This window comes from Pseudoalteromonas sp. SG41-2 (genome assembly GCF_014164535.1).
In the GTDB taxonomy this organism is placed as follows: Bacteria; Pseudomonadota; Gammaproteobacteria; order Enterobacterales; family Alteromonadaceae; genus Pseudoalteromonas; species Pseudoalteromonas rhizosphaerae.
In genome coordinates, this window is the sequence record NZ_JACJFK010000002.1 from 155240 (window position 1) to 270582 (window position 115343).

Below are 115343 nucleotides of genomic sequence, written 5' to 3' on the forward strand. Positions count from 1 at the left end.
AATACCCGTTAAGCCACTTAGACTGCGAGGGTAAATACCTAATCCATTTAAGTTAACGCCTGGTAAGCTATTAATAATTTGCAGTAAAACACACAATAAAATAATACCAATAAGCGTAAAGCGTTTACTGACTAGAGGGGGAATGCTCAAAGAGCTTTTTGGGTTTGCCATACATCACTTAATTTTTAAATATGTTTGACTGAGTATACCTATCCTGATGCTTAATTGAAAAGCCTTGCTGGGTTAAGCAAGGCTTTAGTTACAATATTAAAGAATTAGCCTAATTGGGTCAGCAGTTTTTGCGCTGCAAGCTCAGAGCTGGCAGGATTTTGACCGGTGATCAATAAGCCATCGACTAATGCGAGCACACCCCAATCATCCGTTTTTTGGTAATCACCGCCTTTTTTGATTAGCTCATCTTCTACCAACAATGGAACAATGTCAGTAAGTTGCACTGCGGCTTCTTCACTGTTGCTAAAGCCAGTTACTTTCTTACCTGCAACCAATGCACTGCCATCTGAATTTTTAGCATTTAAAAACACGGCACTTGCGTGGCAAACAGCTGCAACAGGTTTTTCTGTTTTGATAAAGTCTTCAATCAATGAAATTGAGTCTGTATTGTCAACTAAGTCCCATAATGGGCCATGACCGCCTGGGTAAAATACGGCGTCAAAGTCGCTGGCATTTACATCACCAAGCGCTTTTGTATTGGCCATCAATGTTTGTGCTGCACTGTCGTTATCAAAACGTTTTGTAGCATCTGTTGCGGCATCAGGTGCGGCGCTATTTGGATCAATCGGTGGTTGCCCGCCTTTTACTGATGCGAGTGTAACCTCAGCACCGGCATCAATAAATGCATAATAAGGAGCCGCAAATTCTTCAACCCAAAAGCCCGTTTTATGACCGGTATTGCCAAGCTCTGCATGAGAGGTAAGAACCATAAGTATTTTTTTAGCCATAACCATATTCCTTCTGATGATTTAAATTTTTAATTTATCTTACTAACTACTATAAGCACTAAGGTCACTTTAAACAACGATGATAAATTCAACTTTATTGGTTTAATAGTTGATACAATAAAGTAAGTCAGTATAGGAGATCTTATGAAGGTATCGTTTGAGCAACTCAAAAGTATGGTGGTATTTGCACAAATTGTAGAGCAGGGCAGTTTAACGGCGGCCGCCAAACAATTGGGGTTTACTCGTGCAGTGGCAAGTTATCACTTAAAAAAATTAGAAACCCAACTGGAAGTGACGCTGCTTAATCGTTCAACGCGAACTATGGCACTGACCGAAGCGGGGATTGCTTATTATGAGCGCTGCAGAATTATTACTGAGCAAGCTAATGCGGCTAAACAGCAAATAGAAAATATAAAAAGCGAACCACAAGGCTTACTTAAAATTAGCTGCCCGGTGAATGTCGGTATGCAGTTGGTTGTGCCTGCAATCAATGATTTTAAACGTCAGTATCCCAAAATCGATATTGATTTACAGTTAAGTGATGAAGTGATTGATATTATTAAAAATGGCTTTGATTTTGCGATTCGCGGTGTGGCGCTTAGTGACTCCAATTTACAAGCGACTAAACTCACTACGATGAGTACCTGTATTTGTGGCTCGCCAGATTATTTTGCCCATTACGGTAAACCTAAAACTCCAGCGCAATTAAGCGAACATAAATGGGTGGTGTATCAGCTCGGCAGTAAAACATTAACGCTACAAAAAGATGGTAAAAAGCATAACTTAACTATGCAAGGTGGTTTAAGGACTAATAACGCTGCGGCGCGAACTGCTTTTGTTGAAGCAGGCCATGGTATCGGGCGTATTCCACTTTACGATGCATGGCCAAAAGTTCAAGCTGGGCTATTGGAAATTGTACTCGATGACTATAAAAGTAAAGATATAGAACTTTACGGCGTATTTCCACCCGGCGGCGCCGATTCTAAGAAGTTGCGCTTATTTATCGATTATTTAAAAGATTATTTTATAAAAAGGCATACCGCATTGGGTATGCTTAAAAATGTCTAATTTATGGCTTACAAAGTACGGTTAAATAATGCAACGGCTTGCTGGTACATGGTGATTGCTAGTGCGCCGTCGTATCGCTCCCCCTCATCACGCATAAAGGCATGTTGGGCGTTAACTTCTTGCCATTGGTAATTAATACCCGTACTAACAGCTTGTTGATAAATTTTGTCGCGACCTTGTTGTGGCACATGGGGGTCTTGCTTTCCCCAAATAAAGTGAATCTCACCTTGTATATCAGCCATGCGTTCAAACGAGTTATTACCGGCTTGTGCGGGGAGTGTATCGCTATGAATGTCGGTGGCATATAAGCAAAATGCGGCTTTTATGTGTGGGTTTAATGCGGCTCTATAAGCTAAGTGACCGCCAATACAGACACCCATAGTACCTACAGAGCCGGTGCAATAGTCTTGTGTTTGTACAAAGTCGATTAACGCTTGGGTATCGCTGTCGTGGGATTCAAGCGGTTTTGCCCATTTATCGTTATTGCCTTTATCTTTACCCGCATCATCATAGGCAAGCACTGTCCCGATAGGGTTTAGCTCATGAAACACTTCTGGCACAAGTACTACAAAACCATGGCTTGCTAAAAGTGCAGCGCTGCGAGCAATAGGCGCGGTTTGCTGAAATATTTCAGAATAAAAAATAATCGCGGGAAATTGCCCTGACATTTCGGGGCGGTAAACCGTGGTGCGCATTAAACCTGTTGGGGTAGGCAAGTCTGCATGGTGGTGTTGGATGATCATAAAAGCGCTCAGTTAAATAATATAAAATATATGGTAACTGAGCGCGATAAAATAAACACGCCTTAAAGTTTAAATACTTGCAGGCATTTTATTGCAGCTAGCATAGTAACTTACGGTTGCTGGCCAATCGGAAAATATCCCCATGACCCCCACTTCTTGTGCTAAAACATCAACCACAGTGAACATGTCGCCATCGTTATCTATAACATCACTAATAGATTGATAATAATAACCACCGCCTTCATTTAGAGGGCCAGAGCGTTCAAGGCTCCATGCAATAATATTAAGCCCTGCGGCCTTAGCATCTATAGCGTACTGTGAGGGTACAATATTACTGTCGTTATCTATGGTTAGCAGCATCCAAATAGGGGGCGCTATAATTTTAACGCCATCAGTAGCTAGCTCTGCCATGCTTGGCTGCCATGTTGCTGCGTTATTAGGATCAAACCCTGCATTGCTGTCGCGACCATCCAAATACACACTTTGCGCTGCAAATTCAGGATTAGTGCTAATCCAATATTCTACGTCGGCTAGGTTAAATGATTGCGGATAAACATGGTTTGCGGGTACGTCCATTTGCGTGTATTCATCCAGCATTTTTTGTGCATATTGCGCTTGAGTCATACCATTAAAAGGCATGCTCACTTGAGGCGATTTCAGCTCTGGGGTCATTTTTACACCCAGCTCTTTAAATAGCGCAATACTTTGTTTATGAGTCATGAGTGTACCTGAGGTGGCGTATAAATCAGTGCGCCAACTCGGTGTTCCATTCATATAATCGTTAACATTGGTGGCATTGGTGTTCGCGCCATCCATTTTACCCTCAAGGGTTAAAAATTCCGCCAGGCTAATATCGCTGGTGCAACATTTAGCTGCAGCGGGTGTGCCACTGTTAGGATCCGCTGGCGTAAATGGCACACTGCATTTAGCGGCAAGTTCTGGGATCGCTAAAATATTAGTGGTGGTATGTAAATCGCATTGTGAATGGCGGCATACCAGCTCTTTATCATTTGTAAACGTCACATCGCACTCGACAATGCCAGCGCCCATACGAGCTGCTGCAATGTAAGATTCTTTAGTGTGCTCTGGGTATTGCATAGGTGCACCGCGGTGACCAATTGAAAAATCAGTACGATAAAAAGGGCCGTCTTTGCACGATTCTAATTTTGTTTTTAGTGCGCTGGTGGCCATATCGTCAATTAAGTAGTCGGGGCGAGCACCGAGTTGAATATTCGTACCTTGCGCGACTTCAACAATAACCGGGGTAGGAACTTTAACAATTTCAACCTCAGTGTTGGTAACAACCACTTCTTTTTCGACTATTTCTACATCGTCATCGCAGCCAGCGAGTGTAATTAATAATAAACAACTAGTCAGTAAAGGTGTGTGCTTCATTATTTTTCCTTAAAAATCAAAGTGGACGCTACCTTACTAATTATTAGTGACAGTTTAACTACAGGGTAACTAATTTACTCTTTTAGCCATTATTTGGTTTATCACTAAGGCAAATAGCATAACCCCCGCGCCAATACTTAATCTGAGTATGTCCGCGTCTCTATTCCAAATAAGTACATTAACAACAATGCCTGCAGGAATAAGCAAGTTGTTCATCACCGCCAGTGCGCCCACATTGACAAGTGTGGCGCCTTTATTCCACATAAAATAGCCAACACCAGATGCCACAACTCCTAAATAAATCAATATGCCCCATTGTGTTGAGGTGCTTGGTAATTTGTTTGAGTTACCAAATAAGACATAACAGCTACTTGCAACAATCAGTGCACCAATAAAAAACCAGCCAAATACAGTTTTATCATCAAGCTGCTTACCCAGCATTAAGCGTTTGTAGGTTACTTGTCCTACAGCAAAACTAATATTAGCGCCTTGTACCAGTAATAATCCGACTAAGAAGTTACTGTCTAAGTTTTCATAGCGAATAGTAATTGCACCCAGCACGGCAATAAAAGCGACTATAAAAAACTGTGGGTTAAAATACTTGTTGCACGCATCGTTTAATAACGTGATGTAAAGCGGGGTCATTACGGTAAATAGCAGTACTTCAGGCACACTTAAGAATAAAAATGAGTGGTAATAAAAGCTATACATAATACCGAGTTGTACTGCGCCTATCAGCATGAGTTTGCAAGCAAGTTGGGGAGGTGTTCGTTTTAAAAACGGTAAAAATAGCAGTGTGGCTAGGGCTACGCGAATTAATACACTAAACCAAGCATCAACTTGACCTGCTAAATATACGCCAATTAAACTAAATGAAAACGCCCATAATAGAGTGACGGCAAATAAGTAGCCCATAGTGCTTACTCCAAACTAAAAGCGCGAGTGTATACTACAAAGAGTATTAAAGGGAGTGGCTCAGTGAAGTAACCTGAGCCCGGTGATTAATTTACTGTTGTGAACTAACGAATTGCTTGGCATCTACTTTTAGCTGTTCAAGTGCTGCTTGATTGTAATAACGACTATGAGAAATAACCCCAGTGAGCTTTTGCGTGTTACGTACATCAATTAATGGGTTATCAGTTAAGAAAATGATATCGGCGGTTTTGCCTTCTGTAAGTTTTCCAAACTGCGCCGTTTTACCTAAAAACTGTGGTCCAGCAAGTGTTGCTGATTGCAATGTTTGTAATGGCGTTAAGCCATAATCACTAAAAATAGCCAGCTCTTGATGAAGAGATAAACCTGGGTAAATATACGAATTTAAAAATCCAGCGTCGGTCCCAGCAATAATTGATACGCCAGCCTGTTGTGCTAAAGGTAGTAATTGAGCTGTTTTAACAAAGCGTTCTTTACGTTGTTTGATTTGATCTTGGGTATCTTTATTGGCTCTGTCTACACGCCATTGGTAAGTGGCTTTAAGACCTTTACCTAAATAATTTAAAAACTCATCATCTTGATGGTTATCTTCATCAATATAAGCGGTGATTTGACCACCAATTAAAGTAGGTACTACGGCCGTGTTATTTTGAGCTAACACGGCGTATTTATTTAAAGCTGTTTGGTTATCAATATTTGCTGTAATAATTGGCAAAGCACTGCGGTAACTCAGTTCACCTGAAGCCACTTTTGCTGATATTTCAGGTTCATTAATTGCTGCGGCTTTTAACAAGTAGGTCATATGCTCAATGGCATCTAACCCTGCATTTGATACATCTGTAACTGATAGCGAAAACGGAATATGACCAGATATTTGGTAGCCACGTTTTTTCACTTCTTTAACTGCTTTTAAATAAAGTTCAGGTGTTAATGCACTATCGGTGATTTTCACAAAATCCACATTCATAGCATCAAGCGTATCAATAGCAGCATTCATTTCCTCGACAGTTTCAACTTCTAAGTCGCCAGGCCAAATAGAGTCTTTACCTTCGAGTTTGGGCCCTGATGTATAAATGGTCGGGCCAACTAATTGGTTATTATTAATTTGCTCTCGCCAGCTTAAAACTGACTCACTTAAATCAGCAGCAGCATCACGTACTGTAGTAATGCCATACGCAAGGTAAAGTGGTAACAGGGCTTTGTTTTCGGCTATAAGCGCTTCACCGCCGCCAAAATGGACATGCATATCCCAAAGGCCTGGCATTAAAAATTGATCATTAGCATCAATGTAATTCTCAGTAATGTAGTTATTTTTTAGTGAGTTGTTAGCGCGCTTTATGATCACACCATCGCGAATAGCAAGGGATTGTTCAACGCTGAGTTGTCCGGTTGTTACGTCGATGATCGTCGCATTAGCGATCACTATATCGGCGTGCTCAGTTGGCTCTGTAGCACATGCACTTAGTAGTAAGCAAGTTGAAAATAAAAGTATATTTTGCATTGTGTAACCTAAATTTTTTATTTAGATTAGCATATATATCTTCTGTAAGGTGTTGATTTGAGTTAGGAGGTAACAAGGTTAGGATGAATAATGGCGATAAAAAATGAGAGCCCATTACGGACTCCCATTATAATTAGTTTGGCTTACTTAACTAAACCACGGCGCTTAAGTAGGGCGTCGGTAGTTGGCTTTTGACCACGGAACTCAATATAGCTTTGCATTAAGTCGCGGCTGTTACCTTTTGATAAAATCTCTTTGCGGAAGCTATCACCGTTGTCACGAGTTAAGCCGCCTTGCTTTGTCATATGCGCAAAGGCATCAGCTGCAAATACTTCAGTCCAAAGGTATGCATAGTAACCTGCTGAATAGCCACCAGCAAAGGTGTGGCTAAAGTAGCAAGACTTATAACGCGGTGGTACTGGGTAGTAAGCAATGCCGTGTTTCTCTAACGCGTCATGCTCAAATTTTTGTACATCAGTTATTTTCTTATCAACACCAAATGAATGCCATTCCATATCAAGTAATGCTGCAGCTAAATACTCAGTGGTACCAAAACCTTGGTTGAAGTTTTGTGACTCAAGTACTTTGTCGAGTAATTCTTTAGGAATTGGTTCACCCGTCTTGTAATGCTTCGCGTAGTTAGCAAGTACAGTTGGTTCGATGTTCCAATCTTCGTTCGCTTGTGACGGGAATTCAACAAAGTCACGAGCTGTTGCAGTGCCTGCAAGGCTTGGGTATTTTACGTCTGAGAACAAACCGTGTGCCGCATGACCAAATTCATGGAACATAGTCGTAACTTCGTCAAAAGTCATCAGTGTTGGCTGACCATCTGCAGGTTTAGGAATGTTTTGCGCGTTATAAATTACAGGTTTTGTGCCTTTTAAGCCACTTTGGCTAACATATGCACTCATCCAAGCACCGCCACGTTTACCCTCACGAGCATAAGGGTCCATGTAGAATAAACCAATAGAACTACCATCGGCGTTGAACACTTCAAACGCCATTACATCTTCGTGATAAAGTGGTAAATCTTTACGCTCTTTGAAAGTAATGCCGTATAGTTTTTCCATCGCAAAGAATAAACCGTTGTGGATCACTGATTGCATTTCAAAGTATGGCTTAACTAAAGCAGGATCTAGGTCGTACTTAGCTTGGCGCACTTTTTCAGAATAGAATGCCCAGTCCCATGGTTGTACAGTAAACTTTTCGCCTGATGCATCAATTACTTTTTGAATTTCAGCAGCTTCAGCTTTTGCTTTATTTACGGCTTTAGGTGCTAAGTCATCTAATATGCCATAAACGTTTTCAGTGGTTTTAGCCATACGTGTGGTCATTACATATGAAGCCCAATTTTTGTAGCCAAGTAGTGCTGCTTTTTGAGCGCGCAAATTGGTTTCTTTGATAATGATAGGGCCATTGGTATTTTGCGCACGAGTCGTTGATGCTTTAAAAATACGTTCACGTAACTTACGGTTTTCTAGGCTGCTGAGAATCGGCTGTTGCGTGGTGTTCACTAACGTGATCATGTAGCCTTCTTTACCTGCTTTTTTAGCGGCAGCGGAAAGGCTTGCTATTTCAGCGTCAGAAAGGCCAGCAAGTTCGCTTTTATCGGTTACTAATACCACGTCCTCTTTAAACGATTTTAATACGTTTTGCGAGAAGGCTGTTGATAACTTGGCAAGCTCTGCGTTGATTTCACGCATTTTGGCTTTTTGTGCTTCATCTAATTTTGCACCAGCGTTAACAAACTTAGTGTAGTAAAACTCAACTAAACGCTGATCTTCGGCATTTAACTTCGCTTTATTGCCATTAATGGTTTCAACACGTGAAAATAATGCTTTGTTAAGATAAATATCATCAGAATGCGCAGATAACACTGGGGCCATTTTTGCTGCAATACGTTGATACTCATCATTAGAGATCAAACCAGATAAGTTATAGAAAGCGGTTGAAACGCGATCAAGCAATTCGCCAGATAGTTCTAATTCAACTAAGGTGTTTTTAAATGTAGCTGGAGCTGGGTTGTTAGCGATAGCCGTGATTTGCGCTTTTTGCTGCGCAATACCTGCATCAAATGCCGGTTCATAATCACTGGTACCAAATTTATCAAATTCTGGTGCCATATATTGTAATGGACTTGGTTTCATTAATACGTTGTCTACATTGGCTGTTTGTACTTGAGTCGTTTGCTCTTTTGTATCTGCATCGTTTTGCGAACTACAAGCAGATAATAATAATGCACTAGCAATTGTAGTTGCTATAAGGGTCTTACGCATGAGAACTCCATAAAATAGGTGAGCCTTGAAAAACAGGCGAGACATAAAACACCCATAACTTAGCAAATTTTCATGTATATACAACTAAGTTTATCGGTTTAAGGTGGGGATTGAGCGCAAAAAACGTGTTTTTAGGTAAAAATAGTGCAAATCGAGAAATAGTAGCCTTAAACAGTAGGACGTATTAAAGCTACTACAGGTTGGTACTTAATTGAGAATTTTGGTTTATATTGCATGCGCGAAGTAGCAAAATTAGTTGTAACCTAAAACAAACTTTTTTTCGCTACCAAAACTTGCCGGTTGCTGGTGACCAAACTCTTTGTTAATGCAATTAAGAGTATGTTCTTGCTCTGCAAGCACAGACAAAATTTTATTGCGGTATTCAATACTTGATTCAAACAGTTGCAAATCAACTAAAGGTTGTAGCGTGGCTAATTTTTGATTTAAGGTCAGTTGTGACATCATTCGTTCCTCGTGCTTTATTTAAGCTTACAGTACTTATATAGCATTACCTGTAAGAAAATGTTAATGATTTGTTCATAAAAAACATATTGAACTTTAACTTCTCCGTAAATGCCATTATGGCGTGCTAAACTTACTTAACCCTGAATAGCTATTTGTTTTATTAATTTTGGAAAAAGTATGACGTTAGAGTCAATCTCTCATTATTTATCGTATGTAATTTTTAGCTATAACAATATCGAAATTACTGTAGCTAAAGTTATTCAAGTGCCTTTGATACTCTTTGCCATGTGGTTTGTGGTTACATGGATTGGTCGATTAATACGAAAAACTCTTCTCGCACGTAAAATGAACCCTGATGCGGTGCATTTATTTACCCGTATTTATTTAGTGTTAAGTATCGCAATTTTAATATTTACCTCCCTTGAAGTGTTAAATATTCCGTTAACAGCATTTGCCTTTGTTTCTGGCGCTATAGCTATTGGTGTAGGATTCGGGGCACAAAATATCATTAATAACTTTATTAGTGGCTGGATTTTAATGTGGGAGCGGCCAATTCGTATTGGAGATTTCTTAGAAGTGGGCAACGCCAAAGGGGTGGTTGAAACGATTAATACTCGCTCCACGCGCATTCGTCGCAACGATGGTGTGCACATGCTTATACCAAACAGTCAACTACTCGAAAACACAGTGACGAATTGGACCTTGATTGACCGCAATGCTCGTTCGTCTGTCAGTGTTGGTGTGGCATATGGATCAGATGTATTGTTAGTTGAAAAACTGATCAAACAAGTGTTGAGCGAACATCCTGCAATACTCCCGACGCCGGCATCTTCAGTGTTATTTGATGATTTTGCTGAAAGCTCTTTAGTGTTCAATGCTATTTTTTGGGTTTGTGCTGAATCAGAAACCATGTTGCGCCAAGTCCGCAGTGATATTCGTTTTAGTGTATATAAAATATTCGCTGAGCATAATGTCGTTATTTCTTTCCCACAACGCGATATACATATTGATGGTGAAATTGCATTAAGGCGGGGACGAGCAACGAAATAAATCCAGCGGTACCGGTATCGTCTTGCAGAAGTAATTTGCAGCAACGAGTAGCAAATTACTTCGTTTTTATTGATGAGTTATTGCTGTTGTGCCATCTTTCTTAGCTTTAATGAAAATAATACAATTAAAGCACCAAATAGTACGGCGTAAGTGGCGACTAACCAAAGTAAAGTATGGATCCCTGCGCTAGGATTAAAGATTAAATATAAACCAAATAATACTGATATTGCCCCAGTAATAATTAATATCCACTCATTAGATATCTCCGCTCTTAATTTAAGCGCAATTAAAATTTCAACAGCGCCAATCGCTATGGCCCACGCAGCGACATAATAAAGTAATAGTATCGCGGTAACGTTTGGTGCAAATAGGGTAACTAGTCCTGCGATGATTGATAACACCCCACCGGCCAATAACCAGCGCCAATAGGGATTGTGTTGCTTAGAGTTCCAAGCAACCCATGTTCTTAGCATGCCATCAAATAAAAAATAGCCCGCAAAAAATAACAACATAATACTCAGAGATGCATTGGGTGCAAACCAAGTAATAACGCCAAAAATAATTGCAATGAGGCCGCGTACTAACAGTACTGACCAGTTTTTTGAAAGTGTGGTGGTTAGATCCATCTTAATCCTTAATGATTAGCTCTGTCGTGTTTATACACATTAGCATAAGGTATGATTTATCAATAAAATATATCGATTAACTTTGCAGAAGCATTGTATAGCAGAATTAAATTTGGCTATGCTATGTTTACTCAATGATCATTATAGTCACTTAGCGGCTCCCACTTGTGATACCTGCTACATTTACAACCACTTTATTGACAGGACAAATGTCCGTATAAAATAAATATAATTGCATAAAATCTCTCAAGTTCGCTTATTGTGCCGTTATTTGTTGTAAAAAGTTTATATTATTGTACATATTAATGCAGCAAAAGTGTCACACAATGCTATAATCTTCAGCGTTCGTTCAGCCTCTTTACTTCGTTTTGCACTCTCGACAAAGAGGTCCGCGCAGCTTAACTTAAGGCGCGAAAAATTGGCCGAGCCCGCCGAGTGAATTTGGCGCAACACATCAACCGTTGAATAAGAGTGCACTAAAAAGGTTAAACCCCGACATGAAAGCAATGAAAAGATCTACGTTAGCAACCCTAATCAATGCAACGTTGTTCTCTGCCGTAGCAGGTACTTCATTTACAACTCTTGCTGCTGATGAACAAGCTCCAACTGCGCAAAGCAAGCAATTAGAAGTTATTCAAATCACTGCGCGCAAGCGTGTAGAAAACGCACAGGAAGTACCTGTCGCTGCTTCTGCTTTACAAGGTGATAGCCTTGATGCTGCCAGTTCTGCCGGCATGGATATTCGTTTTTTAAATGCAAAAATTCCAAGCTTAACTGTAGAATCTTCATTTGGTCGCTCATTCCCACGTTTTTATGTTCGTGGTCTTGGTAATTCAGATTTCGATTTGAATTCATCACAACCAGTATCCCTAGTGGTTGATGAAATTGTTCAAGAAAGCCCTATTTTAAAAGGTTTTCCTATATTTGACACGGGCCGCGTAGAAGTTCTCCGTGGACCACAAGGCACCTTATTCGGTCGTAATACCCCAGCTGGTTTAGTTAAAATTGATTCAGCTCGCCCAAGTCAAGATTTTGAAGGTTATGCAGCCTTATCATATGGTTCGTTCAATTCAATTGACTTCGAAGGGGCTGTAAGTGGTGGCTTAACTGATAACTTATCAGCACGTGTTTCTCTATTACGTCAAGAGCGCGATGATTATATTGATAATCGCTTAGCAGGCAATGAGATTGATGACGTAACAGGAGGTTATCAAGAAACTGCCGCGCGTATCCAATTCTTATATGAGAAAGATGATTTCAGTGCATTATTGAATTACCACACTCGTGACTTAAATGGTAAGCCAATTGTATTTCATGCAAATGCAATTGAAACAGGCACAAATAACCCGCGCCCGGGCTTTGATCCTGAAGTGATATATCAAGATACTGTGCAATTTGCTACACAGAATGTAAATAGCCAAGGTGCTAGCTTAAAGCTAGAGTACAGTTTTGCTGATTACACGTTGACATCGATCAGTGGCTGGGAAAGTGCAGAAATTTTCTCTCGTGCTGATGTAGATGGTGGTTTTGGTTGTGGGAATACTTTTGTTCCTGGTTGCCCAACACCAGAAATGGGACCTGGTTTTATTTTCTTAGCGTCTGAAACCGCTGATGCCCTTCCAGATCACAATCAATATACACAAGAGCTACGTTTAGCAAGTGATTTTGCTGGTGACTTTAATTACCAAGTTGGTGCTTTTTATTATAATGAAGAGCAAGTGATTGAGACTTACGGTTACGATGGGTTAGGTGCAAACTTCTTAACTGGCTATGTTCGCCAAGATCAAGACACAACAGCATGGGCTGTATTTGCATCGAGTGAATATCAATTAACTGAGAAGTTAGAAATCACTGCTGGTTTACGTTACTCAGATGATAAACGTGACTTTACAGCGTCACGTTACGCATCTCCAGAGTCGGCAGTTGCTAATTTAACTAAGTCAGTTGCACCAGAAGATAGCCATGTATCATGGGATTTAGCTGCTGCGTATAAATATTCTGATGATATAAACTTATTCGTTCGTGCTGCAAATGGTTTTCGTGCACCGAGCGTTCAAGGTCGTATCTTATTTAGTGATGATGTAACGGTTGCTGATTCTGAAACAATTAACTCAATTGAAACGGGTATTAAATCAGACGTGCTTGACGGTCGTGGACGTGTCAATGCTACTGTTTTCTATTATCAAATGGATGATCAACAGTTAACAGCTGTTGGTGGTGACTCGGGAAATTCAGCTCGTTTGTTGAATGCTGATAAAACTGTTGGCTACGGTTTTGAAGTTGATACTCAATGGGTATTGACTGATGAATTTGATGCAACTTTTAACTTCAGTTATAACAATACTGAGCTGCAAGATGATGATTTATATTCGCAAGGCTGTTTTGCTTGTACGATTACTGATCCGCTAACAAACCAAGGTTATAGTTTAGACGGTAATAGCCTGCCACATGCGCCGGAGTGGATTGCTAACTTTACTCTACGCTATACTAAAGAGCTTGGCGATGGTGAGTTTTATGCGTTTACAGATTGGTCATACCGTAGTGAAATTGATTTCTTTTTATATGAATCAGTGGAGTTTACTGGTGAAGCATTATTAGAAGGTGGCTTACGCGCGGGTTATAAGTGGTTTGATAATAACTACGAATACGAAGTTGCGGCATTTGCACGTAATATAACCAATGAGCAAGTATTCATCGGTGGTGTAGATTTTAGCAATAACTCTGCAATTGTTAATGAGCCTCGCTTTATTGGCGCTGAATTTAAAGTTAACTTTTTCTAAGTAGACTTTATAATTGCTAATATTAAAAGCCCGCACATGTTGCGGGCTTTTGTATTGTAAAACCTGATTTATAACTGCTAAAGTAGCGACAATTAAATTTAACAAGAGAAGAACAATGGCTGGATTTTGGAACTACCGAGTGATTTTTTGTGAAGCAACTAAAGATGAAGCGGCGCAATATCAAATACATGAGGTTGAATATAACCTAAATGGTAAAGTAACGAATTGGTCAGAAACGGGCGCAGCGCCTTTTGGCAACACCTTAGATGCGTTACGAGATGACGCAGAGCGTTTAAAAACAGCATTTGAAAAACCTGTACTAAAAGTTGTTAGAAAAGAACGTGGCTACGAGTTGGTAGATGTTGAAACGGGTGAAGAAGCATTTGCAGAGCCGCCAGCAGGTTTAACAGCATAAGTATTAAACCAAAAAGGTGCTATGAGCGCCTTTTTTGTTGCTGAAAATAAAGGAATGAGGATGACATTAAAAGCAGTATTATTTGATATGGATGGCACTTTAGTTGATTCAGAAAGTGTCCACTTTAACTGTTGGAATGATGTTTTAGCACCGTTTGGCGTGCGCTATGAAGAAGATGATTTTTGCCAACGTTTTTCAGGTCAACCGACCTTAGATGCGGCAATTGAAGTGGTTGAGCAATATAACTTATCGGTTTCACCGCAGTGGTTAGCGCAGGCTAAATATGATGCATTCGAGCAATTTGTTACCACTAATTTACCTCCTTTAATGCCTTTTGCCGAAGAGGTATTAGAGGCAGTGAAGCAAAGCGATCTTAAAATGGCATTAGTGACGGGTAGTTCACGCCATGAGGCGTTACCTATCTTAAAAGGCTATGGCTTTTATGAATGGTTTGACTGCGTAGTGACTAAAGACGACGTGCAAAATCCAAAACCGGCGGGAGACCCTTATTTACTTGCACTGACAACATTAGGGATTTCAGCAGAGCAAGCAATTGCTGTTGAAGATACACACACCGGCGTTACAGCAGCAACTAATGCAAACGTACCTGTGGTTGCAATACCGAATAAACATACTCTAGGCCACGATTTAAGTTTAGCTGTTTCTCGCATGGATAATTTACAGCAGCTATGGCAATGGGTACAAACTAAGCTATAGTTTAGTCTGCTTGGTGATAAACAAGGAGACCGATATGCTTAAAGGACTAACAGTATTATGGTTGCTGATCAGTACTTTTACTTGCTCAGCAACTGATACACAGATCACCGCAGATGCCCAACTGGCCAAGGTTTACCAACAAGACCAAGCGCTTGCCATTGAAAACTATCTCGTTAGTGAGAAGTTTGATGGGGTCCGTGCGATTTGGACAGGAACACAGTTGATAACCCGTAATGGCAATGTCATTCATGCGCCAGGCTGGTTTATTGCTGATTTACCTAATTTGAGGTTAGACGGTGAGTTGTGGACCAAGCGCGGTGATTTTGCAGACCTCAGTGGTATTGTGCGCACTTTACAGCCGTTGGATAGTGACTGGCAAAAAGTCACCTATCAGATATTTGACATGCCAGATCAACATAATCCCTTTGCAGTACGCTATGAAAATTATCTACGTTTAGTAAAAACATTAAATAAGCCTCACATCCAAGCAGTACAGCAGTATCAATTTACTACAGAGCAGGCATTATCTGCGTACTTTGATAAAGTAACTCAGCAAGGTGGTGAAGGTGTAATGCTGCATTTAGCCTCGGCAATGCATAAAAGTGGCCGTTCTGATGCGCTGTTAAAGTTAAAACCTTATTTTGATAGTGAAGCGGTCGTCATTGCTCATCTTCCAGGAAAAGGCAAATTTACTGGCATGCTAGGGGCGTTAAAAGTAGTTACACCACAAGGAAAAGAGTTTTCAATTGGTACTGGCTTTAGTAACGCACAGCGCCAAAATCCACCCGCAATAGGAGCGACGGTGACATACCGATACCATGGTTTTACTAAAAACGGTTTACCACGGTTTGCCAGTTTTTTACGTCAACGCGATCCTGATTAACATTTAAAAAAAGCCGTAAGTATGCTAAATTGCGCGGCCTTTTGATGTTAGTTGTGGTGAAGTAATGGTAGTTGGTTTTGATTATGGTAGTTCTAATTGCGCAATGGGTGTAATGAATGCTCAAAATACTGTTGAGCTGGTGCCCCTAGAGCAAGGTAAGTTTTACCTCCCTTCAACCTTATACACACATCATAGTGCTTTAGTTGTCGATTTTGTTGCTCAGCATCTAACAGGTACAAATTATGAAACTGATTTTAAAACCCAGCGCCAAGCCCTGCTCAATAGTATGGTGCGGATCAAGTCTGACTTAGATCTAGCCCCCGGTGATGAAAGTCTTTTTATTGGCCGTGAAGCAATTAACGAATATGTGCAATTTCCTGAAGAAGGCTATTTTGTTAAATCCCCTAAATCGTTTTTTGGGGCAATAGGCTTAAAGCAAGGACAAATCAACTTCTTTGAAGATATTGCCACCGCGATGATTTTAAAAATCAAACAACGTGCTGAAACATCACTACAAAAAGAGTTAACACAAACGGTTATTGGCCGCCCGGTAAATTTCCAAGCCGTGGGTGGAGAGCAATCAAACCAACAAGCAATTGGTATTTTAGAGCGTGCAGCAAAACGAGCTGGCTTTAAAGATGTGGCTTTTTTATATGAACCACTCGCAGCGGGAATTGATTATGAAAGTGACTTAAATAACGATCAAAAAGTATTGGTTATTGATATTGGTGGTGGTACCAGTGACTGCTCATTTGTGCAAATGGGACCTAGCTTTCGTGATAGTAGTGACCGTGATCATGACTTTTTAGCACATACAGGTAAACGTGTTGGCGGTAATGATTTAGACATTGCTTTAAGCTATCACGCATTAATGCCATTGCTTGGTTTAGGCAGTCAGTTTAAATCAGGTTTACCATTGCCTAATCAAGCATTTTGGCAAGCATGTAAAATTAACGATGTGAACTTACAAAGCCAGTTTTATAGTCAAAGCCATCACCGAGAATTACTTACGCAGTTACGTGAAGTACAAGCACCTGAGTTATTTCAACGACTGATCGATTTACAGCAAAATAAGCAAGGTCATCAGCTGGTACAGCAAGGGGAGGCGGCAAAAATTGCGCTTTCTTCAGTGACTGAGTATGACTGTGAATTAGGGTTTTTAGCACCGCAATTACATAAAGTGCTATCACGAGCTGATTTAGCTGTGGCGGTTGATGATTCAATTATGCAAATAGTAAGTTTAGCAAAACAAGCGATTAAAGATGCAGGGACCGTTCCTGATGTGATTTACCTTACCGGTGGCAGCGCGCAATCGCCACTAATAAAAGCTGCATTAGTTGAGCACTTAGGTGATATTAAAATGGTAAACGGCGATCACTTTGGTAGTGTAACCGCCGGACTCACTAAATGGGCAAGTATGCTTTATCGTTAAAGGGTGCTTATAGTATGACTTGTCGGGTTGCGAGGTATTTCTCGTAATCTGGCAATGACCGTTCAAGCTCGTTATGCATCAAAGGCGAGCTTAAAATCATATCTGCGCTGACTTCATTACACGCCACTGGAATATTCCATACCGCAGCTAAGCGTAATAACGCTTTAACATCCGGATCATGAGGTTGAGATGCAAGGGGGTCCCAAAAGAAAATCAACACATGAATTTCATGCTCCGCAATTTTAGCGCCTAACTGCTGATCGCCCCCCATAGGGCCACTAAGTAGTTTGATAACTTCAAGTCCAGTATTTCGCTCAATTAAATGACCTGTGGTGCCTGTGCCATATAAAGTGTGCTTACTGAGGTTATCGCGATGTTTATTACACCAGGCTAGCAAGGCTGCTTTTTTACCATCGTGTGCAACTAAAGCAATATTTTTTTGCGCTGGAAGGGTTTGCTGTTTTTGTTCCATGTTGACTCTTTTTTTTAGATGAGTAGATTAACCGCAAGAACTACAAATACTACACCTGTTATACGATCAATCCAAATTTGGCTTTGCGGGTGCTCTCGAAAGTAGCCTGCAATTTTATCGCCAAAGTAAATATACGTGCAGTCAATCGGAAACGCAAAAAGTGGATACAGTAAGCCAAAGAAAGCTAATTGAAATGTAGTTGATGATGACAGGGTTGGATCAACAAACTGCGGAATAAACGCAATAAAAAATAACGCTACTTTAGGGTTGAGCACTTCAGTCATCATAGCCTGAAACATAACATTAGTTTTTTTCTTGGTGCTTACATGGGGTTTATCTTCGCTACTGCACTCTGACTGGATAAATGTGCTTTTAAACATCATTACACCTAAATAACATAAGTAGGCAGCACCAGCGTATTGTACGCTGGTATAAGCCACTTCTGAGGCTTTAAGGATAGCCGTAAGACCGACAACGGCAAATAAAGTATGCGCCACTCCGCCTAAAGCAAAACCAAATGCGCTTTGTAAGCCTGCTACGCGGCCATTGGCAAAAGTTTGCGCCATTAAAAAAGCATTGGAAGGACCTGGTGCAACAGCGATTAAAAAACTCGCGGCTAAAAATGACAGTAAAAATTCAAAATTGATCATTGTTTTTATGTGTTTTTAGGGTGATAAGCATGTGCTTTATTACTGAGCAGTATAACCCACAGTGGCAGCAATAATAATAAGTGAAAAGCAATAAACTCGGGCGCATTGAAAGGGAGCACTTGGGTGAGCATAACCAATACTCCAGCGCCGCTCATTTGCATTAAACCGATTAACGCAGATGCAGTACCTGCTTGTTTAGCAAAATGTGACAATGCCATTCCAGCCGCTGAGCCTAAGCTAAGTGCAAAGCCTAGCGCAGCAATCAACACTGGTAGCATAAAAGCAAAGGCACTTTTAAACTGGCCGAGAATTAAAATCAGTACACCAGAGAAAATTAATAAACTCATACCTATGCGTAACGCTTTTTGACTATGGCGTTTGATATACAATGGTGCAATAAAGCTGGCTACAATGCTAACAATGGCATTGAGAGTAAACCAAAAAGTAAAATCGCTGACCGATCCACCTAACTCGGTCATGATCCATCCCGGTGCTAATGTTACAAAAGCTAAAATAGCCGACATTGCCACCATACAAATTAGGCTATTAAAAAGAAAAATAGGCGTGCTAATGATTGGTATAAAACGACGTAAATCGAGTATGTGGCCCTCATAGTGGCTATCCGCAGGGCGTGTTTCTTTAAAATATATGGCAGTGATCATTAGTCCAACACAAGCAAACCCCGCCAAAAATAAAAAGTTTATCCGCCAGCCAAATTGCACAGTCAGCCAAGCGCCTAAGATAGGTGCTAACGCGGGAATAAAACACACAATACCATTAAGGTAAGTGATCATTTGGCCGCTTTTAGCGCTGCCGTAGGTATCACGAACAATCGCAAATGCAACCACAAAAGTGGCACAAGCCCCAAAACCTTGTAGTGCACGCGCAAGCATCAGAATGCTAAAGCTAGGTGCTAAAAAAGCCAACATCCCAGCAAATCCATACAGTGTGATGCCAAATAGTGCGACTGGACGGCGGCCAAACTTGTCGGCTAAAGGACCTGCTATAAGCTGACCTAAGCCAACCGTCAGCATAAAAATAGCGACGGTAAGTTGCACTTGCTGCTCATCAATAGCCAATGCTTGCGCTATATCAGGAAATGCGGGTAAGTAAATATCAATCGCTAATGGGCAGAATATAACCAGAAGAGCGAGAATTAAAATAACACTAAGATGATTGCGGCGATCGGTTGTTGGCATGAGTGCTCCTTTTGCCGCGTATTTTAGGTCTGCAAAGATAAAAAAGAAAGGGCATATGACCCATCTATAAGAATATAGCTAGTAAGATTATAAGTATAAATGCACTTTTGCTAACTGGTCTGATGTGCTAATTTTGCAATAGCGACATTCAATGGAAAATAATAATGAGTAATAAATCTGCAGTTTTAACAGCATGGCATAGTTTTAAGCGTCTACCATTTGGCAATTGGTTATTTACTAAAGTAGTGTGTTTTAAAGCCCCTTATTTTGGCTCCATGAAACCCACTGTTTTAGATTTACGTGACGGACATTGCAGCGCAATGGTTAAAAACCGACGGAGTGTGCACAATCATATTGGGACTATCCATGCTATTGCGCAGTGTAATTTAGCTGAGTTATGTGCCGGTGTGATGGTTGATGCTACCGTGCCATATAAAACTCATCGCTGGATCCCTAAGGGAATGACGGTGCAGTACTTAGCGAAGGTTGATACTGATGTCACAGCTGTGGCAGAAATTGCAATGCCAAGACAATGGCTAGATAAAGAGGATTTAGTGGTACCAGTGAAGCTTTACAATACTCGCAGTGAATTGGTCTTCACTGCTGATATTACGATGTACGTTACTAAGAAAAAGTAAAATAAAGCGATTATTTTTTCTCTGCGGCTTGTTTGTTGAAAAACGACAAGTCATTATCACCTTCACTGAGCGCAGATGTAAGCTCCGGCTTTGATTCTGCGTTATTGGTAATTAATTCAACCGTTTCAGCTTCATGGCGTTGTTTTAAGTTACCTTCAATAATTGCACCAGCATCAATACTTAAAGTATCTTGATAAACATCCCCGTGCACTTGCGCTGAACGTTCAATAACTACTTTGCTGGCGTTGAGCGAGCCGATTACTTTACCTTTTACAATCACGCTTTCAGCGACCACTGAGCCTTCAACACAACCGGTATTACCAATAACTAAATGGTTAACACGAACATCACCATCTATGCGACCATCAAGCTGTACTTCACCTTGACTCACTAAGCTGCCCGTTAAGCGAACATCTTCAGAAATGATCGAAGGAGTGTGGCTAGTTCTTTTTAGTTGAGAATTTGCAGAACTACTTACTGTTGATTTTTTTTTACCGAACACGAGAAAGCGCCTTTGTTATTTTGACTGGATTGACATGTTTGTCGTTAAGTAATACTTCATAGTGTAGGTGAGTGCCAGTACTTCTGCCAGTGCTGCCCATTAATCCGATAACATCATTTTTGGTTACCGTTTGGCCTTTTTTAACGTTGATTTTATTTAAGTGACCAAACCGAGTTACAAAGCCGTTTTTATGTTGCAATTCGATAAAATTACCATAACCACCGTTGCGTCCTGCGCGTAATACAGTGCCATCAGCGGGGGCGAATATTTCGGTTTTATGCCAACCTGCTAAATCAACACCTTTATGATAAGCATGACGGTTATTCACTGGATCTTTACGCAGGCCAAAACTACTCGAAATATAGTAATTTGCTGCAGGCAGAGTTTGCGGTAACTCACTGAGTAAATTTTCAAGCTTATTCAACGCCAATAGTTTATCTGCGATGACTAAAAATTCAGCTGGGATCTTTGATTCATCAAATAAATCCAGCGGACCACCTTGCGCAGTTTCTGTCATATCACCATCTAGACGACGCGCCAAGGCGGTATCAAGTCCTGCACCTTTGAGCATCGCTAAAATATCGTGCTGGCGGCGTTCTATTTGTTGCTCTATTTGTAAAAAGCTGTGTTGGTATTGGCTATCGAGTAGTGCAAAACGTTGCTCGATATTAACAGAGTCAGAGAGTGAAAGAGTGTGTGCGCTGTTAGGGTTTTCATCAACTAATGGTTCGTGGAACTCTTCTTGTTGTTCGCCGAGTTCACCTTCTGGCGGCGCTGCTGGCAGTGTGGGATTACTCATCGACTCAGGTAAAGAATCGATCATGCTCTGCAATAAAGCATGCTTTTGCTCTAGCACCGCAAGCTGGGCTAACTGTTTATCGTATTGTGCTTGTTGTTCTTTACTTTGTTGCTGCCACTGTTGTTGTTTTGATAATTGGCTTTGTTCGATATCGGAAATCTTGTTGGTTTGAGAGTATATTCGCAGGGTCGAAACAGCCAACCAAATTAAAGCAATTAAAATAATAGCTACGGCTGATATTTGTAACCAAGGTGCTAATATCACATGTTTAACCTCACCATTTTGGCGGATCAACAGCTGTCTAGCTGGGAATAATTTGTGATAAAAAGACTTAATAAATGCTGACATGGCTTATAAACACTGGCTATTAACCGAATTAAGATAGCAATCTGAGCTGAAAAAGCCAGTAAAAAATTGTAATTAATCTTAAAAAAGGAGGCGTTGGTCGCCTCCTTATAATAAATACATTTAATAAATGTTTACAACTTAGTTACTTAGCAGGAAGAACCGTTCCTTCTACGCAGCCAAAACCGATACGAGCAAAACCGGCTTTTTCACACCAACCACGCATAATAACGTTGTCGCCATCTTCTAAAAAGCTGCGTTGTTCACCGTTATTAAGGGTGATTTTTTCTTTACCACCACGAGACAGTTCAAGTAATGAACCGGCTTCTTCATGAGTCGGACCTGATTGCGTACCTGAGCCCAGCATATCACCTGGCATAAAGTTACAACCATTTACTGTGTGATGAGTCACCATTTGTGCCACTGTCCAGTATGAATGTTTGAAACTTGATTTAGATACTAATGAAGGTGCAGCACCTTGTTCACGCATTTTAGCGGTCTCAATTTGTACGTCCATTTTTATATCAAAGGCGCCAAGCTCACGGTTTTGGCTTGATTCTAAATAATCTAATGGTTGTGGGTCATTTTCATCACGAGTCCATGATGTTCTATAAGGTGCTAATGCTTCGGTGGTTACAATCCACGGTGATACAGTTGAAGCAAAGTTTTTCGCAAGGAATGGACCTAATGGTTGGTATTCCCATGCCTGTAAGTCACGTGCTGACCAGTCATTGAATACACAAAAACCAAATACATGGTTTTCAGCGTTTTCGATAGCAATGGCATCACCTAATTCATTACCTTTACCTAAATAAATGCCTAGCTCTAACTCATAATCTAAACGTTTACACGGACCAAGCGATGGTACTTCAGCGTCTGGCGCCTTAGTTTGACCATTTGGGCGATGAAAGGTTTGACCTGACACATCAATTGATGAAGAACGGCCATGGTAACCAATGGGGACCCATTTATAGTTAGGCAGTAACGGGTTGTCAGGACGGAATAAGCTACCGACTGCTGTTGCATGATAGATAGATGTGTAAAAGTCAGTGTAATCGCCAATACGACATGGCAATGCAAACTCAATGTCTGCTTGGGCAATTAATGCGTCGCTTAACTTAGCTTGTTCAGCGGCGCCTTCGCGTAATGCTTTAGATAATGCTAAACGTAGCGCTGACCAATATTGCTGACCAAGACCCATAAATTCATTTAATGTTGCTTGGCTTGCTGCTGCTATGGCTGTTTGTGCATCGCCTGAGAAAATAGCTAACTCGTTTACTTTGGCAAGGTCGATAACTTGGTCGCCAATGGCAACGGCACCACGAAAAGCTTCGTCAGAGTTCTTACGACGTACTTCTGCAAATGGTAGGTTTTGAATTGGGAAGTCACAATTTGCAACGTTCGCTGAGGCAACCCAGCTAGTTAAATTTATATCATGGGTTTCGTTAATTAAACTCATTACATTTCCTTTGGTTTAGTCAGTCGCGCTTTACAGTGGATATGGTGATGAATAGCGCGATTTAAACAGTGAAATTCAGATTGTCATTTATAATATTGATGAAACAACAAAAAGCAGCGAAGTACGCTGCTTTTTAAATTTACAATACGGTGCTTATAAAACGCCGCGGCGCTCTTGGTCGCGCTCGATTGATTCAAACAGTGCTTGGAAGTTACCTTCACCAAAACCGCCGTCATCAACACGTTGGATCATCTCGATAAAGATTGGGCCAAATAAGTTTTTCGAGAAAATTTGCAACAAGTAGCAATTTTCACTTTGGCTATCGACTAAGATCTGATGTTCACGGATCTTTTCTTTATCTTCTGCAACCCAAGGTACACGATCGAAAATTGTATCGTAGTACTCAGGAATAATATCAAGCGTGGCAATGGTTGATTTATCAAGCTTATCTAGTGAGCTTACTAGGTCATCTGTTAAGAATGCTAAATGCTGCACGCCTGGGCCATTGTATTCACCAAGGTATTCATCGATTTGGTTGTTATCGTTGCCTTTACCTTCATTGATTGGAATCGAGAAGGTGCCGCACGGTGATTTAAGTGCATAAGAGATCAAGGCTGTTTTTTGGCCTTTGATATCAAAGTAACGAACTTCAGTAAAACCAAATACGTTTTTATAAAAGTTAGCCCATGTTTCCATAGTGCCTTTATAAACGTTATTAGTTAAATGGTCGATGCGGATAAAGCCTTTATCATCAACAATGTTTTGTTCGCTTAAGTCTTCAAAGTCTTGCTCATAGATTGAACCTTTATCACCAAATTGCTCAATAAAATAAATTAAGCTGTCACCAATACCGTAAATTGCCGGGTATGGTAGGTCTTTATGAGTTGAATCAGTCGCTGGTTTTGCACCACGTGCTACTGCGGTGTCAAATGCCTGTTGAGCATTCTCTACACGCCAACCCATAGAACAAATTGCAGGACCATGACTTTTTGCAAATTCTGCAGAGAAACCATCACGTTCATTATTTAGTAAAAAGTGAATATCGTTTTGGTTGTAATAAACAATGTCTTTACCTTTAAATGTTTTGAGCTTTGAAAAACCAAAATCGGTAAATACTTTATCCATATAATCTGCATCAGGTGTAGCGTATTCAGTAAACTCGATACCTACCAAACCTAAAGGGTTAGTTACTTCACTCATTATAATTCTCCCGCAATAAACACTGCGTCTTGTTGTGTCTGATGCGCAGATAATTAACCATAATTGGCAGCAGGGGAAGAGCCGATAGCTATTTAGGCAAACGGCTCTTTGTAAATTAAATGGGACGATCATTTTAAAATGCATAAGCATTAATGCTTGGTTTTGAGATTTGTATTGAAAGGTCTTGTATTAAGTAACTTAAACTTTCGTTAACTTATTGATAAATAGAATTAATTTATTCTTATTTAAGGGGGTAAATAATCAAATAAAGGAACTATTCACCCCTTATTAAATATACGTGGTGTAATAAATTGTTTACGCTAGAGCCGTATTTGTTAAAAAACTAACTCTTCTGCGCTAAGCTAAGGTCACTAGTAATGGCTGGGGCATTTTGCTAGCAGTGCTACAGCGTTTCGTTGAACGTGCGTGGTGGCCTATCAGATGTGTTTAATGAAGCTGTTGAAAAGTAATTTATAATCTTTTGTTACGCGCTTTGAAGTCAGCCTTATTAATATCGTAACTTAAATCGACGTTTGGTTGGCAGGAATTAATCATGGTGATATAAATAGAGCAACAAAAATCCCCACAAGCGTCATAGCTTGTGGGGAGATAATAAACACAGAGTTACGGTTTTTCAGCAACTACTTCAAGCTCTTCAGCTAAAATGTGTTCTTGTGTTTGTGGCTCGTGTTGACCTTCAGCACCGTGCATCCACTTAACAAGCTTATCGCTTAGTAAGTACATGATCACAGCAGAGAGAACAGCAGTGGCACCTAAACCAATAAAAATGCCTAATGCGTTATCAAGCGCTTCTTCGCCTTCACCTAAGAATGAACCAACGAAACCTGCAATCTTATTTGCAACCGCAGTACATAGGAACCAAATACCCATTAGCATTGATGCTAAACGCAGTGGTGCTAGTTTACTCACCATTGATAAGCCGATAGGTGATAAACATAATTCACCCAGAGTATGGAATAAGTAAAATAACACTAACCACATCATGCTGATCTGTAATGGCTCACCGTGACCTTGAGTCATAAGTGCTAAAATCATAGTGATGAAACCAAGCGCTAAAAATATCAACGCAATGGCAAACTTAACGGGTGAATTAGGTTCACGTTTATCAAGTTTTAGCCAAACGATGGCAACGATAGGAGCACAAATGATAATGAAAATAGAGTTTAATGATTGAAACCAAGAGGCTGGAATTTCAAAGTTGAACAACATACGGTCTGTGTAATCATTTGCGAATAAATTCATCAAGCCACCGGCTTGCTCAAAACCCATCCAAAATATGATACTAAATACACTCATAGTGAAAATAACTTTGATACGGTCAGTTTCTACTTTAGTTAGCGGCTCTTTGGTATCTGAAGTTGATTGTGATTGCGCTAATTTAGCTGCAGGAACAACACCAATATCACCTAAGTATTTATTACTTAAAACCACTTGCATCGCCACAGATACAAGCATACCAACACCTGCTACAATGAAGCCATATTGCCAACCCATAGATGCAGCTGCGAAACCCGCAACAAGTGGACCAAGCGCACCACCTAAGTTGATACCCATATAGAAGATTGTGAAGGCGCCATCACGACGTTGATCACCCTCTTTATACAAGTCGCCAACCATAGTTGAGATGTTAGGTTTAAATAAACCGTTACCCATACATAATAAAGCAAGACCGATATAAAATACGTTTTCTTGTTGGCCGGCTAACATATCGTGGGGGATACCCATAGTAAAATGGCCAGCAGCCATTAGTAGACCGCCTATGATAATAGCTTTTCGTTGACCAAGTACGTTATCAGCTAACCAACCACCAAATAATGGAGTGATATAAACCGCCATTGTGAACGTACCATAAAGGCTTAGTGCGTCTGCATTACTCCAACCAAAACCACCGTCTTTGACAATAGCAACAAGATAAAGTACTAAAATGGCACGCATGCCGTAATAACCAAATCGCTCCCACATTTCTGTGCCGAACAACAGAAATAATCCTTTAGGATGCCCTAAAAAATCACCTGCTTTAGGTAATGAACTCATATTTACTTCCTAACTCAACGTTAATTATTGCGGCCTTATATTTTTTGCTTTGGTCGTTCATGTGCTTTCAACACAAATAGAACGGGTGGCCATGAATATTATTTTTAATGCAGCTAAGGTAATGGTTTGCTCACTAAGATTGCTTAGTGGGTAAGAGTCACACCCTTATCCTAGCTACAATTGCGCCTAAGTATACATACACGGGCAGTGCAGGGGAAGTGCTTGCGATAGTTAGATTACTGATGGCTTTAAAGCGTCAGCGTAAGGCACTAAGGGGCTTTGCGGTAATAAGCGTAATGAAATGACACTTGCTCATTTTTTGTATAGCGGGTAAATAAGGTGGCATTGTGTAACAAATACTAAAGGCCGAGTAATAAATTACTCGGCCTTTAAATAAAGACTTATTAACAGTGTAAATTAGTTACAGTAGTTACTATCAACAAACGTTAAATCATTAACATGTGAAGGGCCATCCATAATGAATGTTGCCGCCGCAGTATTTTGATCTAATCGGTAAATTTTAGCGTTCTCACCTTTTACACGTCCTGAAACATAAATTGTGCCATCTGCAGCAATTGCGATACCAGATGCTTGATCAACACCATGCTCACCAATTAAAGACAACTCCATTGAACCTTGGTCAATAGTATAAAGTGCTTTACCGGTAAGAACGTAAAGAACATTATTATCAGCTGAATAAGCAATATCACCATCAGCGAACGAATCACCAGGGAAAGTTAATTTACCAAGTACTGTTTTATCACCTGTAGCTAGGTCAAAATCGTACATGTATGTTTTGCTTGTGGTACGTAATGTTGTGCCATCAGCGTTCATTGCAGAGCGGTAAATCGGGTACGAAGTTGCAGATGTAACCAATGCCTGCTCATTCGTAGCAAGGTCAAGTGATAAAATTTGCGAGATTTTAGTCGAGCTATCTAATTGCTCCATGAAATATAAAACACCATTATGTGATGCAATATTTGATGCCGTGTTACTTAAACCCGTTACTTTAGAGTATGTGTTTGTGTCAGTATTGAAAAAGTAAACAAATCCTTCTTCATTCGTACCGAAGTTATTAATACCGTATAAGCCAGATGCACATTGGCTAGTTACTTTAACATCATCAATAAACGCACCTAATGAATCAGATTTACCTGCGCCGATAAATTTAAGTTCGGTTGCTGCTGAACTTGCTTTTACAGTGTACGTAAACTTTTGCCAGTCTTTGGTGGTTGAATTTAACGTATCGAGTAACTCACCATCCCAATATACTTCTGCTTTATTAGTATTTGCATCACCACTTACACGTGCTGAATAATAAAAGCTTACTTCATAGTTATGATCAACATCAGTATTCAATGTTTGCGAAACGCTATAATTAGCTGTCGAATCTAACTCTAAATACTGGCTGCCATCTTGAGGTTTGATAAGGCCAAGCTTATTGGTTTGGATTTCAAACTTAGCATTGTTTGAACGTTGCCAACCTGAGACTTGATTTAATAATCCCCATGTTCCAGAAATTGTTGCAGTGTTTTCAAAAGAACCATTTGCTACTAGGTTCGTTGATGCTGCTGCAAAGCCTGAAGCGATCAATAAAGGTAATGTTGCAAGCTTAAACAATGAGTTTTTCATAGTACTTTTCCTACCAAGTAATTCATTTTGTTTTTGTTAACATTTTTATTAACAATTCATGGTACTATTTTGCTATAAATATTGGGTTCGGTCAAATGTTGAACATGAGCGTTTTCGCAATAATTCACTGCTTTATTTGTCTTTTTTAAATAATTCATTTGCAAACAGTGACTTGCTGAATGTAATTACTTTGAAAATATTTTACTTATTTTATAACTAAAATTTTAGCTGAAAATTAAGTTAATACATTTGTTTAGGTCGGTATGCCTTAATTAGTAATTAAGGCTTTGTAGGTTTTTACGGTATGATTAACTTAGCTATTATCTTTATTTGAAAATGTTAACCAGCCGGGCTTTTGATTGCGATTTAGCTTTCCTAAGACCGTAATAGCTTTTTCAAGAGTAATACGCTGGGTTGCGATATCTTTATAAACTTGGTTGGCAATTTTTTTGCGTTTAACAGCAGCCCCAGCATCTAAAAATGATTCAGCCACTTGTATGGCAAATCTTTTTAATGGGCCTTGTTGCTGGCTGTCGGTTTTATTGTCTAGCTGTTGCTGATGTTTATTCAAACGTTCATTAATATGCACAAGCTCTGCTTGGCTGTATTCATTTTGCGCATGATGCATTTTTTTTATCTCTAATAACGCACTGCTTAAATAAGCATGCTCAAGCTGACTAAATGTACTGATCAGTGATAAGCGCGTTAAGGTTTTTTTAAACTGTTCAGCTGAGCAATTGTTATCTAACAGCATACTTATGCTATCGTAAATCTTTTGCCATTGTTGCCAGCCATAAACATAGCCTAAGCCAGCTCCTTTAATGTTTTGCATACCAATGATGACTTGGTGACAGTGAGGCCTCGCAAGTGCAGTTAGCATGATCGTTAATTGATCGGGGGTGACCTTGGAGTTAGTAATTAATATGCATTTACTTTTGACTAATTCCAATAATATTGTTTGTAAATTATGTTGATTCTTTTTTAAATCACTCAACAAAGGCCGCATCTGTTGATAGCTTAAATAGTGATTAAAAACATCTTGCAAACTTATCCGCTGCTGTTCACTTAATGTTTGTGCCTGTCCATTGAGCCAATCAGTAAATTGCTCTGCATTATTCAAGGCGGTAAATTCTTTTGCCTGGTAGCTACCTTCAAGTGCTTTATTCATTATTTCGGCAACTGTATCTGCTTCTTTAATGCAGTGTAGCTGAGAGCACAACAATTCTAATTCCTGTAAATCATTATTACTAATTATTCGTTCAAAGCGCTCAGCAAAAGCGTGCAAGTAATAGCTATAAAAGCCATCAACATTGGTACCAATGACAACCATTTTATCAAACGGTAAATCTTCGACGAGCATCTGGGCAAACACTTTTGAACGTGCTACACGGTCATTTCGGTTGTTAATCAAGGCGATGGTTTGTTTACTTGGATCCTTGCTTAGGCCAAATAAATCTAAGCGTCGCCAGTTCTCTATGGTCGCTAAGCGTTCATTGGCTGACATACTATTAACGAATGACATGCTAAAATGTGTAAAAGGTACAGGGCTAAAGTGTTGTAAAACACCAATGTCAGGTACTATACGCTGTGCTGTTTCTTTAAATACAAAGTCTTTTTCCAGGCCAATGTAGGCTGCCATCTTACATACTAAAGCAATATTATCCGGGTGCTCTTCATATGGGTAAAGTGCTCTAATGTCGGGTGTGATTTGATAACCATCGCCCCAATGTGCCTGAATTAAGGTACTGCTTTTTTGTGTAGCGTCTTTATCTAAAATAGGGAACATGGTTTGTTCGCTAGTAAAAACCTGACTTTTGGGGGCGATAAAGTTTGCCATTTCTTTAGCCACATCAATACCTGTTGGTCCTAATATATCTTCATGATCAGGATAGGCATTGGTAATAGTTGAAAAGTTATCTTGCATCCACTGCCTGAGTATTTTGACGTAGCGAGGTGTTAAGCCCATGCACTCCCATAAAAAGACATCTGCTTTGACATTTTTAGCAAAATGTAAAACATCACTTTGTTCCCAAATACTGGCTTTATCAAATGGGCGGAATAAAGGCACTTCAAATTGTTCACCATTGGAGCGAGCATAAATAAGGGTTGCTTCGCAGCCCGTTGTTTTCGTTATTACTTTTAACGCAAGACTGCTGAACAGCGCGGCTTTTAAGCGTTCAGTGCCAGATTTACCTCGGGTGCCCCAACCACCAATACTGACTGGAATTGCTTGACGGTCGGTTTTTATACGTCGGCTTATGCGAATATGACGTCCCCAAAAATAAACCATAAAACCAACTACAAAAAAGATAAGCTGACCAATACTGTTTTGATAGATTGAGTAAAGATACTCTTTAAAATTCAGCCAAATATTTACCAGTAGTGGAGAAAAACTTAGCTTATTATAAAGCTTACTAATATTTGGCTCTACATCAAACGTACAACCGAGTTGTTCACCATAGGCTTTAAATTCAAAACTAAAACCATGCTTATTGAGTGCTGTCAGGTAATTGTTTTGCTCTATTTCGTTACCTTTACGTTGCGTATCTAAACTATCAATATTAATACTTAGCCAAATATAACTGCTAATTCGCTGAAATAATGACTTTGGCGGGGTAACTAATAAAATACCATCTGGCGTATAGGTCTTTGCTGGCTGTTTTAAATTGTCTTGGCTCAGTACCGAGAGTAAGAAATCAGGTAACGGTAAATGTGGCCGCGCTGAGTATTCATCAGTATCAAATAACGGTTCGCCAGGAACATTGGTAGTGCTTATCTCCGCTACAGAGCAACTAGGCACATGCATAAAGGCAGATGGTTTTCGGGCTTTGCTATGATTAAAGCTTTGGCGTTTGTCTGTGCTTGGGTTGCGCCATTCATGTATAAAACGCCACAACCTAAACGCATAACGATAACCACTGCGGATCTGCCATGTTAATTTATTTTTACTAACATTGTAGCCTTCGCTTTGCTGAGCTTTACGACTGAGTAAGCGACCAAGTAACTCTTCATCTAATTCTTTATCGAGCTGAGATAGGGTTGCAGAGTTTGGTAATACTTGCTCTAACTCAGCCATTAAATTTTGATGCTCAAATGCAACTAATTGCTCTCTGGTACGGCTGATAAAACGGCGAATAGCCAGCACCGGCTCGCTCTGCAATCGTTCATTTAAACAATTGATATAAGTTGTGAAAACGCTATTTGGTTGGTTTGTCTCTAATTGTTGATTGAGCATCATACGAGCAGTGAGCTCTAACGTTAAACGTTTAATGGCAAAGCTTTCATTACCACTTAATAGTTGCCACCAGAGTTTGAATGCAAAGTTGTCGGTATCTATACGAGGGCTACTTAGTTGTTTAACTAACGTAAAGCGCACGGCATCAACGGTTTCTATTTTTAATCGTTCGGTTAATAAATTTTGTAAAAAACTGACAGAAAAATTACCAGCTTGCTCTATAACACTTTGCCTTACTCGTGGATAACTGTGTTCGGCTAACTGCATTAACAGGTTTTCACATAAGTGGCTCAATGTGTTCTGGCTGGTTAAAATTTTTGGTAACGCAGCTAAAATAAATAACCGTTCTTCAGCATTAAGTTGGCACTGATCAGTTTGTTGGATCAGCTGCTGCATAAATGCACGAATGTAGGTTGGCCGTTGATGGATCAAAATTTCTAATATATCCAAACGGGCTAAATGCGGTGTATTCACCTCTTCTAATGCTAATACTAAGGTTTCAATTAAATTTGCACTTAGCTCTGGATCGCCATCATAGTTATGCATCAGTTGTACTTGATTCGCTAAGGCACGGTATAGCGCATTTCTTACATGTTCATTATCGGTCTTGGTTAATAATTGTAAAAAGAAGCTCTCTAAGTCCAGAGTTTGCCACGCTTTTGCTATATCGTTTGAAGATTTTTTTAAATAGCGATTACTTAAGTCGCCAAGCTTTCCAATTAAAAATTTAAGAGTTTGTTCAATATCAGCGACTATATCTTGGTAACGGTTGATCACAGCACCTTCGTCAAACCAACGATTAAAGGCAAGTTTATCTTGGCGTAATTGTTCAGACGTGGCGCCTAGTTGCTGAGCGTAATCTAAAATATGGAATTCACGTTCGGCGCTGATTTCTGCATGACTGAGTCTTTCAATAAAAAGCAGATAACCGGCATCCAACTTTTGTAAACTTTGCTGTTTATGTTCTACGCGATGACGTAGAAAAGCAATTGCTTGGCGCAATAGCCAAATATCCTGATCTTCGCCATCGGGCATATTTTGCAGCAATTCCCACTGCGCTAGTTCATCAACAAGTTGACGGTATTTTTGGCGATAAAGGTCCAGCCAAAAATTAGCAATATCAGCAAACAATAGATGTTCTAAGCGATCTTTTAATTCGCTAGAGGGAGTAACTTTCTTGGTGTTTGCCATATTAATTCTGCTCTAAAAAGTGATTGAGTTGCAGTGACTCAAAAATAATTTCGTCGTGAGAGAAAACACCAAAACCGGTGTCAGCTATATTGCCAGTCGAAAACTCGAGACTGATGTTATGGTCATTTCTAAACCAATCTTGGTCCCAACGTACTTTGATCCACCCTTGTGAAAAGTTACCTAATGGCAGCTGTTTTCGCCAACCTACACTGGTGATGTATTGCCATGTGCTATTAGGGCGATGTTTATCAGCAAACTTATAGTAACTGGTTAATCCGGCTTGGAAGATTTGCCCTTGATAATATTGATGCCAAGATGCGCCAAAACGCAAAATATCTAGGCTTGTCCAATCGGCATTGGACGTGCTGCCGGCGAGAAAATTAAAGTAACTATCAACCCACGGTTGATAGCGATATTGATATTCGCCTCGCCAACCATGCGGGTGATCTTCGCGATAAAAATTATAAATGTCTGAATTGAGTTTAGGATCAAATAAAAAGTCTTCAATATTAGCACTGCTGTAGCTGTAGAATGGACTTATTTGCCATTGATGACGATGACTTTCATCAATGCGCCAGATCTGACCAATCTGCACATAGGTATTAAATGCATATTGGCTGTCAGTGTCTGCTTGACTTGGTTGCCATGTGGTTTGCAAGGCGCTGTCGACGTACCAAGGACTGTCATGATCTTGCCAAGAATGATAGCCATCAATCGAAAATAGTTCGCTATCTTGTTCGCTCAAAGAGTAAGTAAGATCAAGACGATACCAATTCTCATCGTCACTTAATCGAAACCTAGCGCCAACATCCATACTATGACGAATAGGGACGTTTTCGCTAGATTCAAAAATACCTCGGCGGTCATAATTAATAAATGCTTGCCAGCTTAAGTCGTCTGGATGAAACTGTGCGACCTCAGTTTGCAGGGCACGCTGAGCAACGGGCAGTTGGTAAATTACGGTGTTTGCGAAGCTGTTTTGCTCGGCTTCAAAATTAGATATTTTATGATTGCTTTCACTCAATTGCCAAGTATATAAGCGAACGTGCTTGATGCTGTCGGTGCTGACTTCTATTTTTCCTGCTGGGTGGAAAAAGCTGCGTTCAAGGCGTTGTTCAAATTCACCAACAATACTGCTTGGGAGCATTTGCTCGAGCTTAACTAAGCGATCGGCTGGTAATTGTGCGATTAAATGCCGCTCTGGCAGAACAGTGTAAAATAACAAGTTATTGCTAAGCGGTAAGTCATACCAGCGACCATTACGGTACTCTTGTGCGCTGATTGTCATCATTTGTGATAAATAAGGATTAAGCCATTGCAACGAGAGCACATTATCGGTTAGCTCAGTTTTATTAAAACCAAATGCAGTTGGTTTATCAGGTTGTATTGACCAAACTTTTTCCGATGTGGCTAATTTTATTGCAACGTTCGCGACATTCCCTTGGGATAAGTCAGCCGCTGCAGATAACTCTGCGACCGAAAAATGAAAGTTTAAACGAATTTGTTCTGAGCGGGTTTGGCTCAAGTCAATATGTAAATCATGATGTGGGCGTAAGACTAATCCTTGCGTAAAACCGCCTTGGCTACTGGTACGCAGTAATTGGTCGCTATAGCTACTCTCATCTTGAGAATCCACAGCAATGAGTTGCGTGCCAGCAAAGTCAGTATAGTCTTGTAGAGGAACCCACTGGCCATAACTTTGTATACGTGAAAATAACTGCGCGAGTTGTGGAGGTAAGCTCAGGGCATTTACTTTCGCTAAAACTTGCGTGTACTCATTGGTGGTTAGCGTTTTATCCGCTAACTTAAATAAGGTATTATTCAATAACGTCTGCATGTTGATATCGGTGTCATATAGCAACGCCATAAATGGTGTTTGCCAAAAATAGCGGGTTGCCATATTTTGATAATTATACGTTGTCGTCAATGGCTGCGAGAGTATTTTATAGGAAATAAATGTTTGTTGATCACTATATAAGCGAACTGACTCACCAGCTTGTAATGTGATCAACGCGTCACTGGAGATCGACAGCGGTTGAGCATCATTGCGTAATAGGGTTTGCGAGTTAATATCAGAAAAAATTGGCAGTACAGTGTGTTGCGCTGATTTTGATGATTGCGATGTCTGTTGTGCAAACAACCAGCTCATTTTATATTGACCATTTTGAACACTGGTACTGCGCGCTCTTAGGGCAATTGTGAGTGGTTGGCTTTGCGCTTTGAATGTTACCGCTTGGCTTTTATTAACCACCAGTGCTTGTATTAACCCCGTTGGGCTGGCAAGCGTTTGCGTGCCTGGGTAATCAAGTTCGTAGCTGGGCTGTTGAATATCTGCTTCGCTGTAATCGCGCCAATTTAATTTTGCAAAGCTTGTTTGCAATGCCGCTTGATTAGGTAAGTCATGACTTAACCACAATGCGAGTAAGTTTTTTTGTTGTTTGATTGCAAGCGCAATCAAAATGTTCCTACATGGCGCTAATAAATCTAAAGCATTGGCACATAAACCTTGCAGTTTATAGTCTTGCTCTAATGTTTGATATTGTTGTATCAACTGATTGCCAGCATAGGATTTGATAGCCACTTCTTGGCTGCTTTTGTAGAGCCCTTCAAGGTAGCTTTTGGCTAAAGCGTCGCGCCCTTGCGCCATCAAAATAGTGAGACGCAATTGCCACGCTTTAATTGCAATATCTGTATTGGGCACGTTGACTAATTTTTTAATTAATTGCAGTGCCTGAAGTGGATGCTCTGCCATTAAATACTCAGCTTCACCGAGTTGATGTTGCCAATGCATAGTATCAGTGGAAGTTATTGCCGCAGTTTTTGTTTTCAGTGGTTTATAAGGGAGCAGTGCGGCAGTAAACTCATCACCGATTTGGCTAATTTGCTGGGCCAATAAGTTATGAATAAGATTACTTTTTTCTTTTAGCGTACCTGCTTGTGCATAGAGCAATTCATTATTTGGTAAATCTAGTAATTGATCACTTTGCATTACGTATTCAATTGGTTGGCGCTGTTGCTGAAGATTCTGAATGCTTAATTGAGTTGTTGTTAAAGGCACGTTTAACTCAAAAGCGGCAAAATTTTCGCTTTTTAGCAAGGTTAAATGCCATTTTAAGTTACCACTGCGAACTAACAATTGGCTATCGACACTGCTGCGCGCATGCAGTGTTATCGTCGTTCTCACGCGCTGTTTATTGTTTAGAGAAAATTGATGCTGTTGCTGGCCTAATTGATGTATTTGCGCATAGTGCTCTGATAGTACAGGGTAGCCAGTATCATCAACCATCCGCAGTCCGCTAAAGCTATCAAACTGCTTAAATTGACTATTAAAGTACGCTTTATCCTGCGACTTCGGAACAAGAAAATCGCGAGATGAAATTGTGCTAAGTAAATCTTGATAACGACGTTGCGAAAGTAATTCACCACTTTGATAAGGTGAATTGTTTAGCTGTGATAAGTCGTGTTGAGAGTAGATAGCACGCAGCGTGTTGTCTAAATTATTAACCCAATATGGTTGAAACAAACGTTCTTGTTGCTTATCCATTGCTTGATCATCAAAAATTGCTCTGTGATTTTGCTCAAGTTTAATATAAGCGTCTGTTTCACTACGTATAGTTAGGTATTCACCTTTATCTATTGCTAAGTAATCGGTATTGGCCAAACCAATGTGTTGGTCACTATACTCGCTGGCGCGACTGGCAATAACACCGAGCACACTGATCGGTTGCTCATTTACATAGGTATAGACTTTGCCGTTAATATCTTTATTTAGTAAATCTTTGCGCACAGTTAGTTTTAATTTTTTAGCGTGTTGAAAGTACAGTTTTACTTTTTCGCCCGCTTTAAAGTGATAATAATGCTCAATATTTTGACCATATTGTAAACGAGTTACCGCTCGTGGTAGCTTTACGGCGCGACGGAAGCTATCACGGTGACGGTTTGTTTCACCGACCATTGCCGTTAAGGTTACACCTTCATCAAGGTGATTGGTGATTTTTAAAATGCGGTTATATGATGCAATCGGTAACTGACACTTGGCTTGTTCACAGATAAAATCGCGACTCACATTGAGTCTCTGCTGGGCAAGGTGACTGGTCCCCGAGCTGTAAATAAACGAATTAAATGTTGTACTATCCAGCTCCAGCCATTGACCTTTTGCCAGCCAAAGATAACGACTTTGTTTAGCTTCAAAATACATCGCTTGCTGAGATTTATCTAAATGCACGTTAGGTGTCACATTTAGCCACATAGGCGAACTCAAAATATTGTCATTACTGGCTAAGCCGTGTGGGCTCAAAGTAAGCAATAGGCTGAAAATAATAGCAGTTATAGCGTAATGCATATTTTAAATTGACTCATCAAAGTAGGCTGTTGAACAAGTTTCGCGCGTAATATATCACTTAATTCAATATGGAAAAATTCGCCATTGCTTGGCAGAATTTTATTTAAAATATTTTTTGTGCCGCCAAGCTCTGTAACTTCTAACGGATATACATAACTGGCAAGTTGTAATTTGTCAGTTAAACACTGGCTTATTTGCTGTAATTTAGCTGTAGCTGGCTTGGCACCATGACTGATTATTACATCACTATTGCGTGCTTTTTTAGTGTGTCGTTTTTTTGGATCAAAGCCGTGTATCTGATAAATAACGAACTGATCGACTGTGTTGGCGTAGCTTTGAATAAACGCATTGGTAACACTGTAGTGGTATTTACCTAGATCACTTTTTTGTCCATCAGCTGCAAGTGTATTGCGATGTATGGTATTGGCTAAGAAAACCTGGCATTCAGTAAATAGAGCCATCGCAATAGGGTAGCTGTGTTTGTCAAAATAGCGGTGCGGAGCATAGGCAATACACTGACTGCCACTCGACTGGTATTTTATTTCTCCTGCTATAACGTGTTCATCTTTCGTTACTAAAGTTAACGCTGATGTTAGTTCGTTGTCTTGCGCCAAGTTTGTTTGCGTGCTCAGCCATTGCGCTAGTTGGGCTTTTGTAACCGCATAGGCACCATTTTGTGATGACGAACTAGCGTAACTTGCGCTAGTTAATAACAGTAATATTATCGCAAGTAAGCGTTTAGCTTGCATCATCATTCCACCACCTTATTTTTACTTCTTCGTTAGCGTACTCTTCTAATACTGCGATCCAGACGGTTTTATTGCTTGTAATGGTTAAACTGTTGAGCGCACGAACATCAGCATTGAGCTGTTGAGTAATTGCCGGGTAAGCAAATAGTTGACTGTCTTTTGGATGGATCAAAAAGGCATCACTTAAGCGGCTCGGCTGAAGTCCATAGCGCTTGTTTGCAATACTATAATCATGGGTTAAGCCACTTTGGTATTTAGCACGTTGAGCAATATCGAGGATAATGCTCTGCTCAGCATAATGGCTGTACGCTTTTAATACCACACTGTACGGGCGTTGCGTTGGATATGCTAATTTTAGTGGCGTATTTGCCGTAAGTTTATACAACCGTTGTTTAAGCCACGGGCGTTGCCCTTGCCAGTTTTGATAAATTTGTTGGGCATTTTTTTCAATACTTGCCAGTTGTTCAAAGTCAGTGTCTACTAAATTTACTTCTCTGGCTGTTTTGTTGTTTAGTTGATAAACCACACTGCCTGGATCTGTACTTGGCGCATTAGTCGCCGCTTGCAGCAGATGCTTATTTTGCAATGGTGCAAAGTTATAAGGGCTGGGCTCAGTAACTGGGGTAAAATATTTTGTTGGGCTATTGACCAATGCGACATTAGAGATCGGTAATTGTTTAAACAGCTCTCTTGATTGATAGAAACTGTCTTTAATTAGGATCTCTGGTGGCTCTTGGAAAACTCGGATATTGACGTAACTATCTTGTTCAGTAAAGTCGTAATGGTTATCAGCTTGTTGCTCATACCAAGCGGCAATATCATGAAAGTTTGGATCTTCAATACATTTCGTATGGCATACCGTACGTTGATAGTTAAACTGGCTATTACGTGATTTGACACGTACAAGAGTCGGTTGCTCAGTTGTAATTACCAATGCCGCTGCACGTTCGTTAAGACGTAAATAAAAGCTATTTGCTTTAGGGATTTTTTCTCGTTGTGTGGAATCTAGAATAACTCGATCAAATTCAGATAATTCATCGTCATAAGAAATAGTAAAGGTATCAATTGGCTGATTATTTTGATCATAAACAATCACAGTAGCATGACCTCGACTAGATGATCTGAGATCGATGTTAATATCGCTACTTCCTTCAAGTGTGAAGCGAGCATTTAATAAGTTACTTATTTGATAGTAACCATCTTGTGCGGTCGTTAACGGTTGTAGTGAGCTAAAAGACCAATTACTTAACAGTGGCTCGGTGCTGCATATAGTTACTAAACCAATATCTAATGGCTCGGTAATAAAGCTCAGTGGCTGCGCTGTATTTGCGCGATAAAGCACAGTATGTGGTGCAATAAACTGACTTAAATCATACCAAGTTAAATTGATTTCAGCTGATTTGTCCAGACTGAAAATAAGCGAATCTGGCTGTTTTAGTTCAATGCTCGCACACAGTGTCGCATCGGTGTAATAGTCATTTAAATTAAGTTGTTGCTGCGCAAAGTCATAAGTAACAACATTGTAGGGCAGCGTTTCATATAAAATGTCGGCTTTAAAGTCGATCCCAGGAATACCTTGTGGAGCAAGTTTTAGCCATGAATAGGTAACTGCATTGTTTATTTCTGTGGTTGATAACGCATTAACCCCAATACTGTGATATGCGCTGCTTCGCTCTCTTCGCTCTAATGGTAACTTGAGCCACGCGCTGTATTTATCATCATTATCGTTATGTGTTTTAGCATGGACTCGCACTACAACTCCCATAACTTGGCTATCTTCGCTAATTAACTTTAATGATACGCTGGTAACGTTCTTTAATTGTTCTGGGCTGATATAAAAAGATTGCCCAGATGAGACCTGTAAAGCTTGCCGATTTTCAATAATTTGCTTTATTTGTTGCTCATTGTCGGGAGGTGTTAGTTTTGACGCATGGTGATAGACATGACTACTAATTACTTGTTTTTTTTCATTTAAGAATGCGTATTCAATGGCATAGTTTATCGGTTTATCTAAATCCTGTGGTTCAGAAAATATCGCATTTGATAATACTCGGATCGAGTGTGTTCTAGTGCTAGAAAACGAAAAAATCAATGGTTTTTCAGTGCTTAGCCATTGAACGTTAGAGCGTGTCTCTTCATCCGAACGGCTAGTTATAGGTTCAGCTGACTGTATCCACAGATAAAAACTAAACAGCGCAAAACTAAGCCCAGTAAGTATTAGGAGCAATATGAGTATTTTTAAGAGTCGTTTAATAAATTGCATACGATCCCTCAATCATCATAGTGTTAAAACGGTTTTGGTCAGTGAGACGGTTTGTTATCGGATTAAAAATTGCCAACAGCTTACCTTTTTGTCTGATCGCGAGGGCATACTCTTGGCGGCCTTCAAATTCAATTGTTTGTAATTCACAGTTAGCGAATGGTTTACATAGTTGTGCCAGTGCCGTCAAGCGTTGCGTGCTGGCATAATGCTCAATCGTTTTTAAAAAATGACTTTGCTGCTGTGAACTTACAGCTTGCCAATTGGCAGGCGATAATGTGGTTATATTCATTACTTTAATTGTTGGTTGCGCTGAAATCGCGAGCAAGCGTTGTAAAAGACTTTGCTGGTTAACAGAAAATTGCTGTTTAAAATCAGATGCAAGCCACAGGGTTGCTAGTTCGCTGTGGGGAGCAAATATTTGATAGCCAGATTGCGGCGACGTACCAAGCTCTAAACCTCTTGTCGCGGTTTGGCCTTGCACAACTTGGTAATCAACAGCCAAATCTTGCAAACTGTGATTAAGTGTTTGTAAAAGATGCTGGTGGGCGTTATTTGATTGCGTATATTCAAAAGCTAGGGCGGTGGGTCTGATCCATGATGGTGCACTGTGACTACGAATTTGTAAGTTTAAAATGGCATTATTTTGTGCAAACCGTAAATAGCTTTGATGAACCACATTAAATAATGAATCAACATTATTGGGTAATAATACATTCGCTTGTGGATGCGCATAAGGATGGGCACCGGCGATCAGTAAATGCTCTGCCCGGCTATTTACAAATAGTTCAGTGGCAAACTTTAAGGTATTACTTTCAAATAATGGTCGCGGTACTTCAATATTAAGTTGGGTACTTGATGTCAGATTGATGACATAGAAACCTTGACCATAGGCTATTGCAGCCCCATCAACGAAAGGGGCGATAAGTAAAAAGCGACCTTGCGCGTTATTGAGTAATGTTAGCTGATAGCCCATTAGTCTGGCTGTGGCATTAATTTGATTTAGTTGATTGATTATATTCTCATCTACATCTTGATCCGTCAGCTTAGTTTTTAAACGGTATAGAGGGTGTAATATTTCAAATTCCCACAAGGCGGCTTGATTTGCCGTTAATGGTTTATAAGCGCCACTGCCTTTAGCGGTAATGTTGTCAGCAAATAGCTCAATCACTTCATTCAGGCTCTGCGTTGCATAGCTAATTGCGTTGTCATAGTTATTACTTTCATCACGAGATATGTTAGCTAATAACGTAGTGTAGTTATCACTATTTAAAAACACTTCAAACAGCTGGCCATTAAAATTTGCTGCAGGTAAAGAGCTATTGGTTGCTTGACCAAAAAAAGTCTCTTGATGTCCTAATAGCTGTTGGATCAAACGTTGGCTGAGTGAGCTTGGTAACTGATTGTAAATCCAATACTGACTTGTTGCGCCGACAGGGGTTTTGATTAACAAACGATTTGTGCGATTGTTAACTTCCCGTACTTGAAATAGTTGCTCAAGCCCCAGCGCTTCAATAAATGCTAAATAATAAGGACTTTGTTTATTATTATGAGTTAATTCCGTCGTTGGTGTAGCACTGGTACCAAATACTAAGGCACGACTGTCAAAGTGTGAAAATATAAGCCCCGCAGAGTCGCTCGCTAAACTTTCTGAAGTGGGAAATGGTACCGTGACTATGAAATCTGCGCTTGGTTTTCGAGAAATAACAAATAACCCGCGTTGCGAGGTTTTTCTAGCATCGCGAATGTAAATATAACTATCATCAAATTGCAATTGAAAATCAAGTTTAGCTAAGCGCTGTTTATTCAGCAGTAAGTTTTCTATTGAATTAGGGGCTTTATTAATTTCATAAATCGCTTGTTTAAAGTTATTTTTGTCCTGACTAGCTTGATAACTGCTGATGTCTAGTTGTCCTTTATTGCTCGTATAAAGGTAGCTTTTATATTCACTGATCTGTTGACCAAGAGCGCTGACTTTGTTTGTGCTTTGCAATTCTTTAATGTCAGTTGTAACAAATAAAGAAGGGATAAACATGATAATAAAGCCGATCACAATGGCTAACGCACCGCCTAGGATTGAAGTTTGAAAGGTGGCTCGGATCACTAAGCCTAGTGCGCTTTTTTGATATATTTTTAATGCTAAAAGCGTAGACAGCATATAACCAAAAGCAAAGGTATCGGTAACTTTTATTTCAGGGTAGTAGTGCACCACAAAATAATTTAAAAATAACTTATAGATAAAACCGATATTGAAGAAAAATAGCAATAATCTTGCACCTTCAATATTGGCATTACGTAACCGCGTAAAGTTTAATAGCGAAGCACCAATGATCAGTATAATGGCTGTTTCTGCAAAGGATGTGAGCAATTTAGTTGGCTGCATAAGCTGCAGCGCCAATAATGCGGGTAGCATAATGCCATTAAATTCCCAGCCATATTTAATATTGGCACGCGACGCAATAAACGCAGTGATCACCAAAATAATATAGGCTTTTGGTGCCGCTATAATTGATGCGGCAACCGCTTCATACATAATTGCTAAATTGGCGATGCTAAAGTTAGTCATTGGCATGAGTGCAAAACGAACTAATAAGAAAGTAATTAGTAGCTGAACAATGGTAACTTTCATGCCGTACTTAAAGCCACCATTCCACATCACGTTGGCAGTGAGGGCGATAATAACTAACCCCAGGGAATAAAGCTGTGATGAATAATCAAAGGTTATATCCCAACCGCTGAGCACGTTAGCAATCAATGGCCAAAACAAAGTATCCATGACTACACGCACTAAAATACTGATCAAGATAATGGCAAAAAAGCGGTCACGACCAAACATCTCGGCGTAGCCAAATCTTTGCATTACGTACTTAGCGCTAAAGAGCATTAAGCCATACACTACTACCGCTTCAATTAAGATAACGGCGGCTGAGGTTGGGCTAACAATAAGTAGTGGCACTAAATAACCAGGCACAACAAGCCCAGTAAGCGGAAAACCAAATCGTAAATTTAACAAACAAACAACAGTAATGCCTATCCATACAGTGGTGATCACCGATTGACCTAAGCCACCACCTGCTGGAAACAATTGTAAAATAAAATCACCCACTAGTTGATGGCTCCATCAAGTTTTGAGCGTAAAATTGCTGTTGTTTGCATAATGAATCACACAGTTGTTTGCTGTTGGGCATTTGCTCAATAAAAAACGCAATATCAATAAACTCAAATAAAATACCTGAAACCTGAAATGGCTCGCCAGATGCATTTTGTAGATGACTTGCATCCATTGCTCGAACATTGAGTATATAGGTATTTTCATCAAGCTTAGCTTGAAGATAAATATCGCCTTTTTGTAAGGTGATAAAGCGTAATTTACCTTTCGCGGTTTCAGTATCTAAATCAGTAACTAAGCAGAGCAAATCCAATGCTGTCATATCAAAAATAGAGAATTGATGCTGCGCAGCTAGTTTTTCTAACGATTTGTTTATTTGCACCACTTGACCAAATAAATTAAATAATACAGTCGCAGAGCGAACATTATTAAACACATGCTCTAAGGTCGTTAGCTTTTGTTCCATTTCCGCTATCGACGTTTTCACTTGCTGGCTGAGCGGTTCTTGTAATTTCAAAGTGAGTAGTTGAGATAGGGCGCTATCATTAGCATTATTTTGTGATTCAATAATTCGATAATGGAACAGTAATTCACCCACTTGTCCGGCAAAGGCATTTACATTGCGCTCAAATGCTTGTTTGTTAAATTGTGCATCAGGCATTACTGTCATTGCCCAAAAACCACGCACATCACCGGCATAGATAAATGGCACGATATATTGCAGCTCACCGTCACTTAGCTCATTAAAAAATGGGCGCAAAATTGGCACAACACCAAATTCTTTTAAAGCATCTGAATATGGCGCGCGCTTATAATCGCGGCGCATTTCTTTAATATCACTAAGGTGGCAATTGACGGCTCTTATTTCGGTTAGTCGGTGATCGCCTTCTTTACGCGCTAAAAATATCGATTTATTCAAAGCAAGTTGTTGAGTTACCAAGCGAATAATCGCATCCCAAGGCGAGCTTTGAGAAATAAATGACTTTGGTAAATAGCGCCCAGCCATTTTCTGTTGAATATTCCCAATTAGGCTAGTGAGCTCCCTGTCTTCGTTGAGTTTTCTAACCAATATTACCCACACTAGTGTAATAAAGGTAAAAATGGTCATCTGGCCAACGGGTAAAAATAAATGCTGAAACACTAAAATAAAATACCCTAAGCCAAACCAACATATACTTGTTAGCACTGCAATTACGATACTGTAACTAATTGATAATTTTTGAAAAGCGAACAGCAGTAGTAAAGAAATACTAAGCAGCAGTAGGGTGCTTTGCCATAGTGTCAGTAGCGATATGCTGCTTTGCTTATCAAGTGTATCGGCAATATAAGCAGTAAGTAATAAATAGTTTGATGTCTGGGTTAATTTAGGCGCATTAAGTTTTACCCCTAAACCAGCATTATGTTGACCGAGAATAATGATTTTGTTTTGTAACTGGCTGGCCATAATGTCCATTGTCATCAGCCGTTCAGCTGAAAACTTTGGCAGTGCAGAAGGGGCTAAAGCGAAGTTAAGCAATACACTTTTGCTACTATCAAGGTCGTTAAACAGTGTCGGCCAAATTGCCAGACATGAGCTGTCAGCCATAGCGGCTAATTCAACATTGTAGCCAGACCAATCGTTTATATGTGGTAGGCAGTAGTCATTTTTAGGGTGTGGGTAAAAAACAGTGTTTTGTGCCATGTCCGTCAAGGTTTTATTTACTGTTAGTTGTTCATTAGCAAAAACCAATACTGCTTTTGGTTGATAGCTTAATAGTTGTTGTACTAGTTCATTATGTTCGCGACTTAAATGCTCACTTTCAATGATCACAACATTGCTTTGCTGGCTTTGTGTAAGATTTGCTAAACGGCTATAGAAAAAGGCATTTGATGAATTAAACAGTGATAATGAATTTGAGATCACCACAATGATAAACAGGCAAATAGTAAGCCAAAAAGAACGCTGGCGTTTAAGTAAAAAAAACTGTTGTTTAAAAGCCACGATTAGCTCCAAAATAGAATAGAGATTAATTAAAGGTGCTATACGTTAGTTTAAACGTAACAGAAGACGTTGCATTTAAACGTAAAAAGTCAAATCCATGGATTTTATCCGTGCGCCACATCGTATCAGTGAAGTTTACTTTTTGTTGCCATGAAATCATTGCCATATCATCCAACGCCAAGCTTGCTTCGCCACTATTTGGCGCAAAGTGACGCAAGGTAACTTTAATACCGCGCGGTGGTAACTGTTCTGGGCCAAGTGTTAAGTCGTCAGAAGGCAGTGAAAAGTCATAGTTTAAGGCTTGCCAGTCATGGTTACCAGCCGGTTCAATATCGACCAATTGAGTAGAAAATTCAAGGCCATCCTCAGCGGTGGTATAAACTATTTTTGCGTCTAGTTTTCCGGCGTTTTCAGCTTTACTGTAACCAAACAAACTAAACTCCTTGAAGACATCAATTGAGCCATCATCATTAGGTAATTCCATTGCACGAATGGTTTGTCTAAATGGGAGCAGCGATGGCGTGTTATCAAACTGGGTGCGAGCAGAGCATAAGCCTTGCGCGCCTGAACGAGCACCACTTAAGCAAGGCGTTACGCTGTCGCCGGTGTGATCCCAACGAGCAACTTCTAGTTGTTCATCATCGTTATCCCAATCTTCAAAGTCACCGAAAATCATTAAATCGCGCCCTAAAGTGACATCACTTGGCGATCCGTCAATAATTTCAAGTTTAGATAAAAATGCTTTTGTTGATGGAGCAAAGTTGCGTAAATCTAGAATGCTTTGATTTGGGGTAACTGTAACTGTTTCCGTGTGCTGAGAAACAGTCGCTTGATCTGCGGTGAAAAATACATCGGCATAACCATCTCGTGGGATCAAGGTAATGTTATTATCAGAAAACTCAGCCAGACGTCGTAATAAATAATCACTCAAAAAACCATTGGTAAATTTAGGCTGATACCCTTCAACATAAATAGGGTAAGCAAAAGCGCGCTTCGTCATAGGAGATGCATCTTTGTCTACATTTACTAACACCGCAACACCAAGCAGCGTTTCTAAGCGGTCTTGGTCAAACACAAAATTGCCTAAGCCTAAAATGGCAGGTACGCCATTAAAAACTGCAAAGCCTTGGGCAATATGCGGATGATGAGCAACTAATAAATTGGTTTGTTGTTTGGATAAAGAATTAAACCTGCCTTTAATGTAACCGCTGGGTTGATAAGTGTATTCATCACCACCATGCATTTGGGCAATTACATAATCACTATTTTGCACTGCATCATTAAGATAGTTGGAGACTAATTCTGTTTCTGTTAAATCTGCGGCACCGCCTTTTGTGGCATCGGTAACATAGGTAATTGCATGTTCTTTACCTGTAATGGAGGTCGCTGAAAAAAGTCCTAACGTGAGTGTTCCCACATCCATGAACTTTGCTTGGTAAGCACTGGCTATGTTTTTCCCTGCGCCACTGTGAGCAAGGCCAGCGCTATCTACTTCAAGCAAAGTATCATTGAGGCCATCTTCTAAAAAGTCATACACATGATTATTTCCTAGTGCGACGTAATCAATACCAATGGCTTTGATCCCATCTAGCGTCTCAGGTAATGAAAAAAAGCTAAACTCTTTTGTTGGATGTGCTGCTTCAGGACTACTTGTTATCGGTGTCTCTAAGTTTACTGATGAAAAATCAGCAGCTTGAAAAAATGGTGCGACAAAATGTGTTAATGCTTGAGCATTTTCACTGGCTGTTGCTGGACGAATAAGTGCCCCTGCGACATCAGGGATCGCAGCCGTCATAGTTGCCAAAGAGGGATCTAAAAAGCGTCGTGCAAACATAGTATCGCCAGCAAATAGCAGGCTAACCGAGTTACTACTCTTAGCTGTTAGGGTCAGCTGTTGCTGAGCGTTATCAGCAGTAATTTTGACTGTAGCGACAGCTGGGAAGTAACTTTCATCAGCGATCATTAACCGATGGTTACCTGTTGTAATACCTGAGTAATTAATTTGCCCACTGGCATTTGTTTGATACTGCTGTCCTGCAAACTCAACCATGATGCCAGCCACACTATTAGCTTGCTGATCGGTTATTGTGATTACACCATTAAACGTTTTTTTTAAATAATCATCGCGCAGTTGTGCATCGCTCTTTTGGGCTTGTGTTTCGCCTGTATCATAGGGGTCTTCAACCTTACAGCCAGCGATAATTAGGGCTAAGCAGAGAATAGAAAAGAGTTTATATTTTTTAATTTTCAAACAAGCCTCGTTATCACTGTAGTTACATTTTTTAATATGTTTTCATTATACGGATTTTTTGTGGAAATGATATTAGCCAAGTATTTGAATTTTTCTAATATCATTCATACTAAATTATAGTCAGTTGCCATAAAAAGTCTTTGCAATAATGGTTAGTATCATTTGTCCAAAAATCTTTACAATAGACTACCCAGCGATGGGTAGTTAGCGTATTATTTGCGACATAGTAGGTTTTCTCTTTTTGAGGGTGAAATGCGTTTAGATATCCATTGTGCAGACCGCATCGGTATTGCTCAAGAAATACTCAATATTTTAGTCAACTATCGCGTTGATTTAAAAGGTATTGAAGTTGATTCAATTAACTGTCGTATGTATGTGAGTTTTCCACCGATTGAATTTGAGCAGTTTCAAAAAATCATGCCCTCAATTCGATTAATTGATGGTGTGCAGGATGTACGTACCACCGCTTTTTTACCTTCTGAGCGTGAGCATAATGAGCTCAACACATTGTTGCGTGCGCTACCAGATGGTGTGATCTCAATTGATGCCAAAGGTTGGGTAAGGCTTTGCAACGATGCTGCATGTAAAGACTTACAGTTAACTGAAAAAGAAGTTATTGGTTCAAATATTAATAATCTATTGAAAGGCTTTAACTTTACCCGTTGGTTAGAAGGCAAAGAAGTACTGGGACAAACAACCCGGGTTGAGGTGGCTGGTGAAGATTTTATCGCGGATATCTTGCCAATCGCAGTACCACAAGGCAACGAAGGTGATGTATTAGCCGGTGCGGTGATCAACATCAAATCACAAAGCCGTTTAGGTCAGCAGGTAAGTGCGTTTCGTCGTTATGGTCAAGAAAGCTTTGCAACTATTCACAACTTTAGCACTGCGATGCGTCGTGTGGTTCGTGAAGCGCGTAAAATGGCGCAACTTGAAGCTCCGATACTTATCACTGGTGAAACCGGTACCGGCAAAGAGTTACTGGCACGCGCTTGTCACTATGCATCTAATCGTTCTGTGAAACCTTTTATCGCTTTATCGTGCGCTTCACTGCCTGATGATGTTGCTGAGTCTGAATTATTTGGTTATGCCGGTTATGAAGAAAATGCAGCGCCAAAACGCGGCGTATTAGAGCAAGCGGATGGTGGCACGGTATTTTTAGATGAAGTGGGTGAAATGTCTACCCAACTTCAAACTAAGTTACTGCGCTTTTTACAAGATGGGACATTTCGCAAAGTTGGCGATGAGAACGAAGTAAAAGTAAATGTACGCATTATCGCCGCCACGCAAAAAGATTTACCCGCGATGGTACAAGAGGGTACGTTTAGAGAAGATTTATATTATCGGATCAATGTACTGACTTTAGAAATTGCTCCATTACGTGATCGTAAAGCTGATGTAGGGCCACTTGCAGAACATTTTATTCAAAAATATGCGCAGCAAAATGGTCATGCAATTCCGGAACTATCTGCAGAATGTTTGTCGTTTTTACAAGATTATCCTTGGCCGGGCAATGTCCGCCAATTAGAAAATGCGATATACCGTGCGGTCTCGTTATTAGATGATAACGAGCTGCGTGTTGAGCATTTACAATTACCTACATTTACCCATGATTTAGGGTACTTGGAGTCTGATTTTGAGGGCTCGCTCGATCAAGCTGTAAAGCGTTTTGAGGCTACATTATTACGTAAGTTGTACCCTGCTTACCCAAGTTCGAGACAGTTGGCTAAGCGTTTAGGGTTAAGTCATACCGCAGTTGCAAATAAGCTACGTGATTACGGCATTAATCGTAAAACGGTAAAAGTGTAAACTGACTCAAATCAACAGTGTTGGGTACTATTGCTTAGTACCCATATCTTTGGTTACACCGTCAATAGCGACAGTATCGATACCCTCAGCGGTGAACTTAATTAAGATACTGATGTTATTACGGGCAAAAAAGTAATCTTTGTTATCTAAACTGATAACATAATCCCCTTTTACCGCGCCTTTATATTGACGTTTTTCAAGTTTGATTGTGTGTTCGCCAATTTCCCAGCTGAATCCTTCAATAAAGCCATTATTAAATTCTTGCACCCACACTTGTTGCTCGTCTTTTGCTAAAGTAATAGCAATGGAATAGGATTCAGGTAATTGCATATCATAGCTTTTTTTACCTATAGTAAACTTGCTATTTTGTTGCTGCCAAGCAAACCCAAATTGAAACGGCTTTTCAACCCCAGTTGGATAACGTACGTTTCCTTCGCCTGGATAGTTAAAGTCGGCCATCGCGCTGGTACTCATCAATGCTAATACCACACTTAAATAAGAAACTGATTTTTTCATCATTTTTCTACTATTATTTATAATCAGAGAATTTCAGAGTAGAGCAGAATATTCTCCAATGCAATACGCTATGCTACACTCACAAAATTGTTAACTGGTAAGACCTTTATTGTGAACTTATATTTTCGTCTTTTATTATTATTTTTTAAAATCAAACGTAACCGTGATTATCAATCATTGTTAGACACTGTGGATATAGATTACAAAGCGCTGCCAAGTGATTGTGATATTAATTTACATCTTACTAACTCTCGTTATTTAGCAATGATGGATTTAGCTCGCACTTGGATGACTGAGCGAGTTGGCTTGCTTGAAACGATTATGAAAAAACGTTGGTTTCCTATCGTTAACGCCACGGCCATTACTTATATTCGTGATATTAAGCCAATGCAACGCTATACCATTAGCACGCGCTTAGTGGGTTGGGATCATAAGTATTTTTATATTGAGCAAAAATTTCATTCCGAGCGTGGCTTGCATGCGATCGCCTATGTAAGAGGTGTGTTTAAGCGCAAGCGAGGTGTCGTCAGCGTAGAAGAAATGCTAGAGGCGGTAAACTTCGACGGTGTTGTGCCTATATTACCAGCGGAAATTATACACTGGAAAGAAATGTTAGAGCAGAAAAAAATAACAAATCTTCCCAGCTGATTTTACACACACAGATAAAAAGGCCATCAGGCCTTTTTAGAGCATGCTTAAAAAGCGTATTTAACCCCTAACATGGCAACTACAGGGTCAATTTTTACTGTTGAAGTGAGGGCTTGCTTGCCACCGGCATACACAGTTGCATCGGTTTCAATATCCATGATTGATACCATTGCGTGTACGCCCCAGTTTTGATCTAGCATGTAATTGAAGCCTGCTTGGGCTACAAAACCAAATGAATTATCAAGCTTGACTTCAACGTTATCGGTACCCAGTACTGTTTTTAGTGCAGCTGAAGGTTGCTCATCAAAAAACACTGTGTAGTTAATACCCACACCAACGAACGGACGAAATGCTGAAGTGCTTTCTAAAAAGTGATACTGAGCGATTAGTGACGGCGGTAATTGCTTAATATCTGCTATTTTATTGCCAGCTAAACCACCTGCGCCATTAACTTCATGAGAAAAGGGTGTTGCAGCAACCAATTCTAGAACCCACTGATCGTTAAATGCATAGTCAACTGTAATACCTAGTTGTGTATCCGAGCTACCTTTTAAGCCTAAACTTGGATCTTCATTGATCGCTGAGCTGCTATTGTCAGGGTTAACATTAATAGCACCGACATTAACGCTTAAGTTTGCACTCGCGAAAGGAGACGCGATTAAAAGTGAGGTGAGTAACGCTGCGCTAAGTTGTTTTTTCATGCTGTTCTCCGAGAACTACTTTTTTGAATTGACGCTATTATCAGCCAAAAAAAAAATATAAAACTGTTCTAGATCAAGCTTTATAACAGGGTATAAAACGGCGCAGCGTTTGTTTGATTTAGATTAAGGTTTACTTAATTGACGTTTAAAATCGATTGACAGTGCACTCTTTTTTATTGCTATTCATCAATAGGTCAGGAAAATAAGTTATAATTGCTGCTTAAAGCAAGGGTATACAATGAACGAAACCAACCATCTTTTTCTGTCTGGCTCTATTAGCAAAGCACTGTTAAAACTTGCAGTTCCTATTATTCTTATCAACATTTTACAATCTGCCTATCAATTAACCGATGCGTTTTGGGTTGGTCGCTTAGGGGCGGCACAAGTTGCAGCGGTGTCAGTAAGTATGCCGGTGACTTTTTTAGTGATTGCGATTGGCTCTGGACTTGCGATGGCGGGGGCAATTTTGTCAGCGCAATATATGGGGGCTGGCCAACAAGATAAAGTAAACCATGTGGCCGCGCAAACAGTGTTAATGGTGACTGTGACAGCCATTTTTTTAGGAGTTATCGGTTATTTGCTATCGCCTTACTTTTTACATTTACTGGGTGTTGAAGATGCCGTTTATAACGATGCTTTAAAATTTATGCATGTGTCATTTGTGGGGGTGGTATTTGTATTTATTTATGCCATGTTTCAAGCCTTAATGCGGGGTATTGGCCAAACCAAGGTGCCATTGATCATTGTTTCCGTAACCGTGTTGCTAAACTTTGTACTCGATCCATTATTTATTTTTGGTTATGGCAGCTTTACAGGTCTTGGGGTGATGGGGGCAGCGCTGGCTACATTGGTGACACAAAGTTTGGCAGCCATTGCTGGCATTGTTATTTTTATGCGTGGTCGCCATGGTATTAAGCTAAAATTATCAAGTTTCATTCCTGATTACAGTTATATCAAACAAGCGTTTTATTTAGGTGCACCAGGCTCTGTGGAGTTGTCAGCGCGTGCATTTGGTTTGATTATCATGTCTTTTTTAGTGGCTAGTTTTGGCACTCAAACCATTGCTTCTTATGGTGTTGGTTCAAATATATTACAGATGGTGATGATCCCGGCTATGGGACTCTCGATGGCTGTGTCGACCTTGGTCGGACAAAACATGGGCGCAGGTAACCCGCAACGAGCAGAGCAAATTACTAAGTTGGCGGTACTTTGGGGATTATGTGGTTTGTCTTTTATTGGGGCGATTGCATTTATATTTGCACCTTACTTAGTGGCATTTTTTATCCCCGATGATCAAGGTGTGATAGCCAAAGGCGCACAGTTTATTCGTGTTATGTGCTTAACTTGGGGCGGAATAGGCGTGCAATTATGTGTGGTGGCTGCATTTAGAGCATCAGGGAACATGCTTAATGCGATGTTGTTGGCGCTGTTTTCTCAATGCGTAGTACAGTTTCCGGTGGCGTATATTTTGTCAAAACACACACATCTGGGCGATCACGGCATTTGGTACTCGTTTGCTGTCACCAATGTGATCGTCGCATCGCTATCGTATTTGTGGTTTTGTCGTGGTCGTTGGCAACAAACAAAATTGACCAAAGATGATAAAGATATCGCTAAAGTTAGCCAAGAAGCATTCATCGAAGAAGGTGCACACTAATACCAATCGACTTAAATATTTAACCATTCTAGCGCGCTAAATAAAGCGCTAACTGCGTTAGTAATTTTTCATTTAAGACTGCATGGATGCAAGAGGTAGAGCAATGCAGGAGCAATTGCCGAGAACAACTACATGTCAAAATCTCTGCCTTGTTATCACTGTATTTTTCTGTCGCTATAAATGGTCAGTAACTTAAAACGATTAGTATAATCCGTGTTTCATAAAGCGGTCATAAATTCAGGTTGTAATGAATACACTCTCTCTTAATAAGGGTGTTAATTATGACTTTAGCTATCCAATCTCACACCACGAATGATGCAATCCACACTGATACTGTGGTCAGTTACCTTCAAAAGCTGATCCAATTTAAATCTGTTACACCACAGCAAGCCGGGGCAATAGACTGGTTAGCAAAGCAGTTAACAGACTTTGGCTTTAACTGTGAACAGTTTACCTTTAATAATGTTACTAACTTAATAGCTAAAGTAAGCTTTGGTGATGGGCCACGCTATGCTTTTTCGGGGCATATTGATGTGGTCCCCGCATCTGGAGGGGCGTGGCGAGCAGAACCATTTTCAGGTGATATTATTGATGGCGCGATTTATGGCCGAGGCGCTGCTGATATGAAAGGGGGCGTTGCCGCCATGTTATGTGCCAGTCGTGCATTACTAGCTAACGTAGCTGCAAAAAAAGGTACTTTTTACTGGTTGATCACCTCTGATGAAGAAGGGGAGGCGGAATATGGTTCACTACTGATTGCCGAGCGTTTAGCGCAACAGGGCATCCAACTTGACGGCTGCATTGTCGGCGAGCCAACCAGTCATTTGCATGTTGGTGATACAATCAAAAATGGCCGTCGAGGTGCACTCTCTGCGCGGTTAGTGATCAACGGCAAAGCAGGGCATGTTGCTTATCCAGAAAACACCATCAATGCAGCTCATCTTAGTGCAGAAGTAATCAAGCGCTTGACTAGCATAACTTGGCAGCGTGACGAGCCAAGTTCACATACGAGCTTGCAAATAACCGGGATTAATATTGCAAATGTGGTCGATAATATGGTGCCAGCACGATGTGAAATGACATTTAATATTCGTTATAGCCATGGTTATAAAAGCAGTGATATAAAAAATGAGATTCAATTCGCGTTAGACGATTTACAAGCTTTGCTGAGTGTGGAATGGGAGCGTCCGTGTGAGCCTTTTTATACGAGTCATCAAACGCGTCGCTGTTTATTGACTCAAGTTGAACAAGCTATTTTTAATGTGACAGGCAGTTATCCTTTATTAAGTACCAGTGGCGGAACTTCTGATGGGCGGTTTTTTGCCAATGACTACACCCAAGTGATTGAATGCGGGGTACGAAATAATACCATCCACCAAGTTAACGAGCATGTGCCTATTAATGACTTACTAAAAATTGAGAAAATATATACACAGCTTTTAGAGCAGGTATTTAGCCGTATCAGCTGACTATAACGCAAGGCCATCATTAAACTGTTCATTATAAACAGACAATTTCTGACAATGTCCGACAAGCGCTGAGAGATGTCTCGTAAAGGATATGCTAACATTTTTTCAGTAAATTTCGCTATTCGAAATAAAATACTTAGTAATTGATTAATAAAAAATTATTAAAGTAATAACAGCGTTTAGTGCGGTTTTTAGCGTTGATAAAATTAAACATTATGGAGATTGTTATGAGCACCAGTAATAAAGGATTTAGTATTGCACTGTTGTTTGGTGTGGCAGCTGCTTTAAGTGGATGTGGTGAAAGCACGGATGAATTAGATGATAAATTAACCCATCAAGCAAATATGTCTTTCATAAATTCATTGGATTATATGGCTGACTTTCATGTCAAAAAAAGGAGTATTAGCACCGGCTACAGTGGTTTATTCGATAGTGATAACATCGCTGCGGGCGATGTAGAGGCCAATGCTGTGGGTAGTCGCTATAACTACAGTTATAAAGTAATCAATAACATGATTAACTTGGGAGTTAAAGATAGTATCAATGCGAATAAAGAGGAACGCATAAATACAACTTTGAGTAATAACGACGATTTATGGGTAATTGCTTGGCAATCTTCAGGTAAGCGGGCTTTGTCTGTCATTGATAAAAAACAAAATAATACTGCAGATGTATTTAATGTGCGTTTATTTGCCAACGGCGAGTATGATGTGTCAATTGATGATAAAAAAGTATTAACTACAAAAAAGGGCAGTGTCACAGCGTTCTTAGCGGTGAGTAATTGTGCTAATGGCCTAAAAGTTGCCAATCAGGCTATCGATTTATGTGCGGGTAATTTTGGCGCTTCATATTTATTAGTTGTCGATAGTAATGGTAAACGAGTAATGGCTGAAGAATAACTTTAGATTAAAACTCCTCTGGTTAGTGTGAAATAGTTGCTGAGATAGATGTATTATCCACAGTCCAAGTCTCTCAAAGGCGCTACTCCCATGTTGGAGATATAGCGCCATATCCACCTAGAACTACCACGCACTAACTACAAATAAGTAGCCTTTGGAACGGATAGTCTTAATTTTTATTGGGTTACGCGCATTATCACCGAGCTTCTTGCGTAACTGGCTAATATGATTATCAACACCACGTTCAATTCCATCATAGTGATAACCTTTTATTTTTTCAACAATGTCACTACGTGACAGAATAACTCCTGCATTTTTAGCAAGCAGTAGCAGTAGGTCATATTCGCCGTCTGTGAGCTGGATATGTTGCGTTGCTAAAGAGACAGTTCGGTTGTGCGTATTAATGATTAATTGCCCAAACGTTATAGACTCTTTCGTTTGTGGCTTTATGGCGAGTGGATCTGTGGGATGTCCACGTCTTAAAAAAGCTTTAATTTTTGCCAGTAGTAAGCGAGGTTTCACCGGCTTTAATAAATAATCGTCGGCACCAATTTCAAGCCCTACAACCTGATCAATTTCTTCTTCTCGTGCAGTAAACATCAAAATATAGCCGCTGTATGACTGCCTTACTTCGCGGCATACCGTTAAGCCATCCTTGTTCGGTAACATAACGTCAAGCAGCACCAGAGCTGGCTGCCACTGAAGAATACGGGAGACCGCATGCTTGCCATTTGATTCTATTTCAACCTGATAGCCTTCAATCGTTAAATACTCTTGAATTGACTCAGCGAGCGGTAAATCATCTTCTACCACTAAAATCTTTGTTTTCATTTCTTGTTCTCTATGTGGATTATCGATGTGTGCGTTTGGCAGGCCAATTTAGTATGAAACATGCACCACCTAAGCTGGATGGCTCAACACTCGCGGTTCCTTCATGCCAGCCTAAAATTTGTTTAACGATTGCAAGGCCTAGTCCGGTTCCACCGACTTGCAAATTACGACTTTGATCTTCTCGATAGAATGGTTCAAATACCTTCTCAGCACAGGGTAAAGGAATACCATCACCGTTATCAGCAACACAAATCAGCCAGCCTTTTGCGGTTTGTTCATAGCTTACTTGAATATGGTTTCTTCCATACGCTATGGCATTGCGCATTAAATTACTTAATGCACGGCTCATATAAAACTTATCAATCATTGCATGGCAAACGCCTTGTTCAAGTAAAACAATCTCAGTATCAGGGTTGGCTTCTTGCCAACAGATTAACTCTTGTTTTATCCAATGATTAAGTTCAACGGTTGCAAATGTAAGAGTGGGTATTTCGCGCTCAAATCGAGCATGTGTAAGCATTTCTGACACTAATGAATTTAGTTCATTCAAAGATAATTCAATCCGCTCTAGTTGCCCTAGTTGATAGTCATTGGTTGTACTATTTCTAAGTAATTCAACATTGAATTCAATGCGTGCGATGGGAGTTCGCAATTCATGTGATACAGCATTGATCAGAGTTTTATGAGAAGAGATAAGGCGTTGTATTTTTTCGGCCATGGTATTAAACGTTTTGGACAAGTGGTTTAGATGGCTAAAACGAATTAGCTTAGCGCGAGCATCAAATTTACCTTGTCCAAGTAATATCGCCACTTTATTGAGCGATAACATAGAGCGCCAGCCAGGAATTAACCATATTATAATTGGTATAAGCAGAAAAAAGCCGAATATAAAATAAAAGATACTTAACATGTACACCACTTTGCCCTTTAGTTGAGGGCTAAAAGGGCCAAGTACAATTACTTTATCGCTATTTTTGATGCGCTGTACGGCAATGTCAGCGGGATAGCCAATAAAATCAGAATCCGCAGTTGATATGGTCACAATAGCTCCTGTTTTTAATTGGGCTATTTGTTGCTCTGTGTAAGTTAACTCACTCAATGTCATCAGTGCAACGGGATATGTAAAAGCATCACTGAGCGAATCAATTATCGACGGCCAGCTCTGCTGTGGGTGTTGCATCAGCATATTATTCAGTAGGTAAAAAGAGCCCATCATCCAACGTTGCGCTTCGTTGATCAGATGCTTAGGAACCGTATTGGGTTTTACAATTACTAATAGCTGTTCGTCATCTATTTTTCGATATGCTAAATCTGCTTGCGGATCACCCCAAATTTTATCCTCTGCGAGCCAAGATTGTTGCTCACTTGAAAAATCATTTTGTTGATAGTCTTGTAAAGTAAGTTCAAAGCCAAAATTAGCTTGTATGTTTTGTAAGTAGGCCATTCTCTGGTGTTTAGGTATGGATTGTAATTGTTGTGCAAGAAGATCCGTAGAGCCTGATGTTAAAAACTCTAAAGCCCATTTTTCAGTAGGGTATCTGACGTTACTTTCAAAATGAGGTATCACCAATAATTGAATGCTAACTACCGAAAAAATAATGATAAAAGCTAAAAATAGCAGGGACCTTTTCATAGCTGTTCTGTCAACAATTTGTGTACAACCACTTTATCATATCTGCACATAAAAACTACTTTTGATAGCATACTGCGAGCGCAAATTCACGTTACGGATCAAAAGTAGGTTTAGTAAATAAGCTAGATGGCTGGTCGCTGTTATTTTATACACCTTTGCGTTCTTAGTTCTTTCCTAAATATCTTTTTGCTTTGCCTGCTTTTACTTTTTCAAGATCAACAAGCACTAAGCCATCAATACAATTATTGAAATCAGGATCAACACTAAAACTTAAAAACTGTACGCCGTCAGGCTCACATAGTTCGGTGTATTGTTTAAATAAAGTGGGTACTTGGGCACCCATGTTTGCGAGCACATGTTTGAGCTCAACAAAGTCTTCTTTGACATCATTACCGCTAAATAGATTTGCGCACTGTATGAGTTGCTGCTCTGTGAGTTTGAACTCATTATTAGGTGTAGCAATAACCTGCTTAGCGCCGTAATAATGCTGATAATAATGAACTAACATGGCTTTGGCAGGTTCTGGCAACGCGTTCGAGACACTGACTGCGCCGTAGAGGTAGCGATACTGAGGATAATTTTTCACAAACGCGCCAATCCCATACCATAAATAATCAAGACTTTTACGACCCCAGTATTTAGGTTGTACAAAGCTGCGACCCAGTTCAATACCTGCAGCAAAGTAAGGAGTCATTGCATCACTGTAAGAAAATAAGCTATCAGTATATAAACCTTTGCGGCCGTGTTTATCAATAATAGCTTGAGCACAAGCAAGTCGGTATGCGCCAACCAATTCAAGTTGTGAGCCGTCCCATAAAACCAAGTGCTGATAATCCATATCGTACTTATCAATATCACGACGCTTACCACTGCCTTCACCAACAGTGCGAAACGAAATCTCTCGTAACCGGCCAAGCTCTCTGAAAATCGCTGAGCTGCCTTGATATTGATAAAGGTATATCTGCATGCCGTCTTGAGTTGTGCCTAATAGCTCACACTGTTCGATGGCTTTTTTTAGTTCCTTGCGGCATTCTGAGGAGGCGATGGGTGCTTGTGTTTTAAGCGGTAAGGTTTTCTTTGAGGTAAGTGCATAAAGCTGCTTACGGATCAGATTGACTACTTCTTTGTCTTTGAGGTTTTCAATTAAATAAGACTCTGGAGGTATCGATGCGCCAATTTCAAACTCTAATGATTTTTGTCGTTGTTTAAACATTTCTTTAACCAGTAATAAACTCGCTAAAGGCTTGTAAATCATCGATGTGCCATAAAAAAGTGGGCTATTTTTGGCTTTAATAAAAATCGGTAAAATTGGCGCATTGGCTTTTTTTGCGATCCGTAAAAAACCACTATTCCACTTGCAATCTTTAATTCCGGTAGGGCTTAAACGCGACACTTCACCTGCTGGGAAAATGAGAATGGCCCCAGCTTCTTTAAGGTGCTGGTGGATATTATTGAGTTCTTGCTTTTTACTGTCACCCGATAAATTATCGACCGGCAGTAATAATGAGTGCATTGGCGTAACTGACATTAACATGCGATTGGCAACGACCTTTAAATCCTTACGAACACTTGATAATACTTTAATTAATGCCAGTGCATCTAAAGAGCCAATAGGGTGGTTAGCAACAATAACTAACTTACCCTCACTAGGAATATTCTCAATCTGCTTTGGCTTGTAGCGAGTATCAAAATCTAGTTCATCCAACACTTGCTCAACAAACTCAATGCCTTGTAAGTGCGGGTAGGCATCACCAAATGCAACAAATTCTTGTTCGTGAAGCAAATAACCTAACCCTTTTTTAACTAAACTTTTTACTTTAGGTGAGTTTTCTAATTGTGGTAGATTTGCTGCGATTACTTTATCAACACTGATCATAATTACCTCGTTTGCATATGGTGATCAATATATCGCCAGAGTAAAAGCTTGCCATGACAATTAGGTTGCAGTTGTGTGACTTTTTAAAGAGCCGAGCAGTAATTCGATTAGATTAAATGTTTTAACAAAGGTTATACTCTTTGCAAATCAACAACTCTATAGGCATAACATGAGCGTACTCGTTGCGATTAGTGGACGTGATTGCAGTAAAATTATTACTGCGTTAGCGACTAAATTACCCGATGTAAAAATTTCACAGTGGCCAGATTGTGATAACTTAGAGGATGTTGAATTTGTGCTTGCTTGGCTGGCACCTGCAGATATGTGGGCACAACTACCAAATTTAAAAGTAGTTTCTTCATTTGGCGCAGGGGTCGATAGCATTGATTTAAACTTACTCCCTGACAATGTCGTTGTGACACGCATCGTTGATGAAAATTTAGCTCATGATATGGCAGAGTATGTGCTTACCCATATTTTAGCGCATAAGTTAAGGCTTAAAGACTATGTGATTAAGCAACAACAACGACAATGGCTGCCAAAACGCGCTTATAGTCATAATCATGTTGTGATTTTAGGTTTTGGTGAGTTAGGACAAAGCTGCGCTAAACGTTTACTGGCTAATAATTTTACCGTAAGTGCATTTTCACAAAACCCTAAAAATATACCCGAAGTAAATTGTATTCATCAAGCAAGTGAGTTACCGAGTTTGTTAGCACAAGCTGATTATCTCGTGTGTTTATTTCCACTAACCACGCAAACGAAGGGCTTTATTAATCGCAACTTATTAATGCAGCTACCAAGTCATGCCGTGCTCATCAATGTAGCGCGAGGCCAGCACGTCGTTGCAGACGATTTACTTTGGGCATTAGATAATCAAATTATAAGAGGAGCAACATTGGATGTTTTTGCACAAGAGCCATTAGCTGCAGAGCATCCTTTTTGGCATCATTCAGCGGTTACAATGACTCCCCATTGCGCGGCATTGTCTGATCTGGAAACTGTAACGCAGCAGATTGCTAATAATGTACAACGTATGAAAACAGGCCTTAAATTAAATAATCAGGTTGATAGAACAAAAGGTTATTAAAAGTTCAGCGACAATAGCGTAGTACATCTTGTTAACATCTGTAATTTTAGTTAGTCTAGGTAATTCAAAAAACACTAACAATAATAATAAGGTGTACAATGAAACAGCATCAAACAGGCGTTAAATTTAGCATTATCGTTATTTCAGTGGTCTTAATGGGTGTGTCTGCATGGTTTAATCAAGCTAATGCAAGTGAACAAGCCCCCGTTTTACAAAGCCAAACAGAATAAATAGAACCAACAATTGATATCGAAGCCGGGTTAGCGTTTACTATGACGCTCCCGGTTCTCACTCTTCTTCTCATCACTTTTTTTAATTAAGACATAGCTTGCACCACTGCCACCATGATGCCTAAGCGCACTATGAAAGGCTAATACGCAGTCAATTTCTTGTAGCCATTTATTGGTATAACTTTTTAACACCCCAGGGATCTTTTTATTTTTGATACCAGTGCCGTGGCGGATCACTACCACACGAATATTACTTTTTTGGCAATCAGTTATAAATTCAAATAAGGCTTGGCGTGCGTTTTTTAGTGTTTGGCCATGTAAGTCAAGTGTCGCATCAAGCTGATACTTAGCTAATCGAAGATTTTTAAATACAGCATCTTGCACTCCCGCATTTTTATAACTCAATAGTGCATTAGGCTCTAATAGCTCGACTAATTCACTACGTAGATAATTTTCATCGATGTTTAAATTTAATTCTGCGGCTTTGCGTTTTTGTTGCTGGGCTAAAGAGGGGCCAGTTAAGTGTTGTGATGGTTCGATCGTATCGTGATCTAGGCGAGCAACGTCTTCCATAGACGTTAAAAATAAATCAGAGTCAGTTAAAGGCATAGTGATACCCAAAGTAGCATAATACGCCGATGATTTTAACTTAGTTCATTTTGCTGCCCAAGTTCTATTCGCGCAAAAAAATACCCTACCGAGCAAAGCCCGGTAGGGTACATAAAATTATCTAGGGAGAGATATTAATTTTGCGGCACATTTAATTGCCCAAAGGTATAAACCTTGAACAAGTAAAACGTGTTTATCAACACTAAACTCATGTTTGAAATAACACTCGACGACATTAAATCCAAGCTAAATGACAAAAACAGTAAAGCACAGGCGCTGATCGCCGCTACACGCAGTATTGTTAATTGATTGATAAAAAACGCCCCTAATCCTAGGGCTAACAGGATAATATTTAAAAGCCAATCTAGCTCGTTTAGCATGGTTGTATCGTTGTTCAAGTGTTGAAAAAAGGAGCGCCATTATGTTGATATTTTGCGCACCTTTCAACCAAGTAATTTTATATTTTCAGATTAGTTTTTTTAATCCAAAATTAATTTTTGTAATGCAGAAAAAAAGCCGGCTTGTTCGGTTACTCGATATTTTTGACAAGTATCTGGTTGCTTATTGTTTTGACATAAATAAAGGCTATTACGCGCTAAATCGGCATTTGGCTGCAAATTTGAGTCAAATAACATGGCGCCATAACCAAACAGTCCCGGCCAATATACACTTTGCGTTACTAATCCTAATTTTTCATAGGTTAATAACTGTGGTTTGGGGATAACTAAAATAGTAAACACAATAACACCCGCTACAATAATGCCTGTGCGGCTTTTTTTTGTTTCAGCTAATTCACTACTAGCAGTTTGTGTTTGTGCTTGCGTGACGTTTGCCTGAGCAGGCGCTTTTCGCTTGTTAGTTGGTGCCGTTGGTTTTTTTCGTTGAGGCGTTTTTCCTAGCAAGGATTGTTTTTTTATATTATTTGACATAAAGCAAATCTGGCCTTTTAAGCAGAGCTCTCTATAATGAGATTATTAAATTAGAAAAGTTATTAAGCATAATAACTTAAACCTAGTTCATAACCTACGGGGATCAACAATGAATACGCAGCTTTCAATTTTAATAGTGGATGATGTGGGAACAGTGCGCAGCTTTCTCCATCAAACATTAATGCACTTAGGTATTGAAAATGTTAGAGAAGCGTCGACAGCTGCGCAATGTATAAGTGCTTGCCAAGCGGCCGATTATAATATTATTTTTTTAGATATTGAGTTGCCAGACGGTGATGGTAAAGAGATTATCGCGCAGATCAATGAAATAAACCCACAAACTAATGTCGTTATGGTATCGGCTCACTCAACGGTTGAGAATGTTAAAGATGCAATCGATAAAGGGGCTAAAGGATTTGTGGTAAAACCATTTACACCGAAGAAAATAGCGGCAATGTTGAAAAAGTTTTATCCAGAATTAGACGTTGTTTAACGCAACAACAGTGTTTAAATAATTTTAAGCGTTAAATGATAGATATAAAAAAACCGGTCAAGACCGGTTTTTTATATTCTAGCAAAAACAAATTATAGCGCTTTGATCTTAGCTGCTATGCGGCTCTTATGACGAGCTGCTTTGTTTTTGTGAATTAGACCTTTAGTTGCATAACGGTCTAAAATAGGTGTAGCAACTGCGAAAGCTTGCTGTGCAGCTTCCTTGTCGCCCGCTTCAATAGCAACAACTACTTTTTTGAAGTATGTACGCATCATTGAACGACGGCTTGCGTTATGCTGACGGTTTTTTTCGCTAGTGATAGCGCGTTTTTTTGCAGACTTGATGTTAGCCAAGGTTTGCTCCTAACAATCTTAAAATAAGCTTAATTTAAAGGCCGTGGAATATGCCTTTTTTAATCGTGAATGTCAATAAAAATTTGACATACCAAGAAAAACTGCTCCTATATAACGAACATCAATTTGCCGCTCTAGCACAGTTAATACCGCTATTGTAACAAAGGCGGTGAGTTCAGCCTAGTGCTTTAGAGCGATTTATAAAAAAGACTGTGGCATAATTGGTTTTATCGTTGGTTTTAAAGCAGGTTTAGTGTGGCAAAAGGATTATTTCGTTCCGGTATGATTGTAAGTGCAATGACAATGATATCGCGTGTTTTAGGATTAGTGCGAGATGCTGTTGTCGCAAATTTACTTGGCGCAGGTGCTGCCGCCGACGTTTTTTTATTTGCTAATCGCATTCCCAACTTTTTACGCCGCTTATTTGCTGAAGGGGCATTTGCGCAAGCATTTGTGCCCGTTTTGTCGGAAATCAAACAGCAACAAGGAGACGACAAAGTCAGGCTGTTTGTTGCTCAAGCCGCTGGCACACTTGGTACTATTTTATTGGTTGTAACTATAATCGGTGTAATTGCATCGCCAATTATTGCAGCACTATTTGGTACTGGGTGGTTTATTGAGTGGTGGCAAGGTGGCCCAGACGGTGAAAAATTTGTATTAGCCAGTAGTTTACTTAAGCTAACGTTCCCTTATTTATTTTTTGTAAGTCTTGTTGCACTCAGTGGCGCGGTGATGAATGTTTATAATCGTTTTGCTGTTGCGGCCTTTACGCCAGTGCTGTTGAATATTTCGATTATTGCCTGTGCAATCTTATTACACGATAAATTCTCGGTTGGTGCTTATTCGCTAGCTATTGGTGTGTTTGTCGGTGGAGTGGTGCAGTTATTGTTTCAATTGCCGTTTCTGTACCGAGCGAAAATGCTCAGTAAACCACGTTGGGCCTGGCAAGACGAAAATGTAAAAAAAGTCCGTAAGTTAATGTTACCGGCTTTGTTTGGGGTATCTATTAGTCAAATTAATCTACTGCTTGATACCATGATTGCGTCATTGTTAATGACAGGGTCAATTGCTTGGTTATATTATTCTGACCGGCTAATCGAATTTCCACTGGGGTTATTTGGCATTGGTATCGCGACGGTTATTTTACCTGCGCTATCTAAATTACATAGCAGCGAAAAAAGCAGCGATTTTCAGCACACCTTAGATTGGGGAGTGCGGTTTGTGATCTTTTTAGGCTTACCTGCGATGATTGGTTTGATGATCATTAGCCCGTTAATCATCTCTGTATTATTTGATCATGGCGCGTTTAGTCAAGGTGATGTCGATCATGTTCAGGCCGTGAGTTTAGGGGTGATGGCTTACTCTGTTGGGCTTGTCAGTTTTATGTTGATCAAAGTTTTAGCGCCGGGATTTTATGCACGTCAAGACACTAAAACTCCGGTGCGTATTGGCATTATTACGCTGGTGTTGAACATGGTTTTTAATATTATGTTAGCACCGTTTATAGGTTACTTAGGATTGGCGCTTGCGACTTCAATGTCGGCCAGTTGTAATGCGTATCTGCTTTATCGTCAATTAAGCAAAGAGCAGGTTTATCAGTTTTCGCGTTTTAGTTTATTGTTTACCTGCAAATGTTTGCTCGCCGCTTTATTGATGGGGGCTGTAGTTTGGTACGCTGCGACACAGTTTTTATGGCGTCAGTGGCATTTTAGTGAGCAAGTTGTTTTATTGATAGGTTTACTCGCTCTGGCAGGGGGGGTGTACTTTTTAGTGTTGTTTTTACTCGGGGTAAGACTAAATACCATAAAAAACGTTGTTAGTGCTCAATCAGACTAAAAAAATCAACTGAAACTCGCATCTTGAGGTGGTTTGGGTATAATCGGTGATTCTGTAACCCAAGTGAAATTTTACTCGGTACATAACGCTTACAAAGGCATTAGGTGGCATGGAGTTAATTAGAGGTATCCACAATATTCGCACACAGCATTATGGTTGTGTGTTGACCATTGGTAATTTTGATGGTGTGCACTTAGGTCATGGTGAAGTACTCAATGGATTACTCAATGACGCTAAAAAATATAACTTACCGAGTACGGTAATGTTATTTGAGCCTCAGCCACAAGAGTTTTTTGCCAAAGATAATGCGCCAGCTCGATTAACGCGGTTACGCGATAAGCTAGGTCTGTTAGCAAAGTTAGGCGTTGAACGGGTAATTTGTATTAGTTTTAATCAGCAATTTGCCAATATGGAAGCAGAGCAATTTGTAACAGAGATACTGATCAACAAGTTGGGTGTCAAAGCGCTAACCGTAGGTGATGATTTTCGCTTTGGTAAAAGACGTCAAGGTGACTTTAATTTACTAAAAAAAATGGGCCTCGCGGCTCATATGGATGTAAAAAGCACCGCGAGTTTTCGGCAATTAAATGCTAGAGTAAGCAGCACCTTGATCCGCCAAGCATTAGCTGAAGGTCAGTTAGCGCAAGCCAAAGCGATGCTAGGTCATGATTACGCAATATCAGGGCGAGTGATTCATGGCTGGAAACGCGGTCGTGAATTAGGGTTTAGGACTGCAAATATTGCGTTAAAGCGGCAAGTATGCCCTGTAAATGGGGTGTTTGCGGTACAAGTAACGTTAAACGATAAAACAGTGTATGGGGTTGCAAATATTGGCAACAAACCCACATTTAATGGAACACGCGCATTATTAGAAGTTCATCTGTTCGACTTTGCGCAAGATATTTATGGACAGTTTATGCACGTGGAGTTAATTAAAAAGCTTCGCGATGAGAAAAAATTCGAGACATTAACACAATTGACGGCACAAATAGCAACTGATGTTGCTGCCGCTAAACAGTGTTTTGGTTTAAATTAGGTAGCCGATACGGAAACTAGGATTAATGAGCGACTACAAGCATACTTTGAATTTACCGGAAACGACGTTTCCAATGCGCGGCAATTTGGCACAACGTGAGCCAAAAATGCTTAAGACATGGTATGAAGACGACCTGTACGGTCAAATTCGCAACGCTAAGAAAGGTAAAAAAACCTTTATTTTGCATGACGGCCCTCCGTATGCGAACGGCGATATCCATTTAGGTCATTCAGTAAATAAAATTCTAAAAGATATTATTGTTAAATCAAAAACCTTATCTGATTTTGATGCGCCTTACGTACCTGGTTGGGATTGCCATGGTCTACCGATTGAATTAATGGTAGAGAAAAAAGTGGGTAAGCCAGGCGTGAAAGTCACGGCTGCAGAATTCCGTGAGAAATGTCGTGAATACGCGAAAAAACAAGTTGAAGGCCAAAAAGTTGATTTTAAACGTTTAGGCGTATTTGCTGATTGGGATAAGCCTTACTTAACCATGAATTTTGACTTCGAAGCAAACGCAATTCGTGTGCTTGGACGTATCATCGAAAAAGGCCATTTACACAAAGGCGCTAAGCCTGTGCATTGGTGTACTGATTGTGGTTCTGCATTGGCCGAGGCTGAGGTTGAATATCAAGATAAGCAATCACCAGCGATTGATGTGCGTTTTGAATTTGTTGATCAAGCGGCCGTTGTTAGTGCCTTTGATTTAAAAGCCGATCATGAAGGTAAAGGTACAGTCAGTACAGTGATCTGGACAACTACACCATGGACACTGCCAGCTAACCGTGCGGTTGCCGTGCATGCTGAACTAGAATATGCCTTAGTGCAAGTTGATGATGACGGCGCGCAGCAGCGTTTGATTATAGGGTCAGAGCTAGTTAAAGATGCAATGGATCGCTACGGCTTTAAGCACTTTCACGTATTAGGTTATGTAACGGGTTCAGCACTTGAAAATTTACAAGTGGCGCATCCATTTTACGATTTTAATGTACCAGTGATTGTGGCCGATCATGTTACTACTGATTCTGGTACGGGTATCGTGCATACAGCACCTGGCCACGGTCAAGAAGATTTCGTGGCAGGTCTACAATACGGCTTAGAGGTGGCTAACCCGGTTGGTGCAAATGGTGTTTATTTACCTGACACTGAGCTTTTTGCAGGTCAACATGTATTCAAAGCCAATGCGAGTGTAGTTGATGTGCTGACTGAGCGTAATGCGCTTATGCATCACCATGCCTTAACGCACAGTTACCCGCATTGCTGGCGTCATAAAACGCCAATTATTTTCCGTGCAACGCCGCAGTGGTTCATTAGTATGGATCAAGCTAATTTGCGCCAAGATTCATTAAAAGAGATTAAAAACACTCAGTGGTTGCCAGAATGGGGCGAAAGCCGCATAGCAAACATGGTTGAAGGTCGCCCGGATTGGTGTATTTCGCGTCAACGTACCTGGGGTGTTCCAATTGCACTGTTTGTTGATAAAGACACCGGTGCTCTTCATCCTGATACTCAAGCTTTGATTGAAAAAGCAGCCCTGCTGGTTGAAAAATCCGGTATTCAAGCATGGTACGACTTAGAGCCTGCAACTTTACTTGGTGAAGCTGATGCTCAGCAATACATGAAAGTGCAAGATACATTAGATGTATGGTTTGATTCTGGTGTAACGCACGCCTGTGTGGTTGATGCTCGTGAAGATTTAGTTGGTCCAGCTGATTTATACTTAGAAGGCTCAGATCAACACCGCGGTTGGTTTATGTCATCAATGATGACGTCAGTGGCAATTAATGGTCATGCACCATATCGTCAAGTGCTAACTCACGGTTTCACTGTGGATGAAAACGGCCGTAAGATGTCAAAATCGCTAGGTAACGTTATTTCACCACAGAATGTGATGAATAAACTCGGTGCAGATATTTTACGCTTGTGGGTTGCTTCAACTGATTACACTGCAGAAATGACCGTATCAGATGAAATCTTCAACCGTTCTGCGGATCGCTACCGTCGTATTCGTAACACTAGCCGTTACTTACTCGCTAACTTAAGTGGTTTTGATCCTAAAACTGACCAAGTAGCTATTGATGACATGGTTGAACTTGATCGTTGGATTGTTGGCCGTGCGGCGCAATTACAAGATGAAATTTTGGCGGCTTACGAAAGTTACCAAATGCTCCAAGTAACGCAAAAGCTAATGAACTTCTGTACTGGTGAGCTTGGTTCATTCTATTTAGATGTGATCAAAGACCGTCAATACACAGCGAAAAGCGATAGTCATGCCCGTCGTTCATGTCAAACAGCTCTATATCATATTGCCGAAGCTATGACGCGCTGGATGGCGCCAATCATGAGCTTTACCGCGCAAGAGATTTGGCAAGCACTGCCAGGTGAGCGTGACCAATATGTGTTTACCTCAGTTTGGTATGATGGCTTAAAAGCGGTTGGCGAAGGCCAGTTTAGTAATGACGATTGGTTAACGATTCTTACTGTGCGTGATGAAGTAAACCGTGTGTTAGAAGGTGCACGTAAAGAAGACGTGATCGGTGCGACACTCCAAGCTAATGTGAATATTTTTGCCAATGCAGAGCTTGCAGCTAAATTAGCAGCTTTGGGTGATGAGCTTCGCTTTGTATTCTTAACATCTAACGTTACTGTTACAGCCGTTGATACACAACCAGATGCAACTCAAACAACTGAAATTGAAGGCTTATACATCAGCGTATCAGCTACCGACGCACAAAAGTGCGAACGTTGTTGGCATTACTGTGATGATGTAGGTGCAAATCCTGCGCATCCAGAAATTTGTGGTCGTTGTGTTAGCAATGTAGATGGCGAAGGCGAAACACGCCAATTCGCATAGGAGTAGGAAGTGAGCAAACTAGCCCAAAAAAGTGGTTTAGTGTGGCTTTGGTTAAGTTTGCTACTTTTAGTAGCAGACTTTGCCAGTAAAACACTGGTTGTTAAAACCATGAATTTACGCGAATCAATTGATATATTGCCATTTTTCAATCTAACCTATGTGCATAACTATGGCGCAGCTTTTAGTTTTTTAAGTGAAGCGGGTGGTTGGCAACGTTGGTTTTTAAGCGTTATTGCTATTTCAATCAGCGTATTATTGATCTGGTGGCTAAAACGTTTACCTGCCACTAATAAAATTTTATGCAGTGCTTATTCGTTAGTATTAGCGGGCGCAATTGGCAACTTATATGACCGTATCAGCCATGGTTATGTGATTGACTTTTTACACTTTTATTATGAAAGCTGGAATTTCCCTGCGTTCAATATTGCCGACAGTGCGATTTGTATTGGTGCCGCATTATTATTATTTGATGCCTTTACTGGCGAAAGTCCTAAGGAGCAAAAAGCATGAGCCAAGCAGTTATAGGTGAAAAATCAGAGGTTATTTTTCATTTTTCAATTAAGCTATCGGATGGCTCTGCGGCAGATTCAACCAAAGTGCATAATAAGCCTGCAAAATTAACGATGGGTGATGGTAGTCTAACGGCTAACTTTGAAAAATGCTTATTTGGTTTAGCGTCTGGTGACAGCAAGTCATTTGAACTTGAGCCAGAAGATGCTTTTGGTCAACCAAACCCAGATAATATTTACTATGTAGACCGTAGTAAGTTTGGCCCAGAAACGCCGGCAAAAATTGGCTCTATTATTGCGTTTACTCAACCTGATGGTACCGAATTACCAGGAGTTGTTCGTGAAGTGCAGGGTGAGTCTGTGACCATCGATTTTAATCATCCGCTTGCAGGTCAACGTTTAACTTTTGAAGTTGATATTTTAGAGGTGAACGGGTAATGGAAATTTTATTGGCAAATCCGCGCGGTTTTTGTGCGGGAGTCGACCGTGCGATTAGTATCGTTGAACGTGCGTTAGATATCTTTGAAAAACCGATCTATGTGCGCCATGAAGTTGTCCATAACCGCTACGTGGTAGATGGTTTGAAAAGACGTGGTGCGGTGTTTGTTGAAGAATTGGATCAAGTGCCAGACGACAGCATTGTTATTTTTAGTGCCCATGGCGTGTCACAAGCTGTACGCAGTGAAGCTAAGCGTCGAGATTTAAAAGTATTTGATGCAACATGTCCATTGGTCACTAAAGTGCATATGGAAGTGACCCGCGCTAGTCGTAAAGGTATCGAGTGTATTTTAATTGGTCATCATGGTCACCCTGAAGTTGAAGGCACCATGGGGCAATACGATAACGCTAAAGGTGGTATTTATTTAGTTGAAACGCCTGAAGATGTTGCCAAACTAAACGTGAAAAATCCAAATAACTTATTTTATTGTAGCCAAACTACATTATCGGTAGATGATACCGCAGATGTTATAGATGGCTTAAGAAGTAAGTTTCCAGCGATTGATGGCCCACGTAAAGACGATATTTGTTACGCCACACAAAATCGCCAAGATGCGGTACGTGACTTAGCTGATAAAGTAGATGTGTTATTAGTTGTTGGTGCTAAAAATAGCTCAAATTCAAATCGGTTACGTGAACTTGCTGATAAAATGGGTACTGTTGCTTACTTAATTGATGACGCCAGTAATGTTGAAGATCAATGGTTTACTAATGTCAATGCGGTTGGTGTTACCGCGGGTGCATCAGCCCCTGAAGTGCTTGTACAACAAGTGATTAACCGCCTTAAAGAATTAGGCGGTAAACAGGTTATTGAAAACCCAGGCGAAGTAGAAAATATCGTATTTGCTGTACCCGTTGAGCTACGCTAACCTTAGCGTACTGACAGGACATTTTTAAGGAGCGCGCAATGAGCAAGTCGGTGCAAACCAATACTTTGCTTTTTGCGGCGCTGTTTAAAGAACGCGGCGTACTTGCTACCTTAGTCGTTGCGCAAGTTATCGCCACTATACTAGCTTTCGCTCCTGCAACTGCGGATGATATTTGGATCCGCCTCGGCGGGATCAGCCTGTTTTTACATCTCACATTTTTGTCTAGTCTAACTTGGCTTTACTTACTACGTAAACCACTTGCACACTTGAGTCAGCCTTGGCAATTAAGTGCTTTAATGGCTTCATTACTACTTACAACGGCAGTTTTCAGCGGATTGTTAGTGACCTATGGAGGCGACTTTATTGCACAACAACATACTTATCAGTTTATTTTAAGAAACTTATTAGTCGCTTTTTTAGTCACCGCATTATTTATTCAATTTTTAACTATTCATTTTGAAAAAGACCAGCAAACTAATGCGTTGGCTCGCGCAGAGCTAGATGCCTTACAGGCACGTATTCGTCCGCATTTTTTATACAACAGCCTCAATACCGCAGCGGAGCTTACACATTATGATCCTCAAGCTGCAGAGCAAGCGATTTTAGCGCTCGCGGCATTATCTCAAGCGGCAATGCGAGTGGGGAAAGAGACTGCACTAAGTGATGAAATAGCACTGACTCAGCAATATATTGCGCTTGAAAGTTGGCGGTTTGCTGATCGTTTACAAGTCAACTGGCAATTACCGGAGCAATTGCCAGAGATAACTATTCCGTGCTTAACATTACAACCACTGCTAGAGAATGCTGTTTGTCACGGTGTTGAGCCTTCATTGACTGGCGCTATAATTTATGTCGAGTTACATATTAGTAAACGCTCGTTAGTCATTTTAGTTGAAAACCCAATCTCGTCGCAGCAGCAAAAACGCTCAGGAAATGGTATGGCACTGAATAATATTCGCCAGCGGTTAGATCTTTATTATCAAGGTCATGCAAAGCTGACAATGACAACACGAGGTGATATTTTTCGGGTCAAGTTAGTGCTGCCCCTGGCTATTAATAATGCCAAGGAGCAAGCATGAAGGTACTCATAGTTGATGATGAGCCATTAGCACGTGCTCGCTTACAGCGATTACTTGCTCATTACCCAGACTATAACCATGCAGCACAAGCAAGTAATGGCAACGAGGCTTTGCAACAAGTGAAGCTGCAGGCTCCTGATATTGTATTTCTGGATGTTGATATGCCTGCTATGAGCGGTTTAGAAGTTGCAACACAATTGAATAAGTTGTCTGTCCCTCCAGCTATTATTTTCGTCACCGCTCATCCTGAGCATGCCTTAGAAGCATTGCAACTCAGTGCTGCGGGTTATTTAGTAAAACCTGTGACGGAGCAAAATTTAGCAAAAGCAATAGATCAACTAGGCCGTTTAACGCGCGCCCATCTACAAAAGCAACGTCCAGCGGCAATCAGTTATCAGCTTGCGGGGGTAACACGCAGTGTGGCATTAGAGGATGTGTGTTATGTCATAGCGGAAGAGAAATACACGCGTTTAGTTTTTACTAACGGTGAGGCATTGCTTGATCAAAGCTTAAAACAACTCGAGCAGGATTATCCTACACAGTTATTACGAATTCACCGCAAGATAGTGATCAATCTGTCCCGGCTAATCGCTCTAAAAAAAGCTGAAGATGGCAGTCATGTGGTTTTATTAGAAGGTTGTAGTTGTTTATTACCAGTAAGTAGACGCGCCTATAAATCAGTAAAAGAGCATCTTTAAACACATTAAATTTTGCAGCAAAAATGCATAGTTAACCATTCATCAACAAATATAACCGTTCATCCTAACCCATCTTGTATCTACATATTATTAGCATATCCTTATAATCAGATAGTTTATATTGGGTGTACTATGAGGTCCATCAAGCATACATCGCAACATGGTTTTACGTTAATTGAGGTTTTAATTGCGTTTGTAATTTTAAGCTTTGGCTTGCTCGGTGCGGTCGCACTACAAGCAAAAGCAAAACAAGCCAGCTTCGACTCTATGCAACGAGCAGCAGCAGTTGCTTTAGGTAATGACATTATTCAACGGATACGAGCAAATGACCGAGTTGCGTCAATCACTCAGTATAATGGCACATTCACCAGTAACACAGCACTTAAGCAGTCTAGAACATGTTACACCGACACATGTAGCTCAGCTCAAATAGCTGCTCTAGATCGCCAACAATGGATCCGTGCAATACAAGCACGAGAAAATACCGGCGCTTTAGACGGCGCAACTGTATGTATAGATAATACAGCTGTAGCTAATAGTAATGGTAAAGCGTTTGATATTGAAGTCGTAGTTAGTTGGCAAGGGCGCCAAGAGATCACCGCAAATGCAGATACCCAAAAGCTAGCGTGTGGCGAGAATAATAATAATCGTCGGATCATGGTATTAAAAAGTTACATTTACTTAAGGAGCTAATATGAAGCAGCAAGGTTTCACTTTAGTTGAAATGATGGTCGCATTGTTTATCGGTGGTTTAGTGCTTGGCGGAGTGATGTTCACTTATATCAGCATGAAAGTAACGACTAGAGATACGATGACGATCGGCGAGTTACAAGAAACCGGTCGTTTAGCGCTGAATATTATGCAACGTGATATTGAGCAAATAGGTTTTTGGGGTACATTTTATGAAGATTCATTTTCGAAAGAAAACACGAATACATTAGCAAATCCGACTCCGGATTGTTCTGAAGGTCTTAATAATGGTAGTTTTCCTGTTTTTAGCGCAAACAGTAATTTTCGTTCTGTGTATGCTATTGAATCTACAGGCGGTGCACAGCTTAACTGTATTCCAGATTCACAAGATAATACCGATATTTTACAGGTGAAGTTTTTAGAGGGTTTACAAATTGCTCCTGCCGATACCAGTTCCAACATGTACTATTTTATTGCCGAGCAAGAGCGTGCTGAATTTAGACGTGGGCCCATTGCCGCTGGGACTATTAACGGTAATGCGACGATTTGGCGTTATCGCCATCATGTTTATTATATAGACGAACAACCTTTTCAATTTAATGGTGAAAATATCGATGTACCAGTACTGATGCGTCGTCGTTTAACCCCAAATGGTGGCATGAATCCTGAAACCATCATGGAAGGAGTTGAAAATATGCGGTTTCTATTTGGTTTAGATACCAATAACGACAACCGCGTGGATACCTATCGAAGCATTAGCAAAATGACACCAACAGATTGGGAAAATCGCAGAGGTATTCTGACTGTGCAAGTATTTATTTTAGTGCGAGCTCTTCATGAGGATGCTGATTTAAATCAGCTAAACCAAACGTATACTTTGGGTGAGGATGCAGATCAACGAGTGCTTAGGTTTAATGATCGGTTTCGTCGGGCTTTATTTACAACAACTATTCGTTTAAATAATGTGGGGGCAAACTTATGGCGCATTTAAAATTTGCAAGCAAACAACAAGGTGTGGTGTTAATTATAGCGCTCATCATGGTAGTTGCTGTTACAGGTATTGCCGTGACGCTGATGAGCAGTAGTAGTGTTGATATGAAAATTACCAATGCAGCCTTTGAGCGCGAAGAAGCAGAAAATGCTCTCATGGGTGATGTACAACAAGTCATTGCTACTGAAGCAACTCAAGGTGGCACAAGCCATTTTTTATACACGCAAGCTCAAATACCCGGTGGCACTATTGAGTTACCTAAAATTGACGATACGACAAATATAATGAGTAATTTAAATAATGGTGTATTAGATTTACCTTGTCCTCGAAAATTTAATTTTACAGCTGGCATTTCGTGCAACATGGTGCAAGTGAACAGCACTATAACGTACGGCTCAAAAAGCAAACATACTATAACAGTAACGTCAGGCATCGCCCAGGAAATGGCAAGTTTGAATACTGGTGGCTAAGTGAGTGAGTAAAGATGATGAAGTTTAAAAAGTTAGTTACGAATATTTCACTCAGTATTGCGGTACTCTTGAGTATGCAAAGCTATGCTGAAGACATTGAATTATATGTAAATCATAATGTTAAAATAAATGAAAAGCCGCGTGTCCTAATAGTTTTCGATACCTCTGGTAGTATGGCATTTTCGACCAAAACCGGTAATAGTTGTGGTTATAATTACTCATCAGGGAAATATACACTATGTTCCGACAGCCGCTTAGGGGTTGCTAAAAATGCTATCTCAGACTTAGTTGACGATAATGAGGACATTGATTTTGGCCTAATGCGCTTTAATGGCGATAATGGTGGGTACGTGATGGCGCGTTTAGGCTCATCACGTAAAACTGTGCTCGATGAAGTGAAAAAATTACCTGCTGATGGTGCAACACCTTTAGCGGAAACCCTGTGGGAAGCCTATTTGTATATTACAGGGAGCTCTGTTTATTACGGTACTAATACGAATGATCGTGACTTTACCGCTGAATCGGGTCGTATATATAAATCACCCTTCGAGCCAGTTAAAGGTGAGCCTGAGCGTTGTGATAATTCAGTCAATATTATTTTGATGACCGATGGTGACCCATCGAATGACTCGAATCGCAACGGTGATATTAATAATTTACATCGTTATTACTTTAATAATAGCAATGGCCCCGTTGTAAGTGGTAGCTATTTAGCGGCATTAGCTAAGGTGATCCATGGTACTAAAGATGTAAAAATCGATTTATATCCAAATACACCAAAAGTAGATGATATTGGCCGTGTTTATGCAATCGGCTTTGGCTCTGGAATGAGCGCAAGTGGTAAAGACTTACTGGATCAGACTGCCAAGCTGGGTGGTGGTGAGTATTTACATGCTGATACCTCAGAGCAGCTATCTGAAGCATTAAAGAATACTATTACCCAGATCCGGTCGGTGAACGACACTTTTACTTCACCTTCTTTAGCAAGTAACAACGTTGACCAAACTCGCAGTAGAGAGTCAATTTACTACGCGATGTTTTACCCTGAATCAGGTGCACGTTGGCGTGGTAACTTAAAGAAACTGAAAGTTAAAGGCGCTGAAATAGTTGGTTTAAATAATCTTCCTGCACTAAATGATGATGGCCTTATTGATAAATCGACCAAGACTTTTTGGTTGCCAAGTAATGAAGAAGCTGATGGCAATAATGTACAACGTGGCGGGGTAAATTCTCATTTATCACTGCTAGCGCAACGTACACTCTATACAGATGCGGGAAGTAGTGGTTTAGTAGAGTTTAACAATAATGCACTTACTTCAGCCTTGGGGAGCACTTTGGCCCTTGCAAATAGCTTTGGTATAAGTAGTACAAATATTTCAAGTACCATTGATTGGGCAAGAGGGATCGATGTTGATGATGAAGACGGAGATGGCTCTCGTCGCGATCAACGTAAAGACATATTTGGCGATCCACTGCATTCAAAACCAGTCACTGTCGATTATGGTGATGGTGATGTTCGAATTTTGATTGGTACGAATGCAGGTTTTTTGCATATGTTCCAAGATAAAGACGACAAAGTTAATGAGACATGGGCATTTATTCCTAAAAGTCTTTATAAAATCATTGATCCGCTTCGCAATAACCAAGCCGATACAAAAGTCTATGGTGTTGATGGACCTATATCGGTATTTTTTGATGATAAAGATCGTGATGGTAAAGTGAATGGTAGTGACAGGGTTTGGGCTTTCTTTGGCTTACGTCGAGGTGGTAATTATTATTATGGATTAGATATTACTAACCCTAACTCGCCAAAGTTAATGTGGACAATTCAAGGTGGAACAGGCGATTTTAAAGAGTTAGCGCAAACGTGGTCTGAACCAACAGTGTCATTTATTAATTTGACCGGTTATAAAAACAAGCCCGTGCTGATTTTTGGTGCAGGTTATGATACTAACAAAGATAATGTTGCTCGCACTAATGATAAGAAAGGTCGCGGTATTTTTATTGTTGATGCGCAATCGGGCAGCGTGGTTTGGTCGTTGACACCTGAAAGTGGCTTTAAAGGTGAGCACAGTATTGCCGCCAATATTAGTACACTTGATTCAGATTATGATGGTTACGTAGATCGTATCTATGCAACAGATACGGGAGGTGCGGTATGGCGAGTGGATATGCCCTCAGATAATCCTAATGATAACACTAACCCGTGGAGCCACTTTAAATTAGCCGATTTAGGCAATAGTTTGGCTACGCAAGATCGTCGTTTTTTCTATAAGCCAATGATTGCGCGTACTATGTACAGTAAAGTAACAAATACCACAACCAATGGTAAAACGGTGGTAACACGTCAAGATACGCCGTTTGATGCGGTGCTTATTGGCAGTGGTAATCGCTCAAAACCGACGGCTACCTCAGTTCAAGATCAACTATTTATGATCCGCGATAATAATACTGTTACTAAGTCGTTTATTGATAATGCGATCCCTACAGCGATCACTGCGAACGATTTGATGAACGTAGATAACGATCCGTTTGGTAACAGCTTAGCTGATATTGATAAGTTCACTGCACAAGAAGTGAAGCTCAGTAACAAACGAGGCTGGTATTATAACTTACCCGCAACCGGAGAGAAATCTTTAGCTGCTCCAAACGTTATTGGTGGCGTTGCATATTATACGTCTTACACACCTGCATCAGCGACAGAAACCGTTAATCAATGTTCACTAAGTGGTGGCAAAGGTGCTATGTATGCTTTTCACTTACATTATGGTACTAAAGTGTACGATCAATTAAGCTTCACAACCAGTAATGATGTGCCAGACACACCTCAGTTATATTTTGGTGAAGGACCTTCGTGTGTTGATAAGAATAATAATGGAAAATGTGATGCTGAGCCAAAAAATAAAGATCCAGATAATCCAGATAATCCAGATAATCCAGAAGATCCAGATAATCCTAAAGACACTGAAGTAGATGTAAAAAAACAAAGTCAGTTTTTACTAATAGGTCCAGGCATTAAAAAGCCTATTTGTACAGATAACTGTGATGAAAACCCTGGCAATCCTTTTAAACCCAAAGAAGTTCTTGGTCCTGGTATTTCATTTGATAAAGATGGCAAAATTAAACTTGTTAGTGATGCCGTACCAATTGGCTTTGGTTTTAAAACACAACAAACTTTTATCTATAAGCGCGAAGTAAATGATAACCATAAGTAGCTGTTAGTATTTTTAAATACACGGCTTGCTACGAAATGTAGCAAAGCCGTGCTTTACTCTTCTCTTTTAGTAAGTCTGAATAAAGCAATGCACATTTATTCTCATCATGAAAAGTATTAGATTAGAAATGTTAAACGGTATTGAATAATCTTCCATAAGTCATTTATTCTTAAACATAGAGTTAGCTCAACCATCATTCCTCGAAGATAAATTAATCTAAAAAACACCATAATATCTGTTGTTATATTATTTTAGTCTAATCAATTAGGTATAGTTAAAAATGATTTACTGTGCTTTTTTTGTACAAAAATGTGATTGATTTATGTTGTTAAATCTAAATTCTATGCTGTACTAAAGTAGTACTCAGCAGGATGTAGAGACGTCTTCTGTATGAGTTTTTGTATCTAAAAGATTCTCACATGGATAGGATGGTCGCTATGTCTCAGTTCACTCATGGAGTTACAAGTCTTCTATTAGGCATTTTACTTTTTTTAACCAGTCAATTTAGCATTGCTGATGATATCGAACTTTATCATTTAGAAAGTAATGATAAGCCACGGGTATTACTTGTGTTTGATAACTCGCTAAGTATGGCTTTACCTATGCACAGTAATAAGCACTGTAAAGGACTCTTAGGAGTAATCAAGTTATGCCCAGAGACACGGCTTTCAGCGGCAAAGAAAGCGATGAAAAAGCTAATCAATGATAATCCTGATATTGACTTTGCACTTATAAAATCGACTGGCCCACTAAGCTTAAATTTAAGTAATATGCTTAACATAGATGGTTTATTAGTAGGCCCTGCTGGTGGTTATGTAGCACATGGCTTTGGCGCTGATCATGCTGATATTATTGATACAATAGATAATTGGAATCTTCTTTCCTTAGTTAACTTAAGCCCTATGACTGAAATGCTACATGAAGCTTTACTTTATTTGCACGGCCGACAAATAGGTTATGATCACCTAAATCTGTTAAACCTAATTGATATTCGTATTCAAAAAAAAGGGCAGTATATTTCTCCCTTCAAGTTGTTAGACAGCTTTGCTCTGCCCTGTGAAAGCCGAGTGAATGTAGTATTGATCACTGACGGTATATCACTTACCGAAAGTCTTCCATTGTTAGATAATAGCCGAGTGAACGATATTAAACAGCTTCATCAAGCTATGTATGGATATCCAGCTGTAAAATTTAAAAATACTTACTTACCGATAGTTGCTAAGGTTCTACATGGCCAAGGAATTGATGACTATGACGCTTACCCAGAAACTACAATAATAGATACAATCAAAATTCACACAGTAGGATTTGGTTTTGCTATGCCTCTTTATGCAGAGCAAGTATTAATTGAAACAGCAAAGCAAGGTGGCGGTCAGTATTTTTTAGCTGAATCAATAGATGAACTTGATGATGCTTTTGTAGCTACGATGAAAACGGTACGTGATGTGGATGCTAATTTTACTTCACCTGCTATTGTCGCAAATAACGCTGATAGAACTCGCCATCTAGATAGTATTTATTTAACAATGTTTCGACCAGAACTAGGACCTCGTTGGCTGGGTAACTTGAAGAAATTAAAAGTCTCTGGTACGCAAATCATCGATGCTACAGGTAATATCGCTTTGGATGATGAAGGTAAAATAAACCAAGATAGTCGCACTTTTTGGCTTCCTGGAGGCGAACCGAATGATGGAGCGGAGTTGCTTGCAGGAGGAGTCAATTATTGGTTATCAGAATATGCAGAACGAACTATTTATACGGATACCCTCGCTGGTTTAGTGCCTTTTACATTTGCCAAATTACAAGCTGATGTAGGTAAGCTTGATGAGTTATTTAATGAATCGCCATTACAGTTAGAGGCAACTATAAACTGGGCTAGAGGAGTCGATGTTGATGATGAAAACAACAACGATAATCGAACCGAGTCACGTAGTAATATCTTTGGTGATCCTCTACACTCAAAACCAGTCGCAATTGATTATGGTAACGGAGATATAAGGATTCTAATAGGCACAAATGCTGGCTTTTTACATATGTTCCAAGATAAAAATGATACATTAGCTGAAAGCTGGGCATTTATACCTCGTAGCCTTTATGGCATTCTCAAGTCCCTCAGAGTTAATCAAGCAAACCGTAAAATTTATGGTGTAGATGGTCCTATTAGTTTGTTTATAGACGACAAAAATAGTAATGGTATTATCAATGATGATGATCGTGTTTGGGCGTTTTTCGGGCAACGTCGAGGTGGACGAAATTACTATGGACTTGATATATCGAAACCAGACTCACCGAAACTTCTTTGGAGTAACCCAATTCAAGGGGGAAGGGCTCCTTTTAAAGAGCTAGGGCAAACTTGGTCTAAACCTGTGGTGACTTATATCAAATTAGCAGGCTTTGAAAATAAGCCTGTACTAATTTTTGCCGCAGGCTATGACACAAATAAAGACAATGAATATTTACATTCAGATAACCAAGGACGAGGAATCTATATTGTAGATGCTAGTACTGGCGAAAAAGTGTGGTCGTTAACACCTGAAAATGGCTTTAAAGGTGTCGATAGCATTGCTGGCGATGTAGCTGTATTTGATGCAAATTATGATGGTTATATTGATCGTCTTTATGCTGCTGATACGGGAGGTAATGTGTGGCGAGTGGATATGCCAGAGGGCAAGTTATGGACACATTTTAAGCTTGCCGAGCTCAGTGGTAATGGAGCCGCTCAAAATCGGCGTTTCTTAAATCAGCCTATGGTTGCTAGGACTGTATTTAGCCGGGTTAGCCGTGTTTTTTATAATGGTGAACAACTTAAAGTACGTGAAGATATCCCCTTCGATGCTGTGTTAATCGGCAGCGGTGACCGTGCAGCACCAATGGCTTCGGACGTTCAGGACCAACTATATATGATTCGGGATATTAATACTGTGACAGGCAAGTTTGTCAATGGTATACCAGAACCGATTAAGATTGACCATTTAATGGATGTCAGTTCGGATCCATTTTCGACTAAACTCGACGATATTGAGGGGTTTAATCAATTAGAGGTGGAGCTGAGTCGCTTTAAAGGTTGGTATTACAACTTACCTAAGTTAGGTGAAAAGTCTTTGGCAGCTGCGACCGTCATAGGTGGGATTGCCTACTTTACAAGTTATACTCCAGCTGTTGCTACCGAAGCTCAGCAGTGTATAAATAGTAGTGGGCAAGGGGCAATGTATGCTTTTCATTTACATTACGGAACCAAAGTATATGAGCAGTTAGCTTATCTAACCCGCCATGAATTACCAGATACACCACAGCTCTACTTTGGAGCGAGTGAGCAATGCGAAGATAAAAATCATGACAAACTTTGCGATGATACGCTGGAGCCAGTCACAGAGAAAAGTCAGTTTCTGCTTGTTGGACCTTGGCTGAATACCAGCCAAATGAAAGGATCAAAACAACCTAGCGAAGCTTTTATACCTCAAGAGCTTTTAGGACCAGAGCTTACCTTTGACGAAAATGGTCACATAAAATTGATTAGTGATACATCAGTTCAGGGGTTTGGCTTTAGGGTTCGGCAAACCTATGTATATAAGCAAGATATTATTTCTCAATAATCTCGGAATTGTTAGTCAGAATTACCTGTGTGTTTTATTATGAATGACTTGTGTAGAGTTTATGGCGCTGGGAGTGTGCTTTAACTCAGCCAATAATTGCATTCAATGACATACGGACCTATGATAGTGAATATATTTGGTTACAGTGCATGGCTTTGTATATAACCAATCTAGATATAAAATGAGAAGTAAATGGCACGACTAATAAAAGCACAAAAAAATGGTTTTACCTTGATAGAGTTAATGATCACTGTAGCAATACTGGGTATCATCGCATCTATTGCATTACCAAGTTACTTTGAACATGTGAAACGTACAGCACGTACAGAGGCGATAACCTCGCTTCTTGATGCTGCAAACAGACAAGAACAATTTTTTGTTGATAATCGTCAATATACCACTAACTTGGCTAATCTTGGGGTGGCAACACCAACAGAGCATGGTTTTTATACTGTTAAGGTTGAAGTGGACAATGATGAAGGCACATTTAGTTTTACTGCAACGCCAGTTGCCGGGCCTGTATTACAGGATGACGACTGTAAATCATTCACTATTGATGATACGGGGCTGAAAACAGCAACAGGTGCAATCGGTAAAACTAACCCAGGTAAATGTTGGGGGAAATAACAGTTAACTTTACAGGTCTATTGCAATCAAAATTACTCTAGTTAGCGTTGAACAAATTGCTTGGGGAAGCTTTGAACCGATAATTTAGATCAGTGACTCTCTTGACATTCTTTAGTGTCTTTTAAGGTTGTTTTACCTGTCGTACTTACTGAAATAGCAAGGCCGGGCAGAGTTGCAGATTCATATTCAGCACAATATACAAAAGTACCATTATTAAACCCTCTAGGGGTGCCATCTGGTCGATATGTGACTGCATTACGTGGGTAAGTGAGCATATCAGATTCATTAATCGCCGCAGTGACGAAAATCACAGTGTCATCAGCACCAAATACGCCAATTTTACCTTTATCTACAAAAACAGTTAGCCCTTGATGCCAGCTATTACTATCGCATATAGATGATTCTAAAGCGCAAACAGTTATTTGGCTATTTAAAGAAATAGCCTTATTACGAGCTAAACTCAGCGTTCTTTTTATCTGCTGGGTATAATTTTCCAGCCGTGTTTTTACAAGGAAAGGTTGAACGTGGAAAAGAGCAAGGTTAGTAATGATCGCGATGATGCTCAACACGACCATTATTTCAATAAGCGTGGTGCCATAGTTGGGATTGCGTTGAGTTATTTTTCTCATCCATGAGAACTCTTTGAGAATATCTATTCTAATGTTAGTTGAGCTTGGAACAGTTGCAAGTTCAACTAATATTATTTAATCACAGGTATTCGCAGTATCGCCATTATATAAAGCTGTACCAGATTGACTGATTGTCAGTGCTTTATTGTTTTCATTATCTTTATTTGGACAATAGATAAATGTACCAGGGTTAGAGGTAATACGGCCACTTGCATCAAATCTTAATGAACTATCCCCTGAAAATGTTAATTGATTATTGTCAGGGACTTCTTCCATGACTCTGAGAATAGTTTCGCCTTGCTTTGGATTATAATCACCATTACCGTTGGCATCATGAAATACAAGTATAGTGCCGTCACTCCAATCATTTAAGCAGGTCACTTTTCTGTCTCTTTCTATTCTAGTTGTATCACCACTGCATACGACGATCAGTGAATCCGTCCCCGTTGCTTTTGCGCGAGCAAAGTTGAGGTTACGTTTTAACTCCAGCAAATAGTTTTCAGCGCGGTTATTCTCTAGCATATCACTGCTATCCCATAAAGCTATCGTAGCCACAATACCGACTATTGCAATGGTGACCATTAGCTCTAATAGCGTAAAACCACGTTGTATTTTTTTCATATCTACCTCTAAATACTCAGGGACTCACTCAAACGTGATGCTAACGACTTATATTTTAAGTATAGTTGCTAGGTTTTTAATAATCATACCATTGTTGTTGATTAAATCACCGTAATTCAATTGCTTTGTTTGCTATGAACTGCAGGATTGTCTAAAATCGACTCAAACAGAATTTAAAAGTAGCAACAATTAATGAAAAAAATAGAAGCAATAATTAAACCATTTAAACTTGATGATGTTCGTGAAGCGTTGTCTGATGTCGGTATTACTGGCATGACCGTCAGTGAAGTGAAAGGTTTTGGCCGTCAAAAAGGGCATACTGAGTTATATCGTGGAGCTGAATACATGGTTGATTTTTTACCAAAAGTAAAACTTGATATTGTCCTTGGTGATGACGATGTTGACCGTGCTATTGAAGTGATCGTTAAAACAGCACAAACAGGTAAAATTGGCGATGGTAAGATTTTCGTCACTGACGTTGAGCGTGTGGTACGTATTCGTACTGCTGAAGAAGATGAAGACGCGATTTAATTTATTATCTGAGATTAAAAGTCAGACATAAAAAAGGCGCTACTTATAAACAATCAGTAGCGCCTTTTTTGTATATGTTAATTTATTTCTTTTTATTTAACTCACGGGTCATTTTAGCGTGTTTACTTAATTCTGGTAAACCAAGCTTGTTGTAGCTTTTTTCCATCATTTCCAGTGCATTATCTAAGTAACTACTTTGAGAATAATGCTCTACGACATATTTACCGCGATTTGCTGCTGCTAAGTAAGCTTCACGTTCATAGTAGTAATCAGCAACTTTCAACTCGTAACGTGCCATTTTGTTGAGTAACCAAACTAAACGTCTTTTTGCTTCAGGGGCATAGCCACTGTCAGGAAAGCGGTTAACTAAAGTTGATAAATCAGTAAAAGCAACACGGGTACGATTAGCATCACGGTCGGCTCTATCAACACCAAAATACTCTTGGAATGCGTTTTTATCGGCTTTAATATTTACTAAACCACGCATGTAGTACATATAGTCTAAATCTTTGTGGTTTGGATTTAGGCGAATAAAACGGTCAATTGTTGCAAGCGCTTGTTCAGTATTACCCGCTTGGTAATGGGCGTAGACTAAATCCATTTGTACTTGTTTTGACATAGGCCCAAACGGATAGCGTGAATCAATCGCACTCAAAAGCTCAATTGCACGCGCGTACAAGCCTGAATCAAGTGTTTGTTTGGCATCATCATACAACGCTTGCGCTGATTTATTAGGAACGCGTTGGATATCTTCTGCATCAGGTGCTGACGAACAGGCACCTAAACCAAGTAATGAAACTGTAAAAACAATGGCGAATGCACGTTTCCCTATTCTATTTATCATTTTATTTGTTACCTTCGATGTCTTCGGCTAGGCCAAGTGGGTAAAACCGAGTAAACTATGCTTATTATATAATGCTTTTATTAAAAGCGATTCTAACCCAGTCGAGCACAGCTTGCACTGGTAAATTGGGTAAAGTTACTAATGTCAGAGCAAATTTCTCTTCAAGCCGAGGTGCCAACTGAGTTAGGCGGTAAACGTCTAGACCAAGTATTGGCGCAATTGTTCCCTGATTATTCACGTTCACGTATAAAAACGTGGATTTTGGATGATAAAATCACCGTGGATGGTGAAATTTTAAACACCCCGAGAGAAAAACTCTTTGGTGGTGAAACGGTCAATGTTGAAACTAGCATTGAAGCCCCACGTGAATATCTAGCGCAAGATATCAAATTAAACATCGTTTATGAAGATGATGATATTTTGGTTATCAACAAACCTATGGGTTTAGTTGTGCACCCTGGTGCCGGTAATCCTGATGGCACAGTGCTCAATGCATTGTTGCATCATTATCCAGATATCATTAATGTTCCGCGCGCAGGTATTGTGCATCGTCTAGATAAAGATACTACCGGTTTGATGGTGGTAGCTAAAACAATTCAGGCGCAAACACATTTAGTTAAAGCATTACAAAAGCGTGAAAATTTCACGCGTGAATATGAAGCAATTTGTAATGGCACAATGACAGCGGGTGGCATGGTTGAAAAACCAATTGGCCGCCATCCTACCCAGCGTACACACATGGCTGTGCATGAGCAGGGCAAACCAGCAATTACGCATTTTCGAGTTGCTGAAAAATTCCGTGCGCATACGCGATTACGTCTTCGTTTAGAAACTGGCCGAACTCACCAAATTCGTGTGCATATGGCATTTATTAATCATCCATTGATTGGTGATAAAGCCTATGGCGGTCGTCCACGTCCACCAAAAGGCGCAACACCTGAATTGTTCCAAATGTTACGTGAATTTAATCGTCAAGCATTGCACGCGGTAAAGCTAAGTATCGCACACCCAATTACGGGTGAAATGATGACTTGGCAGGCGCCAATTCCTGATGACATGGTTGCCATGACGCACGTACTTCGTGAAGACACCAAAGCTAATCCAAATATCGATTTTTAAGCTGCTTTAATGCTTTATCCTAATTGGACAGCGCCAACCAATGTAGGTGCTCTCAGTACAACTCGTCAGGGCGGTGTATCGCATGCGCCTTTTATGAGTTTAAACTTAGGCCTACATGTGGGCGATGATCAGCAAGCGGTATTAACGAATCGCGCACTTTTAGCTGCTCAGCTTCCTAAAGCACCGGTGTGGCTTAATCAGATCCATAGCAGTGAAGTCGTTGTTGTGGATGAGTATTTTGACCCACAGGCTAATTATGATGCGGATGCGCTGTATACCCGATTAAAAAATCAACCACTGGCAATTATGACAGCAGATTGCTTGCCGGTTTTACTTACCAGTGAAAGTGGTGATGAGGTGGCTGCTATTCATGGTGGCTGGCGCGGTTTGCATGCGGGTATTATCGCTAATACTTTGCGTCACTTTAGCAGCCCTGCAGAACAAATTATAGCGTGGTTAGGTCCTGCCATAGGTGCTGCAAAGTTTGAGGTTGGCAGTGAAGTAAAAGCGCTTTTCTGTGAACAATCAGCATCTCATCACACTGCATTTGTGGCGCAGGCGGATGGTAAATATTTAGCGGATATTTATCTGCTCGCAACCACACAGCTTATTAATCTAGGCATAAGAAATATTAGTGGTGGTGAGTACTGTACAGTTAGCAATAGCGAACAATTCTTCTCATACCGTCGAGATGGTCAAACAGGCCGTATGGCTTCTTTGATCTGGCGCAAGTAATAGTCTATTCAGTGAGTATATTTTCTCCTAAGCCTTGATCAAAGTGCCGAGCATACCCATTAATTAAGTAATTAGTTTTTTTAATAGGTAACCCCTTATGCGTTTAGATCGATTTACCAGTAAATTTCAATCTGCGCTCTCTGACGCTCAGTCATTAGCGCTTGGTCGTGATCATCAATTTATTGAACCAGTACATTTAATGTATTCACTCTTGCAGCAAAGTGGCTCAAGTGTGCGTGCGTTATTAGCCCAAGCCAGTGTGAGTGCCGATGAACTTAATACCAAGTTATCACAAGAGATAGAAAAGCTATTTAAAGTGGAAGGTGTTGGCGGCGACGTGCAGTTGTCAAATAACATGGTTTCACTGATCAACTTATGCGATAAGTACGCGCAAAAGCGTAAAGATAAATACATCTCCAGTGAGTTATTTGTATTAGCAGCGTGTGATGATAAAGGGCCATTGGGTGATATCTTCCGCGCTTTAAATATGACCAGCACTAAAATAGAAGCAGCAATACAAGCTATTCGCGGTGGTCAAAAAGTTGATGATCCGAATGCTGAAGATACCCGTCAAGCGCTGAAAAAGTTTACTATCGATTTAACTGAGCGTGCAGAGCAAGGTAAACTTGATCCTGTTATTGGCCGCGATGATGAAATTCGCCGCACCATTCAAGTATTACAACGGCGTACTAAAAATAACCCCGTGTTGATTGGCGAACCCGGTGTCGGTAAAACCGCTATAGCTGAAGGGCTCGCGCAGCGTATTATAAATGGCGAAGTGCCTGAAGGCTTGAAAAACAAACGTGTGTTATCGCTTGATTTAGGAGCCTTGGTGGCCGGTGCAAAATACCGTGGTGAGTTTGAAGAACGTTTAAAGTCAGTGCTTAATGAATTGGCTAAAGAAGAAGGCCAAGTGATTCTGTTTATTGACGAAATTCATACTATGGTGGGCGCCGGTAAATCTGATGGTGCAATGGATGCGGGTAATATGCTCAAACCTGCATTGGCTCGAGGTGAACTGCATTGTGTCGGTGCTACAACCCTTGATGAGTATCGTAAATATATTGAAAAAGATGCCGCTTTAGAACGTCGTTTTCAAAAGGTGCTTGTTGAAGAACCATCAGTAGAAGATACCATAGCGATTCTTCGAGGCTTGAAAGAGCGTTACGAGTTACATCACTGTGTTGAAATTACCGATCCAGCCATTGTTGCCGCAGCGCATTTATCGCACCGCTACATTAGCGATCGCCAGCTACCGGATAAAGCCATTGATTTAATTGATGAAGCGGGTTCGTCTATTCGCCTACAAATCGATTCAAAACCAGAATCATTAGATAAATTAGAGCGCCGTATCATCCAGCTAAAACTCGAAGATAATGCACTTGCTAAAGAGAAAGATGACGCCAGTCAAAAGCGTCGTTCTGAGATGCAGGAGCTGATCACCGATCTTGAAGCCCAGTACCGTGAACTTGATGAAGTATGGACAGCTGAGAAAGCCTCTTTGCAAGGTACTCAAGTAATTAAGGCTGAACTTGAACAAGCGCGATTAGACTTAGATGTTGCCCGCCGTGCCACTGATCTACAACGTATGTCAGAGCTGCAATACGGCCGCATTCCAGAATTGGAACGTAAACTCGACTTAGCTTCACAAGCTGAAATGCAAGAAATGAGCTTACTTAAAAACCAAGTGGGTGAAGATGAAATTGCTGAGATACTTTCACGTTGGACTGGTATTCCTGTATCGCGCATGCTTCAAGGTGAGCGTGAAAAACTGCTGCAAATGGAAGAACATTTACACCATAAAGTGATCGGTCAAGACGAAGCGGTAGTGGCAGTGGCGAATGCGATTCGTCGTTCACGGGCAGGGCTTGCAGATCCAAATAGGCCAATCGGTTCGTTTTTATTTTTAGGCCCAACCGGGGTCGGTAAAACTGAGCTGACTAAAGCGTTAGCTGGATATATGTTTGATACTGAAAGCGCGATGGTGCGAATTGATATGTCTGAGTTTATGGAAAAGCACTCAGTTGCTCGCTTAGTTGGCGCGCCTCCGGGCTATGTTGGTTATGAAGAAGGTGGCTACTTAACAGAAGCTGTTCGTCGTCGTCCATATTCTGTAATTTTGCTTGATGAAATCGAAAAGGCACATCCTGATGTATTTAATATTCTGCTGCAAGTGTTAGATGATGGTCGTTTAACGGATGGCCAAGGTCGTACTGTTGATTTTAAAAATACAGTGATCATCATGACCTCAAATTTAGGCTCAGATATTATTCAAGAGCAAACCGGTAACAACGATTATGCAGCGTTAAAAGAAAAAGTGATGGGGGTTTTGGTTAATGAGTTTAGACCTGAATTTATTAATCGTATTGATGAAACCGTAGTATTCCACCCACTTGCTAATGAACATATCAAAGAGATTGCAGATATTCAGTTAAGCAAGTTACGTGAGCGCCTAACAGGAATGGGTTACTTGTTACAAATAAGTGATGCAGCTCTTGATCGAATTGCAGCCAGTGGTTTTGATCCGGTTTATGGTGCACGACCACTCAAACGGGCTATTCAACATACCATTGAAAACCCATTATCGCAGAAGTTACTCGCAGGTGAATATCAAAGTGGTGACATGATAGTAATTGATGCTGACGAAAATGGTTTAGTGTTCTCATCACGCTAACTGATTAACTGAGTTTTAAGGCCAGTGAATATGCTGGCCTTAAACTCGCTGCGAATAAAAAGTTATAAAGTAACTATTAAAGATAAACCCCTATCATTTAGCCGCGCTTAATTAAACCTTAAAAGTCAGTAAAATATCGTTAACTTTACGTGAGCCTTCGACAAGCTGTGCAGCACCTTTAGCGACATTAAAGCTCAACGTTAAGTTCTCGTCACTGTAACCTTTTATTTGTGTAATGTTGTCGCTAATATCGAGGCTGACAGTTTGTTGTTGCTCGGCGGCAGCAGATATTTGTGTCGCTAGTTGTGATATTTCACTTATTTGCGCGAAAATGCTATCTAGTTCAACTTGAGTATGTCCGGTGGTATTTACACATTCATCGGCTTGCGCCTTGGTGTTTTTCATGACCGTAGACCAGCTAAACAGGGTATCTTGAATTTCTTTAATAGAGCTATGAATTTGTGCAGTAGCACGTTGAGTACGAGAAGATAATGCACGCACTTCATCGGCAACTACTGCAAAGCCTCGGCCATGTTCACCAGCACGCGCGGCTTCAATTGCAGCATTTAATGCCAGTAAATTGGTTTGCTCTGCAATGCCTTCGATTTCAGTCATTACTTGACCTATTTTATCCGCCTCGGTTGCAAGGGAATTAGCAGTACTTGCCGCTTGTTCAACTTGTAAAGCAAGGTCAGACACCATGGCACTATTGTCTGCAATGTGCAGTTTTATATCAGTGCAGCTTTGGTAAGTAATATTTACTTTTTCAGCGGTATGATGAGTGTTGCCCGATATTTCACCTATGGTTGCGCTCATTTGTGACATTGCGGTGGCCATTTGGCCAAGGCGTTGTCCTTGTGCGGCAATGCCTTTTTCAGTTAATGCTGATTGTTGGTCTAGATTAGCCGCAATACCGGTAAACGTGACAGTCGTATCTTTTACTCGTCCTAATACGGTACGTAATTTAGCATTAAGCATTTGCTGGTTATATTCACTAATACTAAATGGATGATGGCCGACATAGACATAGCGGGATACAGAATCATTTACTGCCTTTAGCTGTTTCAGTGCTGTTGGTGTGAAAACTAATTCATCATAATTTAATAGCATAATTAGTAAACTAAATAACGCGGTTATCAATGCAACAGCAATAGATACAAAAGCTGCCAATAGTACTAAACCAAGTAAGCCAATCAGTAGGGCTGCACTTTGGCGAACACCGACCCATTCACGCCAAGAGGACAACGATTTACCGGCATTTATTTTAGTGTATAGGCTTTGTGCGCGTCGTTTTAGTTGTTCGCTCGGTTTTGTTCGTACTGATTGATAGCCAACGAGTTGACCATGTTCAAAAATAGGAGTAACAAATGCATCAACCCAATAATAGCGGCCATCCTTGCAGCGATTCTTTACCATGCCGCGCCATGAATGACCTTGTTTGAGTTTTCCCCACATTTCTTTAAATGCTGCTTTAGGCATATCTGGGTGGCGAACAATATTATGATTTTTGCCAATCAGTTCTTCAAGGGTGAAGCCGGCAATGTTGCAAAATTCTTTATTTGCATAGGTTATCACTCCACGTATATCTGTAGTGGAGACGAGCTCCTGGTGATCTGAAAAGGTGACTTCTTCGTTTATTAACTGCTGACCCCGACGCATAGGTAGTCCTTAAACATGCTTTATTATTAGTGATGATTATAAAGTTCATACAAATGTAATGATAGCAGGTTCAGTGATCACAGGAGTAAAATAGCTATTAAATAGCTTTTTAATGATCTAAAACAAAGAAACTTGCAAAAAGTGCGCGGGTAATAGCTTAATATATAAATAGATATCATTGCTCTAGTACGAGCAATGAGTAAATGTCAGCAATGAGTTGCACATAACAAGCAAACATTTAATTAGTCAGTATCTTGCATTACTGTGGTGTCATTAAAGCAATTGTATATTAGCTCTTACAATGGCAAGATTAGTAAATATTTGGCTATTATAGCTTGGCTGCCCGCAGCAAGTTTGCTTTACAAACATACGGTGACCTTCTTGGAAAATAGTGGAAATTAGAGTTATGCCACTATTAAACCTTGAGTATTATCAATTTGCCCCCATTGACTTATGATTAGGCCACGTGGCTCGAGGAAGCATTTTTGACTACACATGATTTAACTAAAGCGTTAGCAGCGCTAGCCCCAGAACAGCATAAATACGCAATTAAAGGCATTCAACGCGGTATTGAAAGAGAAGCGTTGCGGATCAAGCCAAACGGTGTAATTTCACAGCAAGGTCATCCAAAAGGGGTTGGTTGTGCGTTAACTAACGGGCATATCACAACTGATTTTTCTGAGTCTTTACTAGAGTTTATAACACCCGTTAGTGAATCTGCTGAAGAAACGTTAAATCAGCTGCAAGACTTACAAAAGTTTACCCTATCACAGATGGGCGATGAATTATTATGGCCTATCAGTATGCCGTGTTTTATAGAACATCAAGATGACATTGTATTAGCTCAATTTGGTGATTCTAATATTGGACGCATGAAAACCTTGTACCGCGAAGGTCTTAAAAATCGTTATGGCAGCATGATGCAAGCGATTGCCGGTGTACACTTTAATATATCGTTTCCAGAGTCATTTTGGCAGAGTTTAAAAACGATTAAAGGCGATACTGGCTCATTACAAGAGTTTATTTCGGCAGGTTATTTAGGACTGATCCGTAACTTCAAACGAGAACTATGGTTGATCAGTTATTTATTTGGTGCATCGCCAGCGCTGTGTAATTCATTTTTACAAGGGCGTAGTACGGATCTTCCTTTTAAAAAGCTAGGTAAAGGTACGCTTTATCTTGAAGTGGGTACAGCTTTGCGCTTAGGTAATTTGGGTTATACCAACAGTGCTCAGTCATCACTAAAAGTACTGTATAACTCACTAGATGAATATGTAGCAGGATTAAAAAGTGCGATTCATTCATCGTCAGATATTTATGGTCAGCTTGCTGATTATAAAGATGCCCAGCCTAAACAATTGAATAAAAATGTATTGCAGATTGAAAACGAATTTTATTCGCCAATTCGTCCTAAGCGCAATGCTAAAAGTGGTGAAACACCGACTGACGCACTGTTACGTGGCGGTATTGAGTATATTGAAATCAGGGCTCTAGATGTAAATCCATTTGCAGCAACGGGAATTGATATTGAGCAAATTCATTTCCTAGATGTTTTTCTAACTTATTGCTTATTGAAAGATTCTCCAACAATGGATTGGGATTCGCAACAGCGTAGCACCGAAAATTTAGATACGGTTGTAAGCCAAGGTCGCGCTTTAGAAGTGATGCTAAATCGCTCTGGTAGTTTATGCAGTCTAGCAACGTGGGGAGCAGAGATCTTCGTACAGTTACAACAAGTTGCAGCCTATATGGATAATGCTTACGGCGTTAGCTATTACAGCGAAACGATTACTCGATTAAGCCAATGGATAGCAGATCCTGAATTAACATACTCAGGGCGCTACGTTAGTCAACTGAAAGGGTCTGGTATTGATAATGGTTATTTTGCCTTATCGTTGGCAAAAAGTTACCAGCAACAACATCAAGATACGCCATATAAAGTGTATTCAGACAGCTATTTAAAACAACAAGCAGAACAGTCAGTTATTGCTGAACGCGAGTTGAAAGCCGCTGATAATCAAACATTTAATGCATTTTTAGATGATTATTTTGCCACTAAGTAAGTTTGTAGCTAAATAAGCAGGCAAAAAAACGCAGCCCAAGTTGGCTGCGTAAAGATTCTTCAGGGATAAACAATGCTAAACTGCGCATTCATAAAATAAGACTTATACTTTTATAAAAAGTTCAGCGAGCATAAAAAAAAATGAAAAATAGTTTAATTATTTTATCGCTGGGGGCTCTGTTAACTGGTTGCGCAACAGCCCCTCCAAAGCAACCTAATGATATATGTAAAATTTTTGAAGAAAAAAGCGATTGGTACTATGACGCAAAAGATGCCCAAGAAAAATGGGGCTCACCTAAACATGTACTAATGAGCATGATGTATCAAGAAAGCTCCTTTAAACACGATGCTGCACCGCCAATGGAATACTTTTTGTGGGTTATTCCCACAGGGCGAGCAAGTTCAGCTTACGGCTACTCACAAGCAAAAACTCCCACCTGGTCTGATTATATTCGTGAAACGGGTAATAGCGGCGCAGATCGCGATGATTTTGATGACGCTATCGACTTTATGGGCTGGTTTGTTTATAAGACTCATAAAGTTAATGGCATCTCGAAATGGGATGCCTACGCGCAATACCTAAATTACCACGAAGGCTGGGGCGGTTATAAACGCGGCACCTATAAAAATAAAAAGTGGTTAATGGCAGTGGCTAATAAAGTAAAAAATCGTGCAAGTCGCTATGCGGCTCAGCTTAAACGTTGTGAAGACGATTTAGATAAAGGGTGGTTAGAAAGATTATTTAGCTGATCTGACAAGATTCAAGATTTTAAAAAGCCCGCACAGCGGGCTTTTTAGTATTAGTTTATTTCCCTGGGAATTGATGAATATGTACATCGCGCTGTGGGAATGGAATGGTAATATTTTCTTTATCGAAGGCAATTTTAACGCGTTCGTATAAACCAAAATACACTGGCCAGTAATTTTCAGAATCAACCCATGCCCAGACCAACATGCCGATATGGCTATCGCCATGCTGACTTACATGCACAACCGGTTGTTTTGCTTCATCTTTGAGTACTAACTCGTAGCTATTTAACACGCCCATTAGTACTTCTCGCGCTTTAAGCACATCATCACTGTAGCTAATACCAAACTCAATATCGACGCGGCGAGTTGGTTCTGCAAACTTGTTTTTTACACAGCCATTAGAAAGTGCACCATTTGGGATAATAATTTTTTCATTATCATAAGTGAGTAGTACGGTAACAAATATTTGAATTTCAACCACTTTACCCATATAGCCTTGGGCTTCAATGACATCACCAATTTTAAATGGTTTAAAAAATAAGATCAGCACACCACCGGCGAAATTCGCTAGGCTGCCTTGTAATGCCATACCGACCGCTAAGCCTGCAGCACCGAGCATAGCAATGAACGAGGTTGTTTCTATACCAATCATTGATGCGACTGAGATCAGTAATAGCAACTTTAAAATAACCGATAAGAAGGAGACCAAAAAATGACTTAATCCGGCTTCAAACTTTACCTTTGCCATTGATTTTTCAGCCATACTGGCAATACGGCCAACAAACCACCAACCAACAATTAAAACAAAGATTGCCAATAAAAATCGAGGGCCATAGGTCATTAGCATTTCAATCGCTTTGGTGTACAGGGTCTCGATAGAGATATCTTCCATTGCATTTTCCACATCTATAAAGTTACAAATATAATAGCCTAATAATTAACACTTTATAGAGAATAATGAACAAAAAATTTGTTGCGGGGATGAGCTGAGGGAGTAGAGTAACCATAGGTTACTCTACAGATATTGCTTATATTTTGCGCTTGTTCGCTTGAATGCGCACCAGTTTGATCATGTTCTCTTTTACTTCAACAACTTCAATCGGATAGCCTGCAATACGCAAACTCAAGTTGGCATCAGGAATGTCTTCTAAGTATTCGACAATTAAGCCACTTAATGTTTTCGGGCCATCAAGAGGGAACTCCCAATCCATTTCTTTGTTTAGATCGCGTACGTTAGCACCGCCATCAACTAAAAATGAGCCATCATCTTGTGACACAACTTCTTCACTTGGAGTACGTGTTTGCGTAGTGGTAAAGTCACCGACCACTTCTTCAAGAATATCTTCGAGGGTAACTAATCCTTGAATATCACCATATTCATCAACTACTAAACCGATACGCTCTTTTGATTGCTGAAATTTAAATAGCTGAGTATTGAGCGACGTACCTTCAGGAATAAAATAAATCTCACGAACTGCGCGAAGCAATGATGGTTTATCAAATTGCTCTTTTGTTAATAACCGCAGTGCATCCCGTGAGTGAATAAAGCCTACCGCATCATCAATTTGGTCGCGATATAAAAGTACTCGCGTGTGTTGTGCATGGGTAAGCTGTTTACTAATTAGTTTCCAGTCATCATTGATATCAATGGCAACAATTTCGTTGCGCGGGATCATAATATCTTCGACAGTGACTTGCTCTAAATCTAAAATGGAGGTCAACATACTTTGGTGACGCGCGGGGATCAGCGCACCCGATTCATTCAGCACCGTTTTTAATTCTTCTTTACTCATGCTGTGCTCATCTATTTGTGCAGCACTAATACCAAATAGGCGTAATATGCCATTGGTCATCCAGTTAACGACGACGACAAATGGAAAGAGAATTTTTAGTAACCCTTTGAGTATCACCGAACTAGGAAAGGCAACTTTTTCAGGGTAAAGCGCAGCTAGCGTTTTAGGCGTAACTTCTGCAAATATAAGCACTACTAAAGTTAGTGCGCCAGTGGCAATAGCGATACCTAAATCACCATATAAACGAATACCGATAATGGTTGCAACCTGCGCGGCAGCAATATTCACCAAGTTATTACCGATGAGGATAAGGCCAATAAGTCTATCAGGACGGCTCAAAAGTTTGTTGACACGCTTTGCTGCGCGGTGATTTTCTTTAGCAAGGTGGCGTAAGCGGATTCTGTTAATTGACATAATGCCCGTTTCAGAACCAGAAAAATATGCAGAACAAAGTATGAGTATTCCAAGTATTATAAACAAAACACTTGTAGAGATGTCGTCCAAAGAAGGATCCTTTTTTATTTAACCAATGCGTATTAAGCGGGAGTGAGCTGCCTGAGTCAAGTTAAAACTTATTCAGGATCACCTCTTGCACAAAACGACTGCCAAAATATGCCAGCGTTAAAACAAAAGCAGCAGCCATGATAGCTAGTACGACCGGTTTCCCACGCCAGCCTTGCTTTAAGTGACCAATTGTCACCGTTGCAAACATAGCCCAAGCAATTAATGATAAAACAGTTTTATGAATAAATTCACTAGCAAACATGCCATCAAGAAAAATAAAACCAGATAATAACGCTAAGGTTAACAAAACCGTGCCTAGCGTTAATAAGTGATAGAGTTGGCGTTCAACCACCATTAATGGCGGTAAATGGCTATGCACAATCGCTAAGTCTTTTCGTTTTAAACGTTTATCAATAAAGTAAAACTGTACGCCATATAAAGTGGCAATAATTAACACACAGTATGCAAGCAGGGAAAGCGAAATATGAGTGACTAAACCTATTTCAACATCAATACTTTGCAATAAAATATGATGCGGGATAAATAAGCTGGCAATTGTTAGCAAAGCAGCAAAGCCATAGACAACAGGCAGTAATAATGTGGCAGGGAATTTTAATGACACTGTAGTGACAGAGACCACAATCACCCAGCAGGTTAATAGTGATACATTAACAATACTTAAATCTTGGCCATCGGCGCGAAACACTGAATTCACCAGTAATAACATGTGCGCTAAAATTGCCACCGTGCTGAGGATAACCGTCAGCTTTTGGCTCGGACCTTGTTGGTGAAATAACCGAGACAGCACGTGAGACGTCGCGAAGATATAAAATAAACTGGCAATAATAGTTAAACTAATAATCAGCATAGTGCTTGGGCCACTCAATTTGAGTCAAATATTCCTTGTTAGAGTAATGGCATTGTATTTTATAGTGAGGCAAATGCATAGAGTTTGTAAAAAGAAACTCAAACAGCTCACTTGAACACTGTATTGTGCGCCACCATTTACGGTATACTGTTTTTAATTAAAATTTTAATAATACTGATTATATGAAATCAGCGCTATTAATAGTAAGTGCTAAACTTGCGGCAATAACGTTGGTTGGGAAATTGGTATATCACGTTTGATCGGAACCTTTACATGTTTGAGAACCTCCAAGAACGATTAGGTAAAACCTTAAAGAATATCAGCGGCCGTGGACGCCTTACTGAAGACAATATAAAAGATACACTACGCGAAGTGCGTATGGCTTTTTTAGAAGCCGACGTCGCTTTACCCGTTGTTCGTGAGTTTGTTAAACAAGTTAAAGAGCGCGCGGTAGGTATTGAAGTAACTAAGAGCCTAAGTCCTGGGCAAGTGTTCATTAAAATCGTTCGCGAAGAGCTTGAAAAAGCCATGGGTGAAGCAAACGAAGAGTTGAGCCTAAACGCACAACCGCCAGCCGTTGTAATGATGGCGGGTCTGCAAGGTGCGGGTAAAACGACCAGTGTTGCTAAGCTTGCCAAATTCTTAAAAGAACGTAAAAAGAAATCAGTATTAGTAGTCAGTGCCGACGTTTATCGTCCTGCGGCTATTAAACAGTTGGAAACACTGGCCGATGAAGTAGGTGTTGAGTTTTTCCCAAGTGACATTTCACAACAGCCGGTTGATATTGCGAAGGCAGCTATTTCTCATGCGAAAAAGAAATTTATCGATGTTGTATTAGTTGATACCGCAGGTCGTTTGCATGTTGATAATGACATGATGGACGAGATTAAAAATCTTCATCATGCTATTAACCCAATCGAAACCTTGTTTGTGGTTGATGCCATGACGGGTCAAGATGCTGCCAATACTGCCAAAGCGTTTGATGAAGCATTACCTCTGACCGGTGTGATACTAACCAAGACCGATGGTGATGCGCGCGGTGGTGCTGCACTATCAATCCGCCATATTACCGGCAAGCCTATTAAGTTTATGGGTGTTGGTGAGCGCACTGATGCGCTTGAGCCTTTCCATCCAGATCGTATCGCATCGCGTATACTTGGTATGGGGGATGTACTTTCATTGATCGAAGAAGTCGAAATGAAAGTCGATAAAGAGCAAGCTGCAAAAGTTGCTGAAAAAGTTTTTAAAGGTGATGGCTTTACTCTTGATGATTTTGCTGATCAATTAAAGCAAATGAAAAGCATGGGCGGCATGATGTCAATGCTTGATAAATTACCTGGTATGCAAAACCTGCCTGATGCAGTGAAAGGTCAGATGGGTGATAAAACCTTTATTCAGATGGAAGCGATCATCAGCTCAATGACGAAAAAAGAGCGTGCGCGTCCAGAGATCATTAAAGGCTCTCGTAAAAAGCGTATTGCAGCGGGCTCTGGTACGCAAGTACAAGAGATCAATAAGCTGTTAAAACAGTTTACGCAGATGCAAAAAATGATGAAAAAAATGAAAGGTAAAGGCGGCATGATGAAAATGATGCGCGGTATGAAAGGCATGTTACCACCAGGAATGATGGGTGGCGGTGGCCCTAAATTTTAATGTTTTAACTGACGCCATGCTGATGTAGCGACTCAGTTAACTAAAAAGAGAGGCAAATAGCCTCTTTTTTTGTAGATAAATTATGCGTTGAAAGTTCTATATAGCCTGATTTAACGCGTAGATCATAGTTTAATCAACTTAACAGTCATTTCGAGTCACTTCTTACTTGCATTGTTGCTAAAAACTCGTACAATTCCCCAGCTCCCCATACTGGGGAGTAAATCTTATTAATGAAAACAGTCAATCTATTTAGAGGACGGTATGGTAACTATTCGTTTGCAACGTGGTGGCGCTAAAAAACGCCCTTTCTATCAAATTGTGGTTGCGGATAGCCGTTTCTCGCGTGACGGTCGCTTCATCGAGAAAGTAGGCTTTTTTAACCCAATTGCTAGTGGTCAAGAAGAAAAAGTACGTTTAGATTTATCTCGTGTAGAACACTGGGTAGGTCAGGGCGCATCTCTTTCAGATCGCGTAAATAAGTTAGTTAAAGACGCTCGTAAAGCGGCTTAATAGGCGTAAGTGTAACCATGAGTCAAGAGAACACCTCATCAATAATTGTCGTAGGAAAGCTCGGCGCCCCATATGGTATAAAGGGCTGGCTTAAGGTACATTCATTTACTGATGATCCCATAGGGATCTTCGATTTCAGCCCGTGGTTGATAGGGCAGCAAGGTAAATGGCAGACCTTAGAAGTGGTCGACTGGCGTCGCCACAACAAAGGCTTTATCGCTAAATTTGCGCAAGTAAACGATCGAGACGAAGCAATGGCTTATACCCATGCAGAAATCTCAATGGATGCAGCGCAATTACCAGAGCTCCCGCAAGGTGAGTTCTATTGGCGAGATCTCATTGGCATGTCTGTTGTAACCGATAAAGGTTATGACTTAGGCATAGTTGATGACCTGATGGAGACAGGCTCAAATGACGTATTGGTTGTGAAAGCAAACAATAAAGATGCATTTGGCCAAGCAGAGCGTTTAATTCCGTTTTTAACTGATTCAGTTATCAAAGAGATTAAGCACGATGCAAAAGAAATTACAGTAGACTGGGATCCTGGCTTTTAATGAGTCAAACGAGTTCGTTGTGGGTAGGGGTTATCAGCCTTTTCCCGGACATGTTTGATGCCATTACAACGCAAGGTGTAACTGGTCGAGCAGTAAAAAATGGTCTGATCGACTTTAACTGCTGGAACCCACGAGATTATGCTATTGATAAGCATAGAACCGTGGATGATCGTCCTTACGGGGGCGGTCCAGGTATGTTAATGATGGTTGAACCACTGAAACAAGCCATTCTTGACGCCAAACAGGCGGCAGGCGATGGTGCAAAAGTAATTTATATGTCCCCGCAAGGGCGCAAATTAGATCAGCAAGGGGCAAGCGAACTCGCCAGCTCTAAAAAACTGATTTTAATTGCCGGTCGCTATGAAGGTATAGACGAGAGAATAATAGAATCATACGTTGACGAAGAATGGTCGATTGGTGATTTTATTTTGAGTGGTGGTGAACTACCAGCCATGACATTAATTGACGCAGTAGCGCGATTAGTGCCGGGTGTATTAGGACACAACCAGTCAGCAGAGCAAGACTCATTTTCGGATGGCTTGCTAGATTGTCCTCACTATACACGGCCAGAAACATTGGACGACAAACAGGTTCCTGCTGTATTACTCAGCGGAAACCACCAAGAGATAGCAAAATGGCGGCTGATGCAGTCATTAGGCAGAACTTGGTTACGCCGTCCTGACTTGTTGCATAACCTAGCTCTGACTGAGGAGCAAGCGGTATTACTCGCGAAATTTCAGCAAGAGTACCAAAAAGCTTGTGGCTAGAAGACAGTTACACCTAGGAAAGTGAGAAACATAATGGCAAAAGTAAACCAAAATATTATTAAAGCGCTTGAAGATGAGCAGCTTAAAACAGACGTACCTGCATTTGGCCCTGGTGATACAGTGGTTGTACAGGTAAAAGTAAAAGAAGGTGCTAAAGAGCGTCTACAGGCCTTTGAAGGTGTTGTAATCGCTAAGCGTAACCGTGGTCTTCACTCAGCATTCACAGTTCGTAAAATCTCGAACGGTGAAGGTGTTGAGCGTGTATTCCAAACGCACAGCCCTCTTATCGATAGCGTAGCAGTTAAGCGTCGCGGTGCAGTTCGCCGTGCGAAACTTTACTATCTACGTGAGCGTTCTGGTAAATCTGCACGTATTAGAGAAAAACTTAACTAATACGCGCTGTTTATCAACGCAAAAAAACGGGTTGCAACCTTCGGGCTGCAACCCGTTTTGGTTTTTAGAGATAGTAAGTTAGGTAGAGTAAAGTTATCGAATTAGAAGGCTAGTGAGGTTAAAGGATAAAGTTAAAAGATTAAGATCGCTCAACGTTAAAGTGATCACCATAACTTGATTAGAGCGCAGAGAAGTTCAGTAAAAAAATACCCATCCAAGAATTACTCATAAATCAAATACAACTCGGCCAACTTATAACTTATGGCTTAACGCTTAAACCCTCATTCTTTTGCTTATTTAGCCTTTTAACAACTAAGCGATCCTGTTAGTATTTATCGTATTGATTAGTTTACTTTTATGTAAATTTAAATGTACGAAATTGCAGTTTCTAAGGTGGTAGTCGCGTGGCGGATATAAAAGAGTTAGATAAGTTAAGAGAGGGGATCGATGAATGTGATGCCCAGTTGGTTGCACTGCTGGCTAGACGTAATAGTATTACCGAGCAGATCGGCGCAATCAAACAACAAACGGGTGCGCCACTGCATGCGCCTGATCGTGAAGCTACTTTATTAGCTGCTCGTCGCCAAGAAGCGATTAACCAAGGTGTTAATCCTGAATTGGTGGAAGATATCCTACGCCGTATGATGCGCGAAGCTTACCAAAATCAACAGGCTAAATTAGCATGTAGCGCGCCACAGTTATCACCTATTGTGATTGTTGGTGGTCAAGGCGCTATGGGGCAATTGTTTGCTCAGCAATTTATCCGCTCAGGGTATGAAGTTAGAATACTCGACAAAGAACAGCAAAGTAACGCGCAAGAAATATTAGCGGGTGCAAAACTGGTGATGATCAGTGTGCCAATTAATGCCTTAGAAACAGTGGTCACTGCCTTACCTAAGCTCGATGATGATTGTTTATTAGTTGATATTACTTCAGTTAAGCAAGCACCGTTAAAAGTATTAAAAGCAGTGCATAGCGGTCCTGTAGTCGGTTTACATCCAATGTTTGGTCCTGATATTTCTCATTGGGTAAAGCAAACAGTGGTGGTTTGCGAAGGCCGTAACCATGAGATTGCCCAAGGTTTATTATCGCAACTGCAAGTGTGGGGCTGTCAACTTGTTGAACTCGATGCGCAAAAGCACGATGAAGCTATGCAAATTATTCAGGTTATGCGCCATTTAACCACTTTTGTATACGGCCAGTTTTTAGCAAAACAAGGTCATACCCTCGAAGAGCTCCGCAGTTGTTCATCACCGATTTACCAATTAGAGTTGATGATGGTAGGGCGCTTATTCGCACAATCACCAGAGCTTTATTCAGACATTATGCTAGCGCAATTTGATAACGTAGAGCCTTTACTTGCACAATATCAAGATACGTTTGCAAGTACCTTGGCAAAATTAAAAGCCGGTGATAAGGCCGCTTTAATTGATTCATTTGCGGATGCTAAAGCGTATTTTTCAGATGCTACTGCGCATTTTTTAACGCAAAGTCGCAGCCTGTTAAACAAAGCTAATGATGCGAAAGTACTTGATTGATAACCGCTGTGTGAAAAACAGATAATAAAAAAGGGCTAATTTTAGCCCCTTTTTTATATTTTACTTAGCGCTTAACTTTCTATACTAACAGCTTGCAGCGATTCACTTTGGTAACAGCCCAGTACGCGTACATATTGGGTGTGTTCTTTAAGTTCTTCAAGTGCTTGCTTAACATGGTTATCAACCAGGTTTGCTTCTAAATCCACATAGAATACTTCTTCCCATGGGTTACCCGGCACAGGGCGTGATTCTAGTTTTACTAAGTTGATATTATGTTCTTTGAAAATCATCAACGCATCAGCCAAAGAACCTGCTTGTTGTTTAGTTGCCATAATTAAACTGGTTTTAGTCGGGATCTGTTTTGATACATAAAGAGGCTTACGGGCAACTACAATAAAACGGCTATGATTTTCACGTTGATTCGCAAGGCCTGATTTAATCACTTCTAAACCCACATTCTTACCCGCTTGAGCTGAACCAATTGCTGCGCTATTAGGGGTATCTAATGCTAATTGTAGAGCGCTTGAGGTTGAATCGCATGTTTCATGTTGAATATCTCCTAAGCCTTGTAAAAAGCGACTACATTGAGCGAATGGTTGCGGGTGAGCAAAAATCTTACTGATCTGACTAAGCTCAGTACCCGGTGTGACCAGTAAACAATGTTCAACACTGTGGGTTACTTCACCAACGATGGAGACTTGTGCGTGTTGCAGTAAATCAAACACTTCGTTAATACTGCCTGAGCTGGTGTTTTCAATGGGTAATAAGCCAAAATCTGCTTGACCATTTTCAACTTTACCAGTGATCTGCTCAAAGCTAGAGCAGCCCATTTCAACAAGTTTACCTGGGCGACGGCTAAAATATTTATGACAAGCAAGTTGGCTGTATGAACCCTGACCACCTAAATAAGCAACACGGTGTGTTTCACTCATAGCATCTGGGTTTAAGTTCTTCTGTAACATGGCTTGTTGATTAAGTACTGAATCTTCTAAAATTGTTTGGAAAACGTTATTCACATAATAAGCGTCCAAACCAAGAGACTTACCATAACCGATGAGTTTTTCTAACAAGGCAAGTTCTCGGGCCTCATCACGTATCGGTTTATTATTAGCAATCTTATATTCTACAACGCCGTGGCTAATACGGCGACGTTTTGCTAATAGCACTAATAGGTCAGAATCAATTTCATTGATATCGTGTCTAAGTGAATTAAGTACATCATTAGTCATTTTTGGGTTCCTCATTCCAAAAAATTACCTTTTGGGTAATAAAAACAAAAAAGCCTCCCAATTGGGAGGCTTTGCTATTCGGTTGATTTAATCTCGCAAACAGGTAAGCCTCTTCTATCTAAAGAAGCTAAAAAACGAAAAATGTAATTGCGAATATATTATATTCATACTCTTAATGTATGGAGAGTGGGCTATAAAGTCAACACTCTAGCGGGTTTTATCGCCGCCAAAGGATAGTTTATTTTTGATATGGGATTTTTTCAGTAATTTCAACGAAAAATTTATAAATCTAAATAGGGATCTGGTATATTTATTTAGGTGAATTTAAATAAAAATAATTATTAAAAATAAGGTTGTCCTGTGGTGTATAGACGCCCACCATCACGCTTTGGTGTAAATTCGTTGAGTATGAAGCTTTCGCTGTTAATTTCGGCAATTTGTTTAATTGCTGGGATCTGTGCAGCGGTGTTAATGCTAAAATCAGAAGAAAAACAATTGGTATTTGAAGAACATGAAGTTCTCAAGCATTCCAGCGAACGTCTGATCCGTCAGTTTAATACTCTGGTGAAAACCAAAATTAATATTGCGGAGCAAGCGAATAATGTCGTCTCTAGCCAATTATTTTATAATTCCTCGCAATTGCTCAGTAGCCAAAGTGCGCAGCTCAGCTTTGACCCCGATGGCAGTATTCGCAGTGCCTCTGATGATGGTTTATCTGCGGCTTTTATGCCACAAGATAAGTACTCACCTTTTTATAAAAAACTCATTAATGATTCTGAATCGCTATGGAAAATTGTAGCGCCTACCTTGATCCAAGATTTCTTTAACTTTTATTTAATCACCAAAGATAATTTTATCCGTATTGCGCCACCTAATTGGGCTCTGAATGTTGCAGGCTCTCATCAGTTTATTGATAATCAAAGTTTTAATTACGCAAAAGAAGCGCTTAACCCAACCCGCTCGGCTGTGTGGTCTAAAGTTTACTACGATAAAATTTGGCATAAATGGGTGGTGAGTTTACTGGTGCCAGTTTATCTTGAAAATGAATTTTTAGGTGTTACTGGCAGCGATTTAGCACTCGATACGCTTATTTCGCAATTACCGATCGGTGACAAGGAGCAGCACTTATTTGTTTTTGATAGCCAAGGGCAATTACTTGCTCATCCTGATCTGAATAAAAATCTTTACGAAACCTACGGTAAAGCAGGCAAACCACTACGCACTCATGATTTTGTTAATGGCGATCTACAAGAGCTGATCAATCAAACTATCAAAATGCATTTACCAGAATACGCAGACTCTTTTGTACAAGATGGTGAATCGCACATCATTAATATTCGTAAAGTTGATAATTTAGACTGGTATATAGGAATTTACAAAAAACGTTCATCAGCACTTTCAGCACTTGAAGAGCTAAAAGTGAAGTTTTTTGGGTTGTTTATTTTATATGCCATTTTAGTCGCACTGTTATTACATCAAGCACTTTACCAACTGGTGTTACGTCGTATTCATTCATTAGTACATGCGGTAACCAGCTTTGGCAAAGGGCACTTACAAATTGAATTTCCAAAAGAAAATAAAGACGAAATTGGTACTTTAAATGGCTCTTTTCGCGATATGGCTATTGAAATTCGTAAGCTTATTGATGGTCTGAATCAGCGTATTACAGAAAAAGAGATTGCCGAAAAAGCCGCAAATCGATTATCTAAAGCGGTTGCTTTTTCTGGCACTGCAGTGGTCATCACCGATCAAAACTTCGTGATTGAATACGTCAATCCAAAAATGTTAGAAATGACCGGATTTGAAGAAAATCACTTTATGCAGTCACCGCTATTAAGTATTATCGCCAAAGAAATGGCTATTTTGGTTGATGACATTGATATTGATTTACGCAGCCGAAATTATTGGCGTGGCGATACTTTGATCCAAGGTCTAGATAAAAAGCCAATCTGGGTGTCGCTCAGTATCTCACCAATTCGCGAAGACGGTGGCAGCATCACCAGTTATGTTGCCTCAGCACAGGATATTTCGTTTGTTAAAGAAAGCCAGCGGAAAATGGAGCAATTGGCTTATTTCGACACCTTAACAGGGCTGGCTAACCGTACCTTCTTTAGAATGCAATTACGTAAGTCAATGGCGCTTGCAGAGCGTGGCCATTATGCGTTTGCTTTATTCTATTTTGATTTAGATGAGTTTAAGCGTATTAACGATACACTTGGTCATGATGCAGGCGATCAGCTACTAGTTGAGGTTGCTAACCGTTTGAAAAAACGACTGCGAGCGGAAGATACAATTGCCCGTTTAGGTGGCGATGAGTTTGCAGTTTTACTTAGTGGTATTGAGCGTCAAGAGCATGCAATGGATGTCGCTAACACTATTCAAAAAACATTGAATGTGCCAATTATGCTTGGCAATAACGAGGTCATTATTAGTGCTAGTATTGGCATTACTATGGCACCATATGATAGCAAAGAAGAAGACCAGTTATTAAAACACGCTGATTTAGCTATGTATGAGGCCAAAGCTAAAGGGCGCAATACTTATCACTTTTATAGTCAAGAACTTGATGCCGCTGCGAATGAGCGGCTGTTTATTGAAAACGAACTGCGTTTAGCAATCAAAGCTCGGCAATTTGTGATTTTTTATCAACCACAAGTTGATAGTCGCACGCAGCATGTGGTCGGTTATGAAGCCTTGATCCGCTGGTTCCACCCAACTGAAGGGATGATCCCGCCTACCAAGTTTATCCCAATAGCTGAGGCAACAGGTTTAATAGTTGAGTTAGGTGCTTGGGTGCTACAAGAAGCGTGTGAGTTTGCAGCAAGATTAGCAGCGCAAGGGCGAGAAAATAATATTTCGATTAACCTCTCTGCTCGTCAGTTTAAAGATGCTAAGTTAGTGCCGTTGTTGGCATCGATTATTAAGAAAACCAAGGTGCCGGCTAAGCAGTTACACCTGGAATTAACCGAAAGCATGCTAATGGGGAATGTGGAAGCGGCAATTACGCAATTACATCAGCTAAAAGCGCTTGGGGTGTCAATATCGATAGATGACTTTGGCACGGGTTATTCGTCATTGAGCTACTTAAAACGTTTTCCGGTTGATATTTTAAAAGTTGATCGCTCGTTTGTTAAAGATATACCGGATGATCCAAATGACATGGAGATCACTGCGGCAATTATAGCGATGGCACAAAAGCTAAAATTGAATGTGGTAGCCGAAGGCGTTGAGACTATAGAGCAAGTGGAGTTTTTACAAAACAATAACTGCTTTATAGTGCAAGGTTATTACTACAGCCCGCCTATAGCAGAGCAAGATTTGCCAAAGCTATTTGCAAAGCTTGATGATTGAGTTAAACACATGTTTAATCTAACTCAAGTTAGTTAAAATACCAAAAGGCACCATTTAGGTGCCTTTTTGCATTAACCTATCGCGGGGATTAAACCTGCCATCTGCAGCCCTTGGGCGCTGATAATAAGCACGCCGCAAAGCGCCGCTACTGCCAGACCAAAATTACCACCACGCACTGTATAGCCGCCTTTATCGTTGCTACGCTGCTTATAAACCATTGCTACGGGTAAAAACACTGCTAGTACGACTAAAGCGATAGCTGCATAGCCAAGCGCCATAATAAAACCTTGTGGGTAAAACAATGCAAATCCTAATGGCGGGATAAAAGTAATGAGGGCTGTTTTTATCCGATCTTTATTACCATCTCCTTTTTTAAAGGCATCAGCAAAGAAATCAAATAATCCTAGGCTCACCCCTAAAAATGATGTTGCCAGTGCTAAGTCTGCAAATAGGTTAACTGCAGTGGCAACAGCTGCGTTATTAGCGATACTGGCAATACTTGCCACAAAGCCTGGTAAGCCAGAGCTTTTTAGTAATTCAGCTTGACTCATCATACCTTGGCTGATCAACTGCCAAAAAATGTAAATAACCAGCGGTAAAGCTGCTCCGGCAATCATGACACGGCGTAAGGTTTTAATATCTAAACCAACATATTTAACGATCGATGGGATCGAACCATGAAAACCAAAAGAGGTAAATACCACAGGAATAGCTGATAAAATAAGGCCTTGTTCAATGGGCATTTCGAGTAAATGTTGGCCATGAACATACGGGGTTAACATATAAAATAAGCTCGCCAGTACCACAATTTTGATGCTAAATAACACTCGGTTTAGCTTATCGACCTTACTGGTGCCTAAGGTAACAACTGTGCCTATTACAATCGCTAGAATGATTGAACCTACTTGCGGAGCAATATCGAGGCTAAAGCCGTTATTTATTTTTTCTTGTAGTTGCGCACCACCACCTGCAATGTAAGCTGAGCAAAGCGCATAGAATAAAAACATCACCGAAAAATTAGCCAGATATTGGCCGCGTTTACCTAACCATGATTTTGCTAACGTATTTAGCGTGGCATCGCGATCAGCATGTTGATGTAATTCGAGCATTAATAATGCGGTATAAGTCATTAACGCCCATATTGAAATAATTAATGCTAATGCGGTTGTAAAGCCAAGTCCCGCAGAAGCGATTGGTAGCGCCAACATCCCTGCGCCGATAGTGGTACCTGCAACAATTAACATGCTGCCTATTGTTTTATTTTTAAGCACTTTTTGCCCCTAAAACATCGTGAGAGGCAGGCAAGATATAACTAGTTGGCACAAACTTAAATAGTTTTGTTACAAATCAAAGAAATTAAATGTAACTTATGATTTACAAGCCATCATTGTGAAGTCAGTTTTTGGTATAAAAACCACTCTAGCAGTTGACTTATTAACCAGTTCTGCTATTTCTATAAATTCAATTTATTATTAAGAATACTATTTACATGCAACAAGTTAACCGAGCCCTAACCATGCGCCCATGGCTGAATCTATCAGTTGTGCGCCCATTGCTGCGCTGCGGTTAAGTTGTTTTTTACTAACCGCGATTTCAAAGCGGTTAGTGCTGTATCTCCTTTCTCTTTGTTATCGCCACTTTGCTAAAAGGATCCGCTTGTGAGCGTTAAAGCATCATATTTTTTAATGGTCTTAATTTGGTCAACAACGCCTTTGGGAATTGTTTGGAGCAGTGAGTCTGTTACACCAACGCTCGCGGTATTGTTACGGATGTCGATAGGATTAGTGCTGGCTGCATTAGTTGTGGCGATTGCTAATATTCGTGTCCCTTGGCACCGTCGTGCGTGTTTTTTGTATGGTTATTCGAGTATCGGCATATATGGTGGCATGCTGTTGAGTTATATGGCAGCTAAAACAGTTCCATCAGGGCTGATATCATTAATGTTTGGTCTGGCACCAATTTTATCTGGTTTATTAGCACAGCGATTACTCAACGAGCCAAAATTCAGCGTTGTTAAACTAATTGCGTTAGCATTTGCGCTATTGGGGTTATTTTTGGTAAGTGAAAAACACATGCAAGGCTCATTGATGCAAATGCAGGGTTTAGCTTACGTATTTATGGCTGTGTGCTTTTTTAGTTTAAGTGGGGTGATGATCAAGCGAATAAAAATTGCTATTCATCCAATGGCGACCACATTTGGTGCATTAGTATTTGTTACGCCCTTATTTTTTATTACTTGGTGGTTGTTCGATGGTGAGCTCAATACGAGTACGTGGACAGTAAAATCACTGTGGTCAATTGTGTATTTGGGCGTGTTTGGCTCATTGGTTGGTTCGCTTGCTTATTTTCATGTGTTACAAAAATTACCAGCTAGTACCGTGGCGCTAACCACCTTGATCACACCAAGCTTTGCGATTGGCTTAGGGGGCTGGTTAAATAATGAAGCAATTGATCAACAATTACTTATTGGCGCTGCCATCATATTACTGAGCTTAGCGGTGTTTCAGTTTGGTGATGGTTGGTTGAAAAAAAGAGCCACGTTTAAAAAGCTTAACCCTTAACAACAGTCGTCATGTAGCTAAAAGGCATTACTTCTTTTAGCTACATTTTCTCAATTTGTATCACTAAGCGGCGGTTTTTATCGCGGCCCAAAATATTATCGTTAGTCGCTACGTGACGTTTTTCACCAAAGCCTTGCGTTTCAACTTTAGTTTCATCAATTCCTAGGCTCACCATATATTCTTTGATCGCTTGAGCTCGTTTTTTAGACAGCTCTAAGTTGTTCCAACGACCACCGTAGCTATCTGTGTATGAGTCAATCGAAATAGCCGCAATCGTCGTATCGTACTTTAAATACTCAGCAATTTTATCTAAACGTTGTTTTGATGATTTAGTAAGTTTACTGGTATTTGGTTGATAATTCATAATCGTGAAGGAAATATCTTCAAAGCTGTATGGCAGTAATTCATCGCGGCATTGTAAAAATGCCCAATAGGCTTGTTTAAAATTAATGTTCGATAAGCCAACGGCAATTTTATCGGCACTATTTTGCCAGTCTTGGTAATAAAAAGTAGGTTGGTAGCCTTTTTCAAGCTCGGTCAACATTTCCCATGCCGTTTTGTTACCCAGTTCGCCGTCAAATTTTCGTAGTAATTTCATGTCAGCAATATCACGTGCTGGTAAACCTGCTCGCCAGATTGGCGGGACTGCTTTTAAACCAGCAATACTGTAATTGTCAGGACGGACAACCATATCCAAGTTAAATAGCAGGTCTTTATTTTTGCTCGCGGTAGCGCTGAAAATAGCTTCGCCATAATATGGAACTTCATGATTTAATTGGCATTGTAAGCGAGTTGTTTTTACAACTTCCCATTGTGAGTTATCTGCCGTGGCTGTGTACTGGCGCATTGCAGCGCTGGCCGTATCTGAAAGGCATGCAGTTGCAATGCTTAGACTGATAAACAGCATTGAAAGCTTCATTACGGGATCTCCAACAATTTATTACGCCAATATCTTGGCAAAAGCTGCATTTACAGAGGCTAACAGTCATCAAAGTGTCGTTAGCTAGCTCTAGTTCTAGTTAAGTAAAGCAAGTTATATGCCTAAATGTAAGTGTTAATTTAATCTGTAAAGCGCTAGCCTAGCCACTATGATTTTTGACATAATAGCCAGCTTACTCTGGCAAACCAAGAATACTATGGCAAATACTGAACAAACTCTTTTCGCAAAACGCTTTCGTGGCTTTTTCCCGGTGGTTATTGATGTTGAAACTGCAGGCTTTAATAAAGTAACCGATGCACTGTTAGAAATTGCGGTGTCAGTATTAAAAATGGATGATGAAGGCCTACTCAGTATTGATCATACTGTGCATTTTCATGTTGAGCCATTTGAAGGCGCAAACATTGAACAAGCAGCCATTGATTTTAATGGTATCGACCCTTTCTCACCATTACGTGGCGCAGTATCTGAAGAGGAAGCGATCAAAGAGATTTGTAAAGTGGTACGCAAAGCGCAAAAAGCAGCGGGGTGTCAGCGTTCTGTGGTTGTTGCTCATAATGCCGCGTTTGATCACGGTTTTTTAAATGCAGCTATCGAACGTAATAATATCAAGCGCACACCATTTCATCCTTTTGTAAGCTTTGATACGACCTCTTTGGCGGGCTTAGCGCTTGGCCAAACGGTACTGGCAAAAGCATGCCGTGCAGCGGGAATTGAATTTGACAACAAACAAGCGCATTCAGCATTGTATGATACCGAACGCACCGCAGAGCTATATTGCTTAATAGTTAATCGCTGGCAGCAACTAGGTGGCTGGCCGCTGGCCGAAGAAGTGCCGGAAGATGCAGAGCAAGCTGGTGACAACGAAGACTCAGCCGTTAAAACGACTGAGTAATTTTACCTTCGCTCATTTTAACTAAGTGGGGCGGATAAATACGCGAAAAGTGTTTTGAATCTTTTGCGATTTTTAGCTCCACACCGGGATGCATTAACTCATTAATTTTTAAACGGCTAGTAGCTAAAAGCTGTGCTATTTTTTGTTTTACTAAATGTTTTTTACGTTTGGTGTTGGCAATACGAATATTAATTTGTTGCTCGCTAGCACTAATTTTGTCTAAAAATAATTGTCGTTTTGCTGGTGCTGGAATTTTAACTGCTTTTTTACGTGCTTGCTTTAATGCTGCGGATTTAGTGGCTAACAGTTTTTCAAAATCGGCAATTTGCAATTGTTTTTGTCTCAAGTCATGCCAATACTGCGCGATGAAAACTCGGGTTTTTGTGCCCGATGGGGCACCTAGCTCTCCGGTTTCAATTCGCATGGCATCTAAAATATTGCCGCCAATAATTTTACCGCGCGGATTATTTGCTTTACCAACGCGGATCAACCGCCGAGCACTCAAGTCACAATGTAATGCTTGTCGTTCAATAAAGAGATCTTGTTCGCTATGAATATGGCAATACTGGGCATAGCCAATTGAAATAGTCCGAGCGGCTTTAATTTTGCAAGTAAACGCTTCGTCATTTTCACGCTTACGACCAATTGCACCGAGCATAATTGTGACCGCACTGGCACTTTCGATCTGGCCTGATTCAACAAATCCCAATACCGTGATATCACCACTGGCACGCACGTGCATACCATCTTTTATATCGCCACTGATAATTACGCTGCCGTCAAAATCAACATGACCGGTGCCAATATCAACATTATCAAAACACAACACGTCATCAACGCGCATGCCACGAGGGAGGGCGACAGGCACACCTTTACAATCTGCAATCAGTACATTGGGATTAGTTGGATCGAGTTTAGTGCCTTCAAATGGTTGTAATGGTAGATCTTTACCTGGTATGGCGGGCAGCACATCACCAAATACCGTATAACCATCTTCCCCAGGAGTTGCAGCAACACGCTGCATTAGAGGAGTGCCCGGTTTTACAGTGATGATCGCGCCTAAATTGCGCATATCGACCTTACCACCTTCTTTTGCTTGTGGACTCAATACACGATCTTGTGCTGTAGCGCACAAACGTACAAATTTAGCGTCGCTGCCTTCTTTTGGTCTACGACCATGAGCAACAATCGCTCTATAGGAAACACCCGCAGGCTTGTCAAATTGCTGACCTAAAAAATTGTCCAGAGCACGAGTGCTAATGCCATGTAATACGCCAGCATCAACGAGTGCTTCGCGAGCCTTGTCAATCGACATTAAGGCCCCACCTTTAGCCGTGGTTAATGTGGCTTCAGCGACCATATTTTTCTCATCAACTTGAATGAATACCGACGCATCCAGTGCACGAGTAACAATTAAAGAATCATCCTGATAGTTTTTGCTCGGTGAGAATAGCTTACCAATATTTGCACTGACTATAGCAAAATCAGCAAACGGAGACTGTTCGATTAACTCAATAAGTTGCGAACTTGTCACTGGGAAACCACTATTTTTAGGGTGCTCAAGCAGTGACACAAAACCCGTTACAGGGTTATGTATAAACAACGACATTTATTAATTTCCTATGTAATATGCCTGTTTTTATTATTTTGGATGTAGATATTTTTTATTTATATGCCGCTCGGCTAAAACCCATAGTCAGGCATTTTCAAAGTAGCAGACCATTTGAACATAACTTTCAAATATTGTTAAGTAAATGTTATTTATTTGCTTGATCTAGGAGGGGGTAGTAACATTTGTTGCGTGTTTAATCAGCAACTACATAGCAATATAAAATAAAGCATAAAAGGGCCTTGAGTATCAGCGCGTTACTCGGTTATACTGGCTGCACGCTCTGAATGAGTTTACTAATTCAGGGGCTGATTAGGATTCGACGGAATTCAAGAAGCCCAAGGTGCATGTCGAGGTGCGGTTTGCCTCGTTAAAAAGCCGCAACTTAAAGTAATCGCAAACGACGATAACTACTCTCTAGCAGCTTAGGCTAGCTAGCGCTCCTTCCATGTATTCTTGTGGACTGGATTTTGGAGTGTCACCCCAACACCTGATCGCGACGGAAACCCTGGCCGGGGTTGAAGCGCTAAAACTAAGCGGCCTCGCCTTTACTTACCGTGTTTGTCCGGGACTTAAAGGTTAATTAAATGACAATACTAAACATGTAGTACCGACGGTCGAGGCTTTTCGGACGGGGGTTCAAATCCCCCCAGCTCCACCAATATCGGTTTTTAAATTCGTTGATTTAAAAACCCTAAAAAACCCGCAAATTTGAGTAATCAATTTTGCGGGTTTTTTTATGTTTAAGGCGAAGTGTTTTATTGTTTTAATAGCTCATCGCTTATTTTTATTTTATTGAAATAAGCGCTTCATTTTACTGGTGCTTTAGGTACTCGCATCTTATTTTTACTCATGTTAACGTCATTATTCTCTTTTACTTGCCAAGTGATCTTATATGGAATTTTTAGCTGGCGATTTATTAACGCCGCTCAGCGTGATTGGGCTTATTATATTATCGGCTGTAACGTCGATGATTTCGGCGGCTTTTGGTGCTGGTGGCGGGTTGATGTTGTTGGTGGTGATGGCATCGTTATTGCCTATGAGTATTGTTATTCCGGTGCATGGGTTAGTGCAGCTGGGCTCAAATGCCAATAGGTTTATGCTGACTTTTAAACACCTTGATAAAAGTATGTTTGCGTACTTTTCACTCGGTGGGCTTATTGGTGCGTTTGCTGCGTCGTCTATTGTGACCCGTATTCCACTTGAATTGATGAAAATTGTCGTGGCAGGGTTTGTACTTTATTTATTATGGGGAGTGACGCCAAAGTTGCGTGAAACCTCAGCTTTATGGCGCAGTACAGCTGGTGCTGTGACAACATTTTTATCGATGTTTGTTGGCGCAAGTGGCCCGTTAGTGGGCAGTTGTTTGTATGTTAATAATTATGAAAAGCTAAGATATACCGCTACTTTTTCCGCTTGTATGAGTGTGCAACATACTTTTAAAGCTATTTTGTATGGCTTTGTAGGTTTTTCGTTTTGGCAGTGGTTGCCTTTAGTTGCGGCAATGATCATCAGTGGTGCGCTTGGCACGTGGCTTGGTTTACAGTTATTACACCGTATTTCTGCCGAGAAGTTTAAACGTATTTTTCGGGTTGTTTTAACCTTACTTGCGCTGCAATTGGCATGGCAGGGGTTACAAGCGTTTTAGCTAACAATTTGTTAAAGCGCTATAAGTCTAGGTGTCATAGCGCTTTATAAATTCTAAGGAGTACAGGGACAAGGGCAGGCTTTTCTATTACACATCATTACAATGAGTGTTGCACTGATATTCTAAATCACACTGACTTTGGTAACGATGAATAGGCAATCACAGCGGCATCCCTGTGTGCTAGATCGGGGTGCTGTAACTTTTTACTGTATTCATCACAATAGGAGATTGCATCTCCTTTTATTGTTAATAGAGGGTCGTGCGTGAAGTTTAATAACAGCGATTGCCAGCGTTGTAATATCCCTTTGGGCGGGCTTGGTAGATCATTTAATATTGCTTTTGACTGGCTAAATTGGCTTTGTATTGCGATGTTTAGCATGTCGTCGTTTGCAGCTCCTAGCCAGCTAGTACCGTTATCGCCAACGCATAAAAGTGGCATATAAGGCGCAAGTGCTGGGCATACATCATTTCTATACACCTCAACTTTCCAATAGTTACGGGCTATTTTTACAAACTGAGTAAAATCTTTAATTGGGGTAAAGTTTGATGTCGCTAAAGGCAAAATCTCTACTCTGGGTTTATTGGCATTCACGGTGTCGTTAGAAACATCAATATACCAAGGACCAATAATAAATGCGTTTTGAAAATATTCATCCCGCAGTGACCCCCATGCTTTTTGTAAAGGATTGCCTTGGGCAATAAGAGTTTTTAATAAACTAAGCCCAGGTTTGTTTGTGTGCGGCAGTTGTGCTTGTAGTAATGTAAATACTTCGTCTCTTATTTCTCTACAACGACCAATAGGATAAGGCTTTTCAGCAAAGTACGGAATAGTAGGCGCAAGTGTTAAATCGGCTATTAATCTTAGTTGAGCTAAGTCAGCACATAGTAA

The 115343-nt window shown here is 40.3% G+C and carries 92 protein-coding genes and 1 other RNA gene (2 of these 93 running past the window's edge); 47 read left to right on the forward strand and 46 right to left on the reverse strand.

The features are described 5' to 3' along the window. Together H5186_RS02255 and H5186_RS02260 are read right to left on the reverse strand one after the other, a co-directional pair. Positions 1–171, reverse strand: partial view of a rhomboid family intramembrane serine protease gene (locus H5186_RS02255; RefSeq protein WP_145237407.1) — the 5' end (the start) only. It extends 426 nt beyond the left edge of the window; only the first 171 of its 597 coding nucleotides appear in the window; the start codon lies at positions 169–171; the stop codon falls past the left edge of the window. Positions 172–275: 104 nt separating this feature from the next. After that, positions 276–959, reverse strand: coding sequence for a type 1 glutamine amidotransferase domain-containing protein (locus H5186_RS02260; protein WP_149980845.1), 684 nt, complete (start codon positions 957–959; stop codon positions 276–278). Positions 960–1103: 144 nt separating this feature from the next. On the opposite strand from H5186_RS02260, the gene H5186_RS02265 reads away from it, so the two are divergent. Further along, positions 1104–2027, forward strand: coding sequence for a LysR family transcriptional regulator (locus H5186_RS02265; protein WP_182767470.1), 924 nt, complete (start codon positions 1104–1106; stop codon positions 2025–2027). A gap of 8 nt (positions 2028–2035) precedes the next feature. On the opposite strand, the gene H5186_RS02270 is transcribed toward H5186_RS02265, so the two are convergent. The 6 genes from H5186_RS02270 to H5186_RS02295 all read right to left on the reverse strand — a co-directional run bounded on the left by H5186_RS02270 (position 2036) and on the right by H5186_RS02295 (position 9337). After that, positions 2036–2770 (reverse strand): dienelactone hydrolase family protein, encoded by a 735-nt coding sequence (locus tag H5186_RS02270; RefSeq protein WP_149980843.1) that lies wholly within the window; start codon positions 2768–2770, stop codon positions 2036–2038. A gap of 69 nt (positions 2771–2839) precedes the next feature. Next, positions 2840–4165 (reverse strand): glycerophosphodiester phosphodiesterase family protein, encoded by a 1326-nt coding sequence (locus H5186_RS02275; RefSeq protein ID WP_182783852.1) that lies wholly within the window; start codon positions 4163–4165, stop codon positions 2840–2842. Positions 4166–4234: 69 nt separating this feature from the next. Next, positions 4235–5080, reverse strand: a complete 846-nt coding sequence (locus H5186_RS02280) for a carboxylate/amino acid/amine transporter (protein WP_182717051.1) — start codon at positions 5078–5080, stop codon at positions 4235–4237. Positions 5081–5171: 91 nt separating this feature from the next. Then, positions 5172–6599, reverse strand: a complete 1428-nt coding sequence (locus H5186_RS02285) for an amidohydrolase family protein (RefSeq protein WP_182794072.1) — start codon at positions 6597–6599, stop codon at positions 5172–5174. Positions 6600–6742: 143 nt separating this feature from the next. Next, positions 6743–8875 (reverse strand): M3 family metallopeptidase, encoded by a 2133-nt coding sequence (locus H5186_RS02290; RefSeq protein ID WP_182794073.1) that lies wholly within the window; start codon positions 8873–8875, stop codon positions 6743–6745. A 252-nt stretch (positions 8876–9127) separates the two neighbouring features. Beyond that, positions 9128–9337, reverse strand: coding sequence for a hypothetical protein (locus H5186_RS02295; protein ID WP_145237750.1), 210 nt, complete (start codon positions 9335–9337; stop codon positions 9128–9130). Positions 9338–9517: 180 nt separating this feature from the next. Here H5186_RS02295 and H5186_RS02300 point away from each other — a divergent pair, with 180 nt between their 5' ends. Beyond that, on the forward strand, positions 9518–10390 hold the full coding sequence (locus H5186_RS02300) for a mechanosensitive ion channel family protein (protein ID WP_145237382.1): 873 nt from the start codon (positions 9518–9520) through the stop codon (positions 10388–10390). A 77-nt stretch (positions 10391–10467) separates the two neighbouring features. Here the strand turns inward: H5186_RS02300 and H5186_RS02305 are convergent, their stop codons facing one another. Next, positions 10468–11016: an HdeD family acid-resistance protein gene (locus H5186_RS02305; RefSeq protein ID WP_182717055.1), complete on the reverse strand. Its 549-nt coding sequence runs from the start codon at positions 11014–11016 to the stop codon at positions 10468–10470. Positions 11017–11513: 497 nt separating this feature from the next. On the opposite strand from H5186_RS02305, the gene H5186_RS02310 reads away from it, so the two are divergent. The 5 genes from H5186_RS02310 to yegD all read left to right on the forward strand — a co-directional run bounded on the left by H5186_RS02310 (position 11514) and on the right by yegD (position 17243). Beyond that, positions 11514–13796, forward strand: a complete 2283-nt coding sequence (locus H5186_RS02310; protein WP_145237377.1) for a TonB-dependent receptor — start codon at positions 11514–11516, stop codon at positions 13794–13796. A gap of 115 nt (positions 13797–13911) precedes the next feature. After that, positions 13912–14211 (forward strand): hypothetical protein, encoded by a 300-nt coding sequence (locus H5186_RS02315; protein WP_145237374.1) that lies wholly within the window; start codon positions 13912–13914, stop codon positions 14209–14211. 60 nt (positions 14212–14271) lie between these two features. Further along, on the forward strand, positions 14272–14928 hold the full coding sequence (locus tag H5186_RS02320) for an HAD family phosphatase (protein WP_145237371.1): 657 nt from the start codon (positions 14272–14274) through the stop codon (positions 14926–14928). Between the two features lie 34 nt (positions 14929–14962). Beyond that, entirely contained in the window at positions 14963–15811 is an 849-nt protein-coding gene (locus H5186_RS02325) for a DNA ligase (RefSeq protein ID WP_145237368.1), read from the forward strand. 64 nt (positions 15812–15875) lie between these two features. Beyond that, a complete protein-coding gene (gene yegD, locus H5186_RS02330) occupies positions 15876–17243 on the forward strand; it encodes a molecular chaperone (protein WP_182739379.1) in 1368 nt (455 codons plus the stop codon). A gap of 7 nt (positions 17244–17250) precedes the next feature. Here the strand turns inward: yegD and H5186_RS02335 are convergent, their stop codons facing one another. The 3 genes from H5186_RS02335 to H5186_RS02345 are packed head-to-tail and all read right to left on the reverse strand — an operon-like array spanning position 17251 to position 19564. After that, positions 17251–17715 (reverse strand): methylglyoxal synthase, encoded by a 465-nt coding sequence (locus H5186_RS02335; protein WP_145237363.1) that lies wholly within the window; start codon positions 17713–17715, stop codon positions 17251–17253. A gap of 14 nt (positions 17716–17729) precedes the next feature. Continuing rightward, complete coding sequence (locus H5186_RS02340) at positions 17730–18365, reverse strand: LysE family translocator (RefSeq protein ID WP_149980833.1); 636 nt, start codon at positions 18363–18365, stop codon at positions 17730–17732. 5 nt (positions 18366–18370) lie between these two features. Beyond that, entirely contained in the window at positions 18371–19564 is a 1194-nt protein-coding gene (locus tag H5186_RS02345) for a multidrug effflux MFS transporter (protein WP_182739378.1), read from the reverse strand. Between the two features lie 164 nt (positions 19565–19728). On the opposite strand from H5186_RS02345, the gene H5186_RS02350 reads away from it, so the two are divergent. Further along, a complete protein-coding gene (locus tag H5186_RS02350; protein ID WP_145237355.1) occupies positions 19729–20202 on the forward strand; it encodes a hotdog fold domain-containing protein in 474 nt (157 codons plus the stop codon). 10 nt (positions 20203–20212) lie between these two features. Here the strand turns inward: H5186_RS02350 and H5186_RS02355 are convergent, their stop codons facing one another. The 13 genes from H5186_RS02355 to H5186_RS02415 form a co-directional block, all read right to left on the reverse strand. After that, positions 20213–20704 (reverse strand): polymer-forming cytoskeletal protein, encoded by a 492-nt coding sequence (locus H5186_RS02355; RefSeq protein WP_145237352.1) that lies wholly within the window; start codon positions 20702–20704, stop codon positions 20213–20215. After that, on the reverse strand, positions 20694–21851 hold the full coding sequence (locus H5186_RS02360; RefSeq protein ID WP_182717061.1) for a M23 family metallopeptidase: 1158 nt from the start codon (positions 21849–21851) through the stop codon (positions 20694–20696). The genes H5186_RS02355 and H5186_RS02360 overlap by 11 nt, the downstream gene beginning before the upstream one ends. A gap of 142 nt (positions 21852–21993) precedes the next feature. After that, the gene (fahA, locus tag H5186_RS02365) at positions 21994–23307 is read right to left on the reverse strand and encodes a fumarylacetoacetase (RefSeq protein WP_182717062.1); all 1314 of its coding nucleotides are present in this window, start codon (positions 23305–23307) and stop codon (positions 21994–21996) included. 153 nt (positions 23308–23460) lie between these two features. Further along, positions 23461–24507 (reverse strand): 4-hydroxyphenylpyruvate dioxygenase, encoded by a 1047-nt coding sequence (gene hppD, locus H5186_RS02370; RefSeq protein WP_182739377.1) that lies wholly within the window; start codon positions 24505–24507, stop codon positions 23461–23463. Positions 24508–25131: 624 nt separating this feature from the next. Continuing rightward, the gene (locus tag H5186_RS02375) at positions 25132–26562 is read right to left on the reverse strand and encodes a peptide MFS transporter (protein WP_182794074.1); all 1431 of its coding nucleotides are present in this window, start codon (positions 26560–26562) and stop codon (positions 25132–25134) included. Between the two features lie 417 nt (positions 26563–26979). Further along, positions 26980–28194, reverse strand: coding sequence for a hemolysin-type calcium-binding protein (locus H5186_RS02380; RefSeq protein WP_182717063.1), 1215 nt, complete (start codon positions 28192–28194; stop codon positions 26980–26982). A 313-nt stretch (positions 28195–28507) separates the two neighbouring features. Beyond that, on the reverse strand, positions 28508–32620 hold the full coding sequence (locus H5186_RS02385; protein WP_182794075.1) for a poly-gamma-glutamate synthase PgsB: 4113 nt from the start codon (positions 32618–32620) through the stop codon (positions 28508–28510). A 1-nt stretch (position 32621) separates the two neighbouring features. Next, positions 32622–36962, reverse strand: coding sequence for a hypothetical protein (locus H5186_RS02390; RefSeq protein ID WP_182739375.1), 4341 nt, complete (start codon positions 36960–36962; stop codon positions 32622–32624). Then, on the reverse strand, positions 36947–37717 hold the full coding sequence (locus H5186_RS02395) for a hypothetical protein (protein ID WP_182794076.1): 771 nt from the start codon (positions 37715–37717) through the stop codon (positions 36947–36949). Before H5186_RS02395 ends, H5186_RS02390 begins: the two co-directional genes overlap by 16 nt. Then, entirely contained in the window at positions 37701–39974 is a 2274-nt protein-coding gene (locus H5186_RS02400; protein WP_182794077.1) for a hypothetical protein, read from the reverse strand. Before H5186_RS02400 ends, H5186_RS02395 begins: the two co-directional genes overlap by 17 nt. After that, positions 39961–43077 carry a poly-gamma-glutamate biosynthesis protein PgsC/CapC gene (locus H5186_RS02405; RefSeq protein WP_182717068.1) on the reverse strand — a complete coding sequence of 1039 codons (3117 nt, stop codon included), beginning with the start codon at positions 43075–43077 and terminating at the stop codon, positions 39961–39963. The genes H5186_RS02400 and H5186_RS02405 overlap by 14 nt, the downstream gene beginning before the upstream one ends. Further along, the gene (locus H5186_RS02410; protein WP_182794078.1) at positions 43070–45061 is read right to left on the reverse strand and encodes a hypothetical protein; all 1992 of its coding nucleotides are present in this window, start codon (positions 45059–45061) and stop codon (positions 43070–43072) included. The genes H5186_RS02405 and H5186_RS02410 overlap by 8 nt, the downstream gene beginning before the upstream one ends. 25 nt (positions 45062–45086) lie before the next feature. Next, positions 45087–47312, reverse strand: coding sequence for a CapA family protein (locus H5186_RS02415; RefSeq protein ID WP_220493209.1), 2226 nt, complete (start codon positions 47310–47312; stop codon positions 45087–45089). Positions 47313–47564: 252 nt separating this feature from the next. Between H5186_RS02415 and tyrR the strand changes: the two genes are divergently transcribed. Next, complete coding sequence (tyrR, locus tag H5186_RS02420; protein WP_149980819.1) at positions 47565–49121, forward strand: transcriptional regulator TyrR; 1557 nt, start codon at positions 47565–47567, stop codon at positions 49119–49121. A gap of 27 nt (positions 49122–49148) precedes the next feature. Here tyrR and H5186_RS02425 read toward each other — a convergent pair whose 3' ends face one another. Beyond that, complete coding sequence (locus H5186_RS02425; protein WP_404674458.1) at positions 49149–49640, reverse strand: hypothetical protein; 492 nt, start codon at positions 49638–49640, stop codon at positions 49149–49151. A 108-nt stretch (positions 49641–49748) separates the two neighbouring features. Between H5186_RS02425 and H5186_RS02430 the strand changes: the two genes are divergently transcribed. After that, positions 49749–50285 (forward strand): thioesterase family protein, encoded by a 537-nt coding sequence (locus H5186_RS02430; RefSeq protein ID WP_182717070.1) that lies wholly within the window; start codon positions 49749–49751, stop codon positions 50283–50285. A gap of 47 nt (positions 50286–50332) precedes the next feature. Here the strand turns inward: H5186_RS02430 and H5186_RS02435 are convergent, their stop codons facing one another. Beyond that, on the reverse strand, positions 50333–50986 hold the full coding sequence (locus H5186_RS02435; protein ID WP_149980817.1) for an OmpW family protein: 654 nt from the start codon (positions 50984–50986) through the stop codon (positions 50333–50335). A 238-nt stretch (positions 50987–51224) separates the two neighbouring features. On the opposite strand from H5186_RS02435, the gene H5186_RS02440 reads away from it, so the two are divergent. From H5186_RS02440 to H5186_RS02450, 3 genes are all read left to right on the forward strand, one after another. Further along, on the forward strand, positions 51225–52643 hold the full coding sequence (locus tag H5186_RS02440) for an MATE family efflux transporter (protein WP_182717071.1): 1419 nt from the start codon (positions 51225–51227) through the stop codon (positions 52641–52643). A 281-nt stretch (positions 52644–52924) separates the two neighbouring features. Beyond that, complete coding sequence (dapE, locus tag H5186_RS02445; protein WP_182717072.1) at positions 52925–54112, forward strand: succinyl-diaminopimelate desuccinylase; 1188 nt, start codon at positions 52925–52927, stop codon at positions 54110–54112. A gap of 227 nt (positions 54113–54339) precedes the next feature. Further along, complete coding sequence (locus H5186_RS02450; protein WP_182717073.1) at positions 54340–55011, forward strand: hypothetical protein; 672 nt, start codon at positions 54340–54342, stop codon at positions 55009–55011. A 123-nt stretch (positions 55012–55134) separates the two neighbouring features. On the opposite strand, the gene H5186_RS02455 is transcribed toward H5186_RS02450, so the two are convergent. From H5186_RS02455 to H5186_RS02465, 3 genes are all read right to left on the reverse strand, one after another. After that, positions 55135–55842: a response regulator transcription factor gene (locus H5186_RS02455; protein ID WP_182739371.1), complete on the reverse strand. Its 708-nt coding sequence runs from the start codon at positions 55840–55842 to the stop codon at positions 55135–55137. Between the two features lie 19 nt (positions 55843–55861). Further along, positions 55862–57475: an ATP-binding protein gene (locus H5186_RS02460; protein ID WP_182739370.1), complete on the reverse strand. Its 1614-nt coding sequence runs from the start codon at positions 57473–57475 to the stop codon at positions 55862–55864. Positions 57476–57638: 163 nt separating this feature from the next. After that, positions 57639–59351: a lysophospholipid acyltransferase family protein gene (locus tag H5186_RS02465; protein WP_182794079.1), complete on the reverse strand. Its 1713-nt coding sequence runs from the start codon at positions 59349–59351 to the stop codon at positions 57639–57641. Between the two features lie 169 nt (positions 59352–59520). On the opposite strand from H5186_RS02465, the gene H5186_RS02470 reads away from it, so the two are divergent. Together H5186_RS02470 and H5186_RS22955 are read left to right on the forward strand one after the other, a co-directional pair. After that, entirely contained in the window at positions 59521–60441 is a 921-nt protein-coding gene (locus H5186_RS02470) for a glyoxylate/hydroxypyruvate reductase A (protein WP_182794080.1), read from the forward strand. 98 nt (positions 60442–60539) lie between these two features. Next, positions 60540–60671, forward strand: a complete 132-nt coding sequence (locus tag H5186_RS22955) for a hypothetical protein (RefSeq protein WP_257325490.1) — start codon at positions 60540–60542, stop codon at positions 60669–60671. A gap of 30 nt (positions 60672–60701) precedes the next feature. Here H5186_RS22955 and smrA read toward each other — a convergent pair whose 3' ends face one another. The 3 genes from smrA to H5186_RS02480 all read right to left on the reverse strand — a co-directional run bounded on the left by smrA (position 60702) and on the right by H5186_RS02480 (position 62209). Beyond that, complete coding sequence (smrA, locus tag H5186_RS02475; protein ID WP_182717078.1) at positions 60702–61280, reverse strand: DNA endonuclease SmrA; 579 nt, start codon at positions 61278–61280, stop codon at positions 60702–60704. A 134-nt stretch (positions 61281–61414) separates the two neighbouring features. Continuing rightward, positions 61415–61660, reverse strand: a complete 246-nt coding sequence (locus H5186_RS22960; protein WP_145237284.1) for a hypothetical protein — start codon at positions 61658–61660, stop codon at positions 61415–61417. 99 nt (positions 61661–61759) lie between these two features. Next, positions 61760–62209, reverse strand: a complete 450-nt coding sequence (locus tag H5186_RS02480) for a hypothetical protein (protein WP_149980809.1) — start codon at positions 62207–62209, stop codon at positions 61760–61762. A gap of 109 nt (positions 62210–62318) precedes the next feature. On the opposite strand from H5186_RS02480, the gene H5186_RS02485 reads away from it, so the two are divergent. Continuing rightward, positions 62319–62702 carry a response regulator gene (locus H5186_RS02485; protein ID WP_145237278.1) on the forward strand — a complete coding sequence of 128 codons (384 nt, stop codon included), beginning with the start codon at positions 62319–62321 and terminating at the stop codon, positions 62700–62702. A 92-nt stretch (positions 62703–62794) separates the two neighbouring features. Here H5186_RS02485 and rpsT read toward each other — a convergent pair whose 3' ends face one another. After that, positions 62795–63055 (reverse strand): 30S ribosomal protein S20, encoded by a 261-nt coding sequence (gene rpsT, locus H5186_RS02490; protein WP_145237275.1) that lies wholly within the window; start codon positions 63053–63055, stop codon positions 62795–62797. Positions 63056–63352: 297 nt separating this feature from the next. On the opposite strand from rpsT, the gene murJ reads away from it, so the two are divergent. The 14 genes from murJ to H5186_RS02560 all read left to right on the forward strand — a co-directional run bounded on the left by murJ (position 63353) and on the right by H5186_RS02560 (position 82020). Further along, a complete protein-coding gene (gene murJ / locus H5186_RS02495; protein ID WP_392352530.1) occupies positions 63353–64891 on the forward strand; it encodes a murein biosynthesis integral membrane protein MurJ in 1539 nt (512 codons plus the stop codon). A gap of 109 nt (positions 64892–65000) precedes the next feature. After that, positions 65001–65927, forward strand: coding sequence for a bifunctional riboflavin kinase/FAD synthetase (gene ribF / locus H5186_RS02500; protein WP_182717080.1), 927 nt, complete (start codon positions 65001–65003; stop codon positions 65925–65927). A 25-nt stretch (positions 65928–65952) separates the two neighbouring features. Next, positions 65953–68781, forward strand: coding sequence for an isoleucine--tRNA ligase (gene ileS / locus H5186_RS02505; protein WP_182794081.1), 2829 nt, complete (start codon positions 65953–65955; stop codon positions 68779–68781). A 9-nt stretch (positions 68782–68790) separates the two neighbouring features. Next, positions 68791–69291 (forward strand): signal peptidase II, encoded by a 501-nt coding sequence (gene lspA / locus H5186_RS02510; protein WP_145237265.1) that lies wholly within the window; start codon positions 68791–68793, stop codon positions 69289–69291. Beyond that, positions 69288–69728, forward strand: a complete 441-nt coding sequence (gene fkpB, locus H5186_RS02515; protein WP_145237262.1) for an FKBP-type peptidyl-prolyl cis-trans isomerase — start codon at positions 69288–69290, stop codon at positions 69726–69728. Before lspA ends, fkpB begins: the two co-directional genes overlap by 4 nt. Further along, complete coding sequence (gene ispH / locus H5186_RS02520) at positions 69728–70657, forward strand: 4-hydroxy-3-methylbut-2-enyl diphosphate reductase (RefSeq protein WP_182717083.1); 930 nt, start codon at positions 69728–69730, stop codon at positions 70655–70657. The genes fkpB and ispH overlap by 1 nt, the downstream gene beginning before the upstream one ends. 38 nt (positions 70658–70695) lie before the next feature. Then, positions 70696–71736 carry a sensor histidine kinase gene (locus H5186_RS02525; RefSeq protein WP_182734406.1) on the forward strand — a complete coding sequence of 347 codons (1041 nt, stop codon included), beginning with the start codon at positions 70696–70698 and terminating at the stop codon, positions 71734–71736. Then, complete coding sequence (locus H5186_RS02530; RefSeq protein WP_182761222.1) at positions 71733–72434, forward strand: LytTR family DNA-binding domain-containing protein; 702 nt, start codon at positions 71733–71735, stop codon at positions 72432–72434. The genes H5186_RS02525 and H5186_RS02530 overlap by 4 nt, the downstream gene beginning before the upstream one ends. 132 nt (positions 72435–72566) lie before the next feature. After that, entirely contained in the window at positions 72567–73127 is a 561-nt protein-coding gene (gene pilV / locus H5186_RS02535) for a type IV pilus modification protein PilV (protein WP_182794082.1), read from the forward strand. A gap of 1 nt (position 73128) precedes the next feature. Beyond that, positions 73129–74115, forward strand: a complete 987-nt coding sequence (locus H5186_RS02540) for a PilW family protein (protein WP_182794083.1) — start codon at positions 73129–73131, stop codon at positions 74113–74115. Then, positions 74103–74585 (forward strand): pilus assembly PilX N-terminal domain-containing protein, encoded by a 483-nt coding sequence (locus tag H5186_RS02545; RefSeq protein ID WP_182794084.1) that lies wholly within the window; start codon positions 74103–74105, stop codon positions 74583–74585. Before H5186_RS02540 ends, H5186_RS02545 begins: the two co-directional genes overlap by 13 nt. Before the next feature lie 17 nt (positions 74586–74602). Continuing rightward, positions 74603–77800, forward strand: coding sequence for a pilus assembly protein (locus tag H5186_RS02550; RefSeq protein ID WP_182794101.1), 3198 nt, complete (start codon positions 74603–74605; stop codon positions 77798–77800). A 437-nt stretch (positions 77801–78237) separates the two neighbouring features. Further along, positions 78238–81393: a PilC/PilY family type IV pilus protein gene (locus H5186_RS02555; RefSeq protein ID WP_182794085.1), complete on the forward strand. Its 3156-nt coding sequence runs from the start codon at positions 78238–78240 to the stop codon at positions 81391–81393. Positions 81394–81585: 192 nt separating this feature from the next. Then, a complete protein-coding gene (locus tag H5186_RS02560; RefSeq protein WP_182794086.1) occupies positions 81586–82020 on the forward strand; it encodes a type IV pilin protein in 435 nt (144 codons plus the stop codon). Between the two features lie 89 nt (positions 82021–82109). Here H5186_RS02560 and H5186_RS02565 read toward each other — a convergent pair whose 3' ends face one another. After that, positions 82110–82649, reverse strand: a complete 540-nt coding sequence (locus tag H5186_RS02565; RefSeq protein ID WP_182794087.1) for a GspH/FimT family pseudopilin — start codon at positions 82647–82649, stop codon at positions 82110–82112. 75 nt (positions 82650–82724) lie between these two features. After that, positions 82725–83270: a GspH/FimT family pseudopilin gene (locus H5186_RS02570; RefSeq protein ID WP_182794088.1), complete on the reverse strand. Its 546-nt coding sequence runs from the start codon at positions 83268–83270 to the stop codon at positions 82725–82727. 192 nt (positions 83271–83462) lie between these two features. On the opposite strand from H5186_RS02570, the gene glnB reads away from it, so the two are divergent. After that, positions 83463–83801 carry a nitrogen regulatory protein P-II gene (gene glnB, locus H5186_RS02575; RefSeq protein WP_145237227.1) on the forward strand — a complete coding sequence of 113 codons (339 nt, stop codon included), beginning with the start codon at positions 83463–83465 and terminating at the stop codon, positions 83799–83801. Between the two features lie 82 nt (positions 83802–83883). Here the strand turns inward: glnB and H5186_RS02580 are convergent, their stop codons facing one another. Beyond that, positions 83884–84645, reverse strand: a complete 762-nt coding sequence (locus H5186_RS02580; protein ID WP_149980797.1) for an outer membrane protein assembly factor BamD — start codon at positions 84643–84645, stop codon at positions 83884–83886. A 141-nt stretch (positions 84646–84786) separates the two neighbouring features. On the opposite strand from H5186_RS02580, the gene rluD reads away from it, so the two are divergent. The 3 genes from rluD (at position 84787) to clpB (ending at position 89173) form a co-directional block, all read left to right on the forward strand. Further along, positions 84787–85764: a 23S rRNA pseudouridine(1911/1915/1917) synthase RluD gene (rluD, locus tag H5186_RS02585; protein ID WP_145237221.1), complete on the forward strand. Its 978-nt coding sequence runs from the start codon at positions 84787–84789 to the stop codon at positions 85762–85764. 9 nt (positions 85765–85773) lie between these two features. Further along, on the forward strand, positions 85774–86499 hold the full coding sequence (gene pgeF, locus H5186_RS02590; RefSeq protein ID WP_145237218.1) for a peptidoglycan editing factor PgeF: 726 nt from the start codon (positions 85774–85776) through the stop codon (positions 86497–86499). Between the two features lie 97 nt (positions 86500–86596). Beyond that, positions 86597–89173, forward strand: coding sequence for an ATP-dependent chaperone ClpB (gene clpB, locus H5186_RS02595; RefSeq protein ID WP_149980795.1), 2577 nt, complete (start codon positions 86597–86599; stop codon positions 89171–89173). A 111-nt stretch (positions 89174–89284) separates the two neighbouring features. Here the strand turns inward: clpB and H5186_RS02600 are convergent, their stop codons facing one another. Beyond that, positions 89285–90832 (reverse strand): PAS domain-containing methyl-accepting chemotaxis protein, encoded by a 1548-nt coding sequence (locus tag H5186_RS02600; RefSeq protein ID WP_182717092.1) that lies wholly within the window; start codon positions 90830–90832, stop codon positions 89285–89287. A 485-nt stretch (positions 90833–91317) separates the two neighbouring features. On the opposite strand from H5186_RS02600, the gene gshA reads away from it, so the two are divergent. Both gshA and H5186_RS02610 read left to right on the forward strand, forming a co-directional pair. Continuing rightward, positions 91318–92895, forward strand: a complete 1578-nt coding sequence (gshA, locus tag H5186_RS02605; RefSeq protein WP_182794089.1) for a glutamate--cysteine ligase — start codon at positions 91318–91320, stop codon at positions 92893–92895. Between the two features lie 140 nt (positions 92896–93035). After that, positions 93036–93644: a hypothetical protein gene (locus H5186_RS02610; RefSeq protein ID WP_145237206.1), complete on the forward strand. Its 609-nt coding sequence runs from the start codon at positions 93036–93038 to the stop codon at positions 93642–93644. A 55-nt stretch (positions 93645–93699) separates the two neighbouring features. Here the strand turns inward: H5186_RS02610 and H5186_RS02615 are convergent, their stop codons facing one another. The 3 genes from H5186_RS02615 to H5186_RS02625 form a co-directional block, all read right to left on the reverse strand. After that, the gene (locus tag H5186_RS02615; protein ID WP_145237203.1) at positions 93700–94536 is read right to left on the reverse strand and encodes a mechanosensitive ion channel family protein; all 837 of its coding nucleotides are present in this window, start codon (positions 94534–94536) and stop codon (positions 93700–93702) included. Positions 94537–94672: 136 nt separating this feature from the next. Further along, complete coding sequence (locus tag H5186_RS02620) at positions 94673–95941, reverse strand: HlyC/CorC family transporter (protein WP_145237200.1); 1269 nt, start codon at positions 95939–95941, stop codon at positions 94673–94675. A 61-nt stretch (positions 95942–96002) separates the two neighbouring features. Continuing rightward, complete coding sequence (locus tag H5186_RS02625) at positions 96003–96809, reverse strand: inner membrane protein YpjD (protein WP_145237197.1); 807 nt, start codon at positions 96807–96809, stop codon at positions 96003–96005. Between the two features lie 273 nt (positions 96810–97082). Here H5186_RS02625 and ffh point away from each other — a divergent pair, with 273 nt between their 5' ends. The 6 genes from ffh (at position 97083) to tyrA (ending at position 102224) form a co-directional block, all read left to right on the forward strand. Beyond that, a complete protein-coding gene (gene ffh / locus H5186_RS02630) occupies positions 97083–98462 on the forward strand; it encodes a signal recognition particle protein (protein WP_145237194.1) in 1380 nt (459 codons plus the stop codon). 261 nt (positions 98463–98723) lie between these two features. Beyond that, positions 98724–98972 carry a 30S ribosomal protein S16 gene (gene rpsP, locus H5186_RS02635; protein ID WP_145237191.1) on the forward strand — a complete coding sequence of 83 codons (249 nt, stop codon included), beginning with the start codon at positions 98724–98726 and terminating at the stop codon, positions 98970–98972. 17 nt (positions 98973–98989) lie between these two features. Next, positions 98990–99526, forward strand: coding sequence for a ribosome maturation factor RimM (gene rimM / locus H5186_RS02640; protein ID WP_149980792.1), 537 nt, complete (start codon positions 98990–98992; stop codon positions 99524–99526). Continuing rightward, positions 99526–100293 (forward strand): tRNA (guanosine(37)-N1)-methyltransferase TrmD, encoded by a 768-nt coding sequence (gene trmD / locus H5186_RS02645; protein WP_145237185.1) that lies wholly within the window; start codon positions 99526–99528, stop codon positions 100291–100293. The genes rimM and trmD overlap by 1 nt, the downstream gene beginning before the upstream one ends. A gap of 33 nt (positions 100294–100326) precedes the next feature. Next, complete coding sequence (gene rplS / locus H5186_RS02650) at positions 100327–100686, forward strand: 50S ribosomal protein L19 (RefSeq protein WP_002962189.1); 360 nt, start codon at positions 100327–100329, stop codon at positions 100684–100686. Between the two features lie 404 nt (positions 100687–101090). Next, positions 101091–102224 (forward strand): bifunctional chorismate mutase/prephenate dehydrogenase, encoded by a 1134-nt coding sequence (gene tyrA / locus H5186_RS02655; protein ID WP_145237181.1) that lies wholly within the window; start codon positions 101091–101093, stop codon positions 102222–102224. A gap of 71 nt (positions 102225–102295) precedes the next feature. On the opposite strand, the gene H5186_RS02660 is transcribed toward tyrA, so the two are convergent. After that, complete coding sequence (locus H5186_RS02660) at positions 102296–103453, reverse strand: chorismate mutase (protein WP_149980790.1); 1158 nt, start codon at positions 103451–103453, stop codon at positions 102296–102298. A gap of 360 nt (positions 103454–103813) precedes the next feature. Here H5186_RS02660 and H5186_RS02665 point away from each other — a divergent pair, with 360 nt between their 5' ends. After that, entirely contained in the window at positions 103814–106804 is a 2991-nt protein-coding gene (locus H5186_RS02665; RefSeq protein ID WP_182794090.1) for an EAL domain-containing protein, read from the forward strand. Positions 106805–106875: 71 nt separating this feature from the next. On the opposite strand, the gene H5186_RS02670 is transcribed toward H5186_RS02665, so the two are convergent. Then, on the reverse strand, positions 106876–108075 hold the full coding sequence (locus H5186_RS02670; protein ID WP_182794091.1) for an aromatic amino acid transport family protein: 1200 nt from the start codon (positions 108073–108075) through the stop codon (positions 106876–106878). Between the two features lie 387 nt (positions 108076–108462). Between H5186_RS02670 and H5186_RS02675 the strand changes: the two genes are divergently transcribed. After that, entirely contained in the window at positions 108463–109365 is a 903-nt protein-coding gene (locus tag H5186_RS02675; protein WP_145237168.1) for a DMT family transporter, read from the forward strand. Positions 109366–109405: 40 nt separating this feature from the next. Here the strand turns inward: H5186_RS02675 and H5186_RS02680 are convergent, their stop codons facing one another. Continuing rightward, entirely contained in the window at positions 109406–110284 is an 879-nt protein-coding gene (locus tag H5186_RS02680; RefSeq protein WP_145237165.1) for an OmpA family protein, read from the reverse strand. A 217-nt stretch (positions 110285–110501) separates the two neighbouring features. On the opposite strand from H5186_RS02680, the gene rnt reads away from it, so the two are divergent. Beyond that, positions 110502–111197, forward strand: coding sequence for a ribonuclease T (gene rnt / locus H5186_RS02685; protein WP_182761212.1), 696 nt, complete (start codon positions 110502–110504; stop codon positions 111195–111197). Here the strand turns inward: rnt and H5186_RS02690 are convergent. Then, positions 111181–112806, reverse strand: a complete 1626-nt coding sequence (locus H5186_RS02690) for a DUF342 domain-containing protein (protein ID WP_182794092.1) — start codon at positions 112804–112806, stop codon at positions 111181–111183. The genes rnt and H5186_RS02690 overlap by 17 nt on opposite strands. A 304-nt stretch (positions 112807–113110) precedes the next feature. On the opposite strand from H5186_RS02690, the gene ssrA reads away from it, so the two are divergent. After that, positions 113111–113467: a transfer-messenger RNA gene (gene ssrA / locus H5186_RS02695) on the forward strand. A gap of 234 nt (positions 113468–113701) precedes the next feature. Continuing rightward, entirely contained in the window at positions 113702–114454 is a 753-nt protein-coding gene (locus H5186_RS02700; protein ID WP_182794093.1) for a sulfite exporter TauE/SafE family protein, read from the forward strand. Between the two features lie 127 nt (positions 114455–114581). On the opposite strand, the gene H5186_RS02705 is transcribed toward H5186_RS02700, so the two are convergent. Continuing rightward, positions 114582–115343 carry the 3' portion of a hypothetical protein gene (locus tag H5186_RS02705; RefSeq protein WP_182794094.1) on the reverse strand. Its footprint extends 36 nt past the window's final position, so the window shows 762 of its 798 coding nt (coding positions 37–798); its start codon lies beyond the right edge, outside the window — the gene reads right to left on this strand; the stop codon is at positions 114582–114584.

Excerpts from the sequence above, each read along its gene's own strand:
- H5186_RS02260 (WP_149980845.1), bottom strand. The coding sequence starts at position 959 with ATGGCTAAAAAAATACTTATGGTTCTTACCTCTCATGCAGAGCTTGGC.
- H5186_RS02265 (WP_182767470.1), top strand. The coding sequence starts at position 1,104 with ATGAAGGTATCGTTTGAGCAACTCAAAAGTATGGTGGTATTTGCACAA.
- H5186_RS02270 (WP_149980843.1), bottom strand. The coding sequence starts at position 2,770 with ATGATCATCCAACACCACCATGCAGACTTGCCTACCCCAACAGGTTTA.
- H5186_RS02275 (WP_182783852.1), bottom strand. The coding sequence starts at position 4,165 with ATGAAGCACACACCTTTACTGACTAGTTGTTTATTATTAATTACACTC.
- H5186_RS02280 (WP_182717051.1), bottom strand. The coding sequence starts at position 5,080 with ATGGGCTACTTATTTGCCGTCACTCTATTATGGGCGTTTTCATTTAGT.
- H5186_RS02285 (WP_182794072.1), bottom strand. The coding sequence starts at position 6,599 with ATGCAAAATATACTTTTATTTTCAACTTGCTTACTACTAAGTGCATGT.
- H5186_RS02290 (WP_182794073.1), bottom strand. The coding sequence starts at position 8,875 with ATGCGTAAGACCCTTATAGCAACTACAATTGCTAGTGCATTATTATTA.
- H5186_RS02295 (WP_145237750.1), bottom strand. The coding sequence starts at position 9,337 with ATGTCACAACTGACCTTAAATCAAAAATTAGCCACGCTACAACCTTTA.
- H5186_RS02300 (WP_145237382.1), top strand. The coding sequence starts at position 9,518 with ATGACGTTAGAGTCAATCTCTCATTATTTATCGTATGTAATTTTTAGC.
- H5186_RS02305 (WP_182717055.1), bottom strand. The coding sequence starts at position 11,016 with ATGGATCTAACCACCACACTTTCAAAAAACTGGTCAGTACTGTTAGTA.
- H5186_RS02310 (WP_145237377.1), top strand. The coding sequence starts at position 11,514 with ATGAAAGCAATGAAAAGATCTACGTTAGCAACCCTAATCAATGCAACG.
- H5186_RS02315 (WP_145237374.1), top strand. The coding sequence starts at position 13,912 with ATGGCTGGATTTTGGAACTACCGAGTGATTTTTTGTGAAGCAACTAAA.
- H5186_RS02320 (WP_145237371.1), top strand. The coding sequence starts at position 14,272 with ATGACATTAAAAGCAGTATTATTTGATATGGATGGCACTTTAGTTGAT.
- H5186_RS02325 (WP_145237368.1), top strand. The coding sequence starts at position 14,963 with ATGCTTAAAGGACTAACAGTATTATGGTTGCTGATCAGTACTTTTACT.
- yegD (WP_182739379.1), top strand. The coding sequence starts at position 15,876 with ATGGTAGTTGGTTTTGATTATGGTAGTTCTAATTGCGCAATGGGTGTA.
- H5186_RS02335 (WP_145237363.1), bottom strand. The coding sequence starts at position 17,715 with ATGGAACAAAAACAGCAAACCCTTCCAGCGCAAAAAAATATTGCTTTA.
- H5186_RS02340 (WP_149980833.1), bottom strand. The coding sequence starts at position 18,365 with ATGATCAATTTTGAATTTTTACTGTCATTTTTAGCCGCGAGTTTTTTA.
- H5186_RS02345 (WP_182739378.1), bottom strand. The coding sequence starts at position 19,564 with ATGCCAACAACCGATCGCCGCAATCATCTTAGTGTTATTTTAATTCTC.
- H5186_RS02350 (WP_145237355.1), top strand. The coding sequence starts at position 19,729 with ATGAGTAATAAATCTGCAGTTTTAACAGCATGGCATAGTTTTAAGCGT.
- H5186_RS02360 (WP_182717061.1), bottom strand. The coding sequence starts at position 21,851 with ATGTCAGCATTTATTAAGTCTTTTTATCACAAATTATTCCCAGCTAGA.
- fahA (WP_182717062.1), bottom strand. The coding sequence starts at position 23,307 with ATGAGTTTAATTAACGAAACCCATGATATAAATTTAACTAGCTGGGTT.
- hppD (WP_182739377.1), bottom strand. The coding sequence starts at position 24,507 with ATGAGTGAAGTAACTAACCCTTTAGGTTTGGTAGGTATCGAGTTTACT.
- H5186_RS02375 (WP_182794074.1), bottom strand. The coding sequence starts at position 26,562 with ATGAGTTCATTACCTAAAGCAGGTGATTTTTTAGGGCATCCTAAAGGA.
- H5186_RS02380 (WP_182717063.1), bottom strand. The coding sequence starts at position 28,194 with ATGAAAAACTCATTGTTTAAGCTTGCAACATTACCTTTATTGATCGCT.
- H5186_RS02385 (WP_182794075.1), bottom strand. The coding sequence starts at position 32,620 with ATGGCAAACACCAAGAAAGTTACTCCCTCTAGCGAATTAAAAGATCGC.
- H5186_RS02390 (WP_182739375.1), bottom strand. The coding sequence starts at position 36,962 with ATGCATTACGCTATAACTGCTATTATTTTCAGCCTATTGCTTACTTTG.
- H5186_RS02395 (WP_182794076.1), bottom strand. The coding sequence starts at position 37,717 with ATGATGATGCAAGCTAAACGCTTACTTGCGATAATATTACTGTTATTA.
- H5186_RS02400 (WP_182794077.1), bottom strand. The coding sequence starts at position 39,974 with ATGCAATTTATTAAACGACTCTTAAAAATACTCATATTGCTCCTAATA.
- tyrR (WP_149980819.1), top strand. The coding sequence starts at position 47,565 with ATGCGTTTAGATATCCATTGTGCAGACCGCATCGGTATTGCTCAAGAA.
- H5186_RS02425 (WP_404674458.1), bottom strand. The coding sequence starts at position 49,640 with ATGATGAAAAAATCAGTTTCTTATTTAAGTGTGGTATTAGCATTGATG.
- H5186_RS02435 (WP_149980817.1), bottom strand. The coding sequence starts at position 50,986 with ATGAAAAAACAACTTAGCGCAGCGTTACTCACCTCACTTTTAATCGCG.
- H5186_RS02440 (WP_182717071.1), top strand. The coding sequence starts at position 51,225 with ATGAACGAAACCAACCATCTTTTTCTGTCTGGCTCTATTAGCAAAGCA.
- dapE (WP_182717072.1), top strand. The coding sequence starts at position 52,925 with ATGACTTTAGCTATCCAATCTCACACCACGAATGATGCAATCCACACT.
- H5186_RS02450 (WP_182717073.1), top strand. The coding sequence starts at position 54,340 with ATGAGCACCAGTAATAAAGGATTTAGTATTGCACTGTTGTTTGGTGTG.
- H5186_RS02455 (WP_182739371.1), bottom strand. The coding sequence starts at position 55,842 with ATGAAAACAAAGATTTTAGTGGTAGAAGATGATTTACCGCTCGCTGAG.
- H5186_RS02460 (WP_182739370.1), bottom strand. The coding sequence starts at position 57,475 with ATGAAAAGGTCCCTGCTATTTTTAGCTTTTATCATTATTTTTTCGGTA.
- H5186_RS02465 (WP_182794079.1), bottom strand. The coding sequence starts at position 59,351 with ATGATCAGTGTTGATAAAGTAATCGCAGCAAATCTACCACAATTAGAA.
- H5186_RS02470 (WP_182794080.1), top strand. The coding sequence starts at position 59,521 with ATGAGCGTACTCGTTGCGATTAGTGGACGTGATTGCAGTAAAATTATT.
- H5186_RS22955 (WP_257325490.1), top strand. The coding sequence starts at position 60,540 with ATGAAACAGCATCAAACAGGCGTTAAATTTAGCATTATCGTTATTTCA.
- smrA (WP_182717078.1), bottom strand. The coding sequence starts at position 61,280 with ATGCCTTTAACTGACTCTGATTTATTTTTAACGTCTATGGAAGACGTT.
- H5186_RS22960 (WP_145237284.1), bottom strand. The coding sequence starts at position 61,660 with ATGCTAAACGAGCTAGATTGGCTTTTAAATATTATCCTGTTAGCCCTA.
- H5186_RS02480 (WP_149980809.1), bottom strand. The coding sequence starts at position 62,209 with ATGTCAAATAATATAAAAAAACAATCCTTGCTAGGAAAAACGCCTCAA.
- H5186_RS02485 (WP_145237278.1), top strand. The coding sequence starts at position 62,319 with ATGAATACGCAGCTTTCAATTTTAATAGTGGATGATGTGGGAACAGTG.
- murJ (WP_392352530.1), top strand. The coding sequence starts at position 63,353 with ATGACAATGATATCGCGTGTTTTAGGATTAGTGCGAGATGCTGTTGTC.
- ribF (WP_182717080.1), top strand. The coding sequence starts at position 65,001 with ATGGAGTTAATTAGAGGTATCCACAATATTCGCACACAGCATTATGGT.
- ileS (WP_182794081.1), top strand. The coding sequence starts at position 65,953 with ATGAGCGACTACAAGCATACTTTGAATTTACCGGAAACGACGTTTCCA.
- fkpB (WP_145237262.1), top strand. The coding sequence starts at position 69,288 with ATGAGCCAAGCAGTTATAGGTGAAAAATCAGAGGTTATTTTTCATTTT.
- ispH (WP_182717083.1), top strand. The coding sequence starts at position 69,728 with ATGGAAATTTTATTGGCAAATCCGCGCGGTTTTTGTGCGGGAGTCGAC.
- H5186_RS02525 (WP_182734406.1), top strand. The coding sequence starts at position 70,696 with ATGAGCAAGTCGGTGCAAACCAATACTTTGCTTTTTGCGGCGCTGTTT.
- H5186_RS02530 (WP_182761222.1), top strand. The coding sequence starts at position 71,733 with ATGAAGGTACTCATAGTTGATGATGAGCCATTAGCACGTGCTCGCTTA.
- pilV (WP_182794082.1), top strand. The coding sequence starts at position 72,567 with ATGAGGTCCATCAAGCATACATCGCAACATGGTTTTACGTTAATTGAG.
- H5186_RS02540 (WP_182794083.1), top strand. The coding sequence starts at position 73,129 with ATGAAGCAGCAAGGTTTCACTTTAGTTGAAATGATGGTCGCATTGTTT.
- H5186_RS02545 (WP_182794084.1), top strand. The coding sequence starts at position 74,103 with ATGGCGCATTTAAAATTTGCAAGCAAACAACAAGGTGTGGTGTTAATT.
- H5186_RS02550 (WP_182794101.1), top strand. The coding sequence starts at position 74,603 with ATGAAGTTTAAAAAGTTAGTTACGAATATTTCACTCAGTATTGCGGTA.
- H5186_RS02555 (WP_182794085.1), top strand. The coding sequence starts at position 78,238 with ATGTCTCAGTTCACTCATGGAGTTACAAGTCTTCTATTAGGCATTTTA.
- H5186_RS02560 (WP_182794086.1), top strand. The coding sequence starts at position 81,586 with ATGGCACGACTAATAAAAGCACAAAAAAATGGTTTTACCTTGATAGAG.
- H5186_RS02565 (WP_182794087.1), bottom strand. The coding sequence starts at position 82,649 with ATGAGAAAAATAACTCAACGCAATCCCAACTATGGCACCACGCTTATT.
- H5186_RS02570 (WP_182794088.1), bottom strand. The coding sequence starts at position 83,270 with ATGAAAAAAATACAACGTGGTTTTACGCTATTAGAGCTAATGGTCACC.
- glnB (WP_145237227.1), top strand. The coding sequence starts at position 83,463 with ATGAAAAAAATAGAAGCAATAATTAAACCATTTAAACTTGATGATGTT.
- H5186_RS02580 (WP_149980797.1), bottom strand. The coding sequence starts at position 84,645 with ATGATAAATAGAATAGGGAAACGTGCATTCGCCATTGTTTTTACAGTT.
- rluD (WP_145237221.1), top strand. The coding sequence starts at position 84,787 with ATGTCAGAGCAAATTTCTCTTCAAGCCGAGGTGCCAACTGAGTTAGGC.
- pgeF (WP_145237218.1), top strand. The coding sequence starts at position 85,774 with ATGCTTTATCCTAATTGGACAGCGCCAACCAATGTAGGTGCTCTCAGT.
- clpB (WP_149980795.1), top strand. The coding sequence starts at position 86,597 with ATGCGTTTAGATCGATTTACCAGTAAATTTCAATCTGCGCTCTCTGAC.
- H5186_RS02600 (WP_182717092.1), bottom strand. The coding sequence starts at position 90,832 with ATGCGTCGGGGTCAGCAGTTAATAAACGAAGAAGTCACCTTTTCAGAT.
- H5186_RS02610 (WP_145237206.1), top strand. The coding sequence starts at position 93,036 with ATGAAAAATAGTTTAATTATTTTATCGCTGGGGGCTCTGTTAACTGGT.
- H5186_RS02615 (WP_145237203.1), bottom strand. The coding sequence starts at position 94,536 with ATGGAAGATATCTCTATCGAGACCCTGTACACCAAAGCGATTGAAATG.
- H5186_RS02625 (WP_145237197.1), bottom strand. The coding sequence starts at position 96,809 with ATGCTGATTATTAGTTTAACTATTATTGCCAGTTTATTTTATATCTTC.
- ffh (WP_145237194.1), top strand. The coding sequence starts at position 97,083 with ATGTTTGAGAACCTCCAAGAACGATTAGGTAAAACCTTAAAGAATATC.
- rpsP (WP_145237191.1), top strand. The coding sequence starts at position 98,724 with ATGGTAACTATTCGTTTGCAACGTGGTGGCGCTAAAAAACGCCCTTTC.
- rimM (WP_149980792.1), top strand. The coding sequence starts at position 98,990 with ATGAGTCAAGAGAACACCTCATCAATAATTGTCGTAGGAAAGCTCGGC.
- trmD (WP_145237185.1), top strand. The coding sequence starts at position 99,526 with ATGAGTCAAACGAGTTCGTTGTGGGTAGGGGTTATCAGCCTTTTCCCG.
- rplS (WP_002962189.1), top strand. The coding sequence starts at position 100,327 with ATGGCAAAAGTAAACCAAAATATTATTAAAGCGCTTGAAGATGAGCAG.
- H5186_RS02660 (WP_149980790.1), bottom strand. The coding sequence starts at position 103,453 with ATGACTAATGATGTACTTAATTCACTTAGACACGATATCAATGAAATT.
- H5186_RS02680 (WP_145237165.1), bottom strand. The coding sequence starts at position 110,284 with ATGAAGCTTTCAATGCTGTTTATCAGTCTAAGCATTGCAACTGCATGC.
- rnt (WP_182761212.1), top strand. The coding sequence starts at position 110,502 with ATGGCAAATACTGAACAAACTCTTTTCGCAAAACGCTTTCGTGGCTTT.
- H5186_RS02690 (WP_182794092.1), bottom strand. The coding sequence starts at position 112,806 with ATGTCGTTGTTTATACATAACCCTGTAACGGGTTTTGTGTCACTGCTT.
- H5186_RS02700 (WP_182794093.1), top strand. The coding sequence starts at position 113,702 with ATGGAATTTTTAGCTGGCGATTTATTAACGCCGCTCAGCGTGATTGGG.